Genomic DNA, 109,353 nt, shown 5'->3' on the forward strand with positions numbered 1-109,353 from the left:
CGCTCAGCAACACCCGGGGGCCGCCATGAAATACCACCCATCGATACGTTGACCGGAACGCTTGACAAACAAGTCCTCATAGAAGCAGCCGCTCGCACCCGGCGTTCAGCTCAAGTATTCCAACCATGGCTATGGCCTGTTGGGGCTGATGATCGAGGAAGTCAGCGGCAGCGAATATCCGGCCTGGATCACCCGCCACGTGATCGACGCGGCGGGATTGCACGAGACCGTCCCCGACATGCCGCAGCTGCGCAAGAAAGCACCCATGGCCAATGGGCACAGTGCCGAGTTCCCCTTCGGGCAGCGCCTGATCGTACCGGGCGACAACGTCTGCCATGCGATCGCGCCGGCAGGCGGATTCGTCTCGACGGCCTCGGATGTGGCTCGGTTCTTTGCGCAACTCGCGCCGGAAAGCAAAGGGAGCATCCTGTCGGCAGCGAGTCGCCGCCACATGATGCAGCGCCGCTGGCGCGACAACTGCAGCACCCAGGAGTCGTACTACGGCTACGGCACCATGATGAGCGGGCCCGGGCCCAAGGAGTGGTATGGCCACACCGGCAGTCTGCAAGGCTTCGTTTCGAGAACGGCGCGTTTTACCGCCTCGGGTTTCACGGTCACCGTTCTTTGCAACGCACAGGATGGCCCGTCCTACCAGTGGGTCGATGGGATTGCGAGCATCCTTTCGGCGTTTCAACACCATGGTGCGCCAGCCAAACGGGAGGCGGCCTGGAAGGGACGCTGGTGGAGCATGTGGGGTGCCAGTGATCTTGTCCCCATGGGCAAGGTGGTGTGCCAAGTCGCGCCGGCGATGAATCCACCTTTCGATGGCACGAACACCGAGTTCGCGATCGCTGGCAAGGATCATGGGGTGATCCGCAAAGCTTCTTCCTACAACAGTCCCGGAGAGACGATTCGCCGGGTGCGCGATCCCAATGGCGCGCCGACCGAGCTTTGGGTTGGAGGCTCAAGACTGCTGTCCAAGGAGGCGATGCTGGCCGAAGTCACTCCGCGCTACCGCAAGAGTCGGCGCACCGGCGATGCCGCGGCTGCATAGCGTCGGGCGTTGATCCGGGTCCCGCTTACTTCTTGCAGTCCCCGCCGACCGATACGGAGCCGTCCTTGCATTCGGTCAGGATGGGCTCGCTGCGAGGCTGCGGCGGCGAGGGACGCGCGCCGGAGGCCGATCCGTCACTATTCGGCGGCGAAGCCGGCAAATCGCCCTGCGCATACACGATCTTCTTCGTTCCAAGATCGCAGGTGCCCACGACCTTGTCGGTAACGATTGCGTCGGCGTCTACCGTGGTGAGCGTGAAGCGAGAGACGCCGGAGGCTCTGATCTTCGTATCGATCTGGGACAGGATGGCATCGCAGTTGCTGGCGCCGCTCGCAGAACCGGCGAAGACCAGTGCGATGAAAGCCAGAGATGGTCTTGGCATCGGTGCTTGCCTCCAACGAGAGTCTTCCCGGGCGGACCCGTCCAGCGATCAGCGCGAAGGCGCCGGCACCGGAGTCACCGTCTCGCGAATCACGCCGCCGCCCATGACGCTGCCCCCGGAAGAACTGCCCGCGCCGCCTCGCACGCGCGCCTCGCAGTCCGCCTGGTCGGCAGCGGGCTGCAGCTTGCATCGGGCCATCGCATTGGCGTCGTAGCCGGTGGCGCTCGAGCCGGTGAGGCCGTTGCGCCGGGCCTCCTGTCGCGCGGCACCGGCTTCGCGAAGGCACGCCGCCTTGTCCTGCTGCACGCCATCGCAGGCCGCGCGTTCGCTCGCCGTGCGGGCATCGGAGCCGGGCGGCGCCGACTGGGCGAGCGCGGCGCCGGCGCCGAGCAGTGCGATCAGCCAAAGGCTGGCCAGAGCGGGTCTCTTGTTCATAGGGCTCCTTTTTTGAAGGGAGCCTGCAATGTGACCGCAGGATGGCGGCTGGGCTGTGGGACGGATGCCCGATGCCTGTCGGACGCAGTCCGCAAAAGAAGGCCCGCACGAGGCGGGCCTGAAGGGGTTGGTCCTTGATGCCCACCCGGGAGAAACCATGGCCGAAGATTAGTAGGTGTAGTCCTACACGGCAAGTCGAGCAAAAGTTCACGTTCCGCGATGCTTGGGCCGCGCAGGTCGAAGAGGCGTTCAAAGCTCGATGAACCACACGTGGCCGCAGCGCTTGCAGCGAACGCGCAGGCGATCCTGCGCAGGCTGTCCCGCGTCGTTCGGATTCAGGATCTCCCAGGTATCGCAAGCGCGGCACACCGCCAGATCGGCGACGAACTCGGCATGGTTGAGCAGGTAGAGGTAGCGTCGCAGCGCCCAGAAACCGATGAGCGCGCTGGCAATCAAGGACGAGGCTGAAGCCAGGAAGGCGTGGACGGCCGCGAAGACCGCAGCCGATTTTTGGCGTTGTCGGGGATCGGGTTCGCAAGCGGCGCGGCCAAGACTAGGCAGCGGCCGTGTCATCGCCATGAACCGGCCATGACGCTTGTGCGACGTGCGCATGACGCCCTGGTACCCTGTGCCATTCGCGCGCGGCGCGGAGTGAACGCGATGCCGATGAAACTGCTCTTGAAGCTCGCCATCGCCTGCCTGATCGGGCTGGCAGGAGTCGCCATGTTCCAGGACCGCCTGCTCTACTTCCCGGCCAAGGCCACGGTCGCGGACATGGTGTCCGGCGGACTGAAGGCCTGGCCTTCGGCAGAGGACTTCCGCGGCCTGGTCGCGGAGCCGGCGGGCGTGGCGCGCGGCACCGCCATCGTCTTTCACGGCAACGCGGGGCATGCCGGGCATCGCGCGTACTACGCCCGTGCGCTCACGGGCCTGGGGCTGCGCGTGATCCTGGCCGAGTACCCTGGCTACGGCCCGCGCGGCGGAGAGATGGGCGAACGCCATCTGGTCGACGATGCCGAACAAAGCATCGTGCAGGCGCATCGAGCGCATGGCGCGCCGCTGCTCGTGGTCGGCGAATCGCTGGGCGCCGGCGTCGCGGCCGCGGCGGCCGCACGGCAGCGGGACAAGGTGGTGGGCCTGCTGCTGATCACGCCGTGGGACCGGCTCGAGAACGTCGCGGGCCATCACTACCCATGGCTGCCGGTGAGCTGGCTGCTGCGCGATCGCTACGACAGCGCCGCGCATCTCGCCTCCTTCGGCCGCCCGGTTCTGGTCGCCATCGCCGAGCGCGACAACATCGTGCCGGCGCGCTTCGGCCGCGCGCTTTACGACGCGCTTCCCGAGCCCAGGCGGCTGGTGGTGATCGAGGCGGCCGGCCACAACGACTGGCCGGGGCGCGTCGACGATGCATGGTGGCGCAAGGCCACGTCCTTCGTGCTCGACGCCGCCACTGCGCGCTGAGCGCGCAGCGGTGTTTGCGCTTGCTCAGTTGAGATTTCCTCAAGCGACAGAGCCACAGAAGTCGTTTGTCGGCGAGCGCCGGAAGGACAACCATAGCTCCATCCGATGCCATCTTCGCGGTGTCGGCCACAAGGAGACCTATGTACGTCGCACCCTACCCGCTGTGGAGCCCTGAGCCCGACGCCGGCCTGCTCGCCTCGCGCGCCGCCGATACCGGCGAGCTGATTTTTCCCGCCTTTCCCGATGCTTCGCCGCTGGCCGCGCGGCACGCGCCGGTCGCACTGCCCTCGATCGGCGAGGTCTACAGCTTCACGGTCATCCATCCGACGGCCAAGAGCGGGCTGGCGCCTTACGCGCTCGGCTATGTGGACCTGCCCGGCCCGGTGCGCATCTTCGGCCGGCTGCAAGGCAAGGCGCGCCCGGCCATCGGCGAGCGCTATCGCGCAGTGCCAGACGAGCAGTTCGGCTACGTGTTCGAGGCGGTCGAAGGAGCATCGGCATGAAAGACATCTTCATCACCGGCGGCGCCATGACGCCCTTCGGCCGCCACAGCGGCGTGCTCGCTCCCGAGCTCGCGCAGCGCGCCATCCTGAAGGCAATGGACGACGCGGGCGTCGAGGCGCGCGACATCCAGGCCATCTACTGCGCCAACGTGCTCGGCGGCATGATCCTGGGCCAGCTCATCGTCCGCGATCTCGGCTTCGGCGGAATTCCGGTCTACAACGTCGAGAACGCCTGCGCCAGCGGCGCCACGGCGGTCCACTTGGCACGGCACGCGATGCTGGCCGAGCAGTACGATACGGTGCTGGTGTTCGGCATCGAGCAGCTCACCGCGCTCGGCGGCGGCACCATCCCGCTGCAGCGCAACGACCACAAGACCGAGCTCTATGCAAAGGCGGGCATGGTGCTGCCGGCCGTGTACGCGATGCGCGGCACGCGCTTCCTGCACGAGCGATCTGCCACGCCGGCCGACCTGGCGGCCGTCGCGGTGAAGAACCGTCACCACGGTTCTCTGAACGAATACGCCCAGCAGCGCACCGAGACCACGGTCGAGGAGGTGCTGGCCTCGCGCATGATCGCCGATCCGCTGACGCTGCTGCAGTGCTGCCCTTCGCAGGTCGATGGCGCGGCCGCCGTGGTGCTGCGCACGCGCCGCCCGGCAGGGCGCACGCCTGTGAAGCTGCTGTCTTCCGTGGTGGTGTCGGGCATTCGCGAACGGGCCGACGACGACATCCTCGACGCCGAAATCACGGCCCGTGCGGCACGCCAGGCCTACGAACAAGCCGGCCTCGGCCCGCAGGACCTCGACGTGGTGGAGCTGCACGACGCCTTCACCATCGCCGAACTGCTGTACTACGAGGCCTTGGGTCTCGCGCCGCGCGGAGAGGCTGTTGCCTTGCTGCAATCCGGCGCCACGCGATTGGGCGGTCGCGTGCCGGTGAACCCCAGCGGCGGGCTGCTCGCCAAGGGCCACCCGCTCGGCGCCACCGGCGTCGCGCAGATGGTCGAGCTGATGTGGCAGCTGCAAGGCCGGGCCGGCGCACGCCAGGTCGAGGGCGCGAAGGTCGGCCTGACCCAATGCACCGGCGGCGGCATTGCCGGCGTCGACCATGCCGCGTCATCCGTTCACCTGCTGGGAGTGTGAGATGGGCGAAAGAAGATTCAACCCCGAACACGTGGCGGTGGTCACCGGCGCTGCCCGAGGCATTGGCCTCGGCATCGCGAGCCGGCTCGCTGCGCAGGACCTTACCGTCGCCTTGCTCGACCGCGATGGCGCGGCGCTCGACGCTGCTGTGGCCGCCTTGCAACAAGACGGGCACAAGGCCATGGGCGTTGCCGTGGACCTGACCGACTCCAAGGCCGTCGATGCGGCCTTCGCCAGCGTTCTTGCAAGCGCAGGCCGCGTCGACTTTCTCGTCAACAACGCGGGTGCGGTGCGCGATACGCGCTTCCTGAAGATGACCGACGAGGACTGGGACATCGTCATCGACTCCAACCTGCGGTCGCAGTTCGTCTGCTGCCGCGAGGCGCTGCCGGGCATGGTGGAGCGCGGCTTCGGCCGCATCGTCAACCTCTCCTCGCGCGCCTGGCTCGGCGGCTTCGGCCAGGCCAACTATTCGGCGGCCAAGGGCGGCGTGGTGAGCCTGACGCGGAGCCTGGCCATCGAGTTCGCCGCCAAGGGCGTGACCGTCAACGCGGTGGCGCCCGGCATCGTCGACACCCCGCTGTTTCGCAACTTCGCGCCGGATGTGCAGGCGCGGCTCAAGGACTCGGTGCCGGTGCGCCGCATCGGCACGGCGGACGACATCGCGCTGGCGGTCGAGTTCTTCCTCGATCCGGCGGCGTCCTACGTGACCGGGCAGACCCTCTATGTCTGCGGCGGCCGCAGCCTGTCATCGCCCAGCGTCTAGGAGCTCCTCATGACCGTTCGTCTGGATGTCAAAGACCAGGTCGCGCTGATCACGCTGGACCGGCCCGAAGCATTGAATGCGCTGGACCTGGCTGCGTTGAGAGACCTGCGCCGGTGCCTGGTCGAGGTCCGCGATCGCGACGACCTGCGCGTCGCGATCCTCACCGGCGCAGGGAGCAAGGCCTTCTGCGCCGGCGCCGATCTCAAGGGCACGCAGACATCGCCTGCACCGTATGCCGAAGCATTGTTCCGCGCGTCCGCGCCGGCAGCCGACATGGGCCTGTACATCCGGCTCATGGACCTGAGCGACCTCTGCGTGTTCAAGCCGCTCATCGCGGCCGTCAACGGCCATTGCCTCGGCGCCGGGCTGGAGCTGGCGCTCCAGTGCGACCTGCGCATTGCCTCGGCCGGCGCGAGCTTCGGCTTGCCGGAGACGGCCGTCGGCTCGATTCCGGCAGTGTCCGGCCTGCACCGCCTGCTCAAGGCCGTGCCGTCGGCGCATGCGATGCAGATGGTGCTGACGGCGGAGCGCATCGATGCGAGCACCGCGCAGCGCATCGGGCTGGTGTCGGAGCTGGTGGAAGAGCCCGTCGCGCTGCTCGACCGCGCCTTCGCGCTGGCGCGGCGCATCGCCGGCAACGCGCCGCTGGCGGTGCAGGCCGTGAAGAAGCTGTCGCGCCAGACGGCACACCTCGGCGAAGCCGACGCGCAGCAGCTCACCGAGCTGTACTGGGGCGTGCTGCGAGATACGCAAGACCGCATCGAGGGCCGCAGGGCCTTCACCGAGAAACGCACGCCCCGCTATGTGGGCCGCTGAACATCGATCCAAGGAGACACGCATGAACACCCATCCCACACACCGCCGTTCGTTGCTGGCGCTCGCGGCCGCGGCCGCGGCGCTCTGCACCTGGCCGCTCGGCCATGCGCAGCAGCCACCGTATCCGGCGAAGGCGATCACGCTCGTGGTGCCGTTCGCGCCCGGCGGCGGCAACGACATCCTGGCGCGCGCCATCGCCCCGCGCCTCACGGAAATCCTCGGTCAGGCCGTGGTGGTCGACAACCGGCCGGGGGCGGGCGGCAACCTCGGCACCGACATCGTGGCGCGTGCGCCGGCCGATGGGTATACCTTGCTGCTGGCTTCCAACCAGGTGACCATCAACCCCGCCATCGGTGTCAAGACGCCGTTCAAGCTGGAGAAAGACTTCGCGCCGGTCAGCCTGCTGGCCTCGGTGCCGATCGTGCTGGTGGCCAACCCGGCCGAGCCCTACCGGACGCTTGCCGAATTCGTGCAGTACGCCAAGGCCCACAGCGGCAAGCTGGCGTACAGCAGCCCCGGCAACGGCACGCCGCAGCACCTGGCGGGCGAGGTATTCGCCAACATGGCGAAGACGCAACTGGTTCACGTGCCTTACCGCGGCACCGCGCCTGCCATCGCCGACGTGATCGGTGGGCAGGTGCAGCTGGCTTTCGGCACCATGGCCTCGGTGCTCCCCTTCATCGAGAGCGGCAAGCTGCGCGCGCTCGGCATCGCGGGACAGGCCAAATCGGCCGCGTTGCCGCAGCTTCCGACCTTCGGCGAGGTCGGTTTCAAGAACTACGAGGCCTCGCTCTGGTACAGCCTGCTCGCTCCGGCGCAGACCCCGAAGCCGGTCATCGACAAGCTCAATGCCGCGGTGGTGGAAGCGCTCAAGACCCCCGAGGTCCAGGCGCGCCTGGCCAAGCAGGGTTTCGAGACCCGCTCTTCCAGTCCCGCAGAGGCCAGGCAGCTGCTCGACAAGGACCTGCTTCGCTGGGCACGCCTGGTCAGCGAACTCAAGCTGAAGATCGAGCAATGAGAGCCGGTCCTGCGTTGCAGCTCGACAACCCGCTGCTCGAGCACCTGGGCATCCGGCTCGTCGAATGGAGTTCCGGCCGATGCAGCCTGGCGCTCGCGCTCGAGGGCCGGCATCTCAACCGCCAGGCCAGTCTTCAGGGCGGCGTGACCGCCACGCTGCTCGATGCGGCCTGCGGCTACGCCGGACTCATGGCGCACGGCGAAGCGGCGCCGGTCAATGCGCTGACCTTGACGCTGTCGATCAGCTATCTCGCCCGTGCGAACCGGGGCGAAGTCCAGGCGCGCGGGCGCGTGACAGGCGGCGGCAGACGCGTCTACTTCGCGAGTGCCGAGCTGGTCGCCGACGACGGCACCGTCATCGCCACGGCCCAAGGGGCTTTCAGGCGCCAGCCGAACTGAACCATGAAGGAGACATCGCCATGCTGCGCACTGCACTCGAGAGCCTGAAGGTCATCGACTTCACGCAGATCGGCGCCGGGCCCACCTGCTCGATGCTGCTGGCCGACATGGGCGCCCGCGTGATCAAGGTCGAGGCGCCCGAGGGCGAACTCGGTCGCACGCTCGGCCCGCCGTGGATCGGCGACGACAGCGCGCTGTTCCACGCCTTCAACCGCAACAAGCTCGGGCTGTGCCTGGACCTCAAGGCCCCCGAAGGCATGGCCGTCGCTCGCACGCTGATCGCGCAAGCCGACGTCGTGATCGAAAGCATGCGGCCCGGCGTCATGGAGCGGCTCGGCCTCGGCTACACGCAGCTCGCGGCCGACCATCCGCGCCTGGTGTACTGCTCCATCTCCGCCTACGGACAGAGCGGCCCGTATGCCGACCGCGCCGGCGTCGACGGCATCCTGCAGGCCGACAGCGGCCTGATGAGCCTGATCGGATCGCCGGGCGCCGAGCCGGGCAAGGTGCAGGCGCCGGTGGTCGACGTCGTCACGGGCTATGTGGCCTGCGTGGGCGTGCTGGCCCAGCTGCAGCAGCGCACGGAAAGCGGGCAGGGCGGCTATCTCGACGTGAACCTGATGAACGCGGCCCTTGCATTGCAGCAGTCTTCGTTCACCAGCTATCTCTCGGATGGCGAGCTCCCGCAGCGCATGGGCAGCGCGGCGCCGTACTCGGCTCCCAACGAGGCTTTCGAAACCGCCGACGGCTGGATCATGGTGGCCGCGTACAACGGCGGGCGCTGGGACCGGCTGTGCGAAGCGCTGGCACTTCCGCAACTGATCGGCGACGAACGCTTCGCCAGCTCGCCCCTGCGCGTGGCCCACCGCGGCGCGATGCGTGCCGCCTTGGCCGAGGCATTCCGCGCCCGCTCGACCGACCATTGGTTGGCCGAACTCAACGCCGCCGACATCCTGTGTGCGCGCGTCGCGAACTACGGCGATGTCGAGCAGCATCCGCAGGTGGCCGCCAACCAGATGATCGCCACGCTCGACGATCCGGCCGCAGGCGCGGTCCGGACGCCGGGTTTCCCGATCAACAGCGCCGAGACCAACCGCCTGCCGCACGCGCCGGCGCCGCGCCGAGGGCAGCACACGCGCGAGATCCTGGCGGCTGCGGGTTACGACGCGATGCACATCGAGCGACTGCTCGCGCATCGCGTCGTGTCCTGCCCGGCGTCCTAGGCCTCTGGCAGCGCGAACTGCGCGAGCATCCAGGTCCGGAACTGCTTCATTGATGCGCTCTCCGGCCGCCCGGCCGGCGTCAGCAGATAGTAGGTATAGCTGCCCATGTCGAGCGTCTTCTTGAGGGGCATGACCAGCTTGCCCTCGCGCAGGTCGTCCTCGACCAGGAAAAGCTGTGCCATGGCCAGTCCTTGTCCTTCGATGGCGGCAGCATAGGCCATCGCGGAGCTTTGGTAGGTCATGCCCGCAGCGCTGTCGACCTGCGGCGCCACGCCGTTGGCGTCCAGCCAGTAGCCCCAGTCATCGGGCCGGGCGATCGAGTGCAGCAAGGTGAAGTGGCGCAAATCCACTGGCTTGCGCAGCTTGGTGCGGCCTTTGAGGAGTTCGGGGCTGCACACCGGCGCGAGGATGTTGGTAACCAGCATGTGGCTGTTCGCGCCGGGCCACTTGCCGTCGCCCAGGCGGATCGCCGCGTCGAGATCCTCCTTGCGGAAGTCGACTTCGTCCAGCGAGGCGGTCAGGAGCACCTCGATGTCCGGATGGGCCTGGTGGAATCCGGAAAGCCGCGGAATGAGCCAGCGCATCGCGAAGGTCGTGTACGAGCGCACCTTGAGCTGCTTGCGCTGCGTGCGTCGCGTGAGCCGCCGGGTGGCCTCGCGCAACGCATCGACGGCCTTGGTCACGGCACGGAAGTAGTCCGCGCCGGCCCGCGTCAGCGAGATCTGCCGGTGCCCGCGGTGCAACAGCTGCAGGCCCAGCGTGTCCTCCAGCAGCTTGATCTGGCGGCTCACCGCGCCGGGCGTGACGTGCAGTTCGCCCGCAGCGACGGTGATGCTCAGGTGCCGCGCCGCGGCCTCGAAGGCGCGCAAGGCATTCAGCGGGGGCAGGCGGTCCATGCCGCCAGCCTAGCCTCGATTGCGAAATTCTCAAATACGAAGCAGGCTGTCGAAGACCGGAGTGGGTCGCCGAGCCATCCAACTACTCCATCGGAATCCCGCCACACTTGTTACTCCCAGCGTTCGATTTCCGGTGCCAAACTGTCTCACGACCAACGAGCGATGAGCAGCGAATGGAATCGCGCTTCAGCCACGAGGCGCGGGAATTCGCCCAATCAGGAGATTTCTGCCATGACTACGCCAACCGAGAACGGACGGAAAGGCGGCCAGCCCGCCATGCACACACCACCGGTCGTGTCATCGCAGGCGTGGGAGGCGGCCCGCGAGCAGCTGCTCTTGAAGGAAAAGGCCCAGACCCGCGCGCGTGACGCCCTGGCCGCCGAGCGCCGGCGAATGCCGTGGATGGCCGTGGAGACGGCGTATGCATTCGAGGGGCCTGCGGGCAAGGCCAGCCTGCTCGACCTGTTCGAGGGTCGGCGCCAGTTGATCGTCTACCGCGCCTTCTTCGAGCCGGGAGTGTTCGGCTGGCCCGACCATGCGTGCCGGGGCTGCTCCATGGTGGCCGACCAGGTCGCCCACGTCACCCACCTGAACGCCCGTGACACCACCCTCGTCTTCGTCTCGCGTGCGCCTCAGCCGGACATTGCGCGGCTGAAGGCGCGGATGGGCTGGGAGATGCCGTGGTTCACCCTCACCGACAGCTTCGACGCCGACTTCGGCGTGGACGAGTGGCACGGCACGAACGTGTTCTACCGCGACGGCGACCGCGTGTTTCGCACCTACTTCATCAACAACCGCGGCGACGAGCAGATGGGGAGCACCTGGAACTACCTCGACATCACGCCGCTGGGCCGGCAGGAGGTCTGGGAAGACTCGCCCGAGGGCTATCCTCAGACTCCGACCTACAAGTGGTGGAACTGGCACGACAACTACGTCGCAGACGCAGCGCCCGACAAGAAGTGGGTCGAGGTGTCGGACGCCGGAGAGGCGGCGTTCCGGAACCAACACCCGAGCTGAGCTGGACCGCGCCTGCTCGCCGCTCAGAGCTTGTAGCCGAACTGGCGCAGCATCTTCTTGCGCGCTTCGACGTCGGCCTCGGTTTCGATTCCCTTGCTCGTGGCGCCATCGACAACACCGAGAATTCCTCGCCCGTTCCCGGTGTCGGCCACGATGACCTCCACCGGATTGGCCGTCGCGCAGTAGATGGCGCAAACCTCCGGTACCGCTTTGATCGTGTTGAGGATATTGATCGGAAATCCGCCGGTCATGAAGACGATGAAGCAATGTCCGCAACTCAGCGCCAGGGCATTTTTTTGCGCCAACTCGATGAGTTCCGCGTCATTCCCGCTCCGACGCACCAGGGCGGGCCCGCTTGACTCGCAAAACGCGATGCCGAACTTCATCTGGGGCGCTGTCTGCACGATCGCCTCATGCAGGTCCTCGATCGTCTTGATGAAGTGCGACTGGCCGAGGATGAAGTTGAGGTCCGTCGGCTTGTCGATCGGGACGGTTGTCAGTTCCATGGCAGTCTCCTTTGCATTGCGACTCCTGTCGGGAGGGTCTGGTCCACCAGGTCAATCCGGACCTCGCAAATGACCCTCAATCTCGTCACGCGCATCCCCAAGCGTCTGGTACGCGCGAATCAGCGCCACTCGAAGGACGTCTTGGTGAGTTTGCGCATCAAAGCTCCGATCGCTGCTCAGCGAACTGGCGGACACGGCTGCGGCAACGAGATGCACGGCTTGCGCAAAGCGTGCTTCGTCGATTTGGGATCTTTCGCTCATGGGCACCCTCCGATGAAAGGGTTGGTGACATACCCGACGGGCGGGTAAGGTCTCCATCAGTAGCCGAGACGCGCACAGAAACGACATGCCGACATGCGACTGTACGCCTGCGCAGCGCGTTTCCCCGCGACGCCGCTCCGACGGCGAAATGGCGCGGAACTTCCTGTGCAGGGGCCGATCAGACCTTGGTGATGCAACGGTGGACTCAGTGGCTCATCCCGCCACGGGAGCTTTGCTCCAAGGGGTTCGCCCCTTCCTCCCGCATCGCCCTGAAACCCGCCCCGATGGCGGGTTTCTTCGTAAGTCGCCAACATGCGGTTGAAGTCCGGAGCGATTCCACTCACGTCGACGCCTTCCGTGGGCGACGTCAACGCTTGCTATTCAAGCAGCGGTTCGAGGCCGGGTGCTTTGTCAACCTCGGAGGGCTTGTAGAGTTTGTGCTGCGCCGTGGGGCCGAGCGCGTCCGTGACCACCGCAAGCCGCCAGGGATCCCCCCGCTTTGCGCACGCGCGCTCCTCACCCGTGAGCTGGAAGCCGGCCATCCCAGCCGAGGTGCCCTTCACCGCGAGCTTGAGCAAAGTGACGCCCTTCTTGTCCGACACCTCGATGTCGTAGCCAAGGTTCTGGCCTGCCACGTTCTCGGCCTTGTACCCGTAGCCCGCGAAGTGACGCGTCAGGTAGGCAATCGCGGCTGCCTGGACCTCTTCTCGAGATGCCTGGCCCGATGGGCCCTCCGGCGCCACAGCCGGCACGCCACCCCGCGCCCGGGCAGCTTGCAAGTCTTCCTCGGTCGGTAGCCACCCACGTCGGCCGCGAACCAGTAGTGCAACTTTTTGATCGGCATCCCACGCGGCGACGTGCCATTCTTCGTCATCCGCCACCCGCATCGAAACCTTGGCGGCTTTGTCGTTTTCCAGATCGAGGATGGGTACCCGGTTCGTCTGCAGTACGGCCCGGAACCCCTGAGCTGCGTCCAGCGAGCGCTTGAGCAATTTGAGTCTGTCTTCGGCGCGCTGAATTTGCAGAGCGGTGCGCTCTCCGCCGCCAATCCGATGCTGCGTATCCAGAGACTCGAGATAGAACCACCGCCCGCCGGCTCCGATGCTCACGAACTCGGCCCAAATGGTTGCGATGACGTTGTCGCCCGTCGCCAGCCAGGCGTAGTCGGACGCTTTCTGCCTCGCATCGAACACACCCATCTTGGCGATGATGTCGACGGGGGTGCGCTTCTCGCCTAACAGGCGCTTTTCATTGATGACCGCAAGTACCGCGGGGTCGACTTCTTTGTCCATTCGGTAGGATTCAGGCGAGTTGTGACCGGTTCAAGTATGCCGCGGACCGTGTTCGATGCTGGAAATAGCCATGACTTCCGCAAGCGTGCACTGGGTCGTCGCGCCGATCAGGCACCACAGCAGCGGGATCGGCCACAGCATCCATGCCAACGGTGCGAGCGGCCGCAAGAGGAGCAGCAGGCCCAGTGTCGCGAGCGCGGTCGGGTCCGGCGCCATGCCGAACAGCTCGGCCTCGCGCCACGGCCTGCCGAAGAGCAGCATGCCGAGCCAGGGCTGGATGACGAGCGCAAAGACGAGCAGGCCAAGGCCAAGATTGCCGCTCCAGCCGCGCTGCGTCCGGATGTGAATGCGTGCGCCGAACACGCCGAACAGGAGCAGCAGCAGGCCCTCGATCGCGAAGGCCGCGGCGAACCCCGTCGCCGCCCAGTTGATGGCGGCGTAGCGCTGCAGATGGAAGGCCCAGGCCACCCACAGCCAGCAGGCCGCGAGCAGCAGGCAGGCCACCCGCGCCGCCTGCACCCCGCCTTGCAGCGCTGTGTACAGCACCGCCAACCCGATCACCAGGGCGAGGAGGTGCGCCGGCCAGAGCTCGGCGTTGTAGAGCTCGAAGAGCCGATGGTAGGTGCGCGCCGAGAACAGCAGGAAATCCGACGGCCGGTAGCTCCACCACTCGGACACTACAGCGCCTCGACATAGGCCGCCATGCGCCGGCGCATCGCGGCATCGGGCATGCGGCCGAGGGCGGTGCCCATGTTCTGCCGCACGTGCGCCACGCTGCTGGTGGCGGGAATGGCGCAGGTCACGGCCGGATGCGAGACGATGAACTTGAGCGCGAACTGCGCCCAGCCGTCGCAGCCGATCTCGGCCGCCCAGGGCGGCAGCGGATGGCGCTGCAACCCGCGCAGCAGCGCACCTTCGCGGAAAGGCCGGTTGGCGATCACCGCGATGCCGCGCTCGCGCGCCAGCGGCAGGATGCGCTCCTCGACCTCGCGGTCGAGCAGGTTGTAGCTGATCTGCACGAAGTCGATAGCCTGGCTGCGCATGATCGATTCGATCTCGCGATGGCGCCGGCCTTCCGAGGTGGTGATGCCGACGTAGCGCAGCCGGCCGGCCGCCTTCATCGCGAACAGCGTAGTCAGGTGCTCTTCCCAGGCGAGCAGGTTGTGCACCTGCAGCAGGTCGAAGCGCGAAAGCCTCCACAGGCGGCGCGATTCCTCCATCTGGCCCGGCCCGCGCGCGCGCGAGCCGGTCCAGACCTTGTCGGCCGCGAACACGCGCGCCGCGCTGCCGATGCGGCCCAGGCCTTCGCCGATGACGGCCTGCGAGGAGCCGTACATCGGCGATGAATCGATCATGCGTCCGCCGGCTTCGAAGAAGGCGCGCATGACCTCGGTGCAGGCATCGCGCGCGACGCGGTCGTTGCCGACGTTGAAGGTGATCCAACTGCCCAGGCCCACCACGGGCAACTGCTCGCCGGTCGAAGGGATCGGCCGGGTCGTGGGGGCGGCCGTCGGCTGGGCGCGGCCGCGCGCCGGCCACAGCAGGGCCGGCGCCAGTACCGCGAGCCCCTTCTTCAGGAACTCGCGGCGCATCGAAGCGTGGCAATGACCGGTGGGCATGCGTGCATGGTGTCAAGGACGCGCCGCAGCCGCAAGCCCGTAGAGCAGCAGCGCGGCCAGCACCACGGCCGTGAACCCGAGATGGATCGCGAGCAGCGTGGCCAGCACCGCGCCGGTGACCGACGCGCAGCCGTTGATGCCCCAGGCCCAGGGAACGAGCCGGACATCCGCGGCCTCCACGCGCGCCAGGCCGAGCGGGAAGGGCATGCCCATGAAGAAAGCCAGCGGCGCGATGAGCGCGACAGAGAGCAGGATGCGCGCCGCCTCCGGCCACCCCATCGCGTGGCGGAAGAGCAAGGGAAGCAGCAGCAGGCACAGCACTGCCGCGAGCGCGATGGCGCCGGCCACCGCCGCCACCGGCACGGCACGCGCGGCGACGCGGCTGCCGATGCCCGCGAACAACAAGAAGGCGAACAGCACCACCGCCACCGCATAGAGCGGATGGCCGAGGAACAGAACGAACTTCTGGATGAACGCGATCTCGATGAACATGAAGCCGAAGCCGATCGCCATGAAGTAGACCAACACGCGGCCGCGCGATCCGGCGAGCGGTGGCATGCGCCTGGCGCTCTGCCGGATGCCGACCCAGGCCAGCGGCAGGCCGATGAGAAGCAGGCTCGCGATCGCCGCTTGAGCGAGCGTCGCCACGAGCACCGGGTAGCCCCATTCCAGAAGTGGCAGGCCGCCTTGCTCCTTGAGCGACAGCAGTTCGGGCAGCGAGCGCCACTTGAAGAAGTGGAAGAAGTGCGGGCTGTCGTCGGTTGCCGGCGCGATGTGGAACTTGTAGTCCTCGAGAAACGCGTCCCGGCCCGGACCGAGCAGCGCCGTCGCGCCATCGAACAGGTCGGGACCTTCGACCACGTTGTAGCGATTCGCCTCCTCCGGGCGCATGCCGGGATAGAAGCCGAGGTCGAAGGAGCGGGCGGCGCAGAAGGCCTTGATCGCCGCGATGTCCTCGCTGCCGAACACGCCGTTCTTCACCAGCAGCGTGCTGGTCTTCCAGCTGCGCACCAGCGCGAGTTGCGATCCGGGATCGGTGGCGCCCGAGCGCTCCAGCGCCGCTACGGCGGCGGCGAAGAGCTTCAACGCATCGCGCGGCGGCAGCGTGACCCAGCGCGTGATCGCGAGCAGGCCGCCGGGCTGCAGGTGCCGCAACTGGTCCTGCAGCGCTTCGACCGTGTAGAGATGGTTCTCGGCCAGCGCGTAGAGGCCGGCCGACGAAGCGCTGAAGGAATCGAGCAGCGCCACCTGGATCAGGTCGTAGCGTTCGTCGCTGGCCGCGACGAAGGCACGCGCTTCGGCCACATGCACGCGCGCGATGTGCCCGTAGAGGCCGCCAGCATGCTCCGCGAAGCGGTCCCGCACCAGCTCGACCACTTGCGGATTGAGCTCCACCGCGTCGATCCGGCTCGCGCCGTGGTAGTGGGCCTGCAGCACGTCGGCCCCGGCGCCGGCCCCCAGCACCAGCACGTGCGGACGGCGCAGCAGGTGGTAGGGCAGTGCCGAGCTGATCTGGTCCAGATGGGCCAGGCTCTCGCGCCGCCCGTCGAAGCGGGTCAGCGCGTTGAGTCCCTCGCCGTCGACGAAGACCGCGAGCTGCGGCGGCGGTTCCGCCGTCGCGTTGAGGCTCAAGCCCGGCGCGTGCCGCAGCGGAATGCGCGGGCTCTCGAGCACGCTGACCAGCCCGAGAGGGCTCGATCGCTCCTCGATCACGCGGGCTTCGGGAATGCGCAAGGTCTGCGACAGTTCCTTGTACGGCGACATGGCGGGCGCGATCCAGACTGCGGGCAGCAGCAGGAGCAAGGCAGCCGGCAGCATCGGCAGCAGCGCCGGCCAACGCCTGGGACGGCCGCATTCGAGCCATGCCACCGCCGCGGCAGCGAATCCCAGCGCGCTGATCAGCTTCAAGGCCTCGGCCGGCGAGAGCACGAACAGCAAGGCCACGATGCCCAGGCTGCCCGCCCCCGCACCCAGGATGTCGAAACTGTAGATGCGCGCCAGCTTGCCGCGAAAGCGCGACAGGGCCATGCACACGCAGGCGCCGGCGCACAGGAAGGGCAGCAGGAGCAGCAGGTAGATCGCCAGCAGGTTCGCGGGCTGGCGCGGATCCCAGAGCAGTTCCAGCGGATTGAAGGGCACGCGCTGCGCGAGCAGGAAGCAGCCGACGGCGCCGGCCCCGAAAGCCGCGGCGGATGCGCAGAACAGCGGCGCGAAGTGCCGCTGCACCGCATGCTGCGCCAGCGTCAGCACGGCGCCGCTGGCGCCCCAGCCCAGCAGCGCGAGGCTGATGATCATGTAGGCGAAGTGATGCCACAGCATGATCGAGAACAGCCGCATCAGCACGATCTCGTAGGCCAGCGCGGCGGCCGAGATCAGCGCCACGGCGATCAGCGGCGCGCGTGTCGCGGCCATCGCCGGCTCAACGCTTGCCGGTCAGCGGCACGAAGGCCACCGGCAGGATCTGCCGCGTCGAGACCGTCCCGTCCGCGTTCTTCTCGACCAGCATCAGTTGCTGGACCATGAAGGCCGCGCCCACCGGAATCACCATCCGGCCGCCGGCCCTGAGCTGGCGGATGAGCGGCGGCGGGATGTGGCTGGCCGCGGCGGTGACGAGGATGGCGTCGTAGGGCGCATGCTCTTCCCACCCGTGGTAGCCGTCGCCCAGGCGCACCTCGACATTGCGATAGCCCAGCGCCTGCAGCCGCTCCCTGGCCGCCAGACCGAGCGGCTCGACGATCTCGATGCTGTAGACCGCGCCGGCCAGCTGCGCCATCACCGCGGCCTGGTAGCCGGAGCCGGTGCCGACCTCGAGCACCTTGTGGCCGGGCTCCGCGCGGGCCAGGTCGGTCATCAAGGCGACGATGTAGGGCTGCGAGATGGTCTGTCCGTGGCCGATCGGCAGCGGCCGGTTCAGGTAGGCGTAGGGAAGCTGGTCGGCGGGAACGAAGGCATGCCGCGGCACCTTCGCCATGACCTCCATCACGCGCGCGTCGAAGGCGCGCTTGCCGGTGTCGGCGTGGGTCTCGCGCGCGTGTGCCGCGATCTGTTGCGCCATGCGCTGGCGCTCGGCCGCGAACGCGTCGGCCGCGGCGGACCGGCCCCCTGTCACGGCCAACAGGAGCGCGGCGGCAACGACAACGAGGCGGACGGTGAGTGCGGCCATCGTTTGCCGATCATGGCCCTGCGCGGGAGTGAGGTCCACCCCTCCAGGCCGTGCTGCCCCGTGCCCTGCCGCTGGGCTTGCATGGCGCCTCTTCGGTGCCGGCCTAGGGCTTTGCCTTAGGTCTTTGGCTCTACCCAGATTGGAGGACGCGGTCCGAGCACGGCCGATGTATAACCGCAAAGTTCTCACTTCTGGGGAGGAGATATGGCAACTGCCTCGCCGGATCCGCGTGCTTCGGGCTTCGCATGGATCGCCTTGTGCGCCCCGTTCGTGATCACCGCTTGCGGTGGCGGCGGGGACAGTGCAGGCACCGGCATCGCCGGCATGCCCACCGGTGCCGGCGATGCACCGGCACCAGCGCCAGCGCCGGCCGCTGGAGCGATGCCCAAGCCGCCGTCTCCACCCTCGCCCATCAGCAAGGCCGTCAGATCGCTGGACGACATCGCCCGGCTGCGGCAGCTGGAGCGGGATCGCACCGCGCCCATCGACCGTGGCCCGGGCGCGCCCGACCAGACCATCGCCGCCGCCGCCGCTGCGGCACCGGCAGCAGCCCCGGTGGCGCCCAGCACGGGCGGTCAATGGGCCGCCCCGATCACCTGGCCGATCAATGCCATCCACGCCGTGCTGACGCCCGACGGCAAGGTCATGAGCTACGGCACCGACCCGAGCGGCGCCCAGGGCGCCCAGCTCTACTACGACGTGTGGACGCCCGCCACCAACGCCCACAGCCTGCTGCAGCACACCACGCGCACCGATCTCTTCTGCACCGCCCAGTCGACGCTGCCCTCCGGGCTCGTGCTGCTGGCCGGCGGCGACACGCGCGGGGTGACGCCGAATCAGGTCAACGGGGGCGTGCGCGACGTCAACCTGTACGACCCGGCCGCGGCCACCATCTCGCCGGGGCCGCCGATGGCCTATGCGCGCTGGTACGGCACGCTGGTGCCGCTGGCTGACGGACGCCAGCTCGTCCTGGCCGGCATCGACGGCGGGGGTGCGGGCTCCGGGGTGCCCGAGATCTACCGGCCCACGCTCGGCTGGCAGACCCTCAACATGCAGGACTGGCCGGCCGACTGGTTCTACCCACGCGCCGTGCTAGCGCCCAACGGGCGCGTGCTGGTGACCAGCGGCAACCGCCTGTTCAGCATGAACACCGAGGCCCCGTTCATCATGCAGATCGGGACGCTGCCCAAGACGGCGAATTGGGCCATGCCCTGGACCATGTTCGACCGCGGCAAGGTCCTGCTGATCGCCGAGGACGGCAGCGCGATGGTGGTGGATTTCAATGGCGCCACCCCCGTCGTGACCTCCATCCCGGGGCCCGGGGCCGACCGCATCTGGGCCACGGCGACCGTGATGGCGGACGGCAAGGTGCTGGTCACCGGCGGCTCGGCGAGCTACAACGAGCTGGTCGACACCGCCTTCACCGCGATGATCTGGAACCCGGCGAACGGGCAGTGGACCACCGGTGCGGCGGCGACGAAGGCACGCCTCTACCACTCGACGGCGATGCTGCTGCCGGACGGCACGGTGCTGTCGGCCGGCGGCGGCTCGCCCGGGCCGGTGGTGAACCTCAATGCCGAGATCTACTCGCCGCCCTACCTGTTCGACAGCAACGGCCAGCGTCGGCCGCGCCCCATCATCGACCAGACACCGGCCCAGCTGACGCTCGGCACCGACTTCCGCGTTACCGTCGCGTCCTCGCGGCCGATCGGGCGCGTCACGCTGATTCGCACCGGCGCGGTCACGCATTCCACCGATTTCGGGCAGCGCTTCCTCGAGCTGCCCTTCACCCAGGCCACGGGAAGCGCGAACGTCGATATCACCTTCAACGAGAGCCCGAACGTCGTGCCCATCGGGCACTACCTGCTGTACGTGATCGACGACGCGGGCGTGCCCTCGATCGGGAAGATCCTCAAGGTGGATGGCAGCGTGACGAAGGTCGCCGACCAGGGCCAGACCTTCACCCTGCCTGCGCCCACCGTCGTGCAGTTCGGCGTGGGCGGGAACTGGACCCCGAAGACCGTCACCGGCAACGTCAGCTGCAAGAGCGATTTCTTCGGCATCAATCCTTCCCCCACCGTCACGAAGAGCTGCCACGTGCTCACGACCAAGGCCTCCGGCGTGACCCTGGGCAGCACGCAGACGACCACCGACCGCACCGTCGCCGCGCAAGGCGGCAGCTTCAATATGTCGAGCGCGACGCTGGTGAGCTACGGCGCCGACAACCGCTGGGTGCACAAGGTCGTGACCGGCGCCGCCACCTGCACCGTCTCCTTCTTCGGCAGCGACCCGGCGCCGTCGGTGGCGAAGTCCTGCGTGGCGGATTCGGGCGTCACGGGATCGCCCCCGCCGCCACCCCCGCCACCGCCACCGCCGCCGCCAGCGCCAGCGCCAGCGCCGCCGCCATCGGGGACGACGCTGGCCACCGAAGGCGGCACCTTCACCGTGTCGAGCCCGACCCTGGTGCGCTATGGCGCCGACACGCGTTGGGTGGAGAAGACGGTCAACGGCACGGTGCCCTGCACCAACGAGTTCTTCGGCACTGACCCGGCGCCCTTCGTGGTGAAGTCCTGCGTGACGGCAACGGCCCCGCCGCCGCCTGCACCTGCACCTGCACCTGCACCTGCACCTGCGCCTGCGCCTGCGCCTGCGCCTGCACCCGCACCTGCACCCGCGCCTGCGCCCGCGCCTGCGCCTGCACCTGCACCTGCACCTGCACCTGCACCTGCACCTGCACCTGCACCTGCACCTGCACCTGCACCTGCACCTGCGCCTGCGCCTGCGCCTGCGCCTGCGCCTGCGCCCGCACCTGCACCTGCACCCGCACCCGCACCCGCGCCTGCGCCTGCACCGTCCGGGGCGACGCTGGCCATGGAGGGCGGCACCTTCACGGTGTCGAGCCCGACGCTGGTGGCCTATGGCGCCGACACGCGCTGGGTGCAGAAGACCGTCAGCGGCACGGTGCCTTGCACCAACCAGTTCTTCGGCACCGACCCGGCGCCCTTCGTGGTGAAGTCCTGCAGGCTGGTGACCGCGTCCCCGCCACCGCCACCGCCTGCGCCTGCACCTGCACCCGCACCCGCACCCGCACCCGCACCCGCACCCGCACCCGCACCCGCACCCGCACCCGCGCCTGCGCCTGCGCCTGCGCCTGCACCTGCACCTGCACCTGCACCTGCACCTGCACCGGCCCCAGCCCCAGCCCCAGCGCCAGCGCCAGCGCCAGCGCCAGCGCCGCCACCCTCGGGCGCATTCCTGGCCAACGAGGGACAAAGCTTCACCGTGTCGGCGCCGACCGTGGTGAGGTATGGCGCCGATACGCGCTGGGTGGAGAAGACGGTCAACGGCACGGTGCCCTGCACCAACGCGTTCTTCGGCACCGACCCGGCGCCCTTCGTCGTCAAGTCCTGCCGCGTCGCCTGAGCCGAGGCTTCAGACGTCGAAGCGCACGCCCTGCGCCAGCCGCAGGGCGTGCGGCGGAACAGCGCCGAGCACACGGCAGGGCGCGTGCTTCATCAAACATCCGTGGACGGGACGGCACGCGGCACCGGGTCGAAGTAGGTGAACTGGTTCGGGATCGGCAAGGCCAGATTCGAGTACGAGAAAGACACGCTGACGTCCAGCGCGCGCACCTGGTGCCACCAGCCCAGCGGCAGGAACATGGTCTCGCCCGGCCAGACCACGACTTCGAGCACGCGCACGCCCTCGAACAAGGGAAACTGTCTCAGGTCGACCGCATCCAGGTCGATGGGGCTGAAGACGCCGTTCGTGTTGTACAGGCGCTGCCCCTGCAGCGGCGAGACGAGGCGCCAGCGCTTGCGCCCGACGACCTGCGTGTGGAACAGCATGATCGTGTCGTGGTGCAAGGGGGTGACGGTGCCTCCCGGCCCGAACCAGAACGAGGAACGCCCGGCCAGTTCCGCGCGATCGCAGCACGGCGGCAGGCTGCCGATGTCATCCAGCAGCGGCGCGAAGTCGGGCCGCCGCAACGCTTCGTTGTTGGCGGTGAGGTAGTAGTCGTTGCTTTCGCCGCCGGCGAGCACCTGGTCGACGAAATCGCCCAGGCGGAGAGTCCGCCGATGCGAGGCCTTGTCTTCTTCGTAGCGTGGATTCGCCTGGCGTTCGGCCTGGACCTCGACATCGACATGGCCGAACCGCATCTTCAGGTCGGCCGGCGACCACCGCCGCATCGCCGGCCAGTCCCGCGTATGGCCCGTGAGCACCAGGGGCCGGCAGCCCCGCACGTAGCGATCGATGAATTCGTCCTCGCTGACCGACACGCGCTTGTCCACGATGCCGTACATCGGGTCGATCTCCCAGAGCAGCTGCAGGTTGGCCAGCGTCGACTCGAGCTTGCGAAGTTGCTGCGCCCGACCCTCGGCCGCGACGTAGACCGCGTTGGCGGGCACCAGCTCGATCAGCTCCGCGCTGGCTCGCGCGTCGACGCCGGCAGCGGTCATGACCGCCAGCATCGATTCCGGCGTGCAGCCGCGCAGCAACTGCTCGGTGACCCAGCGCACCCACTCGGGGGTCAGCGGTCCGCCCGCCGGAGCCGGGGATGCCTTCTCGGCCTGGCTCTCGGCCTGACTCTCAGGCGGCCGCGGCGGAGCAGGCGGCAGAGCTGGATTCATGCGGCGATCTCCTGCGTTCTCTACCTGTCCATTGTGTGCCGAACCCGGCCGAGATAGTGGCCGGACAGAGCTTCACCGCCTCGAGCCCGACCCTGGTGAGGGACGGTGCCGATACGCGCTGGGTGGAAAAGACCGTCACCGGCACGGCCCAATGCACCAACGCCTGCTTCGGCACCGACCCGGCGCCGTAGGTGGTGAAGTCGTGCAGGGTGGCCTGAGCCGTCACTCGCAACGAAACAGAATGCCGGCTTCGGCCTGGGCCTTGCCGAGCATCCGCGCGGTCGAGGCTTTTTCTCGGCAGTAGTTCGATGCGTCGGCGGATGTGGGGGCGCGTAGCACGCCTTCGCGAACGCGGACGACCTCGTTGGGCGTGGAGCAGCCGGCGATGGCCAGGACGAGCGGGAGCAGGGTGCGCAAGTTCATTCGATTCTTGTGTGAGGTCTGTAGGGACCGGTTTTTTTCAAGCCAGCATCTTGTCGACGATGAGGTGCCAGTGCGTGGCATCGACGGGTGTGATCGACAGGCGATTGCCCTTGCGCAGCACCACCATGTCGGCCAGCGCGGGCGTCGCACGCATCTCGGGCAGGCCCAGCAGCCGGGTCTTGCGCAGCGCCTGCACGTCCAGCAGCAGCCAGCGCGGGTGTTCCGGCTTGGAGGCCGGGTCGTAGTAGGGCGACTTCGCATCGAACTGCGTCGGATCGGGCCGTGTGCCGGAAGCCACGCGAGCGATGCCGACGATGCCCGGTTGGGGGCAGCTCGAGTGGTAGAACAGCACGCCGTCGCCGATCTGCATCTCGCTGCGCATGAGGTTGCGCGCCTGCCAACCGCGCACGCCGGTCCATGGCACGGTCGCATCGGGCGCGGCCAACGCGTCGTCGATCGAGCACTCGTCGGGCTCGGATTTCATCAGCCAGTGGCGAGACATCGCAGGCTCAGCGCGTGGGCCGCGTGCCCATGGCCGTGAGCACGCCCAGGCCGATGAAGGAGGTGCCTGCGAGCCGGTTGCCCCAGACCGCATGCCGCGCCGCGCGGCCGAGGCGCGGTGCGACGAGACTGGCCGTCAGCACATAGACCAGGTCGGTGCAGCCGGCGACGGATATGAAGACGCCGCCCAGCGCCAGGGTCTGCATCAGCGGGCTGGCGTGCGCGTCCATGAACTGCGGCAGGAAGGCGGCGAAGAACAGGGTGGTCTTCGGGTTCAGCAGCGCCACCACGAAGCCGTCGCGGAAGACGCGCCGCAAGGGCTTGCGCGGCGCCTGCGGCGTGGTGATTGCGATGGCCGGCGCCGTCCGCCACATCCGGATGCCGAGATACACGAGGTAGGCGGCGCCGGCCCACTTGACCACGGTGAAAGCGGTCGACGACACGGCGAACAAGGCGGCCAGGCCGAGCGCGGCGCCCACGGCGTTGGCGAGGTTGCCGAGTGCCACGCCCAGCACGGAAGCCAGGCCGCAGGCGCGGCCCTGCGCCAGAGTGCGGGCGACGATGTAGACGACGGCGGGGCCGGGCGTGAGGGCAAGCACCAGGCTTGCGGCCACGAAGGCCAGTAGGAGGGGCGTGTCGGGAAGCATGTGAACTCCAGAATTCTCAGACCGGCAAGTATCCCCGCACCATCGCTGATTGCAACTCACCCGGTGCGGTCCTGCCAGGCTTGCAGCGCAGCCTGCGCCTGCAGGCGCGCCGGCGCGGGAAGGAAGGAATGCTCGGCCGCTTGCAGGCCCATCGCCGCGAGATCGCGCAGGCCCAGGCCGTTGTCGCGCACCAGGCCCATCGCTTCTCCGCTCATGCTGACCATCGAGATCAGCCGGTTGTCGGTATGGAAGGACAGGCTCAGGCCGGCCTGCCAGAGTCGCCGGATCGGGTGGGCCGCCAGCGACGCGGCAGCGCCGGTGTGGACGTTGCTGGTGGGGCACAGCTCCAGGTGCACGCCGCTGGCGCGCACTTCGTCGAGCATCGCGCGGGCCGCGCTGCCGGCCTCCGCGTCCAGCGCATCGGCCAGCCGCACGCCGTGCCCGATGCGGCGCGCACCCAGGCGCGCCGCTTCCAGCACGCGCTCGGCCGCGTCGGCCTCGCCGGCATGGCAGGTGATCGGCAGGCCGGCCTCGCGCGCCATGGCGAAGGCGGCGGCATGGCGCGACGGCGGATGGCCCCGTTCGGCGCCCGCCAGGTCGAAGCCGATCACGCCCTCGGCGCGGTAGCGCAGCGCCAGGCGCATCACGCGCTCGCTGTGCGCGCTGGGCTGCTCGCGCATGGCGCACAGGATCAGCCCGCTCGGGAGCGGGCTCTGGCGCAAGCCGGCCAAGAGCGCCTCGACCGCGGCCTCGGGCGGCACGCCCATCGGCTCGAACAGCAGCGGCGCGATGCGGAACTCGGCCAGCACGCAGCCGTCGAGCCGCGCGTCCTCGGCCGCCTCGAAGGCCACGCGCGCGAGCGCGGCGGGGCTGGCCATGGCCGCGACCGTGAGGGCGAAGCCGCGCAGGTACTCGGCGAGGCTGCCGGCATGGGCGCGCGCGTCGAACCAGGCCGCCAGCGCTGCGGCGTCCGGCGCCGGCGCGGCCAGGCCGCGTGCGCGCAGCAGTTCGAGCAGGGTGGCCGGTCGCAGGCCGCCGTCGAGATGCTCGTGCAGCAGCACCTTCGGCAACGCCTGCAGGTGTTGCGCGAGCGCGGGAGAGAGCGAAGCGGCCATCGCGGCATGGTAGTGGAGCTAGTGGTGCCCCGGGGTTGATGCGGCGCAAGTCTTGCTATCCTGACCCGAGGCTCTCGCAAGCCCTGCAACGCAGCAAGAAGTCTTACAGCCGGATCGCCAACACCAAGGATGCGCACATGAAACTCAACAAGGCCCTCGTCCTCGCTTTCGCCGCCGGCGCCACGCTGGTGGCAGGTGCCGAGCCGGCCATCGTCTACGACATGGGCGGCAAATTCGACAAGTCCTTCAACGAAGCGGCCTACCGCGGCGCAGAGATGTGGAAGAAGGAAAGCGGCAAGCCCTACCTCGACTTCGAGATCGCCAACGAGGCGCAGCGCGAGCAGGCCATGCGCCGCATGGCCGCGCGCGGCGCCAACCCGGTGATCGGCATCGGCTTCTCGCAGGGCAGCAGCATCGAGAAGGTGGCCAAGGAATTCCCCAAGCTCAACTTCGCGATCATCGACTCGGTGGTCAAGCTGCCCAATGTCGAATCGATCGTGTTCAAGGAGCAGGAGGGAAGCTTCCTGGTCGGCATGATGGCGGCGCTGGCCAGCAAGAGCGGCAAGGTCGGCTTCGTCGGCGGCATGGACATTCCGTTGATCCGCAAGTTCCAGTGCGGCTACGAGCAGGGCGCCAAGTACGCCAACCCGAAGGTCGAGGTGAGCTCGGTCATGACCGGCACCACGCCCGCCGCCTGGAGCGACCCGACGCGCGGCAGCGAACTCGCCAAGGCGCAGTTCGCCAAGGGTGTCGACGTGGTGTTCGCCGCCGCCGGCGGCACCGGCTCGGGCGTCTACCAGGCCGCCAAGGATGCGGGCAAGCTGGCCATCGGCGTCGACAGCAACCAGAACCACCTGCAGCCGGGCACCATGCTGACCTCGATGGTCAAGCGCGTCGACGTGGCGGTGCTCAACGCCGCGAAGAAGCCGACCCCGGGCGTCACCTCGCTGGGCCTGAAGGAAGGCGGGGTCGACTACGCGCTGGACGAGCACAACGCCAAGCTGGTGAGCGCCGACATGAAGGCGAAGGTCGACGCGGCCAAGGCCGACATCATTGCGGGCAAGATCAAGGTGGCCGACTACATGGCCGACAACGCCTGCAAACTGTGACTCTCCCCCAGGCTTCGCGCACTTCGTGTCGCTACGCCAACCCCCTCACCGGGGGCAACACCAGCGGCCCGGCAAAGCCGGTTCCGCGGTGTTCCTGGTATCGCGTGGGGGCATTCGCCTTGCGTGGGGCGCGCTGAAATTCCATGAACGAGAGCCCCGCGCCCGCGGTGCGCATGACGCGCATCGACAAGCACTTCGGCGCCGTCCACGCGAATCGCGAAGTCACGCTCACGGTGCCGGCCGGCACGGTGCATGGCGTGGTGGGCGAGAACGGCGCCGGCAAGAGCACGCTGATGTCGATCCTGTACGGCTTCTACCAGGCCGACAGCGGCGAGATCGAGATCGAAGGCAAGGCTGCGCAGATTCGCGGCGCGCATGAAGCCATTGCCCTGGGCATCGGCATGGTGCACCAGCACTTCATGCTGGTCGAGACGTTTTCCGCGCTCGACAACATCCTGCTCGGCGCCGAGCCGCACTGGCGGCTGCCGAACGCGCGCGCGCAGGTGCGCACGCGCCTCGAGGCGCTGATGCGCGACAGCGGCCTGCAAGTGCGGCTGGACCTGCCGGTCGAACAGCTGCCGGTTGGCGAACGCCAGCGCTTGGAGATCCTCAAGGCGCTGTTTCGCGGCGCGCGCATCCTGATCCTCGACGAGCCGACGGCGGTGCTCACGCCGCAGGAGACCGAGCAGCTGTTCGACACGCTGCGGGCCTTGCGCGCGCGCGGCACCACGGTGCTGCTGATCACGCACAAGCTCAAGGAAATCATGGCGCTGTGCGACGCGGTGACGGTGATGCGCGCGGGCGCCGTGGTGCTGGCCTGCGCCACGGCCGACACCAGCGTCGACGCGCTCGCGCAGGCCATGGTCGGACGCCGCGTGCAGATGGGGCGCGTGGACAGCGCCGCGCGCGCCGCGAGCGCCGCGCCGCTGCTCGAAGCGCGCGGCCTGAACTGGCGCGACGCGCAGGGCACGCCGCGCCTGGTCGACGTGTCGCTGCAGTTGCGTGCGGGCGAGATCGTCGGCATCGCGGGCGTCTCGGGCAACGGCCAGAGCGAGCTGCTGGAGGTGCTCTCGGGCATGCTGGCGCCGCAGGCCGGCACGCTCACGCTGGGCTCGCGCTCCTTCACGCGCGAGCATTGGCTCGACCCTGAAGCCGCGCGCGAAGCAGGGCTCGCCCATGTGCCGGAAGATCGGCACCGGCGCGGCCTGGTGCTGCCCTTCGCGGCCTGGGAATCGGCCGTGCTCGGCTATCAGCGGCGCCCGCGCTACAGCCGGCACGGCTGGATGAGGCAGTCGGCCATGCAGGCCGACACCGCGCGGATGATGGACGAGTACGACGTGAGGCCGCGCAATGTGCGCCTGACGAGCGCCAAGTTCTCCGGCGGCAACCAGCAGAAGCTGGTGCTGGCGCGCGAAGCCGCGCCGAAGCCGCGGGTGCTGCTGGTGGGCCAGCCGACGCGCGGGGTCGATATCGGCGCCATCGAGTTCATCCACGGTCGCCTGCGCGCGATGGCGGCCGGCGGCGGTGCGGTGCTCGTCGTCTCGTCCGAGCTCGACGAGATCCTGGCGCTGGCCGACCGCGTGCTCGTGATGGCCGGCGGACGCATCGTCGGCGAGCGCCCGGTTGCCCAGTGCGACGAGACCACGCTGGGCCGCCTGATGTGCGGCGCGGGCGACGAGGTCGCGAAGTCGTGAATCCTCAAGGCACCGATCTGCCGCGATGGATCGACCTCTTGGTCCTGCCGCTCGTCAACCTCGCGCTGGCCCTCCTGGCCTGCGGCATCGTCGTCGCCGTGGTCGGCCACAACCCCTGGCAGGTGCTCACGCTGCTGATCCAGGGTGCCTTCGGCAGCCGCATGGGCCTGAGCTACACGCTGTACTACGCCACCACCTTCGTCTTCACCGGCCTGGCGGTGGCGGTCGCTTTCCATGCGGGCCTGTTCAACATCGGCGGCGAAGGCCAGGCCATGATGGGCGGGCTGGGCACCGCGCTGGCGGCCCTGGCGCTGGGCGAACACCTGCCGCGCTGGGCCATGCTGCCGCTGATGATCGGCGCCGCCATGCTGTTCGGCATGTGCTGGGCCGCGGTGCCGGCGGCGCTGCAGGCCTGGCGCGGCAGCCATGTGGTGATCACCACCATCATGTTCAACTTCATCGCCTCGGCGCTCCTGGCCTATCTGCTGGTCGACGTGCTCAAGGAGCCCGGCAACATGACGGTGGAGAGCCGCGCCTTCGCGCCGTCGGCGCACCTGCCCGGCGTGCACGAAGCGATCGCCGGCCTCGGCATCGAATGGCCGGCCTCGCCGCTCAACCTGAGCGTGCTGCTGGCGCTGGCCGCGGCCGTGGCCGTGTACCTGCTGCTGTGGCGCTCGCAGCCGGGCTACGCCATCCGCGCGGTCGGCCATGCGCCGGAGGCGGCGCACTACGGTGGCATGCGGCCGCGCGTGCAGATCATGGTGTCGATGGCGTTGTCCGGCGCGCTGGCCGGGCTGGTGGGCATCAACGAGATCGCGGGCGTGCACGGGCGCTTGCTGCTCGAGTATGTGGTGGGCGCCGGCTTCGCCGGCATCGCAGTCTCGCTGATCGGGCGCAACCACCCGGTGGGCATCGTGCTGGCAGCGCTGCTCTTCGGCGCGCTGTACCAGGGCGGCTCCGAACTGGCCTTCGAGATTCCCGGTTTCAGCCGCGACATGGTGTACACGCTGCAGGGCCTGATCGTGCTGTTCTCCGGCGCGCTGGCGCATGTGGCGGCGCCGACGCTGGCACGGCTGTGGCGCGCGACGCGCCGTGCGCCACGCGCCGCGGCGGCAGCAGGGAGCACCGTCGATGGATGAAGTCGCGCTCGGCACCTTGCTGGCCTCGACCCTGCGCGTGGCGACGCCGCTGATCCTGTGCGCGCTGGCCGGTGCGCTGGCCGAGCGCTCGGGCGTGATCGATCTGGGCCTCGAAGGCAAGATGCTGTCCTGCGCTTTCGCCGCCGGCAGCGTCGCTGCGCTGAGCGGCTCCTTGGCCCTGGCCCTGGCCGTGTCGCTCATCGTCGGCGTCGCGCTCTCGCTGCTGCAGGGCTTCGGCTGCGTGACCCATCGCGGCGACCAGGTGGTGATGGGCATGGCCATCACCATGACGGCCGCCGGGCTGACGGTGGTGCTGGGCATCGCGTGGTTCCAGCAGGGCGGCCAGACGCCCCCGCTGCCCGACACGGTGCGCCTCGCGCCGTGGGGGGCGGGCGCCGGCGAGGCGCTGCGCGCGCTGCCCTGGGTGGGCACGGTGCTGGGGCTGGGCCTGTTCGGCCACAACGCGCTGGTGTATCTCGCCATCGCGCTGGTGCCGGCCGTCTGGTGGCTGCTGTTTCGCACCCGCTTCGGCCTGCGCCTGCGCGCCACCGGCGAGAACCCGGCCATGGTGGATGCGGCGGGCGTTTCCATCACCGCGCTGCGCTACCGGGCGCTCATGCTCAACGGCGTGCTGTGCTCCCTGGCCGGCAGCTACCTGGTGCTGGCGCAGAATCCGTCGTTCATGCCGAACATGACGGCCGGCCGCGGCTACATGGCCCTGGCCGCCATGATCTTCGGCAAGTGGCATCCGGTCGGCGCCTTTTTCGCCTGCCTGTTGTTCGGCTTTCTCGATGCGGTGTCGATCCGCTTGCAGGGCACGGTGCTGCCCTTGGTCGGCGCCGTGCCGGTGCAGGCGGTCCAGGCCTTGCCCTACCTGATGACGGTGGTGCTGTTGGCCGGCTTCGTGGGCAAGGCGCGTGCGCCCAAGGCGCTCGGCATCCCGTACGTGAAGGAGCGATGATGGCCGTTTCGCAGACCCAGATGACGCAGTTGATTGATGCCGCCCGCGCCGCCCGCGAGCGCGCCTATGCACCCTATTCGAAGTTCGCGGTCGGCGCCGCGCTGCTCGACGAACGCGGCCAGGTCCATGCGGGTTGCAACATCGAGAACGCCGCCTATCCCCAGGGCCAGTGCGCCGAGGCCTCGGCGCTCGCGCACCTGGTGCTGGCCGGCGGCACGCGGGTGCTGGCGGCGGTGGTGGTCGGTGTGGCCGAGGCGCCCGTCACGCCGTGCGGCGGCTGTCGCCAGAAGCTGCGCGAGTTCGCCGACGACGACACGCCGGTATGGTGTGCCGACCTGCGCGAGGTGCGCGGCCGCTACACGCTGGGCGAGCTGCTGCCGGCGAGCTTTGGTCCGGCGCATCTTCCGTCGCCATGAACGCCATCGAAGCCAGTGCTGCGCGCATCCGCGCCAAGGGCCTCGCGCCCGAGCTGGCCGTCGTGCTCGGCTCCGGCTGGGACCGCGCGGCCGAACTCGTCGAGGCGCCGGAAGACATCCCCTATCCCGAGCTGCCCGCCTTCCCGGCGCTGAACGTCGCCGGCCATGCCGGCATCCTGCGGCTGGGCCGCATCGGCGGCCGCGCGGTCGCGCTCTTGCGCGGCCGCAAGCACGTCTACGAAAGCGGCGACGCGGCGGCCATGAAGGGCCCAATCCGCAGCCTGGCCGCCGCCGGCTGCCGCATCCTCGTGCTGACCAATGCCGCCGGCAGCCTGGACGCGAACATGGGCCCGGGCTCGCTGATGCTGATCGCCGATCATCTCAACATGGCCCAGCGCACGCCGCTGCACGACGAGCCCGGCTCGGACCGCTTCGTCGACATGAGCGATGCCTACGATCCGGCCTTGCGCGCGCAGGCCCGCGCCGCGGCCGCGCAGGCGGGCATCGCGCTGCACGAAGGCGTCTATGCCTGGGTGCTGGGCCCGCAGTTCGAGACCCCGGCCGAGATCCGCATGCTGCGCCTGCTGGGCGCGCAGGCCGTGGGCATGAGCACCGTGCCCGAAGCCATCCTGGCCCGCCACGCGGGCCTGAAGGTGCTGGCCTTCTCGATGCTCACCAACATGGCCGCGGGGCTCTCCGATGAAAGCCTGAGCCACGCCCACACCCTGCGCAACGCGCGCGCCGCCGACCAGGACGCATCGCGCCTGCTCGCAGCGGTCATTGCAGCGATCTGATCTGCTCTGGAGGATTCGACCCATGCGCATGCCATTCATCGCCGCCGCCGCCGCGCTGGCCCTGCTGGCCGGCTGCGCCACGGCGCCGGGCGAGCGCGCGCCGATCAAGCTGACCGTGCTGCACACCAACGACCACCACGGCCGCTTCTGGACCAATGCCGACGGCGAATACGGCATGGCCGCGCGCAAGACGCTCATCGACCGCCTGCGCGCCGAGGTGCGGGCCAGCGGCGGCTACACGCTGCTGCTCGACGGCGGCGACATCAACACCGGCGTGCCCGAGTCCGACCTGCAGGACGCCGAGCCCGACTTCAAGGGCATGAAGCTGCTCGGCTACGACGCCTCGGCGGTCGGCAACCACGAGTTCGACAAGCCGCCCGCGGTGCTGGACAAGCAGCGCCAGTGGGCCGGCTTTCCGCTGCTCTCGGCCAACATCTACAAGAACGGCCAGCGCATGTTCGAGCCCTACCGCGTGTTCGAGCGCGGCGGCTTGCGGATCGCGGTGCTGGGCCTGACCACCGACGACACGGCCAGGATGGTGATGCCCGCCAACATCGCGGGCATCGAATTCCGCAAGCCCATCGAGGAGGCGGCCCAACTGCTGCCCGAGCTGCGCGCCAAGGCCGACATGGTGATCGCCGCCACCCACATGGGCCACTACACCGACGGCCGGCGCGGCGTCAACGCGCCGGGCGATGTGGAGATGGCGCGCGCCACTCGCGGGCTCGACCTGATCGTCGGCGGCCACAGCCAGAACCCGGTCTGCATGCTGCAGGAAAACCTGCGCAACGACGCCTACGTGCCCGGCACGCCCTGCGCGCCCGACCGTCAGAACGGCACCTGGATCGTGCAGGCGCACGAATGGGGCAAGTACGTGGGCCGGGCCGACTTCGAGGTGCGCCCGGGCCGGATCGAGTTGATCAAGTACCAGCTGATTCCGGTCAACCTCAAGCGCACTGTGGACGGCAAGAAGGTCGCGTATGAAGAGACCATTCCCGAGGACGCCGGCGTGCGCGCCTTCCTGCAGCCCTTCCAGGACAACGGGCAGGCGCAGCTGACGGTGCCGGTGGGCGAAGCGGCCGGCGTGTTCGACGGTGATCGCGAACGGGTGCGCAGGCAAGCCACCAATCTCGGCCGGCTGATCGCCCAGGCCATGCGCGACAAGACGGGCGCCGATGTCGCGCTCATGAATTCGGGCGGGGTGCGCGATTCGCTGCCCGAAGGCCGCATCACCTACCGCGACGTGCTCAAGGTCCAGCCTTTCGGCAATCAGGTGACCGTGGTACAGCTCACGGGCGCCGAGCTGCTGGGCTACCTCGAAGCCGCGGCCAGGATGACACCGGGCTCGGGCGGCTTCCCGCAGACGGCGGGCGTGCAGATGCTGATCGAAGGCGGACAGCTGAAGGATGCCAAGGTCAACGGCCAGCCCATCGACCCGCGGCGCGCGTACCGGCTGGCGATCAACAACTTCACTGCCACCGGCGGCGACGGCTATCCCAAGCTGGCGACGCATCCGGGCTACCTCAACACCGGCTTCGTCGATGCCGAGGTGCTGCGCGCCTACATCGCCGGCCGCAGCCCGCTCAAGGCCGCCGACTACGCACCGGGCGACGAGGTGTTAAGGAGATGATGTGGAAACCGACATGACACGCGACGCGCGCATTGCGCTGGCCTGCCTGGACCTGACCAGCCTCAACGACGGCGACGACGCGGCCGCCATCGATGCCTTGTGCGCCAAGGCGCAAGGGCCGGCCGGCCCGCCGGCGGCGCTGTGCGTGTGGCCGCGCTTCGTGGCGCAGGCCAGGGCCGCGCTGCCGGCATCGATCCGCGTCGCGGCCGTGGCCAACTTCCCCGACGGCGCGCTCGACAGCGAACGCGCCTTGCGCGAGACGCAGGCCATCCTCGCGGCCGGCGGCGACGAAGTGGACCTGGTCCTGCCCTGGCGCGCTCTCGCCGCGGGCAATGCGGACAGCGCGGCGGCCCTGGTCGCGCAGGTGCGCGCGGCCTGCGCGGGCAAGACGCTCAAGCTCATCATCGAATCCGGCGAACTTCAGTCGCCAGAACTGATCCGCCAGGCCTGCCGCATCGGGCTCGATGCCGGAGTTGACTTCCTCAAGACCAGCACCGGCAAGACGGCCACGGGCGCGACGCCCGATGCCGCGCGCGCGATGCTCGAGACCATTGCCGGCCACGCGCGAAAAGATGAGGTTGGCTTCAAGGCCTCGGGCGGCGTGCGCACGGTGGCCGATGCGGCGATCTACATCGCGCTGGCGTGCGAGATGCTGGGCGAGTCGGCCATCGGACCGAAGCGGCTGCGCTTCGGCGCCAGCGGCCTGCTGGCCGACATCGAGTCGGTGTTGTTGCAGAAAGGCGCCGGCAAGCCATCCGTTCCCGGAGACTATTGATGCTGCTGCCGGCCGAGGTCATCCGCGCCAAGCGCGATCGCCATGCGCTCTCGCCGGCGCAGATCGAAGCTTTCGTGCGCGGCCTCACCGACGGCAGCTGGAGCGAAGGCCAGATCGCCGCGCTGGCGATGGCGATCCTGCTCAACGGCATGGACGATGGCGAATGCGTGGCACTGACCCGCGGCATGACGCATTCCGGCGAAGTGCTGCAATGGCCCGATGTGTCGGGCCCGGTGCTCGACAAGCATTCCACCGGCGGTGTGGGCGACAAGGTGAGCCTCATGCTGGCGCCGATCGTCGCGGCCTGCGGCGGCGTGGTGCCGATGATCTCCGGCCGCGGCCTGGGCCACACCGGCGGCACGCTGGACAAGCTCGAATCGCTGGCGGGCTACCGCGTCGAGCCGTCGCTTGATGCGCTGCTCGCCGTTCTGCGCGATGCCGGCTGCGCCATCGTCGGCGCCGGCCCCACGCTGGCACCCGCCGACAAGCGGCTCTACGCGATTCGCGACGTGACGGCCACGGTCGAATCGCTGCCCTTGATCACCGCCAGCATCCTCTCCAAGAAGCTCGCGGCCGGGCTCGAGGGACTGGTGCTCGACGTGAAGGTGGGCAACGGCGCCTTCATGCCGCGCCTGGACGGCGCGCGGGCGCTGGCCAAGAGCATGGTCGACGTGGCGGCCGGCGCCGGCTTGCGCGCGGAGGCGCTGATCACCGACATGAACCAGGTGCTGGGCCGCAGCGCGGGCAATGCGCTCGAAGTGCGCGAAGCGATCGATTTCCTGATGGGCGACGAACGCGAGCCGCGGCTGCTCGAAGTGACCCTGGCGCTCGCGGCGCGGCTGCTGCGCCTGGGCGGCCTCGCGGCCGACCTGCCCGAGGCCAGGGCCCACGCCATGCGCGCGCTCGACAGCGGCGCGGCCGCCGAGCGTTTCGCGCGCATGGTGTCGGGCCTGGGTGGTGCGAGCGACCTCGGGCAAGCAGTGCGCCAACTGCCGGAGGCGCCGGTGCAATGCGATCTGCCGGCACCGCAAGACGGCGTACTGGTGGCGGCGGACGTGCGCGCCATCGGCCTGGCCATCGTTGCCCTGGGCGGCGGCCGGCGCCGCGCCGAAGACCGCATCGATCCGCGCGTCGGGCTCACGCAGGTGCTGCCGCTGGGCAGCAAGGTACGCAAGGGCGAGCCGCTGGCGCGCGTGCATGCGGCCAGCCAGGCCGATGCCGAAGCGGCGATCGCGGCGCTGCAGGCGGCCATGCGCATCGAAGAAGACGGCACGCAAGGGTCGGCGGCGTCTGATGTGCCGGCCCCGGTGATCTGCGCGGAGATCACGCGGGCGCCGTAGCGCGCCCCATGCCTGGACTCAAGGCCGCAAAGCCTGCGTCAACTCCATCACCGACGACAAGCCCGCCGCGATGCGCGGCGCGAGGAAGGCGCCCATCTGCGGTATCAGCAGTTGCAGCATGCCGATGCCCGCGAGCAGCGTCAGCGGAAAGCCCACCGCGAAGATGCTGAACTGCGGCGAGGCGCGGTTCAGGATGCCCATCGCCAGGTTGAGCGTGAGCAGCGCCGTGACCAGCGGCAGCGCCAGCATCAGGCCGTTGGCGAAGATCTGGCCGGCGCCCGCGACGAGGAACATCCAGCCGCGCGCGGCCAGCGGCGCGTCGGCAATCGGCAGGGTCTGGAAGCTCTCGGCGAGCGCGGCGATCAGCAGCAGGTGGCCGTCGAGCGCGAGGAAGATCAGCATCGCCAGCATGTGCAGCAGGCGCGCGACCACCATGGTGGCGCCGCCGCTCATCGGATCGAAGAAGGACGCGAAGGACAGGCCCATCTGCAGGCCGATGTACTCGCCCGCCGCCAGCACGGCGGCGAACACCAGCCGCATCGCGAAGCCGATGGCGCCGCCGATGAGCACCTGCTGCACCAGGATCCAGACGCCGCCCGCGGACACCACCGGCACCGGCGGCATCGGCCCGATGGTGGGCGCGACGGCCACCGCGAGCAGGGCCGCGATCGCGACCTTGATCTGCCGCGGCACGCCCGGCTCCCCGAAGATCGGCGCGGTGCTGACCAGCGCCAGCATGCGCACGAAGGGCCAGAGGAAGGCCACCATCCAGGCGTTGAGTTCCCCCGAGGTGACCGAAAAGACCGGCGGCATTGCGCCTCTAGGTCACGAGCTGCGGAATGCTCGAGAACAGCGTCCGCATGTAGTCCACGATCTGGCCCAGCATCCAGGGCCCGGCGATCACCAGCACAGCGAACACCGCCAGCAGCTTCGGGATGAAGGACAGCGTGGCTTCGTTGATCTGCGTGGCGGCCTGGAAGATGCTGATGACCAGGCCGACCACCAGCGCCACCAGCAGCAGCGGCGCGCCGAGCAGCAGCGACACATGGATCGCCTGGCTGCCGATGGCCATGACGGATTCGGGCGTCACAGATAGAAACTCTCGGCCAGCGCGCCGATCAGCAACTGCCAGCCGTCGGCCATGACGAAGAGCATCAGCTTGAAGGGCAGCGCGATGGAGGCGGGTGGCACCATCATCATGCCCATCGACATCAGCACGCTGGCCACCACGAGGTCGATGATGAGGAAGGGGATGAAGATGGTGAAGCCGATCTGGAACGCGGTCTTCAGCTCGCTGATCACGAAGGAGGGCAAGAGGATGCGCAGCGGCACTTCCTCAGGCCCTTCCATCGCCGGCACCTTGGCCAGCCGCGCGAAGAGCGCGAGGTCGTTCTCGCGGGTCTGCTTCAGCATGAAGGTCTTGAAGGGGCCGATGCCGCGTTCGAGCGCGCGCTCGGCGCTGATCTTGTTTTCGGAGAAGGGCTTGTAGGCCTCGTTGTAGACCTTGTCGAAGACCGGCGACATCACGAAGAAGGTCAGGAAGAGCGACAGGCCCACCAGGATCTGGTTGGGCGGCGACGATTGCGTGCCGATGGCGGTGCGCAGCAAGCCCAGCACGATGAGGATGCGCGTGAAGCTGGTCATGCACAGCAAGAGCGCCGGCAGGAAGGACAGCGAGGTCAGCAGCACCAGCGTCTGCACGCTCAGCGACCAGGTCTGGCTGCCGCCCGGGCCGGGCGTGCTCACGAGGCCGGGCAGGCCCTGCGCCCAGGCGGCGATCGGCAGTGCAGGCAGCACGAGCGCCAGCAGCAGGCCCGCGCGGCGCAGGCAGCGACGACGGTGGCCCTGCATCATTCGCCCGGCCGCGGCCTGACGCCGAGCGATTCGCGCAGCTTCTGCGCGAACAGGCCGAGCGCCTGGGAGGTTCTCGCATCCAGCGGCGTGGCCGCCGGCGCCGAGGCCAAGGCTTGCGCCGGCAGCGTGTGCAGGGTGTTGATCTGGCTGGCCGTGACGCCCAGCACGAGCCAGGTCGCACCCACTTCCACCACCACCACGCGCTCGCGCTGGCCGACCATGGAGCTCGACACCACCTTCACGAGATTGCCGCCGCCGAAGCGCTGCAGGCCGAAGCGGCGTGCCATCCATGCGCACGCAAAAATCAGCGCGAGCACCACCAGCATGCCGAAGCCGGCCTGCAGCAGGCCGGAGGCGCCGACTGCCGGCGCGGCCTCGGCGGCGGGTGTCGGCACGGTGGGCAGCGCCGCGCGCGCCGGCAGCGTGCATGCCCACGCAAGAAGAGAGGCCGCGGCCCGCAGCGGTCGCCTGCAAGGAATCATGAGCGGCTGAGCTTCTGCATGCGCTCGGAGGGCGTGACGATGTCGGTCAGACGGATGCCGTACTTCTCGTTCACCACCACCACCTCGCCCTGCGCGATCAGGTAGCCGTTGATCAGCACGTCCAGCGGCTGGCCGGCCAGGCCGTCGAGCTCGACCACCGAACCCTGCGAGAGCTGCAGCAGGTTCTTGATGGTGATGCGCGTGCGGCCGATCTCGGCCGTGAGCTGCACCGGCACATCGAGGATGCGTTCGATGTCGACCGGCGAGCTGTGGGCCGTCGGCGCGTTCTGGATCGGCTGGAAGACCTGTGCGCCGGCCGGCGCCGCCACGGGTGCGGGTGCGGCGGCCTGCAGGGGCGCGGGCGCGGAGGCCGCGGTCTGCTCGGCCAGCGCGCTGGCCCAGTCGTCCGCATCGCTGCTGGAAGGAGTGTTGTCAGTCATGGTCGTTCTTCAGATCGCTGTCTTGGTGGGAGATCATCTGTTGCACGCGCAGCGCATAGCGTTCGTTCGAGACGCCGAAGCCGCACTCCATCACCGGAATGCCGTCGACGCGCGCGACGACAGAGCTCGGCAGCTCGATCGGCAGCACGTCGCCGACCTGCAGCTTCATCAGCTCGCCGATGGTCGAGGGGATGGTCACGAAGTCGGCGCTGAGCTCGACGTCGGCGCTCTGCATCTGCTGCGACATCTGCTTGACCCAGCGCTTGTCGACCTCGATCTCGTCCTGCACCGGGTTGGACAGCAGGTCGCGGATCGGCTCGATCATCGAGTAGGGGATGCACACGTGCACGAAGCCGCCGACCGGGCCGAACTCGACCTGCAGCGTGGTGGTGATCACCACCTCGTTGGGCGCGACGATGTTGGCAAGCTTGCCGTGCATCTCGGCGCGCACGTAGTCGAAGGCGAGCGGAAACACCGGCTGCCAGGCGTCGCCGTAGCACTGCAGCGTGAGGTTCAGCAGGCGCTTGATGATGCGCTGCTCGGTGCGCGTGAAGTCGCGCCCTTCTACGCGCACGTGGTAGCGGCCGTCGCTGCCGAACAGGTTGTCCACCACCAGGAACACCAGCTTCGGATCGAACACGATCAGGGCGGTGCCGCGCAGCGGCTTGAAGTGCAGCATGTTGATGTTGGTCGGCACCGGCAGGTGGCGCACGAACTCGCCGTACTGCTGGATCTGCACCGGCCCGACCGAGATGTCGGCGCTGCGGCGCATGAAGTTCAGCAAGGAGCTGCGCAGATGACGCGCGAAACGCTCGTTGATGACCTCCAGCGTGTGCATGCGGCTGCGCACCACGCGGTCGGGCGCACCGAGGTCGTAGGCCGGCAGGCCGTCGGTGGCCGGCGTGGGCGCGCGGGTCTGGTCGACGGCTCCGCCGGTGACGCCTTGCAGCAGCGCATCGACCTCGTCCTGCGAGAGCACCTGTTCATAGGCCATGCCAGGAGACCCTTACTGCACCACGAAGGTGTTGAAGGAAACGCTGAAGATGTCCTGCGCGGGCAGGTTGGGACCGAGCGGCTTGTTGAGCTCGGCGCGGATCTCCTCGGCCAGCCGGGCCTTGTCCTGCGTGGACAGCAGCGATTCGGGCTGGCGGTTCGACAGCAGCAGCAGCAGCCGGCTGCGCAGCTCGGGCATGGATTCGACGATCTGCGTCTTGGCCTGCTCGTCGCGCACCTTGAGCGCCATGCCGATGTGCAGGAAGCGCCCGCGGCCTTCGGACTGCACGTTGACGGTCAGCGGTTCGAGCGTGACGAAGATGGGCTTCTGCGGCACCGGCGCGGCGGCTTCGCGTGCGAAGAGGTTGCTGCGGCTCAAGGCATAACCGCCGCCGCCGAGGGCGCACAGGCCGACGGCGATCAGCAGCCCGATCAGCAGCTTCGACGAGCGCGGCGCGGAGGGAGCGACTTGGGTGAGTGAGGGACTGGTGGCCATGGGTGGGAGCTGCTGCAAAACGATTCGGTCAATTCTTGGCCGGCGCACGCGCAAGCGAAGCGCCGATCAAGCGGGGGAAAGGGCCTCAGATCTCGCGTTTCAGGCGAAGGTATCGAGTCCGGCGCTGCCGGTACTGCGCGCGGCCACAGGCATGCGAGGCGCAACGGCATCGGTGCCCGTGTCCGCGCGCCCGGGATACGCCGCCTGCCGCGAGGACGAGGGCTGCTGCTGCGGCTGGCCGAAGCCGTCGCCTTGTCCGGCCCAGGGCCGCGACTCGGCACCGACCGAGGTCTGGCCCAGGCTGATGCCCTGCTCGGCGAGCGTGCTGCGCAATTGCGGCAGCGCGGCCTCGACGGCCTTGCGAACGGATTCATGGGCCGACACGAACATGGCCTGCGCCTGGTTGTCGCCGAGACTGAGCGTGACCTTGAGCGGGCCGAGGCCGGCCGGGTTGAGGTTGAGCTCGGCCACCTGATGGCCGCCGGTGCTCATGCGCAGCATCTGCTGGCCGATGGCCGGGCCCCATTCGTCGCTGCCGACCGGCGGTGCGACGGTCAACACGGGTGTGGGGCTGGCGGGTGCGCTGGCGCGCTCCACCGCCTGCGGCATGAAAGACGTCGATGTGGGGACCACAGTCGGGGACGCCGGGCTCTGCGCTGCGGCTGCATCGGCACGCTCGGTGCTCGTCGCGGCAGCCGGCACCGTCTTCGTCTCGTCGACGGAGGGCAGCGCGGGCGATGCCTTGGCCTGCTGTTGCGCGGCCGTGCCGGCGGCCAGGGCTTTCGCCGAGGGGAGGGCGCTTGCGGCCGGCGGCGGTGTTGCAGCGACGGCTGCCGGCGCGGCGGCGTCGGCAACGCTCGCATCCGCTGCCACGGGCACCGACTTGGCGGTGTTGGCCTGTGCCGCAGCCGCTTGTGCAGGAAGCGTTTTCGCCTCCGGGCCTGCGTCTTGCGTTGCGGGGAGGGTCTTGGCTGCTGCTTCGGTGCCGGCTTCGGTCAGGGCGGTCGCCGGCGGCGTCTGCGCAAGCAAGGGGTCTTGGGCAACATCCGTTGCCATCGACACCTCTGCCTTGGCTTCGCTCGGCAGGCCGGCGGCGGGCGTCGCCACGGCCGTCGGTTGAGGCGCGACCGGCGCGGGCGCGAACAGCGCGAAGGCCAGCAGATCGGAGACGAGCTCGTCCTTCTTGTCCGCGCCGCGCTCCGGCTTCGGAAGCGCAACGGCCTCGGCAGGCGCTGCGTCCGGCGATGCCTCGGACTTCCGCGCACCGGCGGCGCGCGAGCGCTCGAGCACCTCGCCGAAGCGCTGTCCCTGCGGCTCGTCGGCCGGGCGGCCGCGCGGGCCGGAGGATGTGAGCGGCTGGCTGGGCGCGGCCGGGCCGGCAGAGGGAGCGATGAAGGTGGACATGGCGGTTCCAGGTAGATGAGATCAGGGGCTCGAATGCGCCGCGCGGTCGATGAACTTGCGCGCCGCGCGCTCGTCGCTGTCGCGCTGTTCGCGCTTGGCCTGCACCATCGCTTCCTGGCGACGCAGGCGGTCGGCCAGGGTGTCGAAGGAGTTGAGGCGGCGCGCATGGTGCTGCCAGTCGCCACGGCCATGGTCGAGCCGGACATTCGTCTGGACGGCGATGGCGCGTTGCTGCTCGATGGCGCCGTCGAGCGTGCTGAGGAAATTGCGGTAGTTGCGCCACTGCGAGGCGGGCAGGCCGCTCTCCATCAGCAGCTGAAGCTGGTGGCTGTAGTCCTGGCGGTATTGCAGCAGCAGGTCCAGCTTCTGGTGCGCGCTGACCTGCGCGCTCTGCAAGGCACCCAGGCGCCGCGCGGCCTCTTCCTTCTGCGTGCGGGCCAGTTCGGTCAGGGTGTCGAGGGGGAGCTTCTTGGACATAACAGGTCCTATTTGCTTTCGAACAAACCGGTGATGTGCGCGATCGAGCCCGCGTAGTCGGCGCGCTCGTGCATCGCCTGCTGCAGGAAGGCTTCGATCTTGGGATACATCGCGATCGCCTGGTCCAGCTGCAGGTCGTGGCCGGCCGCATAGGCGCCGACGCTGATCAGGTCGCGGTTGCGCTGGTAGCGCGAGAGCATCTGCTTGAAGCGGCGCACGGTCTCGAACTGCGAGGGCGGAATCAGCGCGGTCATCGCGCGGCTGATGGAAGCCTCGATGTCGATGGCCGGGTAGTGGCCGGCCTCGGCCAGCGTGCGCGAGAGCACCACGTGGCCGTCGAGGATGGCGCGCGCCGAATCGGCGATCGGGTCCTGCTGGTCGTCGCCTTCGGACAGCACGGTGTAGAAGGCGGTGATGGATCCGCCGCGGCCTTGTGCATCGCGCGCGCCGTTGCCGGCACGCTCCACCAGCGCAGGCAGCTTCGCGAACACCGAAGGCGGGTAGCCCTTGGTGGCCGGCGGCTCTCCCACGGCCAGCGCGATCTCGCGCTGCGCCATCGCGTAGCGGGTGAGCGAATCCATGATCAAGAGCACGTCCTTGCCCTGGTCGCGGAAGTATTCGGCCAGGCAGGTCGCATAGGCCGCGCCCTGCAGGCGCAAGAGCGGCGAGTTGTCCGCCGGCGCGGCGACCACCACCGCGCGGGCCAGGCCTTCCTCGCCCAGCGTGTTCTCGATGAAGTCCTTCACCTCGCGGCCGCGTTCGCCGATCAGGCCGACCACGATCACCTCGGCGCTGGTGTAGCGCGCCATCATCCCGAGCAGCACGCTCTTGCCCACACCGGAGCCCGCGAACAGGCCCATGCGCTGGCCGCGGCCGACGGTGAGCATGGCGTTGATGGCGCGCACGCCGACGTCGAGCACCGAGTCGATGGGCGCGCGCGAGAGCGGATTGACCGGCGGCGAGGAGAGCGGCACCTTGCGGGCGATGTCGAGCGGGCCGAGCCCGTCGAGCGGGCGGCCGGCCGCATCGACCACGCGGCCGAGCATGCCTTCGCCGACCGGCAGCCGCTTGGTGTGCGAATCGCCGCCGGCGCCGGGCCCGCCCGTGCCGGGCCGCGCGAAGACGCGCGCACCGGGCAAGAGACCCGCCACTTCGCTCTGCGGCATCAGGAACAGGCGATCGCCGGCGAAGCCCACCACCTCGGCTTCGGCATGGCGCTGCGGATAGCCGGGCGGCAGCTCGATCAAGCAGTCGCTGCCCACGGGCAGCTGCAGGCCCACGGCTTCGAGCACCAGGCCCACCGCGCGGGTCAGTCGGCCCGAGTGGGTGGTGGTCGTGCAGTGGCTGACCTCGCTGCGCGCCTGGGCGAGCATGCCGCGCCAGGATTGCAGATGGGGGTTGGGTGCGAGCGTCGACATCAGATGTCCAGCGCAACCACATCGCGGTGCAATGCGGCAGTCACGCTCTTCCAGCGGGTTTCGAGGCTGGCATCCATCTCGCCGCTGGCGGACTGGACGCGGCAGCCGCCGCGCGCCAGCGTGTCGTCGGCGCGCACCTGCCAGCCGGCGATCTGCAGTTCGTTGCCCAGGCTGTTCTTGACCAGCGCCACGTCCTCGGGATGCAGCAGCAGGCGCGGCTCGCCCTGCAGCGCAGGCTCGGCATGCAGCAGGTCCTGCACCAGCGGCAGCACCCATTCGGGCTCGGCGCGCAAGGTGCGGTGCACCACCTGGCGGGCCACGTCGAGCGCGAGCGTGAGAATGGCATCGGCCAGTTCGCTCTCGGCGCGGCGCAGTGCGTCCGGCAGCGTGGCGGCCAGCGCGCGCAGCTGCTCGGCATGCGCGCTGGCGGCGGCCAGGCCCGAGGCCAGGCCGGCGGTGCGGCCCTCGGCATGGCCCTGTGCCCAGCCTTCGCGGCGGCCTTCGGCTTCGCCCGCGGCGCGCGCTTCGAGGCGCAGGCGTTCGAGTTCGGCGTCGCGCGCCAGCGCCGCGGGATCGATGCGCTGCGCGTTGGCGGCTTCGACAACGTGCTGCGGCGGCGCAGCGTCTTCATCCAGCGTGCCCATTTCCCAGCGCTGCCAGGCGGAGAGCACCGGCTTGGACGGCGTGGCCGGCCGCGTTGGCGCATAGGCTGCGGACAGCCGTGCACGGGCGCCGAAGGAGGAGTGGCTAGACGAAGTCATCGGTTCCCGGCGCAGCGACTGTGATCTCGCCCGAATCGGCGAGGCGGCGCACCACCTGCAGGATGGCCTTCTGCTCGGCTTCGACCTGCGAGACCCGCACCGGGCCGCGCAGCTCGATGTCCTCGCGCAGCGTCTCGGCGGCGCGCTGCGACATGTTCCGCAGGAACTTGTCGCGCAGCTCCTGCGCCGAGCCCTTGAGCGCGACGATGAGCGAATCGGATTCGATGTCCTTGAGCAGGCGCTGGATGAAGCGGTCCTCGAGATCGAGCAGGTTCTCGAACACGAACATCTCTTCGAGGATGCGCTGCGCGAGGGCCTCGTCGTGCTCGCGCACGTGGGCGATGGCCTCGTCTTCCTGCGCGCTGTTCATGAGGTTGACGATCTCGGCGGCGGTGCGCACACCGCCAAGGCGGCTGCGCTTCAGGCCTTCGCCGGAGAGCATCTCGGTCAGCACGTCGGTCAGCTCGGCCAGCGCCGCCGGCTGCACGCCCCCGAAGGTGGCCACACGCATGATCACGTCGTGGCGCAGGCGCACCGGCAGCTTCTCCAGCACTTCCGAAGCCTTCTTGCGGTCCAGGTGCACCAAGAGCGTGGCGAGGATCTGCGGATGCTCGTCGCGGATCAGTTCCACCACTTCGCCGGCCTCGAGATCGTTGAGCCGCTCGATGCCGCCGTGCGGCTCGTCGGGCTGCAGGATGTCTTCGAGCAGGTTGCTGGCGCGGTCGTCGCCCAGCGCCTTGCGCAGCACTGCGCGGATGTAGCTGCCCGAACCCAGGTGCAGGGCCGAGAGCTGCTCGGTCTCCATGCGGAACTCGGACAGCACGGCCGCCAGCTCTTCCTTGGACACCTGGCTCAGCTTGGCCATCGCGACGCCCAGCGCCTGTACCTCGGTGGTGGGCAGGTGGTGCAGCGTGGCGGCGGCACGGTCCTCGCCCAGCGACATCAGCAGGATCGCGGCCTTGCGGGTTCCCAAGTTGATATTGCTCATGGGTTCATCCAATGCTTGATCAGCGTGGCCACCAGCCGCGGATCGCTGTCGGCGGTCTGGTGGGCGTAGTCGAGGTCGGCCTTCTGGCGCTCGGCTTCGCGCTGGCGTGCGCTTTCCTGCGCGGAGCCGGCGTCGTCGGGATCGCCGCCGGCGGCCATGGCCTTCTGTGCCGGTTCGGCGGAAGCGGGCGCTGCCGGCGGTGCCAGGTGCTTGCGCAGCAGCGGCCGCAGCACGGCGAACCAGGCGAAGAGGGCGAGGGCGGCGAGCAGCAGGTACTGCCCGACGGTCTTGGCGAGCTCGATGTTCTCGGGGTCGCGCCAGTTCGGCACGTCCCGTGCCGCTTCATCGTGGCCCTCGCGGGCGAAGGCGCTGTTGACCACGTTGAGCGAGTCGCCGCGCTCCTGGCTGTAGCCCATGGCTTCCTTGACCAGGTTGCGGATCTGCTCGATCTCTGCCGGCGCGAGCGCGCGCGCGCCGGCCTTGCCGTCCGCGCCCTCGCGGTTGTTCACGACCACCGCCACCGACAGGCGCTTGACCGCGCCCGCGCCCTGCTGCACATGGCGGATCGAGCGGTCGAGCTCGTAGTTGGTCGTCGTGTCCTTGCGCAGGCTGGAGGGCGCGCCGGGCGCCGTGCTGGTGGCCGTCGTGGTCGTCGATGCGGCCGCGGGCGGCGTCGCGGCGATGCCGGGCAGCGGCGCTGTGATCGGCGCGTTCGGCGTAGTCGGCGGCTGGTTCGACAGCGCGCCCGGCACGCCGCCCGGGGGCGTCGCGCCGTGCTGGCTCGATTCGCTCGATTGCTGGCTGCGGACCGCGGCATTGCGCGGATCCTGGTTGGGGCTGTATTTCTCGTCGGTGCGTTCGACCACCGAGAAGTCGATGTCGGCCGCGACCTGCGCCCGCACATTGCTCGCGCCGACGATGGGCTGCAGGATGGCCTCGATGCGGCGGATGTAGCCCTGCTCGATCTCCTGCGCGTACTTGAGCTGGCTCACGTCCAGGCCGCGCGCGCCGGCATTGGCCGCCGACAGCAGGTTGCCGCGCTGGTCGACCACCGTCACACTCTTGGCGTCGAGCTCAGGCACGCTGCTGGAGATCATGTGGACGATGGCGCTGACCTGGCCTTCGTCGATGCTGCGGCCGCGGTGCAGGCTCAGCACCACCGAGGCGGAAGGCTTCTTCTGGTCGCGCACGAAGAGCGAGGGCTTGGGCAGCGCCAGGTGCACGCGCGCCGACTCGACCGTGGCTATCGACTCGATCGAGCGCGCGAGCTCGCCTTCGAGCCCGCGCTGGTAGTTGACCTGTTCGGCGAACTGGCTGGTGCCGAACTTCTGGTTGTCCATCAGTTCGAAGCCGACGCCGCCGCCCTTGGGCAGGCCCTGGGCCGCGAGCTTGAGGCGCACTTCAGGCACCTTGTCGCCGGCGATCAGGATCGCGCCGCCGCCTTCGGCGAACTTGTAGGGCACGTTCATCTGCGTGAGCGACGCGATGATCGCGCCGCCGTCGCGGTCCGAGACGTTGGTGTAGAGCACCTTGTAGTCGGGCGCGCGGCTCCAGAGCATGAAGGCCGCGGCGGCCGCGACCACCGCGGCGGCGCCGACGATCAGCGGCAGCTTCGGCTGCGCGCGCATCCGTTCCATGAGAGGCGGGAGGGCCGGCGCCGTTGGCGCGGCGCCCGCGGGCGCCGTCGCACTCATGTGCGCGCCTCCGGCGCGGCCGGCCGCGCCGGATTCATGGAGAGGAAAGAGAGTCGTCGATGTGGAGGAGTCATGCCGCAGGGCCGTTGATGTCGTCAGCAGGCTTTCTTGTTCGCAGTCGATTCTCGGCAGCCGGGGCGGATTCGATTGGTCGAACAACCGCGGGTTTTGCCGTCAGTTGGGCGCATCTGCCGGCAGCCTTGGCTGATACGCTGAAAACACGCGGGAGTGCCTTGGCGCTTTCTTTGTCAATACGGAAGTTCTAGAAGAGAAAAGGTTTGCTCATGTCGATTGCCGCCATCGAGTCCGTCCTGCAGCAGATGCGGGTCACCGCGCTCCAGTCCGGCTTCACGCCGCCCGCCGCCGAGGCGGCCCAGCCGGGCGGCTTCGCAGCCGAACTCCGACGCTCGCTCGACAACATCAGCACGGCGCAGACCAAGGCTTACGGCCAGGCCGAGGCCTTCGAGCTGGGGCGTCCGGGCGTGGCGCTCAACGATGTCATGGTCGACCTGCAGAAGGCCAACGTGGCTTTCCAGACCGGGCTGCAGGTGCGCAACCGGCTGGTGGCCGCCTATCAGGAAGTGATGAACCTGCCCGCTTGAGCCCTGAAGGTTGTGGAAAGGGCCGCGCGCATCTTTTTGGCGCACCGGCCTAAATGTTTGGAAAGCCCTGCCGATAACTAATCCAACGATGGCTTGAGTCTCACGGTGGGAAGCGGGTCCAGCGTTGCGGCCATTGGCCGAAGTCCACAACCTTTGTCTACAGGAGTCGAACATGGCGCAAGTCATCAACACCAATAGTCTCTCGCTGCTCACGCAGAACAACCTCAACGCGTCGCAGTCGTCGTTGAACACCGCGATCCAGCGCCTGTCTTCGGGCCTGCGGATCAACGGTGCCAAGGACGACGCGGCCGGCCAGGCGATCGCCAACCGCTTCACGGCGAACATCAAGGGCCTGTCGCAAGCCCAGCGCAATGCCAACGACGGCATCTCGCTGGCGCAAACGACGGAAGGCGCACTGAAGGAAGTGAACAACAACCTGCAGCGCGTTCGCGAACTCGCCGTGCAAGCCGCCAACGGCAGCAACTCGGCCAGCGACCTGAAGTCGATCCAGGACGAAATCACCCAGCGCATGAGCGAAATCGACCGTGTCTCGGCACAGACCGATTTCAACGGCGTGAAGGTTCTGTCGGCCGGCGCGAAGCCGCTGACCGTGCAAGTCGGTGCCAACGACGGCGAAACCATCAAGATCGACCTCAAGCAGATCGACTCGACGACGCTCGGCCTCGGCGGCTTCTCGGTGAGCAACAACGCTCTCCCCGTGAGCGAGGCCATCACGCAGACCAACCTGGCTGCCACGCCTGCCGCTGTCGATCTGAGCGCTGCTGCCACGTCCCTGGGCGTCGCTGCGAGCTCGTTGAGCCTGCACAACGTGAAGGACGCCACCGGCGCCGCCACGGCCAACTTCGTGGTCAAGTCGGGTGACAGCTTCTATGCCGCCTCGGTCGCCGACGCCACCGGCGCCGTGACGCTGAACGTCGCCGACATCGACTTCACCGATCCGTCCAACGGCGTGACCGCTGCCGTGACGCTGGCCGACCAGCTCGTCAAGGTCGGTGTCGATTCCACCGGCGCCACCACCGCCTACGTGGCCGTGCAAGGCAAGAACTTCAGCGTCGGCGCAGGCGCGCTGGCCAACGGCGGTGCAGGCGGGACCGACTTCGACAACACCGCCACCGACATCGTGCTGAGCGGCGCCGGCGCCACGGCCGAATTCACGGGCGCGGCTTCGGTCGACCCGATGAAGAAGCTCGACGCAGCGCTCAAGATGGTCGACGACCTGCGCAGCTCGCTGGGTGCGGTGCAGAACCGTTTCGACTCGACGATCGCCAACCTCGGCACCACGGTGACCAACCTGTCTTCTTCGCGTTCGCGCATCGAAGACGCCGACTACGCGACCGAAGTGTCGAACATGACCCGCGCGCAGATCCTCCAGCAAGCCGGTACCTCGGTGCTGGCCCAGGCCAACCAGACCACGCAAAACGTGCTGTCCCTCCTGCGTTAATCGAAGAAGAAACCATCGCAGGCGTCCGGGCGAAAGCCCGACAGCGCCTGCGCTGTTCTCTGCGGCCTGGTCCTGGCCAGGCCGCAGACGACAGCGAAGCAAGCAACCAAAGGTGAAGACCATGTCGATCCCCGTAGCTCCGGCAGCAGACAACGGCCAGTGGTGGGTGCAGATGCTCTCGGGCCGGCCGATCGGCGCGGGCGCAGCGGCATCGCCGGAGGGCGCGACCACCGCGGCCGATGCCGTGGAGGCCGCGACGCCGACGCAGGTCGAACAGGCGGTGCGCGAGGTCAATGCCTCGCTGCAGAGCCGCTCGGTCGGCCTGCAGTTCGAGGTGGACCAGGACACCGACAAGGTCATCGTCAAGGTGGTCGACCGGGCGAGCGGCGAAGTCATTCGCCAGATCCCGACCGAGGAAGTGGTGCGCATCGCCAAGGCGCTGGACAAGGCGCCCGGCCTGCTGGTGAGCCAGTCGGCTTGATATGAACCACCCCCAGGCTTGCCCACTTCGTGTGGCCTCCAACCCCCTCACCGGGGGCAACACCAGCGGCCCGGCAAAGCCGGTTGCGCGGTGTTCCCCGAAGGGGCCTGGCGTCGCCGGCCGCGGGTTCGGCCATCGTGGGCCACAGGCATGCGTTTGTCGCACTCATTAGAAACAGGAATTCATTCATGGCATCGATCAGCAGTCTCGGCATCGGCTCCAACCTCGACCTGAGCAGCCTGCTCACCAACCTCGAAACGGCGGAGAGCCAGCCGCTGGTGCTGCTGCAGCAGCGCCAGGTCAGCTACACGAGCAAGCTGTCGGCCTACGGCCAGCTGCAGAGCGCGCTCGGCACGTTGCAGACGGCGGCCAAGAAGCTGTCGGACCCGGCCTTCTTCCTGGGCGTGAAAGCCACCTCCAGCGCCACTGACGTGATGTCCGCGAGTGCCGGCAACACGGCAGCGGCCGGCATCTACAACATCAACGTCACCCAGCTCGCGCAGGCGCAGTCGGTGGTGGCGGCCGGGCAGGCGAGCGCCAAGACGGCCATCGGCACCGGCACCATCACGATCGACTTCGGCACCATCGCCGGCGGCAGCTACGACGCGGCGAGCGGCAAGTACACGGGCGCGGGCTTCACGCCGGACGCGAGCCGCACGGCAGTGCCGATCACCATCGATGCGGCGCACAACACGCTCGAGGGCATCCGCGACGCGGTCAACGCCGCCAAGGCCGGCGTGACGGCGAGCATCGTGAACGACGGCAGCGGCACGCCCAACCGGCTGGTGCTGACATCGACCGAGACCGGCAAGGCCTCGAGCATGCGCGTCTCCGTGGCCGGCGACGCGGCGCTGGCGAACCTGCTGAACCATGATCCGGCAGGCACGCAGAACCTGCAGCAGACGGTGCAGGCGCAGAACGCCGAGCTCACGGTCAACGGCATCGCCGTCACGAGCGCGAGCAACACCGTGAAGGAATCGATCCAGGGCACGACGCTGACCGTGCTGAAGACCGGCACCAGCACGCTGAGCGTGGCGCGCGACACGGCCTCGGTCGAGACGGCGATCAACGATTTCGTCAAGGCCTACAACGCCCTGCAGAGCACGGCCAGCACGCTGACCACCTTCGACACCGACAAGAAGACGGCCGCGGCATTGGTCGGCGATTCGACCTTGCGCAATCTCCAGACCAGCATCCGCAACACGCTCACCTCGCCGCAGGCCGGCGGTACGGGCGACCTGACGATGCTGTCGCAGATCGGCGTGAGCTTCCAGAAGGACGGCACCATGAGCGTCGACTCGGACAAGCTCAAGAGCGCGCTCGCCACCAACCTGGACGGCGTCTCCAAGCTCTTCTCGAGCGCGACCAGCAGCACCACCGGCTACGGCAAGCAGCTCGACGCGCTGGTGACCAAGGCCACTTCCACCGGCGGCGTGCTCAAGGTGGCGACCGACGGCATCAACACCTCGCTCAAGCAGCTCGACGAGCAGTACACCGACATGCAGGCGCGCGTGGATGCCAAGGTCGAGTACTACCGCGCGCAGTTCACCCAACTGGATCTGCTGGTCAGCAAGATGAACAGCACCAGCAGCTACCTCACGCAGCAGTTCGCGAGCATGAGCAGCGACAACTAAGCCCCACGCGGAGCAGCGCATGTACACACCCCACACCTTCAGAACCGGCGCCAACGCCTATGCACGCCTCGGCGTGGAAACGCAAGCGATGAGCGCGTCGCCGCACCAGCTCATCTGCATGCTGTTCGACGGCGCCGTCACGGCCATCGGCATGGCGCGGCACCACATGGCGAGCGGCGATGTCGCGGCCAAGGGCAACGCGATCTCCAAGGCGGTGGGCATCGTCGACAACGGCCTCAAGGCCAGCCTCGACGCCAAGGCGGCCGGGGCGGCCGGCGAGGGCCTGGTCGCCAATCTGTCGGCGCTCTACGACTACGTCATCCGGCGCCTGCTGCAGGCCAACCTGCACAACGATGCGCAAGCGCTCGACGAAGCCGAGGCGCTGCTCGAGAACATCGCCTCCGCATGGCGCGAGATCGATGGCGTTGCCGCCGGCCACTGAATACGAATCGAAGAAAGAAGAGACATGGCCGCCCGCAGTGAAATCGTCCATTGCTACGTGCAACTCGCCTCGACCACGTCGCTGATGGCGGCGCTGGCGCGGGCCAAGGAGTGGGACCGCCTTCCGGCCCTGGAAGAGCAGTGCGCGACGGTGGTCGAGCGATTGAAGCAGATCGGCCCCACGGAAGCGCTGGAACCCGCGCAGCTCGACCAGGCGCAGCGCCTGATGGAGCGCATCCGCGCCGACCAGGATGAAGTGCGTCGGCTGGTCAAGCCGCAGCTCGAACGCCTGGTCGCCACGATGGCCCGGCTGCAGAAGCAGGGCGAGCTTGACAAGGCCTACGGGCTGCCGCGCTGAACGGTATATCGCTGCCATGAACAGACTTTCCGGCCTGGTCGATACGCTGCTGAGCGCAAAGCTCGCGCCGCGGCTGGAACTGCTCGCGCTGCAGCAGAGCCAGGTCGGGACGGATGCGGCCACGGGGCCCGTGGTGGGGGTGCGGGAGGTCGTCAACGACATTCGCCTGCCGCCCGAGATGGCCCTGGGCCGGCACGCGCCGACCGCGGGCGCAGCGGCAGCGCCAGGCCAGTCCGCTCCAGGCCAGCCCGATGCGGCCGGGCCGGCCGCCGCGCGGTTGTCGGTGGCGGCGCGCGTCATCGGCGCCTTGCTGGCGGAGTTTCCCGACGCCGGCCCGCTGCGGGGGGCATCGCCGATGTGGCCGTCCTCGCAGCAGCAGCCTTCGGCCGCCGCGCTCGCCGGCACGCTGGCGCAGACCGTGAACGCGAGCGGCCTGTTCTACGAATCGCATTTGCGCGAGTTCGCAGCCGGCACCCGCACGCTGGCGCAGCTGGCGCAGGAGCCGCAAGCGCGCTGGGCGCCTGTAAGGAGCGCGGGGCCCGAGACCGCCGCCCAACCCCTTGCTACCGCCACAGCCATCGCGGCCGAGACGCTGAAGCCGGTGCTGCCGGCGGCCGGCGCGCCCGGTGCGCCGCGCTCGCCCGCCGAGGCCGGCGCGAGCGATGGTGCGCTGCCGCCGCGCGCACCGGCGCCTCAGGTTCACGCCGAGACCGTCGCGCCTGCGGCCGATGCCGCGCGCGTGCAGGCGGCCTATCGCCGGGGCGAGGCGGCACCGTCCGCCGCACCGCCGGAGGCGCCGCCTGTGCCGCGTGCCGAAGAGGCGACGCTGCGCCATGCCGCCGCGGCACCGGTTCAGGCGTTGCCTGCTGGCGAAGTGATCCACCCGCAAGCCGCGACCGTGGTGCACCAGCAGCTCGACCTGCTGGCCACGGCGGTGTTCCGCTGGAGCGGTCAGGCGTGGCCGGAGGTCCCGATGACGTGGTCGATCCAGGAAGAGGATGCAAAGCCGCAGGGCGATGCGCCTCATGAACCCGCTGCGCGAAGCTGGACCACCACGGTCTCGCTGGGCTTGCCCCGGCTGGGCGCCGTGGACTTGCGCCTGAGCCTCACCGGCTCCCAGATCCAGGCGCAGTTGGCGGCCAGCGAGGCGAGCACCGCAGCGCGCCTGCGCGCCGACAGCAACCGGCTGGTGCAGCGTTTCGAGGCCGCGGGCCTGCGGCTGCAGGAGCTGCAGATCGCCGCGAAGGACAAGTCATGAGACGCCGGGCCGCTCCCAAGTCGAATAGCACCGCAGCGCATCGCGCGGAGGTTGCTCAATGACTCCCGGCACCGACGAACGCCAGAGCGCGGTGGCCCTGTCCTATCTGGGCAAGACCCGGGCCCCCGTGGTCGTGGCCAAGGGCTACGGCGTGGCGGCGGAATCGATCATGCGCGAGGCGCGCGAGAACGGCCTCTACGTCCATGCCTCGCCGGCCCTGAACAAGCTGCTGATGCAGGTCGATCTCGACCAGCAGATCCCGCCGCAGCTGTACCTGGCGGTGGCCGAAATCATGGCCTGGATCCACCGGCTGGAGGAGGCCGAGTCCGGAGGTTCAGGGCATGGAAATTAATACTTTTTATTATTCATATTCATTGGCATATTTTTGTCTTGGTGAATTAGAACTTTTTTCTTCCGAATTAAGCGAGGCTGATCGTTATTAAAGTGAATGAATTTGGTCTACGAAATAAATCACACAAAACCGGGTATCGCACGGAGGGCGGAGACAAGGCGTAATTTATTTCTCACTTTCAGATACATAAATATGAAGAAGTTACATTTGTAAATAACTCTGGATAGACTGAAGCCTTGATTGAACGGAGTGCAAAAGTGGAACCGGATAACGTGAAGAACGCCGCGAGCGGCGAGATTTCCAAGGAAATCGGCGACCTCAACCTCGCCTACATGCTGCTGGCCCAGAAGCTCGTCAAACAGGACCGCGCGGCCGCCATGTTCAGGCTCGGGGTGAGCCGCGAACTGGCGGACATGCTCGCCAACATGTCGCTGGCCCAGATCCTCAAACTGGCGGCATCGAACTTCCTGCTGTGCAGCTTCCGCCTCGACGACCATCCGTCGATGTCGGCCGTGGTCGGCGAGGGGAAGGACACGACCCTGCAGCAGGCGCACATGTCGATCCTGATGTCGGCGCGACGGCTGTCGATGCTTGAAGGCGTGGCTGCATGAGCCGCAGGGCCGTTCCTAACGCAAATACCGCAGCGCGCAGCGCGGAGGTTGCCGAATGACGACTAAAAGCGTCCTCGGAGAAGTGCGCGAGGTCCAGCTCGCGATCGAGCTGATTGGGCTCGGCGCACGCCTCCAGTTCCTCGAGGCCGAGGTGAGCTTGAGCCGCGAGCGCCTGATCCGTCTCTACAAGGAGCTCAAGGGCGTTTCGCCGCCCAAGGGTTTGCTGCCCTTTTCGACGGACTGGTACATGACCTGGCTGGCCAATATCCATTCGTCGATGTTTTACAACATGTATCAATTCATGTTGACGCACGCAAACGAGAACGGTTTGCAGGCACTGATCAAAAGCTACCGGCTATATCTGGAGCAAATTGAATCGCAGGGCGGCGAAATTGTGCTGGATTTCACACGCGCCTACACGATGGTGCGATTTTTCGACAGCGACATGCTGCAGTTGAGTGCGTGTTGCCGGTGCGGCGGCAAGTTCGTGGCGCACGCGCACGACAGCAAGAACGGCTACGTGTGCGTTCTGTGCCGGCCGCCTTCGCGCGCGGGCAAGGTGCGCGGCGCGAAGCGCGCCGGCGAACACCCGGCCGAGGCGCTCGCAGTGGGACACGCTGGGTTTGCCGTGGAATCGACGCTGGAGGCCGGCGGATTGCACTGAAAGGGTCCTTGATTCCCCGGCGTTCGGTTTGGGAGGCGAGGTTTTTTGATTCGACGCCGGAAGCGGCATTAGGGGAAGCGCGTGCTCGTTCTGGTTGGTTATCTGGTGGTCCTGGGGGCCGTGTTCGGTGGCTACGCCCTGATGGGCGGGCACTTCGGCGTCCTGTTCCAGCCAGTGGAGCTGTTGATGATCGGCGGCGCCGCGGTGGGCGCCTTCGTGGCGGGCAACAACGGCAAGACCATCAAGGCCACGCTCAAGGAGCTGCCGCTCCTGCTGCGCTCGTCCAAGCACAACCGCCAGCTCTACATGGACCTGCTGGCGCTGCTCTACGAGCTGCTGGCCAAGGCGCGCAAGGAAGGGATGATGAAGCTGGAGACCGACGTCGAGGACCCGGCCCAGAGCCAGATCTTCACGCGCTATCCCACCATCCTGGCCGACGCCAGCGTCATGGAGTTCCTCTGCGACTACCTGCGGCTGGTGATCAGCGGCAACACCGACGCCTTCGAGATCGAGGCGCTGATGGACCACGAGATCGAGACCATCAAGCACGAGGCCGAGATGCCGGTGCACAGCCTGACGCGGGTCAGCGATGCGCTGCCCGCGCTGGGCATCGTCGCGGCCGTGATGGGCGTGGTCCATGCGCTCGGCTCGGCCGACCTGCCGCCCTCCGAGATGGGCGCGCTGATCGCGCACGCCATGGTCGGCACCTTCCTCGGCGTGCTGCTGGCCTACGGCTTCGTCTCGCCGCTGGCCTCGCTGATCGAGCAGAAGGTGTCGGACGGCATGAAGCTGTACCAGTGCGCCAAGGTGACCCTGCTCGCCAGCCTCAACGGCTATGCGCCGCAGCTGGCGGTGGAGTTCGGTCGCAAGGTTTTGTTCTCCACGGAGCGGCCCTCCTTCACCGAGCTGGACAGCCACGTCCGCGAAGTCAAGGCCCGGTGATCCGGACGAGAGCAGCACCATGAGCGCAGAAAAGGGCCGGATCGTCGTCAGACGCGTTGCCGCGGCCGGCGGCGGCGGGCACGGCGGCGGCGGGTGGAAGATCGCCTATGCCGACTTCATGACGGCCATGATGGCCTTCTTCCTCGTGATGTGGCTGCTCTCCAATGCGAGCCCGAAGCAGCGCGAAGGCATCGCGGAACACTTCCGCATGCCGCTGAAGGTGGCCATCAACGGCGGCGAGAAGAGCAGCACCAGCGACAGCGTGATTCCGGGCGGCGGCACCGACCCGACGTCGAACATCGACGGCGAGATGCGGCGCGTCAACGCCGATGCCGACGACGAAGCCGATGCGAACCGCCTGGAGAGCATGAAGAAGCGGCTCGACGCGCTGATCGAGAACAGCCCGGTCTTCAAGCAGTTCCGCTCGCAGATCCTGATCGACATCACGACCGAGGGGCTGCGCCTGCAGATCGTGGACAACGAGAACCGTCCCATGTTCGACCTGGCCAGCGCGCGGCTGGTGCCGCACATGCGCGCCATCCTGCGCGAGATCGGACCGGCGCTCAACGAGCTGCCGAACAAGATCACGCTCTCGGGCCACACCGATGCGATCGTCTACACCAACGGCGACAAGTCCTACGGCAACTGGGAGCTGTCGGCCGACCGGGCCAACGCTTCGCGGCGCGAGCTGGTGATGGGAGGCATGGCCGAAGACAAGGTGCTGCGCGTCGTCGGCCTGGCCGACAGCATGCACCTGGACAAGGCCGAGCCGCGCAACCCGATCAACCGCCGCATCAGCATCATCCTGCTCAATCACCGCACGCAGCAGCAGATCGAGCGCGAGAACAGCGGCGACGGTGCCGCGCCCACGCGGGCCGGCAAGCCGCCGGTGCGCATTCTCCCGGTCGACAACGTCAAGGTGACGGCCTACAGGCCGCCAACACCTGCACACCCCTAGCGAAAAAAGAAATCCGGTTTCGGAGCAACGATGGACCTCAGTCAGTTTACCCAGGCCTTTTTCGTCGAAGCCATCGAGCTTCTGGCGGAGATGGAGCAGCTGCTTCTCGAACTCGACGTCGAGTCGCCGGACAGCGAGCAGCTCAACGCCATCTTCCGCGCCGCGCATTCGATCAAGGGCGGCGCGGCCACTTTCGGCTTCACGGCGCTGACGGATACGACGCACCTGCTGGAGACCCTTTTGGACCGGGCACGCCATGGCCAGCTGAGCCTGAGCGGTCCGATGATCGACGCCTTTTTGGAAACGAAGGACGCCTTGCAAGAACAACTCACTGCTTACCAGGCGGGCAAAGAGCCTGAAACCGAAACGGTCGCGCACATCTGTGCGGTGCTGCAGCAGCTGGCGCGCGAAAACGGCGCCGCCGAGGCCGCTCCGGCGTCACTGCCGGCTGCGCCCGCGCCCGCCCCGGTGGTTGCCGCGCCGGATGCGGCGGCCGCCCCAGCAGCGGAGGGCGCGCTGCGCATCCGCTTCGCGCGTCTCTCCGACAGCGAGTGCGATCTGCTCGCCGACGAACTGGGCAACCTCGGCCGCGTGCTCTCGCGCACGCGCAGCAATGACCACTTGACCGTGATGCTCGAGACCACCTGCGCGCCCGACGACATCGTCGCCGTGTGCTGCTTCGTCATCGACGAATCGCAGATCGAGATCACGCGCGAGGCGGCGCAGCCCGAGGAGGCGGCAGCAGCGATCGCGCCGGAAGCGGCGCCGGCGGCAGCGAGCCCGGCCGTCGCTGCGCCGAAGCCGGCGAGCGCATCCGCCGCACCGGTGGCTGCAGCCGCGAACGCCAAGGAGTCCAGCTCGATCCGCGTCGACGTGGAGAAGGTCGACCAGCTCATCAACCTGGTGGGCGAGCTGGTGATCACGCAGTCGATGCTGACGCAGGCGGCGACGATGCTCGACCCGGTGGCCTACGAGCGCTTCCTGAGCGGCCTCGGCCACCTCGAACGCAATGCGCGCGATCTGCAGGAGTCCGTGATGTCGATCCGCATGATGCCGATGGACTACGTGTTCAGCCGCTTCCCGCGCGTGATCCGCGATGTCAGCGCCAAGCTCGGCAAGCAGGTTCGCCTCGACACCTACGGCCGCGAAACCGAGCTCGACAAGGGGCTCATCGAACGCATCGTGGATCCGCTCACGCACCTGGTGCGCAACAGCCTGGACCACGGCATCGAGACGCCCGAGCAGCGCCTCGCCAAGGGCAAGGAGGCCACCGGCCAGCTGCTGCTGTCGGCCCAGCACCATGGCGGCAACATCGTGATCGAGGTCAGCGACGACGGCGCCGGTCTCAACCGCGAGAAGATCCTCGCCAAGGCGCAGCAGCAAGGGCTGGCCGTGAGCGACGCGATGCCCGACGAGGAGGTGTGGCAGCTGATCTTCGCGCCCGGCTTCTCGACGGCGGAACAGGTCACCGATATCTCCGGGCGCGGCGTGGGCATGGACGTGGTCAAGCGCAACATCCAGGAGATGGGCGGCCATGTGGAGATCAGCTCGCGCGAAGGCCGCGGAACCACCACGCGCATCGTGCTGCCGCTGACGCTGGCCATCCTGAACGGCATGTCGGTCAAGGTCGGCGAGGAGGCCTACATCCTGCCGCTCAGCTATGTGATCGAGTCGCTGCAGCCGCTGCCGGAGCATCTGCATTCGATCACCGCCGACGGCCACGTCATCAAGGTGCGCGGCGAGTACCTGCCGCTGATCGAGCTGCACCGCGTCTTCGACGTGGCCGGTGCGCAGACGCAACCGACGCAGGGCATCCTGGTGATCGTGCAGGCCGACGATGCGCGCTTCGCGCTGCTGGTCGACGAGCTGCTCGGACAGCACCAGGTCGTGGTCAAGAACCTCGAGACCAACTACCGCAAGGTGCCAGGCATCTCGGCCGCGACCATCCTGGGCGACGGCAGCGTGGCCTTCATCATCGACGTCGGCGCCATGCCGCGCATCCAGCGTGCGCAGGCGGCAAGCGCCGCCGCGCTGGCCGGTGCCTCCAGGATCGACGCCGCCGCCATCGCCCACTGAGCGAGACACAGACGGAGACAAGAACATGCGCTTCGATTTTTTCCGGCGTCACGATTCCGACAACGCTTCGGTCGGTGACGCAGCGACGGAAGAGGCCTCCGCCGCGCAACTGCCGGCTGCGCAGGAGCGCAGCGTCGACGGCTATCTGACCTACGCCCTGCTGCTGGACACGCAGAAGCGCGTTGCGGGCTACAGGCTCGCATGGCAACCGGCGGCGCAATACAACGCCGCGGGCGCGGCCGAGCTGTTCAAGGCCTTCGTGAGCTGCGTGGCCAGGCACCTCAATCCGCCCAAGACCGGATGGCGGCTCGGCCATACCGTGCTCTTCTTCGACGTGACGGCCGAGACGCTGGCGGCCAGCGAGCTGCAGGGGCTGCCGCCGGACAACGTGGTGCTGTGCCTGGGGCCGGATGCGCTCATGGATGCGGACGTGCGGCCCATCCTGCTGTTCCTGCGCGAGCAGGGCTTTCGTTTCATGCTGTGCGGCGCCGAGGCGCTGCCTGAAGATCCCGAGCTGCGCGGCCTCGTCACCCACTTCGATGTCGGCACCGGCCATCTCGACCTGGTGGCCAAGCTGCGGCGCGAGGAGCCGCCGGGCGAGCCGCTGCACCTCATCGCCACGCGCATCGCCACCTGGAAGGATTTCGACGCCTGCGCGGCGCGCCGCGTCGATGTGTTCCTCGACGGGACCGGCATGCAGCCAGAGAAGGAGGAGGCCGGCCGCACCCTGCAGCCCGAGTCGATGCTGATCGTGCGGCTGATGCAGATGATCCAGCGCAACGAGGACCTGCGCGAGATCGAGGCGGCCCTCAAGCACGACGCCGCGCTGACCTACAGGCTCCTGCGCCACATGAATTCGCCCGCCATCGGCGTGGGGGTGGAGATCCATTCGCTGCGCCACGCGGTGACGATGCTCGGCTACTCGCCCCTGTTCCGCTGGCTGTCGCTGCTGCTGGCGACCAGCAACGCCAAGGCCAGCCCGCCCTTCCTGATGAAGAAGGCGATCATCCGCGGCCGCTTCGTCGAGTTGATGGGCGAGGGGATGCTGCCGTCCGGCGAGGCCGACAACCTGTTCGTGGTCGGCATGTTCTCGATGATCGACCAGCTGCTGGGCGTCACCATGCAGGAGGTGCTGGGCAAGGTGCAGCTCAGCGAATCGGTGCAGCAGGCCATCCTCGCGCGCGAGGGCATGTACGGCCCCTTCCTCGCGCTCGCGGAGAGCTGCGACGAGGACGGTGTCCGGGCCGCGCAGCTGTCGGAGGCGCTGTTCATGAGCACCGAACAAGTCAATGCAGCGCATCTCTCCGCGCTCGTCTGGGCGCAGGACGTGAGCCCCGCCGAAGCGACGTACTGATGAAGGCGTGGCCCGAGATGCAGGACTTTTGCACCCTTGATCGGGCCATAGGAAAAGGTGAGTGCTGTGTACATTGAAAGTCATGTACCGGCGCTGACTGTGAACTCCGAATTCCTCTTTACCGATAGCGACTTTTCCAGGATCCGGACGCTGATCCATCACCGCGCCGGCATCGCCCTGGGCGAGCAGAAGCGCCAGATGGTCTACAGCCGGCTTTCGCGCCGCCTGCGCGAGCTGCGCCTGCCCGAGTTCTCGACCTACCTGGAGCTGCTCGAAGCCAGCCGCGACGGCGAGGAGTGGCAAGCCTTCATCAACTCGCTGACCACCAACCTCACGTCCTTCTTTCGTGAGGCGCACCATTTCCCGGTGCTCGCCGCGCACGTGCGCAAGAGCAAGCAGCCGGTCACGATCTGGTGCGCGGCCGCATCCACCGGCGAGGAACCCTATTCGATCGCCATCACCCTGATCGAGGCGCTCGGCGAGCGCGCGAGCACGGCCCGCGTGATCGCCACCGACATCGACACCGCGGTGCTGGCCAAGGCTTCGGCCGGCGTCTTCACGCTGGAGCAGGTCAACCGGCTGTCCACCGAGCGGCTGCGGCGCTTCTTCAGCAAGGGCACCGGCAGCAACGCCGGCAAGGTGCGCGTGCGTCCCGAAGTCGCAGCAATGGTCAAGTTCGGGCGGCTCAACCTGCTCGATCCGACCTGGCCTGTGAAGGAGCCGGTGGACGCGATCTTCTGCCGCAACGTGATGATCTATTTCGACAAGCCGACGCAGAAGAAGGTGCTCGACCGCTTCGCGCCGCTGCTCAAGCCCGAGGGCCTGCTGTTCGCCGGCCATTCGGAGAACGCCTCGCTGGTCAGCCCGAGCTTCAAGGCCGTGGGTCAGACCGTGTACGAGCTCAGCAAGGGCAAGTCATGAGCGCAGCGGTCCCGGGCTCGGTGGCCAGCCATCACTACTTCGATCGCGACCTCGACTGCATGGCGGTCAAGCTGCTGCCTTCCGAGTACTACGTCACCACCACCGACATCGCGCTGACCACGGTGCTGGGCTCCTGCGTGGCGGCCTGCATCGTGGACCTGGACGCCGGCGTCGCGGGCATGAACCACTTCATGCTGCCGGAAGACGGCGAGCCCGGAACGCGCGGCCAGGTCGAGTCGATGCGCTACGGCGCCTATGCGATGGAGGTGCTGATCGGCGAGATGCTGCGCGCCGGCGCGCGCCGCGATCGGCTGCAGGCCAAGGTCTTCGGCGGCGCCGCGGTGCTCGCCAACATGACCACGCTCAACATCGGCGACCGCAATGCCGACTTCGTGTTGAGCTACCTGAAGGCCGAGCGCATCGCCGTCGCGGCGCAGGACCTGCGCGGCCAGCATGCGCGCCGCGTGTGCCTGCTGCCGCGCAGCGGCAAGGCCGTGGTGCGCAAGCTGCGCACGCGGATCGACGTGCAGTCGATTCAGCGCGAGGAGGGCGAGCTGCTGCGCCGGCTCTCCGTCGCCAATGACAAAGGGAGTTGGGTGGCATGAGCGGCAACAAGATCAAGGTGCTCTGCGTCGACGATTCGGCGCTGATCCGCAGCGTGATGACCGAGATCATCAACAGCCAGAGCGACATGAGCGTGGTCGGCACGGCGGCGGACCCTCTGGTGGCGCGCGACCTCATCAAGCAGACCAACCCCGACGTGCTCACGCTCGACGTCGAGATGCCGCGCATGGACGGGCTGGAGTTCCTCGAGAAGCTCATGCGCCTGCGGCCCATGCCGGTGGTCATGGTGTCCTCGCTGACCGAGCGCGGCTCCGAGATCGCGCTGCGCGCGCTGGAGCTCGGCGCGATCGATTTCGTCACCAAGCCGCGGCTCGGCGTGCGCGACGGCCTGCTCAACTACACCGAGCTCATCGCCGGCAAGATCCGCGTCGCCGCCAGCGCGCGTCTGCTGCCGAGCCGGCATGCGAGCGCGCAGCGGCCCGCGGCGGATCATGCGCAGGAGCCGCTGCTGCGCAGCCCGCTGCTCTCCACCGAGAAGCTCATCATCATCGGCGCCTCGACCGGCGGGACTGAAGCGATCCGCGAGGTGCTGCAGCCGCTGCCGCCCGACGCGCCGGCGGTGCTGATCGCCCAGCACATGCCGCCCGGCTTCACGCGCTCCTTCGCCCAGCGGCTGGACGGCCTGTGCCGCATCCACGTGAAGGAGGCCGAGCACGGCGAGCGCGTGCTGCCGGGCTATGCCTACATAGCGCCCGGCGGCTACCACCTGTCGCTCGCCCGCAGCGGTGCCAACTACGTCGCGCATCTGGACCAGGAGCCGCCGGTGAACCGGCATCGGCCTTCGATCGACGTGCTGTTCGATTCGGCGGCCAGGCACGCCGGCAAGAACGCGATCGGAATGATCCTCACCGGCATGGGCAAGGACGGCGCCGAAGGCCTGTTGCGCATGAAGCGGGCCGGCGCCCACACCCTGGCGCAGGACGAGGCGAGCTGCGTGGTCTACGGCATGCCGCGCGAGGCGGTCGCGCTGGGCGCGGTGGACGAGGTGTCGCCGTTGAACGAGATCAGCCGCCGCGTGCTGGCGCACCTGCGCACCTTCGGCGAGCGCGCGAACCGGGTTTGAACCTTTTTGAACTGTCAGTGGAGAAATCGTGATCGATAAGAGCATCAAAATTTTGGTCGTGGACGACTTCCCGACCATGCGCCGCATCGTGCGCAATCTGTTGAAGGAGCTGGAGTTCCTCAACGTCGACGAGGCCGAGGACGGCGCGGCCGGCATCGAGAAGCTGCGCGGCGGCAACTTCGGCTTCGTGGTCTCGGACTGGAACATGCCCAACATGGACGGCCTGACCATGCTGCAGACCATCCGAGCCGACCCGGAACTGGCCAAGCTCCCGGTGCTGATGGTCACCGCCGAAGCCAAGAAGGAAAACATCATCGCCGCCGCACAGGCCGGCGCCAACGGCTACGTGGTCAAGCCCTTCACGGCCGCGACGCTGGAGGAAAAGATCGTCAAGATTTTCGAGAAGCTCCAGAAAGAAGGGGCATGACATGACGCACAACGTGCCCGATGCCGGAGGGCAGACCAACACTCACGAGGAACTGCTGGGACGCATCGGGCAATTGACGCGACAGCTGCGCGAGGGCCTGCGCGAGCTGGGCCTGGACAAGCAGGTCGCCCGCGCCGCGCAAGCCATTCCCGACGCGCGCGACCGCCTCAACTACGTCGCCAGCATGACCGAGCGGGCGGCGCACCGGGCGCTCAACGCGATCGAGCTCGCGCAGCCGCTGCAGGAGGAACTGGCCGACCGGGCCAAGGGCCTCACGAAGCGTTGGGACCAGTGGTTCGAGAACCCGATCGAACTGGACCATGCGCGCGAGCTCGTGATGGACACGCGCGGCTATCTGCAGCACGTGCCGCAGCAGGCGAGCGCCATCAACACGCAGTTGATGGAAATCATGATGGCGCAGGATTTCCAGGACCTGACCGGCCAGGTCATCAAGAAGATGATGGAAGTGGTCAACGACGTCGAGACGCAGCTGTTGCAGGTGCTGATCGACAACACGCCGATGGAGAAGCGCCACGAGCCGGCACCGAGCGCGCAGAACAACCTGCTCAACGGCCCGCAGATCAACACCGCCAATCCCGAGGCGGTGACCGACCAGGCACAAGTCGACGATTTGCTGGAAAGCCTGGGGTTCTAAGGCCCGAGTTGGAGGGCAATCCGGGCCTTGATCGAACGATTGTTCCAAGGCACCGAATCCAATAATTCAGCCATGAGCTGAGGTCTTCGCCGATGCTCTTTCGGAGCATGAATGGCTGAAGAAAGCGATCTCGAGAAAACGGAACCTGCCTCGCCGCGGCGCCTGGAGAAGGCGCGCGAAGAAGGCAATGTGGCCCGTTCGCGCGAACTGGTCACTTTCGTTCTGCTCGCCACCGCCGTCGCCGGCCTGTGGCTCACGGCGGAATCGGTCGGCAACACCATGCGCGGCGCGCTGCGCCACGGCCTGCACTTCGATCGCACGGCCGCCTTCGATCCCTCCTACATGCTGGCCCAGACCGGGCTGATGGCGATGCAGTCGCTGATCGCGCTGGCGCCGCTCGCCGGCATGATCGTGCTCGCCGCGCTGGTCGCGCCGCTGATGCTCGGCGGCTGGCTGTTCTCTGCCAAGGCCATCGGCCCCAAGTTCGACAAGCTCGATCCGATCGCCGGCGTGAAGCGCCTGTTCTCCGCGCAGTCGCTGGCCGAGCTCCTTAAGGCGCTGGCCAAGTCGCTCCTGATCGGCGGCGTCGCCTGGCTGGTGATCATGGACAACATGGACGAGGTCACGGCGCTGATGGCGCAGTCGGAACGCGCCGCGCTGCCGCAGACGATTCGGCTGGTGGGGCGCAACTGCGCGTTGATCACGGCCGCGCTGCTGCTCATCGCGCTGGTCGACGTGCCCTTCCAGCTCTGGAGCTACTACCGCAAGCTGCGCATGTCGCGCGAGGACCTGCGCCAGGAGCACAAGGAAAGCGAAGGCGATCCGCACATCAAGGCGCAGATCCGCCGGCAGCAGCAGCAGATGGCGCGCCGCCGCATGATGTCCGAGGTGCCCAAGGCCGACATCGTGGTCACCAACCCGACGCACTTCGCCGTCGCGCTCAAGTACGTCGACAACGACATGCGCGCGCCGCGCGTGGTGGCCAAGGGCGTGGACGCCGTGGCCGAGCGCATCCGCGAGATCGCGCGCGAGAACAAGGTCGCGATCCTCGAGGCGCCGCCGCTCACGCGCGCGCTCTACAAGCACACCAGGCTGGGGGACGAGATTCCCACCGGCCTCTACACCGCCGTGGCCGAGGTGCTGGCCTGGGTCTACCAGCTGAAGCGCTGGCAAAGCGAAGGCGGCGAAGCGCCGCGCACGCCGGCCGACCTGCCGGTTCCCGAGGCCCTCGCATACAACGTGAAAGCTGCATGAACGCCCTCGCAAGCCTGATGCGTCAACCGGCGCAGCTCTTTTCCGGCAGCCAGTTCAAGGGACTGGCCGGCCCGATCCTCATCATCATGATTTTGAGCATGATGGTGCTGCCGCTGCCGCCCTTCCTACTGGACCTGCTGTTCACCTTCAACATCGCGATGTCGGTGATGGTGCTGCTGGTGAGCATGTACACCATGAAGGCGCTGGACTTCGCGGCCTTCCCGGCGGTGCTGCTGTTCTCCACGCTGCTGCGCCTGTCGCTCAACGTGGCCTCGACGCGTGTGGTGCTGATGCAGGGCCACACCGGGACCGATGCGGCGGGCAAGGTGATCGAGGCCTTCGGCCACTTCCTGGTCGGCGGCAACTTCGCGGTCGGCGTGATGGTGTTCATCATCCTGGTGCTGATCAACTTCATGGTCATCACCAAGGGCGCGGGCCGCATCGCCGAGGTCGGCGCGCGCTTCATGCTCGACGCCATGCCCGGCAAGCAGATGGCGATCGACGCCGATCTCAACGCCGGGCTGATCGGCGAGGACGTGGCGCGCAAGCGCCGTACCGAGGTGGCGCAGGAAGCCGACTTCTACGGCTCGATGGACGGCGCCAGCAAGTTCGTGCGCGGCGACGCCGTGGCCGGCCTGCTCATCATGGTCATCAACATCATCGGCGGCCTGGTGGTCGGCATGGTGCAGCACGGGCTGGACTTCTCCACCGCCGGCAAGACCTACACGCTGCTGGCCATCGGTGACGGCCTGGTGGCGCAGATCCCGGCGCTCGTGATCTCGACCGCAGCCGGCGTGATCGTCTCGCGCGTGACCACCGAGGAAGACGTCGGCCGCCAGCTGACCGGCCAGCTGTTCTCGAACCCGCAGGTGCTGTTCCTGACGGCGGCCATCATCGGCCTGATGGGGATGATCCCCGGCATGCCGAACGTGGCCTTCCTGCTGATCGCGGGCGGCCTGGTCTGGCTCGGCCGGCGCCTGCTGCTGCGCGCACCGCAGAAGGCCGCCGAACAGGCCGCCGCGGCGGCGCAGGCGACGGCGATGCCGGCGGCCGAATCGGCCGAAGCGACCTGGGACGACGTGGCGCTGGTCGACCCGCTGGGCATGGAAGTGGGCTACCGCCTGATTCCGCTGGTGGACCAGTCGCAGAACGGCGAGCTCTTGGGCCGTATCAAGAGCATCCGCAAGAAGATCGCGCAGGAGCTCGGCTTCCTGGTGCCGGTGGTGCACATCCGCGACAACCTCGAGATCCAGCCCAACACCTACATCATCAGCCTCAAGGGCGTCGAGATCGGCCGCGGCGACGCCTTCCCCAACCAGTGGATGGCGATCAACCCGGGGCAGGTGACGGGCACGCTGCCAGGCACGCCGACGCAGGACCCGGCCTTCGGCCTGCCCGCGGTCTGGATCGACGCCAGCCAGCGCCAGCAGGCGCAGGTCTTCGGCTACACGGTGGTCGATGCCTGCACGGTGATGGCCACCCATCTCAACCACCTGATCCAGACCCACGCCGCCGAGCTGCTGGGCCGCCAGGAAGTGCAGCAGCTGCTCGACCAGGTCGGCAAGACCGCGCCGAAACTGACCGAGGACCTGGTGCCCAAGGTGCTGACGCTGAGCACGCTGCACAAGGTGCTGCAGAACCTGCTGGAGGAAGAGGTGCCGATCCGCGATATGCGCACCATCCTCGACGTGATGGCCGAGCATGCGCCGACCATCAAGGACGCGACCGAGCTGACCACGCTGACGCGCCTGGCCCTGGGCCGCGCGATCGTGCAGCAGCTGTTCCCGGGCGACACGGAGATGCAGGTGATCGGCCTCGACGGCACGCTCGACGGCGTGCTGCAGCAGGCCCTCACCAGCAACAGCGGCATCGAGCCGGGCCTGGCCGACAGCCTGCTGACGCAGGCCCAGGCCGCCATCGCGCGCCAGGAGCAGATGGGCCTGGCGCCGGTACTGGTCGTGCAGCACGCATTGCGCGTGCTGCTCTCGCGCTTCCTGCGGCGCAGCCTGCCGCAGCTCAAGGTTCTCTCGCACGCCGAGATTCCTGATTCCCGCCACATCAAGATCACCGCCACCATTGGAGGAAGAGTTTGAACATCATCACGGATGTGCGGACCACCGCACGTAAGTTCATTGCCACCACCAGCCGCGAAGCGCTGCGACTGGCGCGCGAAGCCCTGGGCAGCGAGGCGATGGTGCTGACCAACCGCGTGCTGGCCGACGGCGTCGAGATCGTCGCCATGGCGCCGGACGAAGTGGAGCAGGTGCTGGAGCAGGCCGCGCCCGAGGCGCCTGTCGCATCGCTTGCGCCGGTTGCACCGGCCTTGCCTCCCGCGCCTGAAATGCCCGCGATGCGCGAGCAGCCCGCGGCCCCGATCGCCGCGCCTGTGCCCACCCCCGCGCCCCAGCCGGCACCCGCGCCAGCGGCCCCCACCGACAGCGTGCTCAGCGAATTGCATTCGATGCGCGGCATGATCGAAGAGCAGCTCGCCAGCGTGGTCTGGAACGACAAGCAGCGCCGCGATCCGATGCGCGGCCGCCTCCTGCGCACCCTGCTCGGCGCCGGCTTCAGCGCGCGGCTTTCGAAGGCGATGCTGGAGCATCTCCCCGCGAACCAGAGCTACGCGCAGGGCATGGCCTTCGTGCGCTCCGAGCTGATGCGCACGCTGCCCATTCTCGAGAACGAAGACGCGCTCTTGGCCCAGGGCGGCGTCTATGCGCTGATGGGGCCGACCGGCGTCGGCAAGACCACCACCACCGCCAAGCTCGCGGCGCGCTGCGTGATGCGCTTCGGCGCCGACAAGCTGGCGCTGGTGACCACCGACAGCTACCGGATCGGCGCCTACGAGCAGCTGCGCATCTACGGCCAGATCCTCAATGTGCCGGTCTATGCGGTGAAGGACGCGGCCGATCTGCACCTGGTGCTGGAAGACCTGCGCGACAAGCACATGGTGCTGATCGACACCGTCGGCATGAGCCAGCGCGACCGCGCGGTGTCCGACCAGATCGCGATGCTGTGCAGCAGCCACCGGCCGGTGAAGCGGCTGCTGCTGCTCAACGCCGCCAGCCATGGCGACACCCTCAACGAAGTGGTGCATGCCTACCGCCACGGCGGCGCCGGCAACGAGCTGGCCGGCTGCATCTTCACCAAGGTCGACGAGGCCACCCATCCGGGCGCGCTGATCGACACCGTGATCCGCCATCGGCTGCCGGTGCACTACATCTCCAGCGGCCAGAAGGTGCCGGAGAACCTGATGCCGGCCGAGCGCGCCCAGCTGGTGGACAGCGTGTTCCAGGCCAGGAGCCACAGCGCGCTCTTCGTGCCCGGCGAAAGCGATCTGCAGGATAAGCCCGCCGGAGCGGAAGTCGAGCAGGCGCAGGCCGAGACCGACCGTCTGCGCATGCAGTACCAGCGGCTGATCCAGGCCATGGCCCACGATGCGCAGGAAGTCGCTGCGGCCGCCACGGCGCTCACCGGCGCCGAGCTGGGCTTCGAACATGCGCGCGAGCTCTGGCGCCAGGCCGTCGGCGAGGACGTGCTCCACAAGGCGGTGCTGCAGTCGCTCATGACGCATGCGAAGAGCGAGATCGCCGCCGGCTGCGACACGCACGTGCTTGCGCTCAGCGGCCAGGTCGGCCTCAAGTCGAACGAAGGCGGCGACGCCTACGAATGCCAGAGCAGCCTGCTCTTGTCCGACAGGAGCGGCCTGCCGCTGGCGGCGCCGAACCAGTGGTTGTCGACCGCGGCATTGCGAGGCGCTGGCGGCGCCGGCGATGCCGCGCGCAAGCCCGGCATGCGTCAGGCCCAGTGGCTGCGCCAGCAGGATTTCGGCAAGACGGTGGTGCACGTGCTGCCCCGGCTGCCCGGCAGCGAATTCATGGCGCAGGGCCAGCTCTGGCTGGCGCGCGCGCCGGGCTCCACGGCGGTGAGCGATCCGCGCTCCGGCAAGGCCGGCACCCTGGCGCGACTGGCGCTCGTGTTCGGCGAAACGCGGCCCGTGCGCTTCAAGGGCAAGGCGGCGCTGCAATCCGAGGCGCATGCCGACGTGCTGCTGCGCGGCGACGGAGATCTGCCGCCGCTGCGCTGCGTCGCGACGCGCGTGACGGATGCGAAGACGCGCAAGATCCTCGCGCAGAGCTATGCGCTCGCAAACGTTGGCAGCGAGGTCACGGTGCGGCAACTCGCGCAGTGGCAGGCCTGGGCCGCGGAGGCCGAGCCCTGCTTCCGGCTGATCCGCCAGGGTTTGCAGCTGCTCGGCGGCATGGGCGAGCTCGGCGATCCGCACATGATGAAGCGGCTCCTCGTCGCAGGCCAGGTGACGACCACCGTCTGGCGCCTGCTGCATGCGCGCGGCGACTGGACCGAGCGCACGCGCGCGCTGCTGAACCAATTGACCGGCCGGCCGGCACGGCCCGACCGCGCGCCCTCGGGTAATGCGCTCTACGTCGGCGTGGGCAAGCTGTTCCTGCTGCTGGAAGCCCTGGGCACGTGAGCAACAAGATGGTTGCCGATCAAGCCGACGGCCTGCGGCGCCTGCTGGCGCACACGCCGACGCGCGTCGTCGCCGTGGCCGGCATGGCGCGCGAACTGGGCGCCACCACGGCGGCGATGAACCTGGGGGCGGCCCTGGTGCTGCAGGGCAAGGACGTGCTGCTGCTCGACGAGCACGGGATGGCGGTGGACTCCGCCTGCGCCCTTTGGTCGCTCGATCCGCTCGGCACGCTGGCCGACGTGGCCTTGCGGCGGCTGACCTGCGAAGGCGCCGCTGCGCGCGCGAGCTGCGGCGTCAGCGTGCTGCCGGCACTGCCCGGCGCGCAGGACCCGAGCGCGGACCCGCGCCGGCTGTGGCAGGGCGACGTGATCCTGATCGACGCCGTGTTCGACGGTGAGGGCCGGCTGTCGGAGCTGGCGCAGATGGCCGACGAACTGGTGCTGGTGCTGCAGCCCCATGCGGCGTCCATCACCTCCACCTACTCGGGCATCAAGCGGCTGCACTACGCGCATGCGCTGAAGCAGCTGCGTTTGCTGGTCAACGGCGTCGCCGATCCCGAGGCGGCGCAGCAGATCATGGCCAACCTGGTCCAGACCGGCAGCCGCTACCTGGCCGTGTCGCTGCAGCCGGCCGGATGGGTGCGTGCCGATCCGCACCTGCGCGACGCCAGGCGCCTCTGCCGCACCGTGGTCGAAGCCTTTCCGGCCAGCCCGGCGGCGGTGGATTTCCGGCGCATCGCGGCCGACATGGGGCAGTGGCCCTGGCGCCCGGGCGCCAGCCTCGCCGTGCCGCCCGCGCGCGAGACGCTGGGCTCGAACATCGCCGCGGCCTCCTGAGGCCGCGGCAATTTGGAGAAGGAAAAGAACGGCCGTGTACACCGCACAGGGAACCATCGAGAAGTCCCATCTGCTGAAGCAACACCAGCCGATGGTGCGCCGCATGGCGCTGCAGATGATCGCCAAGCTGCCCGCCAGCGTCCAGCTCGACGACCTGATCCAGGCCGGCATGATCGGCCTCCTGGACGCGTCGAGCCGCTATGAGGACAACCGCGGCGCGCAGTTCGAGACCTTTGCCAGCCAGCGCATCCGCGGCGCCATGCTCGACGAGCTGCGCGCCAACGACTGGGGCTCGCGCGGGCTGCGCCAGTCGGCGCGCAAGGTGGAGGCGGCCATCCAGGCGCTCGAACATCGGCTGGGCCGCGCGCCTTCCGAAGGCGAGATCGCCAAGGAACTGAAGATGAGCCTGGACGCCTACCAGGCCCAGCTGCAGGAGATCCAGGGCTGCCAGCTGCTATACGTCGAGGACTTCACGCAGGGCGAAAGCGACAGCCCCTTTCTCGACCAGAACGCGCGCGGTGCGCGCAGCGAGCGCGGCGGCAGCGACGACCCGCTGGAGCAACTGCTCGAGAGCGGTTTTCGCCACCAGCTGGTGGATGCCATCGGAACGCTGCCCGAGCGCGACCAACTGCTGCTCAACCTCTACTACGAGGAAGAGCTCAACCTGCGCGAGATTGGCGCCATCCTCGAAGTGAGCCAGTCGCGTGTGTGCCAGCTCCACAGCCAGGCGATCACGCGGCTGCGGGTGGCGCTGAAAGAGATTCTGTAGCGTTCAATGCCCCGTGGGTGTCGCGCCCTTGCGTACCTGTGTCTGGTTGCTGCCGCCGACCTGGCTCTCGCGGTCGTGCCGGCTTTCGGGCGTGCGCTTCGGTTCGTTCCTCTGCGTCACGGGCTGGTGGCCGCCCTTGTTGTGTTCGGTGTGGCCCTTGCGATCGTTCTGCGAATTCGACATGGCAGCTCCTTGCTTCTGCATGGACATGAGCCCATGTAGCCCCAGGCGATTTCCGCTTGCACCGGACCGGTGCCGGCCCCGCGTGTAGGAAAACGTCGCGAGCATCGTGGCAATGGTTGATCTCCGCTGCGCAATCGCCCACATTGCCAGCCATGGACATGCTCATCAGCGCGCTGCCAGGCACTTCCGAGATGCTTCCCGGCGACCAGGCCGTGCTCGTCGAGCCGGGGCTGGAGGGCACCGTGGTCGCGCTGACCGCGGACCATCACGCCTACTGCAGCGAGCATGAGCGCGCGACCCGCACGCAGATCGCATGGCGGCTCGCGCGGCTCAAGAAGTCCAGCTTCCAGGGCGAGTACGACAAGTCCCGCAGCTATGCCGCGCCGGTCTATTTCGTCCCGAGCGACACGCTGGTCGGCGACGAGCTGATCGGCGCCTTGGGCATCGCCAGCCACCACGGCCTGTTCGGCGGGGTTGTGCCGCATCCCTTCGTGCTGACCAAGGTGATCACCCATCCGCTGATCGACACCGGCGCCGCCGCGCCCGAGGGCTGGAAGCCCGGTTTCGCCCGTCGGGTGGCCAGTGCGGTGCTGGAGGGCTTCTCGGTCTTCCGGCGCGACGACGCCGATCGCGCCGGCCTGCGCCTGCTGGAGCACGGCGCGGTGCGCATCAAACCGGTGCGTGCGACCGGCGGCCGCGGCCAGCAGGTCGTGCGCGACAAGCGCGCATTGGCGCGCTGCCTGGACGACATGGATGCCGCCGAGATCGCGGCCCATGGCCTGGTGCTGGAGGAGAACCTCCAGCAGCCGGTCACCATCAGCGTCGGCCAGGTGCACGTGGGCCGGATGATCGCCAGCTACTACGGCTGGCAGCGGCTCACGTCCGACAGCCATGGCCACCAGGTCTACGGCGGCTCGGACCTCACGGTAGCGCAAGGCGGCTTCGATGCGCTGCTGGCCTTGAGCTTTCCCGCCGAGATCAGGCTGGCCGTCGAGCAGGCGCGTGTTTTCCATCGCGCCGTCGAGGCTTCGTTCCCCGGCTTCTTCGCCTCGCGCATCAACTACGACGTGGCGCAGGGGCCCAACAGCGCCGGCCGGTGGTGCTCGGGCGTGCTCGAGCAGTCGTGGCGCGTCGGCGGGGCGAGCGGCGCCGAGATCGCCGCGCTCGAAATCTTCGAAGAGCAGCCCGAGCGCGCCGTGGTCAATGCGTCGTGCTTCGAGGTCTACGGCGAGGACGTGGTGCCGCCGCCGAACGCCACCGTGTATTTCAGCGGCGTCGATGCAATCGCCGGCCCGCTCACGAAGTACACCGTGGCCGAGCCCTGATGCCCACCCGTCATGCCCTCATCGACATCCCGGTCGACGGCGTGCACATCGCCGGAACGCTCATCGCACCATCGACCGTGGTGCCGGGCGTGCTGCTGGTGCACGGCTGGGACGGCAGCCAGCAGCAGGACATCACGCGCGCCCACGAGCTTGCGGCGCTGGGCTGCATCTGCCTGACCTTCGACCTGCGCGGCCATGCGCGGCACCTGGCGCAGCGCGAGGCCGTCACGCGCGAAGACAACCTGCGCGACGTGCTGGCCGCCTACGACGTGCTGGTGGGCCATCCGGCTGTGGACCCGAGCGCGGTCGCCGTCGTCGGTGCCAGCTACGGCGGCTACCTGGCGGCGGTGCTGAGCTCGCTGCGCCCCGTGCGATGGCTGGCGCTGCGCGTGCCGGCCATCTACCGCGACGAGAACTGGGAGCACCCGAAGCGGCGCCTCAACGGCGACGACCTCACGCTCTACCGCCAGACCGCGATCGAGCCCGAGAAGAACCGTGCGCTGGCCGCCTGCGAGGACTTCATCGGCGACGTGCTGGTCGTCGAGTCCGAGCACGACACCATCGTGCCGCACCCGGTCATCGAGAACTACCTGGCCGCCTTCAAGCACGTGCGCTCGATGACCTACCGCGTGCAGATGGGCGCCGACCACGCGCTCTCGAAGAAGGCTTGGCGGCAGGAGTACACGCAGATCCTCCTGGCCTGGATGAACGACGTGAGGCGGTCTGCGAAGACCGAAGAAAAAGCCCTACCACCGCAGCATCCAAAGCGCTATGAGTCTTGGGTCGAACCTTAGTCACCTTAGTAGACGGAAGTGCAAAAAATTACCGCACTTGTAGTGCTTGCGACTTCAGAAATTGCACCCGGACGCCGAAATGTCATGCAGGTGCAATTCAAACAGCGAGCAGAAAGAAAATGTCCAGACTCATCGTTCTCGCCCGACATGGCAGCGTCAGGCAGTTCAACATCACCGGGCCGATCACGACCATCGGCCGCGACCAGGCTTGCGAGGTGCAGATCGACAGCATCGGCGTCAGCCGCCGCCATGCCGCCATCCACTGGACGGGCGACCGCTTCGTGCTGACCGACATGGCGAGCTTCAACGGCACCTTCGTCAACCGGCACCGCATCTTCGAACATGCGCTGAAGAACGGCGACGCGATCACGATGGGGGCGTGCCAGCTGCGCTTTCTCTACACCTCGAAAGCGCTGCCGAGCGAAGACGCGCTGCGCCTGGTGACGCAGTCCGACGAACCGATCGACATCGACGCCGCGCGCGCGAAGAGCGACTGGGCCGCCTTCTTCCGCCGCAGCGAAAGCAGCGTGTCGGCCAGGCTGCGCTGAGGGTGGAACTCGCGGGTGCGCGACGGGATGCGAGGAGTCATGGCTGTTGACCGTGACCCTCCAGCATCTCGTCGGATTTGAGGATGCGCTACCTGCTCGAAGGGGACACAGTTGTTCGGTCGGCAGAAACCGATGACGCAACACCTCGAAGGAGCAATTCGATGAGCAAGCTGGCAATCGTCCTCGCCGTTGCAGGCATTGCACGGGCATGACCGTTCCGTTTGAAACCGCCAATGCCTTTCCGGCGCTTTGGTTGGACAGAAAGCAGTTGCGCATCCCGATGGGGCATTGTGCTGGTGCGGCGTTCGAGGCTGTCAAGAAGGCCGGATTGCGCGAGGCCAACAAGGATGCGGAGGGTGCCGGCGGGACGACGGCTTCGGTCCGCGGCACCATTCGATGCGTGCGATTGCCGCGTGCGGGACCTTGCAATGCCGACGGCGCGACTGCCGTGTTCATTGCCACGAGCGATAGAAGCCTGCAAGACGCCAAAGACATTGTTCAGCGCATGAGTAGGGCGCTGGGAGATCCAGTACTTTTCGACTGCAACTGAAGGACGTGTTGCGCGCGTGCGTGTCGCCCGTCCTGTGATTCAGTTGTTGTCGTCCTGAAAGTTGATGCTCCGGTGCGTGCCATCGCAAAACGGCTTGTTCTTCGATCCGCCGCACCGACAGAGGGAATAGCGCTCGCGCGAGGCGCCTTCGCTCCAGTTGTCGGTGTCGAGATCGAAGCCCTGAACCTCATAGGGGCCGTTTCGTGCGATGCGAATGCTCGGAGCAGTCAGGTCGCTGGATCCGGGTTGGGCGGCGCCCCGATCGTCCACGACCCCGCAAGGCGTGCGGTCCGGGCGCGGGTCGTCCGAAAACCCGATCCGAATATGGGAGCTGTCACAAAACGGCTTCCTGTGCGACGCGCCGCAGCGACACAACGCGACGCCGTTCCACCCCTGGAGCCGCTCGCCCTTTGAGTTTGTCAGATCATCGACGGTGACCAGATAGGGGCCATTGCGCGACAGCCTGATGCGAGGTCTTTGCTTGTCTGGAGGGGATTGACCCACGACTGCATGCGAGAACGGCGCGACTGGTTCCTGCTTCATCTTGCAACTCCTTCGAGCCCAACGCTTGCGGCAAATATGAGCGAACGCCAGCCGAGCGTACACCTGATGAGCGATGAAAAAGCTTCGGCCCCTTGAAGACGAAGCTCGCCTGCCTGGCGACCGCCGCGCGCGGGCCTTGGTCAGCGAGGCGACGACGACTCACGACCGGCAGGCAAGAGATCCCGGTGGACCGAGCTATCCCTCGAATCGGTGAGCCGGTCATCGCGGTGCAGCCGCCACCATGCGAGCAGGGCGTCAAAGTCGCCGGCGAAACTGCGCGCTTTCAGAACGTCGGCCGAGATCGAGCAATGGGCGGCTTCATCAAAAGCGAGCATGCGGTGGCTTGATACGCGGGCGCAGAGCAGATACAGCGCCTTGAGATCGGCCTCGGCGACGCGCTCGAAATGCGCCAGGAGGCGTTCGCGATCACCCGGCGCGGGCGCTCCGGGCAGGTTCTGGCCAAGCGCCGCCGCGGACAGCAGCGCGCAGGCCATGGCGGTCGAACTGCGTCGATGTTCCGATTTCATGGGGATGCCTCCGTGAGGGGTTCCGGAGTAATCTATGCGACCCGCTGCGGCCTCGCGTCGAAACTCGGCCGAACCTTCGTCGAAGCTTCGCCGCAAGAGCCCACCGAGCAGGAGGGCAGGCGATGTTGACGAGCTCTGTGGGCGTCGAGCCCGGTTCGGTGTCACTGTTTGGGCCGTTCGCGCTGGACGCGGGCCGGGCGGCGCTGACCCGTGGCGGCGCACGCGTGGCCTTGCGTCCGAAGACCTTTGCGCTGCTGTCGTACTTGGCCGCACATCCCGGCCGCGTGGTCGGCAAGGACGAGTTGCTGGCAGCGGTCTGGCCCGGCGTCGTCGTCAATGAAGAGTCGCTGTCGCAGTGCGTGCGCGAATTGCGCGCCGCGCTGGGCGACGAGGGGCAGCAGCTGATCAGGACCGTCGCGCGTCGCGGCTATCTGTTCGACACGGCCGTCGAGGCGCCGGCGCCACCGGTGGCAGACGCCGCCTCGCCGCAGCACGACCGCCACCGGGCAGGATGGGCGATTGCCGGCGCGGTGCTGCTCGCCGGATTGACGCTCGCCGTGCAACGGACCGATCCTCCGGTTGGCGTCGACCAGGCACTCAAGGCGCGCCGCTCGATCGCGGTGATGCCATTCAGCGAGCTCGGCGCCGACGGCCGCGGCTATTTCGCCGAAGCGATCACCGAAGATCTGATCACCGACCTCGCCAAGCTGCCCGACACGCTGGTGGTGGCACGGGCTTCCGCCGCCGCGGTTGCTGTGCGCGAGGCCGACATCGTGAGGATCGGGCGCGAGCTCCGCGTGCGCCATGTGCTCAATGGCAGCGTGCGGCGCGACGGTGCCGCGGTGCAGATCAACGTGCAGTTCGCCTCGAGCGACAACGGTGCAGTGCTATGGTCCGAGCGCTTCGAATATCCCGATCTCGCTGACTGGGCATGGCAACGCGACATCGGCACTCGCATCGCGCGCGTGCTCGACGTGCGGATGACGGCGGCAGCCGCAGGCCAGTCGGCAGCGCACAGCGGCAAGCGGCTCGACGCGATCGATGCGACGCTCCAGGGACAGCACGCTTTGCGCAATTTTGTCGGCCGCGCCGATCTGCTGCGGGCCCGCGCGCATTTCGAGAATGCGTTGGCCATCGAGCCCGACTCCGCCATTGCACTGACCGGATTGGCGCAGTCGTACCTGAGCGAAATGGAAGCCGGGCTGGGCCTCGGCGTCCAGTCGGTCGCACTCGCCGAACAGGCGATCGCCCGGGCGCTGGCGGCGGCTCCGGACTATTTGCCGGCGCAATGCCTCACGGGTCACGTGCTGCGCGAGCGAGGCGACCCGGAAGGCGCGCTGCGGGTGTACCAGAAAGTCGTGGCCGCCAATCCCAGCGAGGCATGGAGCCATGCACGCATCGGCGCGATGAAGCTGCGCCTCGGCCGAGCCGAGGAGGTTGCGGCCCATACCGACGCAGCGATGCGGCTGAGCCCGTTCGAGACTTCGCTGGTCGGCTATAGCCACTTCCATGCCGGCGCCGCCGAGTACTACCTCGGCCGCGAGGACGCGGCCTACGAGCGCATGCGCCAGTCAGCCGCGGTCGGCCCGCATCCGGCGCAATACGCCGCGTTCCTCTGGCTGGCCTCGCTCGATGCGCTGCACGGGCGGGGACAAGAGGCTCGGCAACATGCCGCTCAGGTACTTCGCCTGCGGCCGTACTGGACCATCCACTTGTGGCGAATCGGGACCGCGCCGGTGCATCCCCGGCTTCAGGCTGGCAGGGAACGGTTCGACGAGGGGTTGAGGAAAGCCGGGTTGCCCGAGTCGTGACATTGCACGCCCACGGGCGGCTCGTGGGCCCCTCTAACCCGCAATGAGAACGCGGACAAGAACGACGAGGAACCCCGCAGCGATGAACGCTGCGACGGTCGTCGTCACCAGGCCAGACGTTCCGTCGTCCTCTTTTTGCTGCGCCGGCGTGGCGTAGGCGTAGGGTTTCACCGCAGCCGTGTCGAAAGCGGTGCTGAATGGGCTATAGAGCGCCCCGCCGAGGCTTTCCGGGCCAGATCCATCGTCTTGAACATCAACACCCGCTGATTGCTCGATCACGCCAGCTTTGATGGAGGAGGCCTTTTCAGCTTCGGCTGCCAACAGCAGTTCACCTGGGAGCGCCGACAGCGCTGCCAGGCAAAAGCCTGCCAACGCCCGGCACATTCCACGTTTTTTTTTCGACACGGTGCACTTCGGTTTGCCGAGACCGCCGTTACTAGTTGCTGCCAGTCGCCTTGTGCGCCTGATGATTGCCGAAGGTCAGCGGCGTGGCCGTATCGCACTTGAGCGCGGGAGTCGCCGACCCCGCCAGGGTGATGATGACCAGGGCAGTGTCTTTGGTGCCAGGCTCTCCGCCGTCGGTGAACGTGAATGTTATCGACGCAGGCTGACCATTGAAGGTGCCGGTGCCCGCTCCCTCGAAGGTGTCGAAGGGCGCAGTCGGAGGTTGTGGTTCGATATTCGGGTCGTTGGTGCACAGGCCCTTCGACAAAGTGGTTAGATGGAAATTGTCGCCACCGGAAAAATTGATTTCCAGATTGTTCGGCTCCGCGGGGTCGGATCCTTCGAATTGAGTGCCCTGTCCGCAGTGCAACTCGAACCCGTGCGTCACCCTCTGCTGCCCAGTGGCGAGTTCGCTGCAGAAAAAGCTTCCGCCACCGGTCATCCGGCCGGGTTCATGAGCCCAAGCCGAGCCAACCATCATCGCCGCCGCTGCCGCGGCACCGCAGAGCACGGCTTTACCGCAAGGTCTGTTCATGATCTTCCCTTTGCCCCGCCACGGGCGGTGATACCAGGGCCAAAGCATTCACTTCAGGATGTTGAACAAACGGACGCACAGGCCCATCGGGCGCAATAGTTGTACGCCCCAAAGAGACCTTTCTCCATACAACGAATGGCCTATCGTTGCTGAGCGAGAGCGGCGTCGCGCCGTCGGCTACCCAGAGCCCAGCCGAACAGCTCAGGAGCGCGGGCAGAAAGCCCCGGCCTCGGCCCAGGCCTTGATCAGCGCCCCGAACTCCTTCTGCGTTCCCGGCGCCGGCGTGCGCCACGCGCCCGGGTTCCAGGCCCAGCCGACCAGCGAGTCTTCGGCCATGTGGTGCACCAGCTTGGCCATGTCCATGTTGTCGTTGCGCGACTTGTCCTTGATCTGCTCGCAGATCTGGCCCAGCGTGCGGCCCTGCCAGGCCATCGAGGCCGGCGCCAGGTGCCACTTGGGATGGCCCGGCATGCGCGCGTTGTCGTAGTTGGCGGCCTGGTGGCAGGTGGCGCAGCGCATCGCCGCCGCGCCGAAGCCGTCGGCGCCGCGCACCACCCAGGGCTGGTGCGGATTCAGCGCATTGCTCTGCGTCGGCCGGTCGCCCGACGGATGGCAGTTGAGGCAGCGTGGGCTGTTGATGACCTTGCCGGCCTCGGTGAAGAGGGCGATGGCGCGCTCCTGCTTGTCGGCGATCTTGTCGAACTCGGACACGGGCTTGAGCGTGTTGTTGCTGCCCTGCTGCTGCGCGGCCGCGATGCCACCGAGGGCGAGCAGGGCGGCAAGAAAGAGCTTCTTATTCATCATCATCACGCGGCCTCCCTGACCATGGGCAACTGCCGCGGCCGTTCGCCGCCCGCGAGCCGCGCGAGCGCATTGGCCACCGCCGGCCCGATCGGCGGAACGCCCGGTTCGCCGACGCCCGTCGGCTTCTCGGTCGAGTCGACGATCTTCACTTCGATCGCCGGCATCTCGTGGATGCGCAGCGAACGGTAGGTGTCGAAGTTGCGCTGCACGCGGCGCCCGCCTTCGAGCCGGATCTCGCCGTAGAGGATGTGGCCCAGGCCGAAGCCGATGCCGCCTTCCATCTGCGCGCGCACGATGTCGGGGTTGACCACGCGGCCGCAGTCCACCGCGCACCACACCTTGTGCACGCGCGGCTCGCCGTTCTCGCCCATCGACACCTCGGCGATGTGCGCGACATAGGTGCCGAAGGCCTTGACGATCGAGACGCCGCGTGCGCGCCCGCTGCCCGCGGCCGGCCCCGACCACTTCGCGAGATCGGCCACGGCGCGCAGCGTGGTCTTGAAGCGCGGGTCGTCGCCGAAGAGGGCCATGCGGCCTTCGACCGGGTCCTGCCCCGCGGTCTGCAGCAGCTGGTCGACGAAGCACTCCACCGCGTAGCCGGTGTGCGTGGAGCCCACCGAGCGCCACGACAGCGTGGGCACGCCGACCTTCTGGATGTGCAGGTCGCAGCGGAAGTTCTCGATCTTGTAGGGGATCTCGTTCGCGCCTTCGACCATGGTGGCGTCGATGCCGTTCTTGAACAGCATGGATTCGAACATCGTGCCCTGGATGAAGGACTGGCCCACGATGGTGTCGGACCAGGCCACGACCTTGCCGCCGCGCAAGCCCCCGCGCATGCGGTGCACGAAGAGCGGCCGGTAGCGCCCGCCCTGCACGTCGTCGTCGCGCGTCCACATCAGCTTGACGGGGCGCGCGGGGCCGATGGCCTTGGCGACCTGGGCCAGCTCGGCTGCGAAGTCAGAGCCCATCTCGCCGCGGCGGCCGAAGCTGCCGCCGGCCAGCATGGTCTCGACCGCCACCTGTTCGGGCTTGAGCCCCAGCACGCCGGCGATGACGGCCTGGTCGAGGGTCTGGATCTGCGAGCCGAAGCGCGCGGTGGCGCCCTTGTCGTTCCAGCGCAGGAAGCCGTCCAGCGGCTCCATCGGCGAATGGGCCAGGTAGGGGAAGGCGTACTCGGTTTCGATCACCCGCTCGGCCGAGGCCAGGCTCGTGTCGACATTGCCGTGCGCGTCGGCGACGGCTCCCGGCGAGCGGGCGGCGGCGCGGTATTCGGCGAGGATCTGTTCGCTGCCGCGCTTCTCGGCCGCCGACTCGTCCCAGGTGATGCGCAGCTTCTCGCGCCCCTTGATGGCCGGCCAGGTGCTCTCCGCGTAGACGGCCACGCCGGTCGGCACCTGCTTCACCTCCACCACGCCCTTGACCGCCAGCGCCTCGATCGCGTCGAAAGAAGCGACCTTGGCGCCGAAGAGCGGCGGATGCGCGACCACCACGGTGAGCATGTTCGGCTCGTGGATGTCGATGGTGAACTGCGCCGTGCCGTTGGTCTTGGCCGGCACGTCGAGCTTGCGCACCGCGCCTTCGCGCCCGATCAGGCGGAACTCGGAGGGGTCTTTCAGCCGCACCTCGGTGGGCGCGGGTGCGGGCAATCGCGATGCGGCGAGCGCGAATTCGCCGAAGCGGCCCTGCTTGCCCGACGCCGCATGCCGCAACACGCCGCGTTCGACCGTGATGTCCTTTGCCGGCACGCGCCAGCTGTTGGCCGCCGCCTGCACCAGCAGCGCCCGCGCGGTGGCGCCAGCCTGGCGCAGCTGGTCGTAGGAATTGGCAATCGCCGTCGAGCCGCCCGTGCCCTGCACCGGACCGAAAGCGAGGTTGTTGTAGAGCTTGGCATCGGCCGGCGCATGCTCGGCGCGCATCTGCGCCCAGTCGGCATCCATCTCCTCGGCCACGATCGTCGCGAGACCGGTGAAGGGCCCCTGGCCGAACTCGATGTGCTTGACCAGCACCGTGACCGTGCTGTCGGTGCCCACGCGAATGAAGGCGTTGGGCGCGAAGACGCTCTGGGCCGCCTTGGCCTTGGTGGCCGCCAGCGCGCTGCCGGTGAAGGGCGCGAGGTAGGCGGCGACGACCAGGCCGGTCGTGCTCTTCAGCACCGTGCGGCGCGAGAGCTTCGATGTGGCTGTGCTTTCCATGGCTCAGGCTCCCAGCGTGCGCGCCGCGTCGTGGATGGCGGCGCGGATGCGGTCGTAGGTCGCACAGCGGCAGATGTTGCCGTTCATCGCCAGGTCGATGTCGCGGTCTGTCGGCTTCTTGATCTGTCTGAGCAGCGCCACCGCGCTCATCACCTGGCCCGACTGGCAGTAGCCGCACTGCGGCACGTCGCGCGCCACCCACGCGGCCTGCACCGCCTTGGCTTCGCGGCCCGTGAGACCCTCGATGGTCGTGATGGCCCGCTTGCCGACCGCCGCGATCGGGATCGAACAGGAGCGCAGTGGCTGGCCTTCCATGTAGACGGTGCAGGCCCCGCACTGCGCGATGCCGCAGCCGAACTTGGTGCCGGTCAGTTTCAGGTTGTCACGCAGGGCCCACAGAAGCGGGGTGTCGTCGTCGGCGTCGACGCGCCGTTCCTTGCCGTTCACTTTGATGACGTAAATCATGGCTTCCCCTCAGGGTGGCTGAATGGAAAAAGCGCCGGGTGGGCGCTTCATGGGTGAACTACGACTGCGGAATCAATGTAGCGCGATCGTTGGCCTGAAGATAGAGGCGCCGGCCGACACGATCTTGTTCCCTCTCCCTCCGGACTAGGGTGAGGGCATGGGCCTTCGCCATCGCGCTCAGCCAGATTAGGCGTCTTCGTCCTCGAGCGAAGAGAACAGCACCGGAAAGATGTCCTTCGTCGATACCGAACCGTCGAGATCCTTCTCGGCCAGCATGAGCTGCTGCGACTCGGGCAGGCCGGCGGGGATCACCATCTTGCCGCCGGGTTTCAACTGGTAAATGAGCGCTGGCGGAATCAACTCGGGCGCCGCCGTCACGATCACCTTGTCGAAGGGCGCGTATTCGGGCCAGCCATGGCAGCCGTTGCCGATCTTGATGTCGACGTTGAGATGGCCCTGCCGCGCCAGCCGGTGCATCGCCCGCGTGGCCAGCTCTTCGATCAGCTCGATGCTGAAGACCCGCAGCGCGAGCTCCGCCAGGATCGCCGACTGGTAGCCCAGCCCGGTGCCGATTTCCAGCACCGTGTCGGTCGGCTGCACGTCGAGCAGATCGGTCATCACGGCGACGATGAAAGGCTGTGAGATCGTCTTGCCGTAGCCGATGGGCAAGGGCGTGTCGACGTAGGCAAAGGGCCGCAGCTCGAGCGGCACGAACTCATGGCGCGGCACCTTGGCCATGGCATCCATGACCCGCGGATCGAGCGCAGCTTTGCCCAGGTACGAGGTCGAGAAAATCGTCTTCGCAGCGATTTCCGCGAGCATGTGCTGCTGCAGGGCCGTGAAGTCCGGGTCGCTCATGGTGGCTGCTCGAAGGCGGGGACTGAGACGCCAACCATCCTACGCTTTCCGGATGAAAGCAAGAGCCGAATCAGCCGCTGACAAACCGCTGCAACAGTGCAAAATCGGCGCTACATTCCCCGCACGTGGTGTTCAATTTCGGGACTTCGGCTCGTCATGGCATCGACTGCGACTTCACCGCGTTCTGCTTCAGCGCACAACGACCTCCTGGAGGTGATGCCCCTGGATGTGCGGGTCGGCTTGGAGCCGCTTCTCGAACTGGTTACGCTCAACTTGGGCGATGTTCTTTACGAGTCGGGGATAGTTCAGGAGCACGTGTACTTCCCGACCGACTGCATCGTTTCGCTGCTGTATGTGCTCGAGAACGGGCAATCCGCCGAGATCGCGGTCGTCGGGTTCGAGGGCATGGTCGGCGTCTCGCTCCTGATGGGCGGAGGCAGCACGCCGAACCGCGCGGTGGTGCAAAGCGCAGGGCATGCGTTTCGGCTGGGCGCCAGCCATATCAAACAATTGGTCGAGCAGGGAGGGCCGTTGCTCCATCTCCTGCTGCGCTATACCCAGGCGCTCATCACGCAGATGTCGCAGACGGCCGTATGCAATCGACACCATTCGCTCGAGCAACAGCTGTGTCGCTGGCTCCTGCTGAGCCTCGACAGGCTGCCGGGCAGCGACCTGGTGATGACGCAGGAGCTGATCGCCAACATGCTCGGCGTGCGGCGCGAAGGCGTGACGGAGGCGGCCGGCAAGCTGCAGCGCCTGAACCTGATCCAGTATGCCCGGGGTCACATCACGGTGCTGGACCGTCCAGGTCTCGAACGGCACGTGTGCGAATGCTACGAAGTGGTAAAGCGCGAGACCGATCGCCTGCTGCCCCATGAAACAGCGACCTGATCCGGCGACATCGGCTTCACCGTGCGGTAGCGTACAGACGATCGCCTTCGTTTGACTAGCATTGCAAGTGGGGGCATTGCGCAGCCCCGCAACGGCCTTGTGATGCAACTTAACCTGCTCGATCTGCCCTGGTGGGGTCTTGTGCTGGTCACGCTGGGCTCGACCCACGTCACCATCGCCGCGGTCACCATTTTTCTGCATCGGCATCAGGCGCATCGCGCGCTGGAACTGCATCCCGTCGCCAGCCACTTATTCCGTTTCTGGTTGTGGCTCACCACCGGAATGGTGACCAGGGAATGGACGGCGATCCACCGCAAGCACCACGCCAACTGCGAAAGCTCCGAAGACCCCCACAGCCCGCAGATCCATGGCATCAGGAAAGTGCTGTTCGAAGGCACCGAGCTCTATCGCATGGAAGCCAGAAACGCCGCAACGCTCGAAAAATACGGCCACGGCACCCCTGACGACTGGATCGAGCGCAAGCTGTACGCAAGGCACACCCGACTCGGCATCGGCCTCGTGCTGGGCATCGACATCGTCCTGTTCGGCCCGATCGGACTCAGCATGTGGGCGGTTCAGATGCTGTGGATTCCGTTCTTCGCCGCGGGCGTCATCAACGGCGTCGGCCACTATTGGGGCTACCGCAATTTCGCGCCGAACGACAGCTCCAGCAATGTCGTGCCGTGGGGCATCCTGATCGGCGGCGAAGAGCTGCACAACAACCATCACGCCTATGTCACCTCTGCCAGGCTGTCCAGCAAGTGGTGGGAATTCGACATCGGCTGGATGTACATCCGCATCCTGGAAATGATTCACCTGGCGAAGGTGCGCAAGGTTGCGCCCAGGATTGGCTACAACACATCCAAGACCCGTTGCGACGTGGGGACCCTGCAGGCTGTCATCACTCACCGCTACGACGTGCTGGCCAAGTTCGCCAGGTCCGTGCGCCCGACTGCCGTGGCGGAGATCCTCAGCCTGCGGGCCGGCGCGATCCCGGGCTCGAGGGACTCCAAGGCGCTGGACCCGGTCAACTACCTGCTGCAAAGGGATGCGAGGGAATTGCCGGAGAAGGAGCGCGCAGTCCTGCAACAGGCTCTGCATTCCAGCACGGTGCTGAGCACCATTTACTCGATGCGGCAGGATCTCACTGCCGTATGGAGCCGATCCGCAGCCTCGAAGGAGCAGCTGGTGAAACAGCTGGAAGACTGGTGCCGGCGCGCCGAGGAAAGCGGGATTGGTGCGCTGCGCGAGTTTTCTCGAGCGCTGCGCCGCTACGACTCACTGATAGGAGACATGCCATGACATTGGGAACAATTCTGTTGATCATCGTGGTCCTGCTGCTCATCGGCGCGATTCCAAGCTGGCCCCACAGTCGGGGATGGGGCTACGGTCCCAGCGGTGGCATCGGGCTGGTGCTGGTGATCCTGGTGGTTCTGCTGTTGGCCGGCAAGATATAGCGAGTTGCCTCGAACGGGGCAAAAAAAACGTGCCTCATGGCACGTCTGTGAAAGCGGGAGCGCTCAGTAGCGGGGGCCGTTGTAGGGGTAGTAGCCACGGTTGTTGTAGTTGCGCTGGTCCGCGTTCCGCCCCACTTCGTTGCCGATCAGGCCGCCGATGGCGGCCCCTCCCACTGTAGAAGCCGCGTTGCCGCCGATCGCGTTGCCAAGCACCGCTCCGCCGACGGCGCCACCGGCGATACCGAGCTGCTGGTTGGGACCGGTCGCGCATCCGGCCAAAGTCAGGAGCGAACTGATGGCCGCTGCCGTCATCCAGGATGTTGTTTTCATGATGTCCACCTTTCAGTGAGTTATGCAGGAGCTGGTTGGAGCAAGGCACACACGGCCGGCCGCTCAGCCGCCGCAGCGACTCCGATGCCTGTCGGCGGCGCGATGGCCTGGTTGTCGATGTCTGTGCGCAGGGCCTGGTCGAGCACCGGCATCCTGCCGCTGCTCAGCCGTGCTTCGGCCACCCACACAACCGCAGCGTGCAAGACTTCTGGCAAGGTACGTCCACGCAGGTAGACACGAACCATGGCGTCGGCAGTGAATTCGGAGGGGGTCATCCGGTCACTGTGACCGGATGCGCGTACTCCGTCTGTACGGCGTCGCGCATAGGTGGTGTGTGTGCACGCTGCCGCAAACTCGCGATGACAGGCCCCAGCAGTCGGCGCGATCGCGTCGGCGTGAACAGATGCATCTCGTAGCGCGGAAGGGCCTCACGCAGACGCAGCGGCACAACCTGGCCCTTCGCTGCACTCTCCAGCAGCGCCGGGTGAGGGAGCACACCCAGCAAGTCGCTGTCGGCCATCAGATGCAGAAGGCTGGCGTAGTCGGGGCACGACGCCACCACACGTGGCGCCCGCATCCGGCGGACGGCAAATGCCTCATGCAGCACGTCTACGGGCCCGCTCACGCTGGGCCCGACGATCGCCCATGACGCTCCCTGCAGTTCCTCCAGTGATCGCGCTTTGGCCAAGGGGTGCGCGCGGCAGGCGTAGGCCAGCGGCGTGAGCTGGTACAGCGGCTGACAGGCCAGGCCGGCGGCAGGGTACCCACGAGGCAGCGGTGAAATCACGAGGTCAAGTTCGCCGCCCTGCAACTTCGCAAGCATGCGGCCTTCGTCGGCGCTCGACATGTCGAGGCGACGGCGAGGGTGGCCATGACACCAACCGAAGTGCAAGGCCGGGCCGCAGACCAGCGCGGCGGATGGCGTCACCCCAACGCGCAGCGTGTCGCGATGGGCCGGAGTGGCACTCGCCATTCCAAGTGCTTCGATCCGCTCTGCGAGATCCGTGCTCTTCAACGCCGCTTGCAACGCTGCCTCGGTGGGCAGCAGCCTGCGCCCGGACGCAACGAAAAGCGGTGTGTCGAACTGTCGCTGCAGCTGCCTCATGCCGTGACTGATCGCCGGCTGCGACACACCACCGGCCCGCGCCGCAGCAGCGAAGCTGCCATGTTCGATCACCAGCCTGAGGTACTGCAGGTAGCGCAAATTCATAAACGACTCTTATGGATTGACAGCCATTCTGACTTGTCGGCGAGCGCCGTGTCTGGAACGATTCAGCCGTTAACCGACAAGGAGCCCACACATGAGTCAAAGCCAACTGGATACGGTGCGCAGCTACCTGCAATACCTGCACGCAAGCGATACGGCGGGGTTGATTTCCACTTTCGAGAACAACGGCGTCGTGCATTCCCCGTTTCTCGGCACCATGAAGGCGCGCGACTTCTTCCCCAGGTTGGCGCAGGCATCGCGCCAGAGTGTGATCACGCTGATCGATCTGTTCGCGTCGGTACAGCCTGTAGACGCCACGGTACGCGTGGCGGCCTACTTCCGCTATGACTGGACGCTGAGCGACGGAAGGCTGGTCGACTTCACCTGCGTGGACGTGTTCGGCTTCCGCCCGGACAGCGACCGCATCGATAGCATGCACATCGTCTACGACACGCATCCGCTGCGCGAGGGCGTGGGTGACAAGTACGCGCCAAACCCTGTGTTGAACGGCTGAGCGGGGCGGCGGACAGCAAGGTCAGCATGAGCGCCCCGCACTAGTCCCACTTTGGAAGGTTCTGCAAAGCGTCGTTGGGCTGGTCGACGATGTCGACGCCAGTGATGCCGTTGCCGCCCGGCAGCGCCTTGACGTCGCAAACGATCTCCCAGGCATGGTCTTCGGTACGCCGCGCGATGCAGACCTCCTCGCCGGCGGCAAGCAGATCGACGCATTCGCCGACCTTGACGCGCCGTGCCGCGCCGAGCGCCAGTTCTGTCGAACCGAATTCCTTGTCCACAACCGGGTGAAGCGCGACGAGATCGATCTTCCCGCCCCCGTAGTGAACAGCGGTGATTGCGTGCTGGGCCATGGTGACCTCCGTTTGTGGAGAGCCCAGTATGGCTGCGGCGGCTGCTCTTGTCAGTCTGCCTACTGCGGCCGTGGGTACGGGCCCGGTCTTGTCCCCTCTCCCTCCGGGAGAGGGCCAGGGTGAGGGCAGGGGCCCCTTCAACGCAGGCGCACCACCTGGTCCGAATCACCCTTCCTGACCTCGACGATGTCGTCCAGCGCCTTCACCATCGCGGGGAAGTTGGGGTGGCCGTATTCCTTGGTGTCGAAGGTCGGGTCGAGCCGCTTGATCATGTGCCAGATCGAGCCTTTGTTGACCCACGGGTCGCCCTTGGTTTCGGCAAGGAGTTTGATGGCGCGTTTGAGGACATCGGCGGCAGGATTCACAGGCGGTGCCTCGATCGGCGCCGCTTCATCGGGTTGATCTTCAGGTACCGCAGGCTCTTCGGCCAGGTTCTCGTAGTAGCGGAACTCGTGGCAGCTCTTGGCCCAGTGCCGATTGGTCGACTTGCGCGTGCCCAAGCCGATGAGCGTCCGGCCCGCGGCCTTGATCTTCTGCGCGACCGGCATGAAATCGCTGTCGCCGCCGACGATGATGATCGTGCCGAGGTGCGAGAAGCGGGCGATGTCTTCCGTGGCGTCCAGGCACAGCTTGATGTCTGCGCCGTTCTTGGCGGATGCGCCCGGCGGGAAGAGCTGGATCAACTCGACCGCACTCTGAAGCAGCGCATCACGATAGCGGCCGTAGTACTGCCAGTTGCAGTACGCGCGGTTGATCGCGATGGGGCCGAACGACGATGCCAGGTCGACGATGGCCTGGACATCGATCAGCGGCTCCTGCACCTTGAAGCGAGCGTCCGGTTTGCTGTAGCTGCCCTCGCCGAACTTCGCTTCGCAGAGGCTCGCGTGCAGATTCTCGAAGTCCCAATAGCGTGGTTCAAAGAGGTTGAGCGCGTTCAGGGATAAAGGAACAAGTACGCGCATGGACGATGGGGCTACATGCGCATCAACACCGACGAGATCGAGTTTGTGGAACTGTCTTGGGAGAGCGATCCCGCCAAGATGAAAGCTGCGGTCAAGGTCGCTTTGGAGGACTTCAGGCGTCTTGTCGGCGAGGTAGAGCGCCTCACGCATGGCTTTATGAGCCTGCAGAAAAAGTTCGAATCACGCGTTCGATACAAGAAGGAATGGGAGGACGCCAATCCTGTGGGGTTCAAGGCCTGGGCGGCGTACCAAGCGATGCTTTCCAACTGATCTACGAGCCAGGGTTTGTACAAGCCCCGCCGCTCGAAATCCTCTTAGGTCGGCCGCCCACGGAAAAGGCCTCGTTGCTATCGAGCTGATAGCAACGAGGCCTTATCTGTATTGGTGCCGGAGAGATGAATCGAACACCCGACCTTCTCATTACGAATGAGCTGCTCTACCGACTGAGCTACACCGGCTAAGCCCGCCATTATAGCGGTTCGTGATACCCGGTCAGCCGCTCGACCTCGTTCTTTGACCCCAACACAACAGCCACGCGCTCGTGCAGCTTGGTGGGCTCCAGGTCGAGGATGCGCTTCTTGCCATTGGTGGCGGCGCCGCCGGCCTGTTCGACCAGCCAGCTCATCGGGTTGGCCTCGTACATGAGGCGCAGCTTGCCGGCCTTCTCGGGCTCGCGCTTGTCCCAGGGGTACATGAAGACGCCGCCGCGCATCAGGATGCGGTGCACGTCGGCCACCATGCTGGCAATCCAGCGCATGTTGAAGTCCTTGCCGCGCGGGCCATCCTTGCCGGCCAGGCATTCGTCGATGTAGCGCTTCACCGGGGCGTCCCAGTGGCGCATGTTGCTCATGTTGACGGCGAATTCCTTGGTGTCGGCCGGGATCTGGATGTCCTCCTGCGTGAGCATGAAGGAGCCCTGCTCGCGGTCGAGCGTGAACATCGCGACGCCATTGCCCACGGTCAGCACCAGCGTGGTCTGCGGGCCGTAGATGCAGTAGCCGGCCGCCACCTGCCTGCTGCCGGTCTGCAGGAAGTCGGCCTCTTGCACGCCGGGGGTGTCGTCGGGCTTCTTCAGCACGCTGAAGATGGTGCCGATGCTGACGTTGACGTCGATGTTGCTCGAGCCGTCGAGGGGGTCGAACAAGAGCAGGTATTCGCCCTGCGGGTAGCGGTTGGGCACCACGTGGATGCTGTCCATCTCCTCGCTGGCCATGGCGGCGAGGTGGCCGCCCCATTCGTTGGCCTCGATCAGCACCTCGTTGGCGATGATGTCCAGCTTCTTCTGGATTTCGCCCTGCACGTTCTCGCTCTCGGCCGTGCCGAGCACGCCGCCGAGCGCGCCCTTGTTGACGGCCTGGCTGATGGTCTTGCAGGCGCGCGCCACCACTTCGAGCAAGAGGCGCAGCTGGCCGGGGATCAGGCCGTCGGCGCGCTGTTGTTCGACCAGGTAGCGGGTGAGGGAGATCTTGTGTTGATGAGCCATGGTTCCGGTGTTTTCTTCTTGACTAGCTGGCTAGCTCGCGAGGGCGCGGGTCACGACCTCATGCGTGTCCTTGCTGAGATCGGGCTTGGCGGCCACGCGCACGATGGCCTCGCGCGCCGCGCTGCGGTACGGCTCGGCCAGCTTGCTCCAGCGGTCGAGCGCGCGCGCGAGGCGGGCCGCGACCTGCGGGTTGATGGCGTCGAGCTCGATCACGCGATCGCTCCAGAACACGTAGCCGGCTGCATCGGGGCGGTGCAGCGCGCCGGGGTTGCCGCTGCAGTAGCTGAAGATCACGCTGCGCGCGCGGTTCGGGTTCTTGAGCGAGAAGTCGGGGTGCTTCATGAGCTGCTTGACCAGCGGCAGGATGTCGCCGCCGCGGTCGGGCGCGCCGGCCTGCAGCGAGAACCACTTGTCGATGACCAGCGCCTCGTCCTTGAAGATCGCGTGGAAGCGCGCCAGCGCCGGCGCCGCCAGCGCATGGCCCGAGGAGACCAGGGCGTTGAGGGCGTTGAAGCGGTCGGTCATGTTGCCGGCGTCCTTGAAGCGCTGCAGCGTCTTGCCGGGCCACACGTCCGACTGTCCTGAGCCTGTCGAAGTGGCGCTCGCCCTTGCAGCAAGGCACAGGTTGGTGAGGGCGAGGCCCGCTAGCGCGCGGCGGCCCGAGGACACGGGGTCGGGCTGGTAGCCGCCGGTGTCGCGGTTCTGCTCGTAGGCCTGTTCCCAGTCGGCGAAGAGGCCGGCGGCGAGCTGCGTGCGCATGGCTTCGCGCACGGCATGCACGCGCTGCGGATCGACCACTTCCAGCTGCTCGGCGATGTAGGTTTCCGAGGGCAGGGTGAGCACCAGTTCCTTGAAGGCGGCGTCGAGCTTGGGGTCGCGCAGCACGCGGCGCATGGCTTCGAGATACGCCTCGTTCAGCGGCGCTTCGCTGACACTGACGGCGGGCGTGCCGATCGCGTGGATCGCGGCGCGCAGCGCCAGGCGCTGGCCGGCTTCCCAGCGGTTGAAGGGGTCCGGGTCGTTGGCCAGCAGCGTGAGCAACTGGGCATCGCTGTACTCGTGGTCGAGGATCACCGGCGCGCTGAAGCCGCGCAGGATCGAGGGCACCGGTTCGGCGTCGATGTTGATGAAGGTGAACTGCTCGCCCGGGTGCGTGAGCACCAGGGTGCGCGTGCCCTGCGTGGCGTTCTCTTCGCCCGCCAGCTGCAGCGGCAGCTCGCGGCCGTCGGCGCCGAGGAGGCCAAGGTTCACCGGGATCACGAAGGGGTCCTTGATCGGCTGGCCCGGCGTCGGCGCGCAGCTCTGCAAGAAGCTCAGCGTGTAGCTGCGCGTCGCGGCGTCGTACACGCCGTGGGCCGCGAGGCGCGGCGTGCCGGCCTGGCTGTACCAGCGCTTGAACTGCGGCAAGAGGCGCGCGAGGTCGGAGTCGGGGTTGGCGTCGGCAATGGCCTGCGCGAAGTCGTCGCAGGTCACGGCCTGGCCGTCGTGACGCTCGAAGTACAGCGTGATGCCGCGCTCGAAGCCCTTGCGGCCGACCAGCGTCTGCATCATGCGCACCACCTCGGCACCCTTCTCGTAGATGGTGACGGTGTAAAAGTTGCTGATCTCGATGTAGCTGTCGGGCCGCACCGGGTGCGCCATCGGGCCCGCGTCCTCGGGGAACTGGGCGGTGCGCAGCACGCGCACGTCCTCGATGCGCTTGACGGCGCGTGCCGAGGCGTCGGCGCACAGGTCCTGGCTGAACTCCTGGTCGCGGAACACCGTGAGGCCTTCCTTCAGCGAGAGCTGGAACCAGTCGCGGCAGGTCACGCGGTCGCCGCTCCAGTTGTGGAAGTACTCGTGGCCGACCACGCTTTCGATGTTGCTGTAGTCAGCGTCGGTGGCGGTGGCCTGGTTGGCCAGAACGTACTTCGTGTTGAAGATGTTCAGGCCCTTGTTCTCCATCGCGCCCATGTTGAAGTCGCTGGTGGCGACGATCATGAAGCGGTCGAGGTCCAGCGGCAGGCCGAAGCGGGCTTCGTCCCACGTCACCGAGTTGACCAGCGAGTTCATCGCGTGCTCGGTCTTGTCGAGGTCGCCGGCGCGTACGTAGACCTGCAGCAGGTGTTCCTTGCCGTTGCGTGCCTTGATGCGCTGCTCGCGCGCCACCAGCTTGCCGGCCACCAGCGCGAACAGATAGCAGGGCTTGCGGAAGGGGTCGACCCACTTCGCGAAGTGGCGGCCCTCGGGGAGCTCGCCCTGTTCGACCAGGTTGCCGTTCGACAGCAGCACCGGGTAGGCGGCCTTGGCGGCGCGGATCGTCACCGTGTAGCTCGCCATCACGTCGGGGCGGTCGAGGAAGTAGGTGATGCGGCGGAAGCCTTCGGCCTCGCACTGCGTGAAGAAGGTGTTCTCGCTCACGAACAGGCCCATGAGCTTGGTGTTCTTCGCGGGCGCGCAGGTGGTGAAGAGCTCGAGCTCGAAGGCATCGGGCAGGTTGTCGATGACGAGCTGCTCGGCCTCCATGCGGAAGGACGCGCCCTGGCCGTCGACCAGCACCCGCGCCAGGTTGAGCTCGTCGCCGTCCAGGCGCAGCGGCTCGGCCGGCACGTCGGGGTTGCGGCGCAGGCGCATGCGGTTGAGCACGCGCGTCTTGGCCGGGTCGAGGTCGAAGGTCAGGTCGACGGTGTCGATCCAGTAGGCGGGGGCGCGGTAGTCCTCGCGGCGGATCGCGACGGGTTCGCCTTGGGCATCACGCAAGTGCATCGAGCGTCTCCAGAAAGTTTGATTTTGCGAGTTCGTTGTAGTCGCGCACGGCCGCAATCACATGCGGCCCTGCGAGTTCGGAGGCAGAGTGGGTGCTGCAGACCGCCACCGCGCGCATGCCGCCGCGACGCGCGGCCTCGATGCCGAAGGGCGCGTCCTCGAACACGACGCAGCGCGCCGGCGGCACGCCGATGCGGCGCGCGGCTTCGAGAAAGATCGCGGGTTGCGGCTTGCCGGGCAGGCCCTCGTCGCCGCCCACGATGGCGAGCGGCGCCGGGTCCAGCTTGAGCTGTGACATGGTGAAGGCGATGTTGTGCTTGTCGCCCGCCGTGCCGACCGCGATCTTGAAGCCGCGTGCCGCCGCAGCCTTGGCAAAGTCGCTGAAGCCGGTCACTTCGCGAAATGCCGCCCCGAAGAGCTCGCGGTAGATCGACTCCTTGGCGTGCGTGATCTCGATGCTCTCGGCTTCGGTCACTTCGCGGCCCATGAGCTCGCAGGCGCATTCGAAGGCCGTGCGGCCGGTGGTGCGGCGCATGAAGTCCGGGATGTCGATCGCCAGGCCCTTGCGGCGGCCGTACTCGACCCATGCCTTGGCGTGCCAGGGCATGGAGTCGACCATGGTGCCGTCCATGTCGAAGATCAGGGCTTCCGCCTTGTGCGAAGCGCCCTGCATCAGACGCCTTGCTTCAACGAGGCTTCGATGAACGGATCCAGGTCGCCGTCCAGCACCTTCTGCGTGTTGCTGATCTCGACGTTGGTGCGCAGGTCCTTGATGCGGCTGTTGTCCAGCACGTAGCTGCGGATCTGGTGGCCCCAGCCGACGTCGGTCTTACTGTCTTCCAGCTTCTGCTGCTCTTCCTGGCGCTTGCGCATCTCGTGGTCGTACAGGCGCGAGCGCAGGCGCTTCCAGGCCACGTCGCGGTTGCTGTGCTGGCTGCGGCCGTCCTGGCACTGCACCACGATGCCGGTCGGGATGTGCGTGAGCCGCACGGCCGAGTCGGTCTTGTTGATGTGCTGGCCGCCGGCGCCGCTGGCGCGGAAGGTGTCGGTGCGCACGTCGGCCGGGTTGATCTCGATCTCGATCGAGTCGTCGATCTCGGGGTAGACGAAGATGCTGGCAAAGCTGGTGTGGCGCCCGCCCGAGGAATCGAAGGGCGACTTGCGCACCAGGCGGTGCACGCCGGTCTCGGTGCGCAGCAAGCCGAAGGCGTAGTCGCCCTCGACCTTGATAGTGGCGCCCTTGATGCCGGCCGTGTCGCCGGGCGTCTCGTCCTCGATCTGGGTCTTGAAGCCCTTGCGCTCGGCGTACTTCAGGTACTGGCGCAGCAGCATGCTGGCCCAGTCGCAGGCCTCGGTGCCGCCGGCGCCGGCCTGGATGTCGACGAAGGCGTTCAGCGGGTCGGCCGGGTTGTTGAACATCCTGCGGAACTCGAGCTGCTTGATGTCGGCTTCGAGCTTGGCAGCGTCATCGGCGATGGACTGCAGGCCGTCCATGTCGCCTTCTTCCTTCGACATTTCGAAGAGCTCGGTGTTGTCCGAGAGGCCGCTGGTGAGCCGGTCGAGCGTGACGACCACGTCGTCGAGCGACTTCTTCTCGCGGCCCAGCTCCTGGGCCTTCTTCGGGTCGTTCCAGACGTTGGGATCTTCGAGCGATGCGTTGACCGTCCTCAGACGTTCGGCTTTGGCATCGTAGTCAAAGATACCTCCGTAGATCGACCGTCCGGGCGCTCAGGTCCGCGAGGGTTGCGCCGATTTGGTTGATTTGCTCTGCATCCATGGGGTGTCCTGACGGTGTTCGGGGGGAAACCGGGCATTTTCTCATGCCCGTCAAGGCCTGGCCGAGGCAAGGAAGTCTTCGATCAACGCGGCCACCCGCGCGGGCTGGTCGTGGTGCAGCATGTGGCCGGCATCCTCGACGCGGGCCAGGCGCACGTCGGGCACGGATTTCAGCCGTTCCTGGAAGTCGGCCAGGGTGTAGCGGCCCTTCCACCACTTGCCGAGGCTGTCGTCGGAGGCCACCACCGCCAGTACCGGCGCGGCGATGCCGGCATAGAGCGCCAGCGCCTCGTCGACGCGGAAGAGGTTGGCGTTGATGATCTTGTGCGCCGGGTCGCCGAGGATCTCCCAGCGCTCGCCGCCCTCGGGCAGGTGCCGGGCGGCGGACCACTGGCCGGCCAGCCAGTCGGCCTTGTCCTGCGTGAGGCGCGGGTTGGTCTTCATGAGGCGCCGTGCGACGCCCTCCGGCGCCGGGTAGCTGGCCAGGGCCATCTCGCCGCGGTGCAGGCGCTTCAGTTCGTCGATCCACTTGCCGTAGCGCTGGGGCGCTTCGTCCGGCTGCAGCAGCGGCATGCCGAAGCCCTCCAGGTTGACCAGGCGGCGCACCCGCTGCGGCCGAACGCCGCCGTACTGCATGGCAATGTTGCCGCCCATGCTGTGGCCGACGAGGTCGATCGGCGCGTCGCCCGCGTAGTGGTCGAGCAACCAGTCCAGGTCGGCCAGGTAGTCGGGCATCCAGTAGTTGTCGACGCCGCCGCCCTCGGTGAGGCCGAAGCCGCGCCAATCGGGCGCGATCACTTGGCGTTCCTCGGCCAGCGCATCGACCACGAACTGCCAGGAGGCGGCCACGTCCATCCAGCCGTGGAGCAGGACCAGCGGCGGGCGCTCGGTTGAAGGCTGGCCCCAGACGCGCACGTGGTAGCGGAGGTTGCGGACGGGGACGAATTCGCTGACGAAGGGGCGGAGGGCTTGGTACATCCGGTCGATGATAGGGAGGCAACGCAAGCCGCGCAGTCCAGCGCAGGACACGCACCCGCTGTAGCATTTCGCGCATGCAAAAAATCCAACTCGGTCAGAGCGACCTCCGCGTCACGCCGATCTGCCTCGGCACCATGACTTTCGGCGAACAGGTGGACGAACCCACCGCCCACGCCATCCTCCACCGCTCGCTCGAACGCGGCGTCGACTTCATCGACACCGCCGAGATGTACGCGGTGCCGGCCCGCAAGGAAACCTACGGCGCGACCGAAACCATCATCGGCAACTGGTATGCCAAGAACCCCGGCACGCGCGCCAAAACCGTGCTCGCCACCAAGGTCGCCGGCCCCTCGCGCGGCATGCCCTGGGTGCGCGAGGGCGGCGGCATGACGGCGGCCGACATCGTCGCCTCCTGCGAGGGCAGCCTCCGGCGCCTGCAGACCGACGTGATCGACCTCTACCAGATCCACTGGCCCGAGCGGCATGTGCCGGCCTTCGGTAACATCTACTACGACCCGGCCAAGGAGAGCTCGCAAACCTCCATCCGCGAACAGCTCGATGCGCTGGCGGGGCTGGTGAAGGCCGGCAAGGTGCGCACCATCGGCCTTTCGAACGAAACGCCCTACGGCGTGCACGAGTTCGTGCGGCTGGCCGAGGAACACGGGTTGCCGCGCGTGGCCTCGGTGCAGAACGTCTACAACCTGGTGAGCCGCGCGGCAGAGAACGGGCTGGACGAGACCGTGCACCGGCTCGGCGTTGCTTTCCTGGCGTATTCGCCGCTCGCCTTCGGGCTCCTGACCGGCAAGTACGACAAGAGCGGCATCGTCGGCCCTGATGCGCCCCAGGAGGCGCGCATCGCGCGCTACGAATCAGTGCGCAAGCAGCGCTGGGGCCGGCCCGAGTCGCTGAACGCGGCGCGCCGCTACAACGCGCTGGCGCGCGAGCTCGACATGACGCCGACGCAGTTTGCGCTGGCCTTCTGCTACACCAAGTGGCTGGTGGCGAGCACCATCATCGGCGTGACTTCGGTGGCGCAGCTGGACGAGGACATCGATGCCTGGGGCACGACGCTGACGCCGGAGGTGGTGGGCGAAGTCGACAAGCTGCGCTGGGAAATGCGGGACCCCGCGATCTGATGTCAGCCCCCGGCTTTTCACGCGCTCCGCGCGTGTAACTCCACCCCCGAGGGGGAGGCTCGGCCGCCTTGGGGCGGCCCGGCGGCGGCCGAATGAGCAAGAAGACCCACGTCAGCGAAACACCCGTGGAGGCGACGATCCTCGATCTGCCGAAGATCGCGATCAACGGCGGACGGCGGGGCTACCTGGTCGGCATCGACCCGCAGGTTTGCGTTCGGCTGCTCGGCGCAAAACCGGTGCAGTGCGCGCTGGCAGAATAGCCGGCCGCCTGGAGACACCGTGAGTTCTTATCTTCCCTCGCTCATCGCGATCGTTCTGTCCTACCTGCTCGGATCGCTGTCCTTCGCGGTGATCGTCAGCAAGTCGCTCGGCATGGCCGACCCCCGCAGCTACGGCAGCAAGAACCCGGGCGCCACCAACGTGCTGCGCTCGGGCAACAAGGGCGCCGCGCTCGCGACGCTGTTGCTCGATGCGCTCAAGGGCTGGGTGCCGGTGTTCCTGGTCCATCGGCTCGGCGCCGATTTCGGCATGGGGCCGGGCACGGCGGCGCTGGCCGGGCTGGCAGCTTTTCTGGGGCATCTCTACCCGGTGTTCTTCGGTTTCCAAGGCGGGAAGGGCGTCGCGACGGCGGCCGGTGCGCTGGTCGGCATCGAATGGCTGCTGGGGCTGGCGACCGGCACCACCTGGCTGATCATCGCCGTCTTCTTTCGCTATTCGTCGCTGGCTTCGCTGGTGGCGGCCTTCTTCGCGCCGGCCTACTACCTGATCGGCGGCGGCATCGCCTGGCCGTTGCATCCCACGGTGCTGCTGGCGCTGGTGGCGATCAGCCTGCTGCTGATCTGGCGGCATCGCGAAAACATCCGCCGGCTCGTGGCCGGCACCGAGTCCCGGCTCGGATCGAAACCAAAGACACAGGAGTAAACGGCCATGGGCACCATTCAGCGCTTTCACGTCGGCCCGCGCCTCAGCGAGACGGCGGTCCACAACGGCACCATCTACCTCGCGGGCCAGGTGCCCGACGACACCACGCAGGACATCCGCGGCCAGACCTCGCAGGTGCTCGCGATGGTCGACCGCCTGCTGGCCGAGGCCGGCGGCGACAAGTCGCGCATCCTGATGACGCAGATCTTTCTGGCCGACATCACTGACATCACGGCGATGAACGAGGTGTGGGACGCATGGATCCCCGCCGGCCACACGCCGCCGCGCGCGACGGTGCAGGCGGCGATGGCCAAGGCGGCCTACAAGATCGAGATTGTCGTGACCGCAGCGGCTCAGTAGCGTTTTTCGAGAACCATCTGGTCGGCGTCGCGCCGCATCGAAAAGCGGCTGATGAAGCTGTTGCCCAGCAGCACATAAGGCATCGGCTGCTGCGAGACCACCGCCTCGACGTCGTAGACCTCGACGTCGCCGACCCGCACGGAGTTGAGGCGCACGCGATAGCCCAGCGCAATGCCATTGGCCGTGCCCATGCGGATCGGCTGCCCCTTGCTGAAATCGAGCCCGATGCGCTGCGCGTCGGCGGCCGACATGGCGATGCTGGTGGCGCCGGTGTCGAGCATGAAGTTGACCGAACGGCCGTTGATGGCGCCCTGCGTCATGAAGTGCCCGCCGCTCGATACCGGCAGCACGATGCGGGTGCCGCCGCCACCGCCCGGACCGGCACCGCCGATGCTGACCGGCGTATCCATGCGCAGCGCCACGCGCTTGCCGCCGGCCTCGACGGTGGCCTGCTCGCCCGCCAGCGAGAGCAGCTTGACGCCCTGGAAGGTCTCGCCCACGGCCACCGTCTTCGGCGCGCCGCCGTCCACGATCAGGATGGCGCGGCTGCCGATGGTGCCGGTGAGCATCACCGACTGGGCGTGCGCGAAGGTGCATGCCGCGGCCAGCAGCAGCACCGGAAGGATGGGCTTCATGGGCGGCTCAGTCGCGGAAATTGTTGAAGGACAGCGGCATGTCCGGCACGTCCTTCTTGATCAGCGCCATCGCGGCTTGCAGGTCGTCGCGCTTGGCGCCGGTGACGCGCACCGCGTCGCCCTGGATCGCGGCCTGCACCTTGAGCTTGCTGTCCTTGATGAGGCGCTGAATCTTCTTGGCGGTATCGCTTTCGATGCCGCTCTTGACCTTGATCACCTGCTTGACCTTGTCGCCGCCGATCTTCTGCACGTCGCCCTTGTCGAGGAAGCGCACGTCGACGCTGCGTTTGGTGAGCTTGCTGCGCAGGATGTCCTCGACCTGGACCAGCTGGAACTCGGCATCGCCGATCAGGGTGATTTCCTTGTCCTTGAGCTCGACAGCGGCCGCGGTGCCCTTGAAGTCGAAACGCGTGGCGATTTCCTTGGCCGTGTTCTCGACGGCATTCTTGACCTCGGGCAGGTTGGGCTCGCAGACGGTATCGAAAGACGGCATGGACTCTCCTCGGACTCGCGCTGTGTGAATGCGACAATTCTCCCATGATCGTGGAGCACAACGTACCGCTGCAGCAGCACAACAGCTTCGGCATCGTCGCGCGCGCCCAGCACCTGGTGCGCGTCGCGGGCGAGGCCGACGTGGCGGCGGTCCTGGCGGATGCAGAGTGGCGCGGCGCGCCCAAGTTCGTGCTCGGCGGCGGCAGCAACATCGTGCTGACCGGCGACGTCAAGCCGCTGGTGCTTAAGGTCGAGATCAAGGGCCGCCGGCTCGTGGAAGAGACGCCGCGCGCCTGGATCGTGGAGGCCGGCGCCGGCGAGACCTGGCATGAGGTCGTGCGCTGGACGCTGGAGCAGGGCCATCTCGGCCTCGAAAACCTGGCGCTGATCCCCGGCACGGTGGGCGGCGCGCCGGTGCAGAACATCGGCGCCTACGGCGTCGAGCTGCAGGACCGCTTCGATTCGCTCGATGCCATCGACCTGGAAACCGGCCGAAGCTTCACCCTCGACGCCGCGCAATGCGCCTTCGGCTACCGCGACTCGGTGTTCAAGCACACGGCCAGCGGCGAGAACGATTTCGGCCTGGCCGGGCGGGCGCTGATCACGCGCGTGCGCTTTCGGCTGCCCAGACCGTGGAAGCCGGTGCTCGGCTACCTCGATCTGGAGCGCAAGATGGCCGAAACCGGCAACTTCACGCCCAGCGCGACCGAGATCTTCGACTGGGTCTGCGCCATCCGCACGGTCAAGCTGCCCGACTGGCGCGTGCTGGGCAATGCCGGCAGCTTCTTCAAGAACCCGACCGTCACGCCCGAACAGTGCGCCGACATCATCGCGCGCGACCCGAAGATCGTGCACTACCCGATGGCCGACGGCAGCATCAAGCTGGCGGCCGGCTGGTTGATCGATGCCTGCGGCTGGAAGGGCAAGTCGGTCGGCAATGCCGGCGTCTACGAGAAGCAGGCGCTGGTGCTGGTCAACCGCGGTGGAGCGGCGCACCCGGTGACCGGCGGCGAGGTCATGACGCTGGCCAAGGCGATCCAGACCAGCGTCTACGAGCGCTTCGGCATCCGGCTGGAGCCGGAGCCGGTGGTCGTGTGACGGAGCTGCTGCAGCTCAACTTCCGGCGCCGCATCCAGGCGCTGCTGTGGGGGCGCCGGCTCTTGTGGCTGGTGGGCATCGTGGTCGTGGCGTATTGGCGCACGGGCGCATCGCTGATCGCCTCCGTCATGGTCGGGCTGGTGCTCGGCGGTGCGCTCAAGGCCTGGGAAATGAGCGCGCGACGCCAGTTCGTGCGCGAGGCGACGTTTCCGCGCTTTCTCGGCGCCAAGCTGCGTGCCGCCTACCCGCAGCTGCAGGAGCGCGACACCGACCTGGTGCTGCGCGGTTTGCGCCAGTTCTTCATGGCCCACCTGCGCAGCGACCGCAAGTTCGTGGCGATGCCGTCCAAGGTGGTCGATGCCGCCTGGCACGAGTTCATCCTGCACACCCAGGGCTACCAGCGCTGGTGCGCCGCCGCCTTCGGCGGGCTGCTGCATCACACGCCGGCCGAGGTGCTGGGCCGGGATGCGCGCCGCAACGACGGCCTGCGCCGCACCTGGTTCTGGGCCTGCAAGGAGGAAAGCATCGACCCGCGCACGCCGACGCGGCTGCCGCTGCTCTTCGCGCTCGATGCCAAGTTCGGCGTGGAAGGCGGATTCCAGTATGTGCCGGACTGCAAGGCGATAGACCAGCAGGCGGGCTCCGACGCCCATTGCGGCACCAGCTTCAGCGATTCGGGTGGCGGCTCCGGCGATGCGGGCGGCTTCGGCGGCAGCGAATCGTCGAGCGGCGGGGATGGCGGCAGCGGCGACTCCGGTTCGGGCTGCGGCGGCGGTTGCGGCGGAGGCGGCGACTGACCGCGGCCCCCGCTCAGGCTCACTCGCGTTCGTCGTTCTTCAGCTGGGGCAGCGAAGCGCCCTGGCCCGAAGACAGCAGCCCGGCCTGCGTATAGATCGCCAGCTTGTCGCGCGTGTCGACGATGTCGAGGTTGCGCATCGTGAGCTGGCCGATGCGGTCGGCCGGCGAGAAGCTCGATTCGCCTTTTTCCATCGTCAGCCGCTCGGGCTTGTAGGTGAGGTTGGGCGACTCGGTATTGAGGATCGAGTAGTCGTTGCCGCGGCGCAGCTCGACCGTGACTTCGCCCGTGACCGCGCGCGCCACCCAGCGCTGTGCCGTCTCGCGCAGCATGATGGCTTGCGGGTCGAACCAGCGGCCCTGGTAGAGCAGGCGGCCCAGGCGGCGGCCGTGGTCGCGGTACTGCTCGATGGTGTCTTCGTTGTGGATGCCGGTGACCAGGCGCTCGTAGGCGATGAACAGCAGCGCCAGGCCCGGAGCCTCGTAGATGCCGCGGCTCTTGGCCTCGATGATGCGGTTCTCGATCTGGTCGCTCATGCCCAGACCATGGCGGCCGCCGACGCGGTTGGCTTCCAGCAGCAGCTCGACCAGGCTCGGGTATTCGACGCCGTTGATCGCCACCGGGCGGCCTTCGACGAAGCGCACCGTGACCTCCTCGCGCTTGACTTCGACCTCGTCCTTCCAGAAGGCCACGCCCATGATCGGCTGCACGATCTTCATGCCGCTGTTCAGGTGTTCCAGGTCTTTCGCCTCGTGCGTGGCGCCGAGCATGTTGGAGTCGGTCGAGTAGGCCTTCTCGGCCGACATTTTGTAGGCGAAGCCGGCCTTCTGCATGAATTCGGACATCTCGGCGCGGCCGCCCAGCTCGTCGATGAAGACCTGGTCCAGCCAGGGCTTGTAGATCTTCAGCGCCGGGTTGGTGAGCAGGCCGTAGCGGTAGAAGCGCTCGATGTCGTTGCCCTTGTAGGTGCTGCCGTCGCCCCAGATGTGGACGTTGTCTTCCTTCATGGCCGACACCAGCATGGTGCCGGTGACGGCGCGGCCCAGCGGCGTGGTGTTGAAGTAGGTGACGCCGGCGGTGGTCACGTGGAAGGCGCCGGCCTGCAGCGCGGCAAGGCCTTCGGCGGCGAGCTGCGTGCGGCAGTCGACCAACCGCGCCTTCTCGGCGCCGTAGAGCATGGCCTTGCGCGGAATCTCGTCGTAGTCGGGCTCGTCGGGCTGGCCCAGGTTGGCGGTGTAGGCGTAGGGAATGGCGCCCTTGTTGCGCATCCAGTGCAGGGCCGCGCTGGTGTCGAGGCCGCCGGAAAAGGCGATGCCGACCTTCTGGCCGGCGGGAACGTTCTGAAGAATGGTCGACATGCAGGAATCCCGGTTCAGCCGAAATGGCAGATGTAGCTGTAGGGCTCGCCGCTCACGCGGATCTGGAAGCTCGAGTTGCCCGGCACGCTGAATTTTTCGCCCGGGCCCGAGCTTGCCCATTCGCTGCTGCCGGAGAGCAGGTATTCGCAGCTGCCGCCGGTGCCTTCCATGACTTCGGGCGCGCCGGTGTTGAAGGTGAGGGTGGACGGAAGGATCACGCCCACTGATTTCTTGCTGCCGTCGGCGAGCGTGAGGCTATGGCTCACGCACTTGCCGTCGAAATACACGTTCGCCTTGGTCGCTACCGCGGCGCTGTGAAGGGATTCGGTTGTCGTCATGGGAAGGAAGGCCTGGCGCCGGTGGAAAGCCCGTGATTTTAGGCTGTGCCGGCAGGCCCTCCGGCCCGGGGCTCAGCGCCAGCGGCCGTGGTAGCCGCCGCGATAGCCGCCGCCCCATCCGCGCGAGTAGCCGAGGTTGAGCGAAATGCCCACCGGCGGATAGATGTAGGGCTGCGGATAGTAGGCGGGCGCCACATACACCGGGGCCGGGGCGTAGTAGACGGGCGCCGGCTGCGTGTAGACCGGAACCGGCTGGCTGTAGACCGGCGCCGGAGCGCCGCCGCCCGAGACCACCACGCCCGGCTCAGGCACCACGTTGTTCCAGTCGGGCTGGCCGCCGTCGACGGGGCTCGGCGCCAGCTGGGGCTGAGGCGCCACGGGCGAGGTGGTGGCGACGCCGTAGCCGCCGACCTCGATCGGGATGCTGGCGCCGGGGCGGGTGTCGGTGACCGTGGTGTAGTGCCGGCCGCCGTACTCGTAGGTGACGTTGTAGCGGGTGGTGCCGGTCGCCTCGTGCGAGGGCGTGGCCGAGATCACGCGGGCCCAGACCTGCTCCGCCTGGGCCAGGCTGGCGGTGCCGGCCAGCGCTGCCAGCAGCGAAAGGGCCGTGAGGTTGCGAATGGTTTTTTGCGTGCGCATGTCGGAACTCCTGAGGGTTGGGGCGCAGACCCCGCTGAAGCCGGTTGGACGCAAGCCGCTGGCCAGGGTTCAACCGTTTACACGGCGTGGTCTTTCTTCCATTGGGCGGCGTCAAACCCTGTGCTAACGCCGTGTTGCGGGCCCCAGTTGACCACCGGGCGCTTGATCAGGCTGGGGTTGGCGAGCAGCGCCGCACGCGCCGAGGCGGCATCGACCACCGACGCGCGCGTTTCGTCGTCAAGCCGCCGCCAGGTGGTGCCGCGGCGGTTGACCAGGGCCTCCCAGCCGGGCGCGCGCAACCACTGGTCGAGCTCGTCCTCGGGCACGCCTTCTTTCTTGAAATCGTGGAATCGGTAGGCCACGCCGTGCTCGTCGAGCCAGGCGCGGGCGCGTTTGACGGTGTCGCAGTTCGTGATGCCATAGAGCGTTGTCATCCCGCGATGATGCCCGCGCGGCGGGTCGGCGACAATTCCGGGCTCCATGAAAAGCCTTGCCGACTGGCTCGCGCACGCCGAGCGCCTGCATCCCAAGAACATCGAGCTCGGGCTCGACCGCGTGCGCGCGGTCGCCCTGAAGCTCGGCCTCGCATTCGACTGCCCGGTGATCACCGTGGCCGGCACCAACGGCAAGGGCTCGACCTGCGCGATGCTGGAGTCGATCCTCGCCCATGCGGGCTACCGCACGGCGGTGTTCACTTCGCCGCACCTGGTGCGTTTCGAGGAGCGGCTGCGGCTCTCGGGCGAGGCGGTCGACGGCAATGCGCTGTCGGCGCATTTCGAGGCGGTGGAGCAGGCCCGCGGCGAGGTCGCGCTGACGTATTTCGAGTTCACGACGCTGGCCATCCTGCTGTGCACGGCGGCGAGCAAGCCCGACGTCGCGATCCTCGAAGTCGGCCTGGGCGGCCGGCTGGATGCGGTCAACATCGTCGACGCCGACTGCGCCGTGATCACCAGCATCGACCTGGACCACATGGATTTTCTCGGGCCGGATCGCGAAAGCATCGGCTTCGAGAAGGCCGGCATCATGCGCGCCGGCCGCCCCGCGATCGTCAGCGACCCGATGCCGCCGCAAAGCGTGATCGATCATGCAGAAGCCATCGGCGCCGACCTCTGGCGCGTGGGCCGCGACTTCAACGTCTCGGGCGACAAGCAGCAGTGGGGCTGGAGCGGGCGCGGCCGGCGCTACAGCGGGCTGGCCTACCCGGCACTGCGCGGCGCCAACCAACTGGTCAACGCGGCCGGCGTGCTGGCCGCGCTGGAATCGCTGCGGCAGCGGCTGCCTGTCACCGCACAGGCCGTGCGCACCGGCCTCGCGATGGTCGAGCTGCCGGGGCGCTTCCAGATCGTTCCGGGCGAGCCGGCGCTGGTGCTCGACGTGGCGCACAACCCGCACGCGGTCGCGGCGCTGACGGAGAACCTCGACGCGATGGGCTTCTATCCGACCACCCATGGCGTGTTCGGCGTGATGGCGGACAAGGACCTGGCGCCCATGTTCGCCCGCATCGGGCCCTTGATCGACCGCTGGTACTTCACCGATCTGCCCACCGCGCGCGCGGCCAAGGCGGCCGATCTGCTGGCCCGGTGGCAGGCGCAGAACACGCGCGCCGATGCCTCCGCCAGCGTGCACGCCGCACCGATGGAGGCCCTGCAGGCGGCCATCGATCGCGCGGGCCCCGCTGATAGAATCGTCGTCTTCGGATCGTTCTTCACAGTGGGTGGTGTGCTCGAGCACGGAACACCTCGTCTCGGGGCCAGGCACTTGTCGCCGGGCTCCTGATTGGCCTGATCTCCGGCGCCTTTTCCAACTCACGCTGCACTCCATCAGGGAAACGAATTACATGGCGTTCTTCAAGTTCCGCAGCCGCGGTCCGCAGGCCAACGAAGGGCGAAACGCCAGCGTCGCAGCGGCGCCGGCGGAAAGTATCGAGGCGATGCGCCGCCGCGCGCGGCACCGGCTTCTGGGCGCCGCGGTGCTGGTGCTGGTCGGCGTGATCGGCTTCCCCTTGTTGTTCGACACCCAGCCTCGCCCCGTGTCGGTCGACATCCCGATCGAGATTCCGGATCGCAGCAAGACCAAGCCGCTCGCCCCGCCTTCGACGCCCGCGCCCGCATCGACCACCGCGCCCACCACCGGCGCGAACACCGGCGCTGTCGTGGCCGCCGCGCCCTCCGGCGGCGGCATGATCACCGAATCGGCGGACGGCGCCGAGATCCCGCCGTCCAGGCCGGCACCCGCGGCACCGCCCGCCGACACCAAGCCGGCCGCACCGGTTGCCGAAGCGAAACCGGAACCCAAGCCGGAGCCCAGGCCGAAGCCGGAGGCCAAACCCGAAGCGAAGGCCGAGGCCAAGCCCGACAAGCCGCCCGCCAAGCCGGCCGACGACGGCAATCGCGCCCGTGCCTTGCTCGAAGGCAAAGCCGCCGCCGCAGCAGCAGCCAAGCCCGCCGTCGCAGCCGACGAAAGCGGCCGCTTCGTCGTCCAGGTCGGCGCCTTCGCCGATGCCGACAAGGCGCGCGAGGTGCGGCAGAAGCTGGAAAAGGCCGGGCTCAAGACTTACACCAACGTCGCGAAGACGGCCGACGGCGAGCAGCGCACGCGTGTGCGCGTCGGCCCCTTCGGTACGCGCGCCGAGGCGGACAAGGCGGCGAGCCGCGTCAAGGGCTTGTCTTTGTCGGCCTCCGTCCTCAGCTTGTAGAACTGGCGTGGCGCTCTTCGACTGGATCGCCATCGTGTTGCTGGTGGTGTCGATGCTGTTCGGCCTGGTGCGCGGCCTGGTGTTCGAGGTGATTTCGCTGGCGGGCTGGGTGGCGGCCTTCTTCTGCGCGCAGTGGCTGGCGGACGATGCGGGGGCCTGGCTGCCCTTCGGCGACCCAGCGGCCACCTGGCGCTATGCGGCCGGATTCGTGCTGGTGTTCGTAGCGGTGGCTTTCGGCGTGGGGCTGGTCGCAGCGATCACGCGCAAGCTCATCGCGGCCGTGGGGCTGCGGCCGGTGGATCGCGTGCTGGGCGCGGCCTTCGGCGTGGCGCGCGGGGCGGTCGCCCTGCTGGCCATGGCAGTCGTGGTTCATTTGCTGGCGTTGGGCGACAGTGTCTGGTGGCACGAATCGCGCAGCGCCATTGTTCTCGATGCGGCATTGCAGGGCCTGAAACCCGCGCTGCCTGAAAAGTTGGCAAGCTACCTGCCCTGAGAGGATCGCTTCATGTGTGGAATCGTCGGCGTTGTCAGCAACGCACCCGTCAACCAGCTGCTCTATGACGCGCTGTTGCTGCTGCAGCACCGCGGCCAGGACGCGGCCGGCATCGTCACCCTGCTGGAACGCAAGTTCTTCATGCACAAGGCCAAGGGCATGGTGCGCGACGTGTTCCGCACGCGCAACATGCGGGCGCTGCCGGGCAGCGTCGGGCTGGGGCAGGTGCGCTATCCGACTGCCGGCAATGCCTATAGCGAGGAAGAGGCGCAGCCCTTCTATGTGAACGCCCCCTTCGGCATCGTGCTGGTGCACAACGGCAACCTCACCAATGCGCATGCGCTGCGCGCAGAGCTGTTCTCGACCGACCATCGCCACACCAATACCGAGAGCGATTCCGAAGTGCTGCTCAACGTGCTGGCGCACGAGCTCGACCGCGCGACGCGCGACGGCATGCTCACTTCCGAGACGCTCTTCGCCGCCGTGCGCAACGTGCACCGGCGGCTGCGCGGCTCCTATGCCGTGGTGGCGCTGATTTCAGGCCACGGTCTGCTCGCGTTCCGCGACCCTTACGGCATCCGGCCGCTGGCGATGGGCCGCAACGCCGACGGCACCGTGATGGTGGCCAGCGAGTCGGTGGCGCTCGAAGGCTCGGGCCATGTGTTCGAACGCAACATCGCGCCGGGCGAGGCCGTGTTCGTCGACCTGCAGGGCCAGGTGCACGCCGAGCAGTGCGCCGAGGCGCCGACCCTGAACCCGTGTATCTTCGAATTCGTCTACCTCGCGCGGCCCGACTCGGTGCTCGATGGCATCTCGGTCTACCAGGCGCGGCTGAACCTGGGCGAAACGCTGGCCAAGCGCGTGGTCTCGACGGTGCCGCCGAACGAGATCGACGTGATCATCCCGATCCCCGAATCGAGCCGCCCGAGCGCGACGCAGCTGGCGCACCTGCTGGGCGTTCCGTACCGCGAAGGCTTCGTGAAGAACCGCTACGTGGGCCGTACCTTCATCATGCCGGGGCAGGGCGTGCGCAAGAAGTCGGTGCGCCAGAAGCTCAACGTGATCGCGAGCGAGTTCAAGGGCCGCAACGTGCTCCTGGTCGACGACTCGATCGTGCGCGGCACCACCAGCCGCGAGATCGTGCAGATGGCGCGCGAGGCCGGCGCACGCAAGGTCTATCTCGCCAGCGCGGCGCCGCCGGTGCGCTACCCCAACGTCTACGGCATCGACATGCCGACCAAGGACGAGCTGGTTGCGCACGACCGCACCATCGAAGAGATCCGCGAGCTGATCGGCTGCGACGCGCTGATCTACCAGGACGTCGAAGGTATGAAGCGCGCCATCCTGAAGGCCATGCCGGGCACGGCGGGGACGCTGAAGCTCGACGGCTTCGATGCCTCGTGCTTCGATGGCGTCTACGTGACCGGCGACATCGACACCGAGGCCATCACGCGCATGAACGGCAACCGTCCCCGCATCGAGGAAACCGAGGAAGACTCCTCGCGCCTCGCGCTGCCCAATCTGAGCGAATAAAAGAAGAACCACGACGTGACCGATCGATCCCTGCCCCCCGGCCTGCACCGCGACACGCTCGCGGTGCGCACGGCGCTGGAACGAAGCCAGTACGGCGAGAACTCGGAGGCGCTCTTCCTCACGAGCAGCTTCGTGCAGCCCGATGCCGAGACCTCGGCGCGCCGCTTCGCCGGCACCGAGGAGGGCTTCACCTATACGCGCACCTCGAACCCGACGGTGGCGAGTTTCGAGCAGCGCCTGGCCGCGCTCGAAGGCACCGAAGCCGCGATCGGCGCGTCCAGCGGCATGGCTGCGATCCTCATGATGTGCATGGGGCTGCTCAAGGCCGGCGACCACGTGGTGTGCTCGCGCTCGGTGTTCGGCTCCACGCTCAACCTGATCGGGCGCGAGTTCGGCAAGTTCGGCGTCGAGACCACCTTCGTCTCGCAGACCGATGTCGCCGAATGGAAGGCGGCCATGCGGCCGAGCACCAAGCTGCTCTTCGCCGAGACGCCGACCAACCCGCTGACCGACGTGTGCGACATCCGCGCGCTGGCCGATCTCGCGCATGATGCAGGTGCGCTGCTCGCGGTCGACAACTGCTTCTGCTCGCCGGCGCTGCAGCGGCCGACCGAGCTCGGGGCCGACCTCGTGATCCATTCGGGCACCAAGTACCTCGAAGGGCAGGGCCGCGTGCTGGCCGGGGCCATCTGCGGCCCCGCGAAGCTCGTCAACGACGTATTCGGCCCGGTGGTGCGCACCGCGGGCATGGCGCTGTCGCCCTTCAACGCCTGGATCGTGCTCAAGGGGCTCGAAACGCTGGGCATCCGCATGCAGGCGCATTGCGCCGCTGCGCTCGCGCTCGCGCAATGGCTCGAAACGCAGCCGGGCATCACGCGCGTCTACTACCCGGGCTTGGCCTCGCATCCGCAGCACGAGCTCGCGATGCGCCAGCAGTCGGGGCAGGGCGGGGCGGTGGTGTCCTTCGACGTGCAGGGCGGCGATCCCGCAGCGGCGCGCGCCAACGCTTTTCACGTGATCGACAGCACGCGCGTGCTGAGCATCACCGCCAACCTGGGCGACACCAAGACCACCATCACCCATCCGGCCACCACCTCGCACGGCCGCCTCACCGAGGCGCAGCGCCAGGCGGCCGGCATCGGCCAGGGCCTGGTCCGCGTGGCGGTCGGGCTGGACCATATCGACGACATCAAGGCCGACCTGCTGCGCGGCTTGAGCACCCTCGCATGACGCAAAAGACCCGCACCCGCTTCGCTCCCTCGCCGACCGGCTTCATCCACCTCGGCAACATCCGCTCCGCCCTCTACCCATGGGCCTTCGCGCGCTCCACGGGCGGCGACTTCGTCCTGCGCATCGAGGACACCGACGTCGAGCGTTCGTCGCAGGCGGCCGTCGACGTGATCCTCGAAGGCATGCAATGGCTGGGCCTCGATCATGACGAGGGCCCCTACTACCAGATGCAGCGCATGGACCGCTACAAGGCGGTGCTGGCCGAGCTGCAGGCCGCGGGCCAGCTCTACCCCTGCTACATGAGCGTGGCCGAGCTCGACGCGCTGCGCGAGAAGCAGATGGCCGCCAAGCAGAAGCCGCGCTACGACGGCACCTGGCGCCCCGAGCCCGGCAAGACGCTGCCCCCGGTGCCCGAAGGCGTGCAGCCGGTGCTGCGCTTTCGCAATCCGCAGGGCGGCGTGGTGGCCTGGGACGACAAGGTCAAGGGCCGCATCGAGATCGGCAACGACGAGCTCGACGACCTCGTGATCGCGCGCCCCGACGGAACGCCCACCTACAACTTCTGCGTCGTGGTCGACGACATCGACATGGCCATCACGCACGTGATCCGCGGCGACGACCACGTCAACAACACGCCGCGCCAGATCAACATCTTCCGTGCGCTCGGCAAGGAGCCGCCGGTCTATGCCCACCTGCCGACCGTGCTCAACGAGCAGGGCGAGAAGATGAGCAAGCGCAACGGCGCCAAGCCTGTCACGCAGTTCCGCGACGAAGGCTTCCTGCCCGATGCGATGGTCAACTACCTCGCGCGCCTCGGCTGGAGCCATGGCGACGACGAGATCTTCACGCGCGCGCAGTTCATCGAGTGGTTCAACCTCGACCACCTGGGCCGCAGCGCGGCGCAGTTCGACGAGGCCAAGCTGCGCTGGGTCAATGCGCAGCATCTGAAGGCGATGGCCGACGACGCGCTGGCGCCGCTGGTCGCGT

At 67.8% G+C, this 109,353-nt stretch carries 117 protein-coding genes, 1 tRNA gene and 2 pseudogenes (1 of these 120 only partly in view); 65 read left to right on the forward strand and 55 right to left on the reverse strand.

What is annotated here, in order from left to right; all coding sequences use genetic code 11:
* Window positions 1-106 precede the first annotated feature (106 nt).
* Window positions 107-1,054 (forward strand): annotated as a pseudogene (locus tag BLS74_RS00005) (serine hydrolase domain-containing protein); the annotation flags it as partial.
* Window positions 1,055-1,079: 25 nt separating this feature from the next.
* Here BLS74_RS00005 and BLS74_RS00010 read toward each other — a convergent pair.
* From BLS74_RS00010 to BLS74_RS33595, 3 genes are all read right to left on the reverse strand, one after another.
* Window positions 1,080-1,436 carry a DUF1161 domain-containing protein gene (locus BLS74_RS00010; RefSeq protein WP_093101957.1) on the reverse strand — a complete coding sequence of 119 codons (357 nt, stop codon included), beginning with the start codon at window positions 1,434-1,436 and terminating at the stop codon, window positions 1,080-1,082.
* Between the two features lie 48 nt (window positions 1,437-1,484).
* Window positions 1,485-1,871 (reverse strand): hypothetical protein, encoded by a 387-nt coding sequence (locus tag BLS74_RS00015; protein WP_093101959.1) that lies wholly within the window; start codon window positions 1,869-1,871, stop codon window positions 1,485-1,487.
* 249 nt (window positions 1,872-2,120) lie between these two features.
* On the reverse strand, window positions 2,121-2,483 hold the full coding sequence (locus BLS74_RS33595; protein WP_139191602.1) for an MJ0042-type zinc finger domain-containing protein: 363 nt from the start codon (window positions 2,481-2,483) through the stop codon (window positions 2,121-2,123).
* 54 nt (window positions 2,484-2,537) lie between these two features.
* On the opposite strand from BLS74_RS33595, the gene BLS74_RS00025 reads away from it, so the two are divergent.
* The 8 genes from BLS74_RS00025 to BLS74_RS00060 all read left to right on the forward strand — a co-directional run bounded on the left by BLS74_RS00025 (window position 2,538) and on the right by BLS74_RS00060 (window position 9,198).
* Window positions 2,538-3,332, forward strand: coding sequence for an alpha/beta hydrolase (locus tag BLS74_RS00025; RefSeq protein ID WP_093102648.1), 795 nt, complete (start codon window positions 2,538-2,540; stop codon window positions 3,330-3,332).
* A gap of 140 nt (window positions 3,333-3,472) precedes the next feature.
* The gene (locus tag BLS74_RS00030) at window positions 3,473-3,835 is read left to right on the forward strand and encodes a Zn-ribbon domain-containing OB-fold protein (protein WP_093101962.1); all 363 of its coding nucleotides are present in this window, start codon (window positions 3,473-3,475) and stop codon (window positions 3,833-3,835) included.
* Entirely contained in the window at window positions 3,832-4,977 is a 1,146-nt protein-coding gene (locus BLS74_RS00035) for a thiolase family protein (RefSeq protein ID WP_093101963.1), read from the forward strand. Before BLS74_RS00030 ends, BLS74_RS00035 begins: the two co-directional genes overlap by 4 nt.
* Window position 4,978: 1 nt before the next feature.
* On the forward strand, window positions 4,979-5,743 hold the full coding sequence (locus BLS74_RS00040; protein WP_093101964.1) for an SDR family NAD(P)-dependent oxidoreductase: 765 nt from the start codon (window positions 4,979-4,981) through the stop codon (window positions 5,741-5,743).
* 9 nt (window positions 5,744-5,752) lie between these two features.
* Window positions 5,753-6,559: an enoyl-CoA hydratase/isomerase family protein gene (locus BLS74_RS00045; RefSeq protein ID WP_093101965.1), complete on the forward strand. Its 807-nt coding sequence runs from the start codon at window positions 5,753-5,755 to the stop codon at window positions 6,557-6,559.
* A gap of 22 nt (window positions 6,560-6,581) precedes the next feature.
* A complete protein-coding gene (locus BLS74_RS00050; RefSeq protein WP_093101967.1) occupies window positions 6,582-7,577 on the forward strand; it encodes a tripartite tricarboxylate transporter substrate binding protein in 996 nt (331 codons plus the stop codon).
* On the forward strand, window positions 7,574-7,975 hold the full coding sequence (locus tag BLS74_RS00055; protein WP_093101968.1) for a PaaI family thioesterase: 402 nt from the start codon (window positions 7,574-7,576) through the stop codon (window positions 7,973-7,975). Before BLS74_RS00050 ends, BLS74_RS00055 begins: the two co-directional genes overlap by 4 nt.
* A 20-nt stretch (window positions 7,976-7,995) precedes the next feature.
* Window positions 7,996-9,198 (forward strand): CaiB/BaiF CoA transferase family protein, encoded by a 1,203-nt coding sequence (locus BLS74_RS00060; RefSeq protein WP_093101970.1) that lies wholly within the window; start codon window positions 7,996-7,998, stop codon window positions 9,196-9,198.
* Here the strand turns inward: BLS74_RS00060 and gcvA are convergent.
* A complete protein-coding gene (gene gcvA, locus BLS74_RS00065) occupies window positions 9,195-10,094 on the reverse strand; it encodes a transcriptional regulator GcvA (RefSeq protein WP_093101971.1) in 900 nt (299 codons plus the stop codon). The genes BLS74_RS00060 and gcvA overlap by 4 nt on opposite strands.
* 231 nt (window positions 10,095-10,325) lie before the next feature.
* Here gcvA and BLS74_RS00070 point away from each other — a divergent pair, with 231 nt between their 5' ends.
* Entirely contained in the window at window positions 10,326-11,111 is a 786-nt protein-coding gene (locus tag BLS74_RS00070; RefSeq protein ID WP_093101973.1) for a DUF899 domain-containing protein, read from the forward strand.
* 23 nt (window positions 11,112-11,134) lie between these two features.
* On the opposite strand, the gene BLS74_RS00075 is transcribed toward BLS74_RS00070, so the two are convergent.
* From BLS74_RS00075 to BLS74_RS00100, 7 genes are all read right to left on the reverse strand, one after another.
* Window positions 11,135-11,617, reverse strand: coding sequence for an adenosine-specific kinase (locus BLS74_RS00075; RefSeq protein WP_093101974.1), 483 nt, complete (start codon window positions 11,615-11,617; stop codon window positions 11,135-11,137).
* A gap of 51 nt (window positions 11,618-11,668) precedes the next feature.
* Complete coding sequence (locus BLS74_RS33600; protein WP_139191603.1) at window positions 11,669-11,878, reverse strand: hypothetical protein; 210 nt, start codon at window positions 11,876-11,878, stop codon at window positions 11,669-11,671.
* Between the two features lie 377 nt (window positions 11,879-12,255).
* Window positions 12,256-13,170 carry a protein NO VEIN domain-containing protein gene (locus tag BLS74_RS00080; protein ID WP_093101975.1) on the reverse strand — a complete coding sequence of 305 codons (915 nt, stop codon included), beginning with the start codon at window positions 13,168-13,170 and terminating at the stop codon, window positions 12,256-12,258.
* Window positions 13,171-13,200: 30 nt separating this feature from the next.
* On the reverse strand, window positions 13,201-13,848 hold the full coding sequence (locus BLS74_RS00085; RefSeq protein WP_093101977.1) for a DUF6064 family protein: 648 nt from the start codon (window positions 13,846-13,848) through the stop codon (window positions 13,201-13,203).
* Complete coding sequence (locus tag BLS74_RS00090; RefSeq protein ID WP_244503691.1) at window positions 13,848-14,789, reverse strand: aldo/keto reductase; 942 nt, start codon at window positions 14,787-14,789, stop codon at window positions 13,848-13,850. The genes BLS74_RS00085 and BLS74_RS00090 overlap by 1 nt, the downstream gene beginning before the upstream one ends.
* Window positions 14,790-14,801: 12 nt before the next feature.
* Window positions 14,802-17,201, reverse strand: a complete 2,400-nt coding sequence (locus BLS74_RS00095) for a spermine/spermidine synthase domain-containing protein (RefSeq protein WP_093101980.1) — start codon at window positions 17,199-17,201, stop codon at window positions 14,802-14,804.
* 7 nt (window positions 17,202-17,208) lie between these two features.
* Entirely contained in the window at window positions 17,209-17,952 is a 744-nt protein-coding gene (locus BLS74_RS00100) for a protein-L-isoaspartate(D-aspartate) O-methyltransferase (protein WP_170855455.1), read from the reverse strand.
* Between the two features lie 204 nt (window positions 17,953-18,156).
* Here BLS74_RS00100 and BLS74_RS35485 point away from each other — a divergent pair, with 204 nt between their 5' ends.
* Window positions 18,157-21,375: a galactose oxidase early set domain-containing protein gene (locus BLS74_RS35485; protein ID WP_093101981.1), complete on the forward strand. Its 3,219-nt coding sequence runs from the start codon at window positions 18,157-18,159 to the stop codon at window positions 21,373-21,375.
* Window positions 21,376-21,467: 92 nt separating this feature from the next.
* Here the strand turns inward: BLS74_RS35485 and BLS74_RS00110 are convergent, their stop codons facing one another.
* The 5 genes from BLS74_RS00110 to BLS74_RS00130 form a co-directional block, all read right to left on the reverse strand.
* Entirely contained in the window at window positions 21,468-22,583 is a 1,116-nt protein-coding gene (locus BLS74_RS00110) for a cupin-like domain-containing protein (RefSeq protein ID WP_093101983.1), read from the reverse strand.
* A gap of 222 nt (window positions 22,584-22,805) precedes the next feature.
* The gene (locus tag BLS74_RS00115; protein WP_093101984.1) at window positions 22,806-23,006 is read right to left on the reverse strand and encodes a hypothetical protein; all 201 of its coding nucleotides are present in this window, start codon (window positions 23,004-23,006) and stop codon (window positions 22,806-22,808) included.
* Window positions 23,007-23,043: 37 nt separating this feature from the next.
* The gene (locus tag BLS74_RS00120) at window positions 23,044-23,508 is read right to left on the reverse strand and encodes an EVE domain-containing protein (RefSeq protein ID WP_093101986.1); all 465 of its coding nucleotides are present in this window, start codon (window positions 23,506-23,508) and stop codon (window positions 23,044-23,046) included.
* A gap of 7 nt (window positions 23,509-23,515) precedes the next feature.
* Window positions 23,516-24,154, reverse strand: a complete 639-nt coding sequence (locus tag BLS74_RS00125; RefSeq protein WP_093101987.1) for a LysE family translocator — start codon at window positions 24,152-24,154, stop codon at window positions 23,516-23,518.
* Window positions 24,155-24,210: 56 nt separating this feature from the next.
* Window positions 24,211-25,269 carry an adenosine deaminase family protein gene (locus BLS74_RS00130; RefSeq protein ID WP_093101989.1) on the reverse strand — a complete coding sequence of 353 codons (1,059 nt, stop codon included), beginning with the start codon at window positions 25,267-25,269 and terminating at the stop codon, window positions 24,211-24,213.
* A 137-nt stretch (window positions 25,270-25,406) separates the two neighbouring features.
* On the opposite strand from BLS74_RS00130, the gene BLS74_RS00135 reads away from it, so the two are divergent.
* From BLS74_RS00135 to deoA, 9 genes are all read left to right on the forward strand, one after another.
* Window positions 25,407-26,378 (forward strand): BMP family lipoprotein, encoded by a 972-nt coding sequence (locus tag BLS74_RS00135; RefSeq protein ID WP_093102651.1) that lies wholly within the window; start codon window positions 25,407-25,409, stop codon window positions 26,376-26,378.
* 143 nt (window positions 26,379-26,521) lie between these two features.
* On the forward strand, window positions 26,522-28,072 hold the full coding sequence (locus BLS74_RS00140) for an ABC transporter ATP-binding protein (RefSeq protein ID WP_093101990.1): 1,551 nt from the start codon (window positions 26,522-26,524) through the stop codon (window positions 28,070-28,072).
* On the forward strand, window positions 28,069-29,211 hold the full coding sequence (locus tag BLS74_RS00145; RefSeq protein ID WP_093101992.1) for an ABC transporter permease: 1,143 nt from the start codon (window positions 28,069-28,071) through the stop codon (window positions 29,209-29,211). Before BLS74_RS00140 ends, BLS74_RS00145 begins: the two co-directional genes overlap by 4 nt.
* A complete protein-coding gene (locus tag BLS74_RS00150) occupies window positions 29,204-30,172 on the forward strand; it encodes an ABC transporter permease (RefSeq protein WP_093101993.1) in 969 nt (322 codons plus the stop codon). Before BLS74_RS00145 ends, BLS74_RS00150 begins: the two co-directional genes overlap by 8 nt.
* Window positions 30,169-30,588: a cytidine deaminase gene (locus tag BLS74_RS00155; RefSeq protein ID WP_244503692.1), complete on the forward strand. Its 420-nt coding sequence runs from the start codon at window positions 30,169-30,171 to the stop codon at window positions 30,586-30,588. The genes BLS74_RS00150 and BLS74_RS00155 overlap by 4 nt, the downstream gene beginning before the upstream one ends.
* A complete protein-coding gene (locus BLS74_RS00160; RefSeq protein WP_093101995.1) occupies window positions 30,585-31,382 on the forward strand; it encodes a purine-nucleoside phosphorylase in 798 nt (265 codons plus the stop codon). The genes BLS74_RS00155 and BLS74_RS00160 overlap by 4 nt, the downstream gene beginning before the upstream one ends.
* A gap of 22 nt (window positions 31,383-31,404) precedes the next feature.
* Window positions 31,405-33,012: a bifunctional UDP-sugar hydrolase/5'-nucleotidase UshA gene (ushA, locus tag BLS74_RS00165; protein ID WP_093101996.1), complete on the forward strand. Its 1,608-nt coding sequence runs from the start codon at window positions 31,405-31,407 to the stop codon at window positions 33,010-33,012.
* Between the two features lie 13 nt (window positions 33,013-33,025).
* The gene (gene deoC, locus BLS74_RS00170; RefSeq protein ID WP_093102654.1) at window positions 33,026-33,787 is read left to right on the forward strand and encodes a deoxyribose-phosphate aldolase; all 762 of its coding nucleotides are present in this window, start codon (window positions 33,026-33,028) and stop codon (window positions 33,785-33,787) included.
* Window positions 33,787-35,127: a thymidine phosphorylase gene (deoA, locus tag BLS74_RS00175; RefSeq protein ID WP_093101998.1), complete on the forward strand. Its 1,341-nt coding sequence runs from the start codon at window positions 33,787-33,789 to the stop codon at window positions 35,125-35,127. The genes deoC and deoA overlap by 1 nt, the downstream gene beginning before the upstream one ends.
* Window positions 35,128-35,145: 18 nt before the next feature.
* Here deoA and fliR read toward each other — a convergent pair whose 3' ends face one another.
* The 13 genes from fliR to fliF form a co-directional block, all read right to left on the reverse strand.
* The gene (gene fliR / locus BLS74_RS00180) at window positions 35,146-35,940 is read right to left on the reverse strand and encodes a flagellar biosynthetic protein FliR (RefSeq protein ID WP_093102000.1); all 795 of its coding nucleotides are present in this window, start codon (window positions 35,938-35,940) and stop codon (window positions 35,146-35,148) included.
* A gap of 7 nt (window positions 35,941-35,947) precedes the next feature.
* Window positions 35,948-36,217: a flagellar biosynthesis protein FliQ gene (gene fliQ, locus BLS74_RS00185; protein ID WP_093102001.1), complete on the reverse strand. Its 270-nt coding sequence runs from the start codon at window positions 36,215-36,217 to the stop codon at window positions 35,948-35,950.
* Window positions 36,214-36,981, reverse strand: a complete 768-nt coding sequence (fliP, locus tag BLS74_RS00190) for a flagellar type III secretion system pore protein FliP (RefSeq protein WP_093102003.1) — start codon at window positions 36,979-36,981, stop codon at window positions 36,214-36,216. The genes fliQ and fliP overlap by 4 nt, the downstream gene beginning before the upstream one ends.
* Complete coding sequence (gene fliO / locus BLS74_RS00195; protein ID WP_093102005.1) at window positions 36,978-37,463, reverse strand: flagellar biosynthetic protein FliO; 486 nt, start codon at window positions 37,461-37,463, stop codon at window positions 36,978-36,980. Before fliO ends, fliP begins: the two co-directional genes overlap by 4 nt.
* Window positions 37,460-37,903: a flagellar motor switch protein FliN gene (gene fliN, locus BLS74_RS00200; protein WP_093102006.1), complete on the reverse strand. Its 444-nt coding sequence runs from the start codon at window positions 37,901-37,903 to the stop codon at window positions 37,460-37,462. Before fliN ends, fliO begins: the two co-directional genes overlap by 4 nt.
* On the reverse strand, window positions 37,896-38,897 hold the full coding sequence (fliM, locus tag BLS74_RS00205) for a flagellar motor switch protein FliM (protein WP_093102008.1): 1,002 nt from the start codon (window positions 38,895-38,897) through the stop codon (window positions 37,896-37,898). Before fliM ends, fliN begins: the two co-directional genes overlap by 8 nt.
* A 12-nt stretch (window positions 38,898-38,909) precedes the next feature.
* Window positions 38,910-39,392, reverse strand: a complete 483-nt coding sequence (locus tag BLS74_RS00210) for a flagellar basal body-associated FliL family protein (RefSeq protein ID WP_093102009.1) — start codon at window positions 39,390-39,392, stop codon at window positions 38,910-38,912.
* Window positions 39,393-39,491: 99 nt separating this feature from the next.
* On the reverse strand, window positions 39,492-40,796 hold the full coding sequence (locus BLS74_RS00215) for a flagellar hook-length control protein FliK (RefSeq protein ID WP_093102011.1): 1,305 nt from the start codon (window positions 40,794-40,796) through the stop codon (window positions 39,492-39,494).
* 21 nt (window positions 40,797-40,817) lie between these two features.
* Window positions 40,818-41,273 (reverse strand): flagellar export protein FliJ, encoded by a 456-nt coding sequence (gene fliJ / locus BLS74_RS00220; protein WP_093102012.1) that lies wholly within the window; start codon window positions 41,271-41,273, stop codon window positions 40,818-40,820.
* Between the two features lie 8 nt (window positions 41,274-41,281).
* Window positions 41,282-42,646 carry a flagellar protein export ATPase FliI gene (fliI, locus tag BLS74_RS00225; RefSeq protein ID WP_244503717.1) on the reverse strand — a complete coding sequence of 455 codons (1,365 nt, stop codon included), beginning with the start codon at window positions 42,644-42,646 and terminating at the stop codon, window positions 41,282-41,284.
* A 44-nt stretch (window positions 42,647-42,690) separates the two neighbouring features.
* The gene (fliH, locus tag BLS74_RS00230) at window positions 42,691-43,452 is read right to left on the reverse strand and encodes a flagellar assembly protein FliH (protein WP_244503693.1); all 762 of its coding nucleotides are present in this window, start codon (window positions 43,450-43,452) and stop codon (window positions 42,691-42,693) included.
* Window positions 43,439-44,440, reverse strand: coding sequence for a flagellar motor switch protein FliG (gene fliG / locus BLS74_RS00235; protein WP_093102016.1), 1,002 nt, complete (start codon window positions 44,438-44,440; stop codon window positions 43,439-43,441). Before fliG ends, fliH begins: the two co-directional genes overlap by 14 nt.
* The gene (fliF, locus tag BLS74_RS00240) at window positions 44,437-46,134 is read right to left on the reverse strand and encodes a flagellar basal-body MS-ring/collar protein FliF (RefSeq protein ID WP_093102017.1); all 1,698 of its coding nucleotides are present in this window, start codon (window positions 46,132-46,134) and stop codon (window positions 44,437-44,439) included. The genes fliG and fliF overlap by 4 nt, the downstream gene beginning before the upstream one ends.
* A 284-nt stretch (window positions 46,135-46,418) precedes the next feature.
* On the opposite strand from fliF, the gene fliE reads away from it, so the two are divergent.
* The 24 genes from fliE (at window position 46,419) to BLS74_RS00360 (ending at window position 70,368) form a co-directional block, all read left to right on the forward strand.
* Window positions 46,419-46,736 carry a flagellar hook-basal body complex protein FliE gene (gene fliE, locus BLS74_RS00245; RefSeq protein ID WP_093102018.1) on the forward strand — a complete coding sequence of 106 codons (318 nt, stop codon included), beginning with the start codon at window positions 46,419-46,421 and terminating at the stop codon, window positions 46,734-46,736.
* 172 nt (window positions 46,737-46,908) lie between these two features.
* Window positions 46,909-48,198, forward strand: coding sequence for a FliC/FljB family flagellin (locus tag BLS74_RS00250; RefSeq protein WP_093102020.1), 1,290 nt, complete (start codon window positions 46,909-46,911; stop codon window positions 48,196-48,198).
* A gap of 121 nt (window positions 48,199-48,319) precedes the next feature.
* Window positions 48,320-48,679, forward strand: coding sequence for a flagellar protein FlaG (locus BLS74_RS00255; protein ID WP_093102656.1), 360 nt, complete (start codon window positions 48,320-48,322; stop codon window positions 48,677-48,679).
* 188 nt (window positions 48,680-48,867) lie between these two features.
* Window positions 48,868-50,313 carry a flagellar filament capping protein FliD gene (fliD, locus tag BLS74_RS00260; RefSeq protein ID WP_093102021.1) on the forward strand — a complete coding sequence of 482 codons (1,446 nt, stop codon included), beginning with the start codon at window positions 48,868-48,870 and terminating at the stop codon, window positions 50,311-50,313.
* Between the two features lie 19 nt (window positions 50,314-50,332).
* On the forward strand, window positions 50,333-50,755 hold the full coding sequence (gene fliS, locus BLS74_RS00265; protein WP_093102023.1) for a flagellar export chaperone FliS: 423 nt from the start codon (window positions 50,333-50,335) through the stop codon (window positions 50,753-50,755).
* A 24-nt stretch (window positions 50,756-50,779) separates the two neighbouring features.
* On the forward strand, window positions 50,780-51,112 hold the full coding sequence (locus tag BLS74_RS00270) for a flagellar protein FliT (RefSeq protein WP_093102025.1): 333 nt from the start codon (window positions 50,780-50,782) through the stop codon (window positions 51,110-51,112).
* A gap of 16 nt (window positions 51,113-51,128) precedes the next feature.
* Window positions 51,129-52,370, forward strand: a complete 1,242-nt coding sequence (locus BLS74_RS00275; protein WP_093102027.1) for a flagellar hook-length control protein FliK — start codon at window positions 51,129-51,131, stop codon at window positions 52,368-52,370.
* 58 nt (window positions 52,371-52,428) lie between these two features.
* Window positions 52,429-52,722: an EscU/YscU/HrcU family type III secretion system export apparatus switch protein gene (locus tag BLS74_RS00280; protein WP_093102029.1), complete on the forward strand. Its 294-nt coding sequence runs from the start codon at window positions 52,429-52,431 to the stop codon at window positions 52,720-52,722.
* 257 nt (window positions 52,723-52,979) lie between these two features.
* A complete protein-coding gene (gene flhD, locus BLS74_RS00285; protein WP_093102030.1) occupies window positions 52,980-53,333 on the forward strand; it encodes a flagellar transcriptional regulator FlhD in 354 nt (117 codons plus the stop codon).
* A gap of 55 nt (window positions 53,334-53,388) precedes the next feature.
* Window positions 53,389-53,997 carry a flagellar transcriptional regulator FlhC gene (flhC, locus tag BLS74_RS00290; RefSeq protein ID WP_093102032.1) on the forward strand — a complete coding sequence of 203 codons (609 nt, stop codon included), beginning with the start codon at window positions 53,389-53,391 and terminating at the stop codon, window positions 53,995-53,997.
* A gap of 81 nt (window positions 53,998-54,078) precedes the next feature.
* On the forward strand, window positions 54,079-54,939 hold the full coding sequence (gene motA / locus BLS74_RS00295; protein ID WP_093102034.1) for a flagellar motor stator protein MotA: 861 nt from the start codon (window positions 54,079-54,081) through the stop codon (window positions 54,937-54,939).
* A 19-nt stretch (window positions 54,940-54,958) separates the two neighbouring features.
* A complete protein-coding gene (gene motB, locus BLS74_RS00300) occupies window positions 54,959-55,897 on the forward strand; it encodes a flagellar motor protein MotB (protein WP_093102036.1) in 939 nt (312 codons plus the stop codon).
* Window positions 55,898-55,927: 30 nt separating this feature from the next.
* A complete protein-coding gene (gene cheA, locus BLS74_RS00305) occupies window positions 55,928-57,973 on the forward strand; it encodes a chemotaxis protein CheA (protein ID WP_093102037.1) in 2,046 nt (681 codons plus the stop codon).
* A gap of 25 nt (window positions 57,974-57,998) precedes the next feature.
* Window positions 57,999-59,327 (forward strand): EAL and HDOD domain-containing protein, encoded by a 1,329-nt coding sequence (locus BLS74_RS00310; RefSeq protein ID WP_093102039.1) that lies wholly within the window; start codon window positions 57,999-58,001, stop codon window positions 59,325-59,327.
* Between the two features lie 99 nt (window positions 59,328-59,426).
* A complete protein-coding gene (locus BLS74_RS00315; protein ID WP_093102041.1) occupies window positions 59,427-60,248 on the forward strand; it encodes a CheR family methyltransferase in 822 nt (273 codons plus the stop codon).
* Window positions 60,245-60,853, forward strand: coding sequence for a chemoreceptor glutamine deamidase CheD (cheD, locus tag BLS74_RS00320; protein ID WP_093102042.1), 609 nt, complete (start codon window positions 60,245-60,247; stop codon window positions 60,851-60,853). Before BLS74_RS00315 ends, cheD begins: the two co-directional genes overlap by 4 nt.
* Window positions 60,850-61,935, forward strand: a complete 1,086-nt coding sequence (locus BLS74_RS00325) for a protein-glutamate methylesterase/protein-glutamine glutaminase (protein WP_093102044.1) — start codon at window positions 60,850-60,852, stop codon at window positions 61,933-61,935. The genes cheD and BLS74_RS00325 overlap by 4 nt, the downstream gene beginning before the upstream one ends.
* Window positions 61,936-61,966: 31 nt before the next feature.
* A complete protein-coding gene (gene cheY / locus BLS74_RS00330) occupies window positions 61,967-62,362 on the forward strand; it encodes a chemotaxis response regulator CheY (RefSeq protein WP_170855469.1) in 396 nt (131 codons plus the stop codon).
* 1 nt (window position 62,363) lies between these two features.
* A complete protein-coding gene (gene cheZ, locus BLS74_RS00335) occupies window positions 62,364-63,017 on the forward strand; it encodes a protein phosphatase CheZ (protein WP_093102048.1) in 654 nt (217 codons plus the stop codon).
* Window positions 63,018-63,128: 111 nt separating this feature from the next.
* Complete coding sequence (flhB, locus tag BLS74_RS00340) at window positions 63,129-64,271, forward strand: flagellar biosynthesis protein FlhB (RefSeq protein ID WP_093102050.1); 1,143 nt, start codon at window positions 63,129-63,131, stop codon at window positions 64,269-64,271.
* On the forward strand, window positions 64,268-66,364 hold the full coding sequence (flhA, locus tag BLS74_RS00345) for a flagellar biosynthesis protein FlhA (RefSeq protein ID WP_093102052.1): 2,097 nt from the start codon (window positions 64,268-64,270) through the stop codon (window positions 66,362-66,364). The genes flhB and flhA overlap by 4 nt, the downstream gene beginning before the upstream one ends.
* Complete coding sequence (gene flhF / locus BLS74_RS00350; protein WP_093102054.1) at window positions 66,361-68,763, forward strand: flagellar biosynthesis GTPase FlhF; 2,403 nt, start codon at window positions 66,361-66,363, stop codon at window positions 68,761-68,763. The genes flhA and flhF overlap by 4 nt, the downstream gene beginning before the upstream one ends.
* Window positions 68,760-69,599 carry a MinD/ParA family ATP-binding protein gene (locus BLS74_RS00355; protein ID WP_244503694.1) on the forward strand — a complete coding sequence of 280 codons (840 nt, stop codon included), beginning with the start codon at window positions 68,760-68,762 and terminating at the stop codon, window positions 69,597-69,599. The genes flhF and BLS74_RS00355 overlap by 4 nt, the downstream gene beginning before the upstream one ends.
* Window positions 69,600-69,633: 34 nt before the next feature.
* The gene (locus BLS74_RS00360) at window positions 69,634-70,368 is read left to right on the forward strand and encodes an RNA polymerase sigma factor FliA (RefSeq protein WP_093102055.1); all 735 of its coding nucleotides are present in this window, start codon (window positions 69,634-69,636) and stop codon (window positions 70,366-70,368) included.
* 3 nt (window positions 70,369-70,371) lie between these two features.
* Here the strand turns inward: BLS74_RS00360 and BLS74_RS00365 are convergent, their stop codons facing one another.
* The gene (locus BLS74_RS00365; RefSeq protein WP_093102057.1) at window positions 70,372-70,551 is read right to left on the reverse strand and encodes a hypothetical protein; all 180 of its coding nucleotides are present in this window, start codon (window positions 70,549-70,551) and stop codon (window positions 70,372-70,374) included.
* A gap of 152 nt (window positions 70,552-70,703) precedes the next feature.
* On the opposite strand from BLS74_RS00365, the gene BLS74_RS00370 reads away from it, so the two are divergent.
* From BLS74_RS00370 to BLS74_RS00385, 4 genes are all read left to right on the forward strand, one after another.
* The gene (locus tag BLS74_RS00370) at window positions 70,704-71,876 is read left to right on the forward strand and encodes a DUF3182 family protein (protein WP_093102058.1); all 1,173 of its coding nucleotides are present in this window, start codon (window positions 70,704-70,706) and stop codon (window positions 71,874-71,876) included.
* On the forward strand, window positions 71,876-72,670 hold the full coding sequence (locus BLS74_RS00375; RefSeq protein WP_170855456.1) for an alpha/beta hydrolase family protein: 795 nt from the start codon (window positions 71,876-71,878) through the stop codon (window positions 72,668-72,670). The genes BLS74_RS00370 and BLS74_RS00375 overlap by 1 nt, the downstream gene beginning before the upstream one ends.
* 119 nt (window positions 72,671-72,789) lie before the next feature.
* Window positions 72,790-73,218, forward strand: a complete 429-nt coding sequence (locus tag BLS74_RS00380) for an FHA domain-containing protein (RefSeq protein ID WP_093102060.1) — start codon at window positions 72,790-72,792, stop codon at window positions 73,216-73,218.
* A 208-nt stretch (window positions 73,219-73,426) separates the two neighbouring features.
* Complete coding sequence (locus BLS74_RS00385) at window positions 73,427-73,768, forward strand: hypothetical protein (protein ID WP_093102061.1); 342 nt, start codon at window positions 73,427-73,429, stop codon at window positions 73,766-73,768.
* A 39-nt stretch (window positions 73,769-73,807) separates the two neighbouring features.
* On the opposite strand, the gene BLS74_RS00390 is transcribed toward BLS74_RS00385, so the two are convergent.
* Window positions 73,808-74,311 (reverse strand): CDGSH iron-sulfur domain-containing protein, encoded by a 504-nt coding sequence (locus tag BLS74_RS00390; RefSeq protein WP_093102063.1) that lies wholly within the window; start codon window positions 74,309-74,311, stop codon window positions 73,808-73,810.
* A 140-nt stretch (window positions 74,312-74,451) separates the two neighbouring features.
* Window positions 74,452-74,838, reverse strand: coding sequence for a hypothetical protein (locus BLS74_RS00395; protein WP_139191604.1), 387 nt, complete (start codon window positions 74,836-74,838; stop codon window positions 74,452-74,454).
* A 137-nt stretch (window positions 74,839-74,975) separates the two neighbouring features.
* Here BLS74_RS00395 and BLS74_RS00400 point away from each other — a divergent pair, with 137 nt between their 5' ends.
* Window positions 74,976-76,649, forward strand: a complete 1,674-nt coding sequence (locus BLS74_RS00400; protein WP_170855457.1) for a winged helix-turn-helix domain-containing protein — start codon at window positions 74,976-74,978, stop codon at window positions 76,647-76,649.
* A gap of 33 nt (window positions 76,650-76,682) precedes the next feature.
* Here the strand turns inward: BLS74_RS00400 and BLS74_RS00405 are convergent, their stop codons facing one another.
* The 6 genes from BLS74_RS00405 to BLS74_RS00430 all read right to left on the reverse strand — a co-directional run bounded on the left by BLS74_RS00405 (window position 76,683) and on the right by BLS74_RS00430 (window position 81,947).
* Window positions 76,683-77,054: a hypothetical protein gene (locus BLS74_RS00405; RefSeq protein ID WP_139191605.1), complete on the reverse strand. Its 372-nt coding sequence runs from the start codon at window positions 77,052-77,054 to the stop codon at window positions 76,683-76,685.
* 31 nt (window positions 77,055-77,085) lie between these two features.
* Window positions 77,086-77,628, reverse strand: a complete 543-nt coding sequence (locus BLS74_RS00410) for a hypothetical protein (protein ID WP_139191606.1) — start codon at window positions 77,626-77,628, stop codon at window positions 77,086-77,088.
* Between the two features lie 201 nt (window positions 77,629-77,829).
* On the reverse strand, window positions 77,830-78,435 hold the full coding sequence (locus BLS74_RS00415; RefSeq protein ID WP_212733603.1) for an Isoquinoline 1-oxidoreductase subunit: 606 nt from the start codon (window positions 78,433-78,435) through the stop codon (window positions 77,830-77,832).
* Entirely contained in the window at window positions 78,435-80,624 is a 2,190-nt protein-coding gene (locus tag BLS74_RS00420) for a xanthine dehydrogenase family protein molybdopterin-binding subunit (RefSeq protein ID WP_093102070.1), read from the reverse strand. Before BLS74_RS00420 ends, BLS74_RS00415 begins: the two co-directional genes overlap by 1 nt.
* A 3-nt stretch (window positions 80,625-80,627) precedes the next feature.
* Window positions 80,628-81,089 carry a (2Fe-2S)-binding protein gene (locus tag BLS74_RS00425; RefSeq protein ID WP_093102072.1) on the reverse strand — a complete coding sequence of 154 codons (462 nt, stop codon included), beginning with the start codon at window positions 81,087-81,089 and terminating at the stop codon, window positions 80,628-80,630.
* A 186-nt stretch (window positions 81,090-81,275) separates the two neighbouring features.
* A complete protein-coding gene (locus tag BLS74_RS00430) occupies window positions 81,276-81,947 on the reverse strand; it encodes a protein-L-isoaspartate(D-aspartate) O-methyltransferase (RefSeq protein WP_093102073.1) in 672 nt (223 codons plus the stop codon).
* A gap of 216 nt (window positions 81,948-82,163) precedes the next feature.
* On the opposite strand from BLS74_RS00430, the gene BLS74_RS00435 reads away from it, so the two are divergent.
* From BLS74_RS00435 to BLS74_RS00445, 3 genes are all read left to right on the forward strand, one after another.
* Window positions 82,164-82,838, forward strand: a complete 675-nt coding sequence (locus BLS74_RS00435) for a Crp/Fnr family transcriptional regulator (RefSeq protein WP_212733609.1) — start codon at window positions 82,164-82,166, stop codon at window positions 82,836-82,838.
* Window positions 82,839-82,940: 102 nt separating this feature from the next.
* Window positions 82,941-84,140, forward strand: coding sequence for a DesA family fatty acid desaturase (locus tag BLS74_RS00440; RefSeq protein WP_093102075.1), 1,200 nt, complete (start codon window positions 82,941-82,943; stop codon window positions 84,138-84,140).
* Window positions 84,137-84,295 (forward strand): DUF3309 family protein, encoded by a 159-nt coding sequence (locus BLS74_RS00445; RefSeq protein WP_093102076.1) that lies wholly within the window; start codon window positions 84,137-84,139, stop codon window positions 84,293-84,295. Before BLS74_RS00440 ends, BLS74_RS00445 begins: the two co-directional genes overlap by 4 nt.
* A gap of 63 nt (window positions 84,296-84,358) precedes the next feature.
* Here the strand turns inward: BLS74_RS00445 and BLS74_RS00450 are convergent, their stop codons facing one another.
* From BLS74_RS00450 to BLS74_RS00460, 3 genes are read right to left on the reverse strand one after another with little or no spacing between them, the layout of a single operon-like run.
* Window positions 84,359-84,625 (reverse strand): glycine zipper domain-containing protein, encoded by a 267-nt coding sequence (locus BLS74_RS00450; protein ID WP_093102660.1) that lies wholly within the window; start codon window positions 84,623-84,625, stop codon window positions 84,359-84,361.
* Window positions 84,626-84,645: 20 nt separating this feature from the next.
* Window positions 84,646-84,900 (reverse strand): hypothetical protein, encoded by a 255-nt coding sequence (locus BLS74_RS00455; RefSeq protein WP_093102078.1) that lies wholly within the window; start codon window positions 84,898-84,900, stop codon window positions 84,646-84,648.
* Entirely contained in the window at window positions 84,897-85,835 is a 939-nt protein-coding gene (locus BLS74_RS00460; protein ID WP_093102079.1) for a LysR family transcriptional regulator, read from the reverse strand. Before BLS74_RS00460 ends, BLS74_RS00455 begins: the two co-directional genes overlap by 4 nt.
* Window positions 85,836-85,926: 91 nt before the next feature.
* Between BLS74_RS00460 and BLS74_RS00465 the strand changes: the two genes are divergently transcribed.
* Entirely contained in the window at window positions 85,927-86,346 is a 420-nt protein-coding gene (locus BLS74_RS00465; protein WP_093102081.1) for a nuclear transport factor 2 family protein, read from the forward strand.
* Window positions 86,347-86,386: 40 nt separating this feature from the next.
* Here the strand turns inward: BLS74_RS00465 and BLS74_RS00470 are convergent, their stop codons facing one another.
* The 8 genes from BLS74_RS00470 to BLS74_RS00510 form a co-directional block, all read right to left on the reverse strand.
* Window positions 86,387-86,698: a hypothetical protein gene (locus BLS74_RS00470; RefSeq protein ID WP_093102082.1), complete on the reverse strand. Its 312-nt coding sequence runs from the start codon at window positions 86,696-86,698 to the stop codon at window positions 86,387-86,389.
* A gap of 137 nt (window positions 86,699-86,835) precedes the next feature.
* On the reverse strand, window positions 86,836-87,810 hold the full coding sequence (locus BLS74_RS00475) for an NYN domain-containing protein (RefSeq protein WP_244503695.1): 975 nt from the start codon (window positions 87,808-87,810) through the stop codon (window positions 86,836-86,838).
* Between the two features lie 232 nt (window positions 87,811-88,042).
* Window positions 88,043-88,118 (reverse strand) — tRNA-Thr (locus BLS74_RS00485).
* Window positions 88,119-88,129: 11 nt separating this feature from the next.
* Complete coding sequence (locus BLS74_RS00490) at window positions 88,130-89,143, reverse strand: class 1 fructose-bisphosphatase (RefSeq protein WP_093102087.1); 1,014 nt, start codon at window positions 89,141-89,143, stop codon at window positions 88,130-88,132.
* A 30-nt stretch (window positions 89,144-89,173) separates the two neighbouring features.
* Window positions 89,174-91,888, reverse strand: coding sequence for an aminopeptidase N (gene pepN / locus BLS74_RS00495; RefSeq protein ID WP_093102088.1), 2,715 nt, complete (start codon window positions 91,886-91,888; stop codon window positions 89,174-89,176).
* Window positions 91,875-92,561 carry an HAD family hydrolase gene (locus BLS74_RS00500; RefSeq protein ID WP_093102090.1) on the reverse strand — a complete coding sequence of 229 codons (687 nt, stop codon included), beginning with the start codon at window positions 92,559-92,561 and terminating at the stop codon, window positions 91,875-91,877. Before BLS74_RS00500 ends, pepN begins: the two co-directional genes overlap by 14 nt.
* Window positions 92,561-93,665, reverse strand: a protein-coding gene (prfB, locus tag BLS74_RS00505; protein WP_139191607.1) for a peptide chain release factor 2 whose coding sequence is annotated in 2 segments (ribosomal slippage) — window positions 92,561-93,583 and window positions 93,585-93,665 — 1,104 coding nt in all. Because the reading frame shifts where the segments join, the coding sequence is not laid out codon by codon here. The genes BLS74_RS00500 and prfB overlap by 1 nt, the downstream gene beginning before the upstream one ends.
* Window positions 93,666-93,715: 50 nt before the next feature.
* Window positions 93,716-94,642: an alpha/beta fold hydrolase gene (locus BLS74_RS00510; protein WP_093102091.1), complete on the reverse strand. Its 927-nt coding sequence runs from the start codon at window positions 94,640-94,642 to the stop codon at window positions 93,716-93,718.
* Window positions 94,643-94,716: 74 nt separating this feature from the next.
* Here BLS74_RS00510 and BLS74_RS00515 point away from each other — a divergent pair, with 74 nt between their 5' ends.
* From BLS74_RS00515 to BLS74_RS00530, 4 genes and pseudogenes are all read left to right on the forward strand, one after another.
* Complete coding sequence (locus tag BLS74_RS00515; protein ID WP_093102093.1) at window positions 94,717-95,778, forward strand: aldo/keto reductase; 1,062 nt, start codon at window positions 94,717-94,719, stop codon at window positions 95,776-95,778.
* 134 nt (window positions 95,779-95,912) lie between these two features.
* Window positions 95,913-96,038 (forward strand): annotated as a pseudogene (locus tag BLS74_RS00520) (Cys-tRNA(Pro) deacylase); the annotation flags it as partial.
* A gap of 19 nt (window positions 96,039-96,057) precedes the next feature.
* Complete coding sequence (plsY, locus tag BLS74_RS00525) at window positions 96,058-96,699, forward strand: glycerol-3-phosphate 1-O-acyltransferase PlsY (RefSeq protein ID WP_093102094.1); 642 nt, start codon at window positions 96,058-96,060, stop codon at window positions 96,697-96,699.
* 6 nt (window positions 96,700-96,705) lie between these two features.
* Window positions 96,706-97,059 (forward strand): RidA family protein, encoded by a 354-nt coding sequence (locus BLS74_RS00530; RefSeq protein ID WP_093102096.1) that lies wholly within the window; start codon window positions 96,706-96,708, stop codon window positions 97,057-97,059.
* Here BLS74_RS00530 and BLS74_RS00535 read toward each other — a convergent pair.
* Both BLS74_RS00535 and BLS74_RS00540 read right to left on the reverse strand, forming a co-directional pair.
* Entirely contained in the window at window positions 97,053-97,694 is a 642-nt protein-coding gene (locus BLS74_RS00535) for a retropepsin-like aspartic protease family protein (RefSeq protein WP_093102097.1), read from the reverse strand. The two genes, BLS74_RS00530 and BLS74_RS00535, sit on opposite strands and share 7 nt — an antisense overlap.
* Before the next feature lie 7 nt (window positions 97,695-97,701).
* The gene (locus BLS74_RS00540; protein WP_093102099.1) at window positions 97,702-98,187 is read right to left on the reverse strand and encodes a YajQ family cyclic di-GMP-binding protein; all 486 of its coding nucleotides are present in this window, start codon (window positions 98,185-98,187) and stop codon (window positions 97,702-97,704) included.
* Between the two features lie 44 nt (window positions 98,188-98,231).
* Here BLS74_RS00540 and murB point away from each other — a divergent pair, with 44 nt between their 5' ends.
* Window positions 98,232-99,284 (forward strand): UDP-N-acetylmuramate dehydrogenase, encoded by a 1,053-nt coding sequence (murB, locus tag BLS74_RS00545; protein WP_093102100.1) that lies wholly within the window; start codon window positions 98,232-98,234, stop codon window positions 99,282-99,284.
* The gene (locus BLS74_RS00550) at window positions 99,281-100,081 is read left to right on the forward strand and encodes a glycine-rich domain-containing protein (protein ID WP_093102102.1); all 801 of its coding nucleotides are present in this window, start codon (window positions 99,281-99,283) and stop codon (window positions 100,079-100,081) included. Before murB ends, BLS74_RS00550 begins: the two co-directional genes overlap by 4 nt.
* A gap of 19 nt (window positions 100,082-100,100) precedes the next feature.
* Here the strand turns inward: BLS74_RS00550 and argG are convergent, their stop codons facing one another.
* From argG to BLS74_RS00570, 4 genes are all read right to left on the reverse strand, one after another.
* Window positions 100,101-101,438 carry an argininosuccinate synthase gene (gene argG / locus BLS74_RS00555; RefSeq protein WP_093102103.1) on the reverse strand — a complete coding sequence of 446 codons (1,338 nt, stop codon included), beginning with the start codon at window positions 101,436-101,438 and terminating at the stop codon, window positions 100,101-100,103.
* Between the two features lie 14 nt (window positions 101,439-101,452).
* Window positions 101,453-101,776, reverse strand: coding sequence for a pyrimidine/purine nucleoside phosphorylase (locus BLS74_RS00560; protein WP_093102105.1), 324 nt, complete (start codon window positions 101,774-101,776; stop codon window positions 101,453-101,455).
* Window positions 101,777-101,848: 72 nt separating this feature from the next.
* Window positions 101,849-102,415, reverse strand: coding sequence for a hypothetical protein (locus tag BLS74_RS00565; RefSeq protein ID WP_093102106.1), 567 nt, complete (start codon window positions 102,413-102,415; stop codon window positions 101,849-101,851).
* Between the two features lie 77 nt (window positions 102,416-102,492).
* Window positions 102,493-102,849 (reverse strand): ArsC family reductase, encoded by a 357-nt coding sequence (locus tag BLS74_RS00570; RefSeq protein ID WP_093102662.1) that lies wholly within the window; start codon window positions 102,847-102,849, stop codon window positions 102,493-102,495.
* Between the two features lie 34 nt (window positions 102,850-102,883).
* Here BLS74_RS00570 and folC point away from each other — a divergent pair, with 34 nt between their 5' ends.
* From folC to gltX, 6 genes are all read left to right on the forward strand, one after another.
* A complete protein-coding gene (folC, locus tag BLS74_RS00575) occupies window positions 102,884-104,191 on the forward strand; it encodes a bifunctional tetrahydrofolate synthase/dihydrofolate synthase (protein WP_093102108.1) in 1,308 nt (435 codons plus the stop codon).
* Window positions 104,192-104,252: 61 nt separating this feature from the next.
* Complete coding sequence (locus tag BLS74_RS00580) at window positions 104,253-105,110, forward strand: SPOR domain-containing protein (protein WP_093102109.1); 858 nt, start codon at window positions 104,253-104,255, stop codon at window positions 105,108-105,110.
* Between the two features lie 7 nt (window positions 105,111-105,117).
* Window positions 105,118-105,603 carry a CvpA family protein gene (locus tag BLS74_RS00585; protein WP_093102111.1) on the forward strand — a complete coding sequence of 162 codons (486 nt, stop codon included), beginning with the start codon at window positions 105,118-105,120 and terminating at the stop codon, window positions 105,601-105,603.
* Window positions 105,604-105,615: 12 nt separating this feature from the next.
* Window positions 105,616-107,136 (forward strand): amidophosphoribosyltransferase, encoded by a 1,521-nt coding sequence (gene purF / locus BLS74_RS00590; protein WP_093102112.1) that lies wholly within the window; start codon window positions 105,616-105,618, stop codon window positions 107,134-107,136.
* Window positions 107,137-107,151: 15 nt separating this feature from the next.
* A complete protein-coding gene (locus BLS74_RS00595; protein ID WP_093102114.1) occupies window positions 107,152-108,366 on the forward strand; it encodes an O-succinylhomoserine sulfhydrylase in 1,215 nt (404 codons plus the stop codon).
* Window positions 108,363-109,353, forward strand: the 5' portion of a protein-coding gene (gltX, locus tag BLS74_RS00600; RefSeq protein ID WP_093102116.1) for a glutamate--tRNA ligase. It continues 398 nt past the right edge of the window; only the first 991 of its 1,389 coding nucleotides appear in the window; it begins with the start codon at window positions 108,363-108,365; its stop codon lies off the right edge, out of view. Before BLS74_RS00595 ends, gltX begins: the two co-directional genes overlap by 4 nt.

It is taken from the genome of Variovorax sp. CF079 (genome assembly GCF_900101545.1).
GTDB lineage: Bacteria > Pseudomonadota > Gammaproteobacteria > Burkholderiales > Burkholderiaceae_C > Variovorax.

Bases quoted from the DNA above. Each gene is read 5' to 3' on its own strand.
- BLS74_RS00010 (WP_093101957.1), bottom strand. From the start codon at position 1,436: ATGCCAAGACCATCTCTGGCTTTCATCGCACTGGTCTTCGCCGGTTCT.
- BLS74_RS00015 (WP_093101959.1), bottom strand. From the start codon at position 1,871: ATGAACAAGAGACCCGCTCTGGCCAGCCTTTGGCTGATCGCACTGCTC.
- BLS74_RS33595 (WP_139191602.1), bottom strand. From the start codon at position 2,483: ATGCGCACGTCGCACAAGCGTCATGGCCGGTTCATGGCGATGACACGG.
- BLS74_RS00025 (WP_093102648.1), top strand. From the start codon at position 2,538: ATGAAACTGCTCTTGAAGCTCGCCATCGCCTGCCTGATCGGGCTGGCA.
- BLS74_RS00030 (WP_093101962.1), top strand. From the start codon at position 3,473: ATGTACGTCGCACCCTACCCGCTGTGGAGCCCTGAGCCCGACGCCGGC.
- BLS74_RS00035 (WP_093101963.1), top strand. From the start codon at position 3,832: ATGAAAGACATCTTCATCACCGGCGGCGCCATGACGCCCTTCGGCCGC.
- BLS74_RS00040 (WP_093101964.1), top strand. From the start codon at position 4,979: ATGGGCGAAAGAAGATTCAACCCCGAACACGTGGCGGTGGTCACCGGC.
- BLS74_RS00045 (WP_093101965.1), top strand. From the start codon at position 5,753: ATGACCGTTCGTCTGGATGTCAAAGACCAGGTCGCGCTGATCACGCTG.
- BLS74_RS00050 (WP_093101967.1), top strand. From the start codon at position 6,582: ATGAACACCCATCCCACACACCGCCGTTCGTTGCTGGCGCTCGCGGCC.
- BLS74_RS00055 (WP_093101968.1), top strand. From the start codon at position 7,574: ATGAGAGCCGGTCCTGCGTTGCAGCTCGACAACCCGCTGCTCGAGCAC.
- BLS74_RS00060 (WP_093101970.1), top strand. From the start codon at position 7,996: ATGCTGCGCACTGCACTCGAGAGCCTGAAGGTCATCGACTTCACGCAG.
- gcvA (WP_093101971.1), bottom strand. From the start codon at position 10,094: ATGGACCGCCTGCCCCCGCTGAATGCCTTGCGCGCCTTCGAGGCCGCG.
- BLS74_RS00070 (WP_093101973.1), top strand. From the start codon at position 10,326: ATGACTACGCCAACCGAGAACGGACGGAAAGGCGGCCAGCCCGCCATG.
- BLS74_RS00075 (WP_093101974.1), bottom strand. From the start codon at position 11,617: ATGGAACTGACAACCGTCCCGATCGACAAGCCGACGGACCTCAACTTC.
- BLS74_RS33600 (WP_139191603.1), bottom strand. From the start codon at position 11,878: ATGAGCGAAAGATCCCAAATCGACGAAGCACGCTTTGCGCAAGCCGTG.
- BLS74_RS00080 (WP_093101975.1), bottom strand. From the start codon at position 13,170: ATGGACAAAGAAGTCGACCCCGCGGTACTTGCGGTCATCAATGAAAAG.
- BLS74_RS00090 (WP_244503691.1), bottom strand. From the start codon at position 14,789: ATGCCCACCGGTCATTGCCACGCTTCGATGCGCCGCGAGTTCCTGAAG.
- BLS74_RS00095 (WP_093101980.1), bottom strand. From the start codon at position 17,201: ATGGCCGCGACACGCGCGCCGCTGATCGCCGTGGCGCTGATCTCGGCC.
- BLS74_RS00100 (WP_170855455.1), bottom strand. From the start codon at position 17,952: ATGGCCGCACTCACCGTCCGCCTCGTTGTCGTTGCCGCCGCGCTCCTG.
- BLS74_RS35485 (WP_093101981.1), top strand. From the start codon at position 18,157: ATGGCAACTGCCTCGCCGGATCCGCGTGCTTCGGGCTTCGCATGGATC.
- BLS74_RS00110 (WP_093101983.1), bottom strand. From the start codon at position 22,583: ATGAATCCAGCTCTGCCGCCTGCTCCGCCGCGGCCGCCTGAGAGTCAG.
- BLS74_RS00115 (WP_093101984.1), bottom strand. From the start codon at position 23,006: ATGAACTTGCGCACCCTGCTCCCGCTCGTCCTGGCCATCGCCGGCTGC.
- BLS74_RS00120 (WP_093101986.1), bottom strand. From the start codon at position 23,508: ATGTCTCGCCACTGGCTGATGAAATCCGAGCCCGACGAGTGCTCGATC.
- BLS74_RS00125 (WP_093101987.1), bottom strand. From the start codon at position 24,154: ATGCTTCCCGACACGCCCCTCCTACTGGCCTTCGTGGCCGCAAGCCTG.
- BLS74_RS00130 (WP_093101989.1), bottom strand. From the start codon at position 25,269: ATGGCCGCTTCGCTCTCTCCCGCGCTCGCGCAACACCTGCAGGCGTTG.
- BLS74_RS00135 (WP_093102651.1), top strand. From the start codon at position 25,407: ATGAAACTCAACAAGGCCCTCGTCCTCGCTTTCGCCGCCGGCGCCACG.
- BLS74_RS00140 (WP_093101990.1), top strand. From the start codon at position 26,522: ATGAACGAGAGCCCCGCGCCCGCGGTGCGCATGACGCGCATCGACAAG.
- BLS74_RS00150 (WP_093101993.1), top strand. From the start codon at position 29,204: ATGGATGAAGTCGCGCTCGGCACCTTGCTGGCCTCGACCCTGCGCGTG.
- BLS74_RS00155 (WP_244503692.1), top strand. From the start codon at position 30,169: ATGATGGCCGTTTCGCAGACCCAGATGACGCAGTTGATTGATGCCGCC.
- BLS74_RS00160 (WP_093101995.1), top strand. From the start codon at position 30,585: ATGAACGCCATCGAAGCCAGTGCTGCGCGCATCCGCGCCAAGGGCCTC.
- ushA (WP_093101996.1), top strand. From the start codon at position 31,405: ATGCGCATGCCATTCATCGCCGCCGCCGCCGCGCTGGCCCTGCTGGCC.
- deoC (WP_093102654.1), top strand. From the start codon at position 33,026: ATGACACGCGACGCGCGCATTGCGCTGGCCTGCCTGGACCTGACCAGC.
- deoA (WP_093101998.1), top strand. From the start codon at position 33,787: ATGCTGCTGCCGGCCGAGGTCATCCGCGCCAAGCGCGATCGCCATGCG.
- fliR (WP_093102000.1), bottom strand. From the start codon at position 35,940: ATGCCGCCGGTCTTTTCGGTCACCTCGGGGGAACTCAACGCCTGGATG.
- fliP (WP_093102003.1), bottom strand. From the start codon at position 36,981: ATGATGCAGGGCCACCGTCGTCGCTGCCTGCGCCGCGCGGGCCTGCTG.
- fliO (WP_093102005.1), bottom strand. From the start codon at position 37,463: ATGATTCCTTGCAGGCGACCGCTGCGGGCCGCGGCCTCTCTTCTTGCG.
- fliN (WP_093102006.1), bottom strand. From the start codon at position 37,903: ATGACTGACAACACTCCTTCCAGCAGCGATGCGGACGACTGGGCCAGC.
- fliM (WP_093102008.1), bottom strand. From the start codon at position 38,897: ATGGCCTATGAACAGGTGCTCTCGCAGGACGAGGTCGATGCGCTGCTG.
- BLS74_RS00210 (WP_093102009.1), bottom strand. From the start codon at position 39,392: ATGGCCACCAGTCCCTCACTCACCCAAGTCGCTCCCTCCGCGCCGCGC.
- BLS74_RS00215 (WP_093102011.1), bottom strand. From the start codon at position 40,796: ATGTCCACCTTCATCGCTCCCTCTGCCGGCCCGGCCGCGCCCAGCCAG.
- fliJ (WP_093102012.1), bottom strand. From the start codon at position 41,273: ATGTCCAAGAAGCTCCCCCTCGACACCCTGACCGAACTGGCCCGCACG.
- fliI (WP_244503717.1), bottom strand. From the start codon at position 42,646: ATGCTCGCCCAGGCGCGCAGCGAGGTCAGCCACTGCACGACCACCACC.
- fliH (WP_244503693.1), bottom strand. From the start codon at position 43,452: ATGACTTCGTCTAGCCACTCCTCCTTCGGCGCCCGTGCACGGCTGTCC.
- fliG (WP_093102016.1), bottom strand. From the start codon at position 44,440: ATGAGCAATATCAACTTGGGAACCCGCAAGGCCGCGATCCTGCTGATG.
- fliF (WP_093102017.1), bottom strand. From the start codon at position 46,134: ATGAGTGCGACGGCGCCCGCGGGCGCCGCGCCAACGGCGCCGGCCCTC.
- fliE (WP_093102018.1), top strand. From the start codon at position 46,419: ATGTCGATTGCCGCCATCGAGTCCGTCCTGCAGCAGATGCGGGTCACC.
- BLS74_RS00250 (WP_093102020.1), top strand. From the start codon at position 46,909: ATGGCGCAAGTCATCAACACCAATAGTCTCTCGCTGCTCACGCAGAAC.
- BLS74_RS00255 (WP_093102656.1), top strand. From the start codon at position 48,320: ATGTCGATCCCCGTAGCTCCGGCAGCAGACAACGGCCAGTGGTGGGTG.
- fliD (WP_093102021.1), top strand. From the start codon at position 48,868: ATGGCATCGATCAGCAGTCTCGGCATCGGCTCCAACCTCGACCTGAGC.
- fliS (WP_093102023.1), top strand. From the start codon at position 50,333: ATGTACACACCCCACACCTTCAGAACCGGCGCCAACGCCTATGCACGC.
- BLS74_RS00270 (WP_093102025.1), top strand. From the start codon at position 50,780: ATGGCCGCCCGCAGTGAAATCGTCCATTGCTACGTGCAACTCGCCTCG.
- BLS74_RS00275 (WP_093102027.1), top strand. From the start codon at position 51,129: ATGAACAGACTTTCCGGCCTGGTCGATACGCTGCTGAGCGCAAAGCTC.
- BLS74_RS00280 (WP_093102029.1), top strand. From the start codon at position 52,429: ATGACTCCCGGCACCGACGAACGCCAGAGCGCGGTGGCCCTGTCCTAT.
- flhC (WP_093102032.1), top strand. From the start codon at position 53,389: ATGACGACTAAAAGCGTCCTCGGAGAAGTGCGCGAGGTCCAGCTCGCG.
- motB (WP_093102036.1), top strand. From the start codon at position 54,959: ATGAGCGCAGAAAAGGGCCGGATCGTCGTCAGACGCGTTGCCGCGGCC.
- cheA (WP_093102037.1), top strand. From the start codon at position 55,928: ATGGACCTCAGTCAGTTTACCCAGGCCTTTTTCGTCGAAGCCATCGAG.
- BLS74_RS00310 (WP_093102039.1), top strand. From the start codon at position 57,999: ATGCGCTTCGATTTTTTCCGGCGTCACGATTCCGACAACGCTTCGGTC.
- cheD (WP_093102042.1), top strand. From the start codon at position 60,245: ATGAGCGCAGCGGTCCCGGGCTCGGTGGCCAGCCATCACTACTTCGAT.
- BLS74_RS00325 (WP_093102044.1), top strand. From the start codon at position 60,850: ATGAGCGGCAACAAGATCAAGGTGCTCTGCGTCGACGATTCGGCGCTG.
- cheZ (WP_093102048.1), top strand. From the start codon at position 62,364: ATGACGCACAACGTGCCCGATGCCGGAGGGCAGACCAACACTCACGAG.
- flhB (WP_093102050.1), top strand. From the start codon at position 63,129: ATGGCTGAAGAAAGCGATCTCGAGAAAACGGAACCTGCCTCGCCGCGG.
- flhA (WP_093102052.1), top strand. From the start codon at position 64,268: ATGAACGCCCTCGCAAGCCTGATGCGTCAACCGGCGCAGCTCTTTTCC.
- BLS74_RS00365 (WP_093102057.1), bottom strand. From the start codon at position 70,551: ATGTCGAATTCGCAGAACGATCGCAAGGGCCACACCGAACACAACAAG.
- BLS74_RS00370 (WP_093102058.1), top strand. From the start codon at position 70,704: ATGGACATGCTCATCAGCGCGCTGCCAGGCACTTCCGAGATGCTTCCC.
- BLS74_RS00375 (WP_170855456.1), top strand. From the start codon at position 71,876: ATGCCCACCCGTCATGCCCTCATCGACATCCCGGTCGACGGCGTGCAC.
- BLS74_RS00380 (WP_093102060.1), top strand. From the start codon at position 72,790: ATGTCCAGACTCATCGTTCTCGCCCGACATGGCAGCGTCAGGCAGTTC.
- BLS74_RS00385 (WP_093102061.1), top strand. From the start codon at position 73,427: ATGACCGTTCCGTTTGAAACCGCCAATGCCTTTCCGGCGCTTTGGTTG.
- BLS74_RS00390 (WP_093102063.1), bottom strand. From the start codon at position 74,311: ATGAAGCAGGAACCAGTCGCGCCGTTCTCGCATGCAGTCGTGGGTCAA.
- BLS74_RS00395 (WP_139191604.1), bottom strand. From the start codon at position 74,838: ATGAAATCGGAACATCGACGCAGTTCGACCGCCATGGCCTGCGCGCTG.
- BLS74_RS00410 (WP_139191606.1), bottom strand. From the start codon at position 77,628: ATGAACAGACCTTGCGGTAAAGCCGTGCTCTGCGGTGCCGCGGCAGCG.
- BLS74_RS00415 (WP_212733603.1), bottom strand. From the start codon at position 78,435: ATGATGATGAATAAGAAGCTCTTTCTTGCCGCCCTGCTCGCCCTCGGT.
- BLS74_RS00420 (WP_093102070.1), bottom strand. From the start codon at position 80,624: ATGGAAAGCACAGCCACATCGAAGCTCTCGCGCCGCACGGTGCTGAAG.
- BLS74_RS00425 (WP_093102072.1), bottom strand. From the start codon at position 81,089: ATGATTTACGTCATCAAAGTGAACGGCAAGGAACGGCGCGTCGACGCC.
- BLS74_RS00430 (WP_093102073.1), bottom strand. From the start codon at position 81,947: ATGAGCGACCCGGACTTCACGGCCCTGCAGCAGCACATGCTCGCGGAA.
- BLS74_RS00435 (WP_212733609.1), top strand. From the start codon at position 82,164: ATGCCCCTGGATGTGCGGGTCGGCTTGGAGCCGCTTCTCGAACTGGTT.
- BLS74_RS00440 (WP_093102075.1), top strand. From the start codon at position 82,941: ATGCAACTTAACCTGCTCGATCTGCCCTGGTGGGGTCTTGTGCTGGTC.
- BLS74_RS00445 (WP_093102076.1), top strand. From the start codon at position 84,137: ATGACATTGGGAACAATTCTGTTGATCATCGTGGTCCTGCTGCTCATC.
- BLS74_RS00450 (WP_093102660.1), bottom strand. From the start codon at position 84,625: ATGAAAACAACATCCTGGATGACGGCAGCGGCCATCAGTTCGCTCCTG.
- BLS74_RS00455 (WP_093102078.1), bottom strand. From the start codon at position 84,900: ATGACCCCCTCCGAATTCACTGCCGACGCCATGGTTCGTGTCTACCTG.
- BLS74_RS00460 (WP_093102079.1), bottom strand. From the start codon at position 85,835: ATGAATTTGCGCTACCTGCAGTACCTCAGGCTGGTGATCGAACATGGC.
- BLS74_RS00465 (WP_093102081.1), top strand. From the start codon at position 85,927: ATGAGTCAAAGCCAACTGGATACGGTGCGCAGCTACCTGCAATACCTG.
- BLS74_RS00470 (WP_093102082.1), bottom strand. From the start codon at position 86,698: ATGGCCCAGCACGCAATCACCGCTGTTCACTACGGGGGCGGGAAGATC.
- BLS74_RS00475 (WP_244503695.1), bottom strand. From the start codon at position 87,810: ATGCGTGAGGCGCTCTACCTCGCCGACAAGACGCCTGAAGTCCTCCAA.
- BLS74_RS00490 (WP_093102087.1), bottom strand. From the start codon at position 89,143: ATGGCTCATCAACACAAGATCTCCCTCACCCGCTACCTGGTCGAACAA.
- pepN (WP_093102088.1), bottom strand. From the start codon at position 91,888: ATGCACTTGCGTGATGCCCAAGGCGAACCCGTCGCGATCCGCCGCGAG.
- BLS74_RS00500 (WP_093102090.1), bottom strand. From the start codon at position 92,561: ATGCAGGGCGCTTCGCACAAGGCGGAAGCCCTGATCTTCGACATGGAC.
- BLS74_RS00510 (WP_093102091.1), bottom strand. From the start codon at position 94,642: ATGTACCAAGCCCTCCGCCCCTTCGTCAGCGAATTCGTCCCCGTCCGC.
- BLS74_RS00515 (WP_093102093.1), top strand. From the start codon at position 94,717: ATGCAAAAAATCCAACTCGGTCAGAGCGACCTCCGCGTCACGCCGATC.
- BLS74_RS00530 (WP_093102096.1), top strand. From the start codon at position 96,706: ATGGGCACCATTCAGCGCTTTCACGTCGGCCCGCGCCTCAGCGAGACG.
- BLS74_RS00535 (WP_093102097.1), bottom strand. From the start codon at position 97,694: ATGAAGCCCATCCTTCCGGTGCTGCTGCTGGCCGCGGCATGCACCTTC.
- BLS74_RS00540 (WP_093102099.1), bottom strand. From the start codon at position 98,187: ATGCCGTCTTTCGATACCGTCTGCGAGCCCAACCTGCCCGAGGTCAAG.
- murB (WP_093102100.1), top strand. From the start codon at position 98,232: ATGATCGTGGAGCACAACGTACCGCTGCAGCAGCACAACAGCTTCGGC.
- argG (WP_093102103.1), bottom strand. From the start codon at position 101,438: ATGTCGACCATTCTTCAGAACGTTCCCGCCGGCCAGAAGGTCGGCATC.
- BLS74_RS00560 (WP_093102105.1), bottom strand. From the start codon at position 101,776: ATGACGACAACCGAATCCCTTCACAGCGCCGCGGTAGCGACCAAGGCG.
- BLS74_RS00565 (WP_093102106.1), bottom strand. From the start codon at position 102,415: ATGCGCACGCAAAAAACCATTCGCAACCTCACGGCCCTTTCGCTGCTG.
- BLS74_RS00570 (WP_093102662.1), bottom strand. From the start codon at position 102,849: ATGACAACGCTCTATGGCATCACGAACTGCGACACCGTCAAACGCGCC.
- BLS74_RS00580 (WP_093102109.1), top strand. From the start codon at position 104,253: ATGGCGTTCTTCAAGTTCCGCAGCCGCGGTCCGCAGGCCAACGAAGGG.
- purF (WP_093102112.1), top strand. From the start codon at position 105,616: ATGTGTGGAATCGTCGGCGTTGTCAGCAACGCACCCGTCAACCAGCTG.